Source organism: Stackebrandtia albiflava (assembly GCF_007994225.1).
Lineage (GTDB): Bacteria > Actinomycetota > Actinomycetes > Mycobacteriales > Micromonosporaceae > Stackebrandtia > Stackebrandtia albiflava.
The window spans coordinates 97695-213037 of record NZ_VLLL01000008.1; the positions used below are offsets into that span (position 1 = coordinate 97695).

The 115343-nt window shown below is 68.5% G+C and carries 91 protein-coding genes, 4 pseudogenes and 1 CRISPR repeat array (1 of these 96 only partly in view); of the genes and pseudogenes, 37 read left to right on the plus strand and 58 right to left on the minus strand.

Features of this window, described 5'->3' with window-relative positions:
- The first annotated feature begins 4 nt into the window (after positions 1-4).
- Positions 5-458: a CRISPR direct-repeat array (repeat unit 28 nt; unit sequence GTGCTCCCCGCGCACGCGGGGATGGTCC).
- A gap of 15 nt (positions 459-473) precedes the next feature.
- Complete coding sequence (locus LX16_RS21520) at positions 474-1352, minus strand: hypothetical protein (protein ID WP_147142339.1); 879 nt, start codon at positions 1350-1352, stop codon at positions 474-476.
- A gap of 202 nt (positions 1353-1554) precedes the next feature.
- On the opposite strand from LX16_RS21520, the gene LX16_RS21525 reads away from it, so the two are divergent.
- Together LX16_RS21525 and LX16_RS21530 are read left to right on the plus strand one after the other, a co-directional pair.
- A complete protein-coding gene (locus LX16_RS21525; protein ID WP_158645683.1) occupies positions 1555-2769 on the plus strand; it encodes an erythromycin esterase family protein in 1215 nt (404 codons plus the stop codon).
- A 19-nt stretch (positions 2770-2788) separates the two neighbouring features.
- Positions 2789-3379, plus strand: coding sequence for a TIGR03086 family metal-binding protein (locus LX16_RS21530; RefSeq protein ID WP_147142345.1), 591 nt, complete (start codon positions 2789-2791; stop codon positions 3377-3379).
- 69 nt (positions 3380-3448) lie between these two features.
- Here LX16_RS21530 and LX16_RS21535 read toward each other — a convergent pair whose 3' ends face one another.
- The 4 genes from LX16_RS21535 to LX16_RS21550 form a co-directional block, all read right to left on the minus strand.
- Positions 3449-5548 carry an iron ABC transporter permease gene (locus tag LX16_RS21535; RefSeq protein ID WP_147142348.1) on the minus strand — a complete coding sequence of 700 codons (2100 nt, stop codon included), beginning with the start codon at positions 5546-5548 and terminating at the stop codon, positions 3449-3451.
- A 79-nt stretch (positions 5549-5627) separates the two neighbouring features.
- Complete coding sequence (locus LX16_RS21540) at positions 5628-6620, minus strand: ABC transporter substrate-binding protein (protein ID WP_147142351.1); 993 nt, start codon at positions 6618-6620, stop codon at positions 5628-5630.
- 16 nt (positions 6621-6636) lie between these two features.
- Complete coding sequence (locus LX16_RS21545; protein ID WP_280176825.1) at positions 6637-7464, minus strand: ABC transporter ATP-binding protein; 828 nt, start codon at positions 7462-7464, stop codon at positions 6637-6639.
- A gap of 362 nt (positions 7465-7826) precedes the next feature.
- Positions 7827-8783: an L-histidine N(alpha)-methyltransferase gene (locus LX16_RS21550; RefSeq protein WP_147142357.1), complete on the minus strand. Its 957-nt coding sequence runs from the start codon at positions 8781-8783 to the stop codon at positions 7827-7829.
- Positions 8784-9143: 360 nt separating this feature from the next.
- On the opposite strand from LX16_RS21550, the gene LX16_RS21555 reads away from it, so the two are divergent.
- Positions 9144-10331 (plus strand): cytochrome P450, encoded by a 1188-nt coding sequence (locus tag LX16_RS21555; RefSeq protein WP_147142361.1) that lies wholly within the window; start codon positions 9144-9146, stop codon positions 10329-10331.
- Positions 10332-10376: 45 nt separating this feature from the next.
- On the opposite strand, the gene LX16_RS21560 is transcribed toward LX16_RS21555, so the two are convergent.
- Positions 10377-13391 carry an ATP-binding protein gene (locus LX16_RS21560; RefSeq protein ID WP_147142365.1) on the minus strand — a complete coding sequence of 1005 codons (3015 nt, stop codon included), beginning with the start codon at positions 13389-13391 and terminating at the stop codon, positions 10377-10379.
- A gap of 153 nt (positions 13392-13544) precedes the next feature.
- Between LX16_RS21560 and LX16_RS21565 the strand changes: the two genes are divergently transcribed.
- Entirely contained in the window at positions 13545-14735 is a 1191-nt protein-coding gene (locus LX16_RS21565; protein WP_147142368.1) for an AI-2E family transporter, read from the plus strand.
- Here the strand turns inward: LX16_RS21565 and LX16_RS21570 are convergent.
- The 4 genes and pseudogenes from LX16_RS21570 to LX16_RS21585 form a co-directional block, all read right to left on the minus strand.
- Positions 14695-15084 (minus strand): VOC family protein, encoded by a 390-nt coding sequence (locus tag LX16_RS21570; RefSeq protein ID WP_244615936.1) that lies wholly within the window; start codon positions 15082-15084, stop codon positions 14695-14697. The genes LX16_RS21565 and LX16_RS21570 overlap by 41 nt on opposite strands.
- Positions 15085-15196: 112 nt before the next feature.
- A pseudogene (locus tag LX16_RS28305) lies at positions 15197-15610 on the minus strand (VOC family protein); the annotation flags it as partial.
- A gap of 86 nt (positions 15611-15696) precedes the next feature.
- Positions 15697-17031: a TIGR01777 family oxidoreductase gene (locus LX16_RS21580; protein ID WP_147142371.1), complete on the minus strand. Its 1335-nt coding sequence runs from the start codon at positions 17029-17031 to the stop codon at positions 15697-15699.
- A 247-nt stretch (positions 17032-17278) separates the two neighbouring features.
- Positions 17279-17728, minus strand: coding sequence for a winged helix-turn-helix transcriptional regulator (locus tag LX16_RS21585; RefSeq protein ID WP_147142982.1), 450 nt, complete (start codon positions 17726-17728; stop codon positions 17279-17281).
- Positions 17729-17810: 82 nt separating this feature from the next.
- Between LX16_RS21585 and LX16_RS21590 the strand changes: the two genes are divergently transcribed.
- The gene (locus LX16_RS21590) at positions 17811-19043 is read left to right on the plus strand and encodes an MFS transporter (RefSeq protein ID WP_147142374.1); all 1233 of its coding nucleotides are present in this window, start codon (positions 17811-17813) and stop codon (positions 19041-19043) included.
- A 16-nt stretch (positions 19044-19059) separates the two neighbouring features.
- Here the strand turns inward: LX16_RS21590 and LX16_RS21595 are convergent, their stop codons facing one another.
- Positions 19060-19539, minus strand: coding sequence for a GNAT family N-acetyltransferase (locus LX16_RS21595; protein ID WP_147142377.1), 480 nt, complete (start codon positions 19537-19539; stop codon positions 19060-19062).
- Positions 19540-19568: 29 nt separating this feature from the next.
- Positions 19569-20324: an aminoglycoside phosphotransferase family protein gene (locus LX16_RS21600; protein ID WP_147142380.1), complete on the minus strand. Its 756-nt coding sequence runs from the start codon at positions 20322-20324 to the stop codon at positions 19569-19571.
- Between the two features lie 142 nt (positions 20325-20466).
- On the opposite strand from LX16_RS21600, the gene LX16_RS21605 reads away from it, so the two are divergent.
- From LX16_RS21605 to LX16_RS21615, 3 genes are all read left to right on the plus strand, one after another.
- Positions 20467-21750 (plus strand): alpha-hydroxy-acid oxidizing protein, encoded by a 1284-nt coding sequence (locus LX16_RS21605; protein WP_147142383.1) that lies wholly within the window; start codon positions 20467-20469, stop codon positions 21748-21750.
- A 72-nt stretch (positions 21751-21822) separates the two neighbouring features.
- Positions 21823-22812 carry a DUF2804 domain-containing protein gene (locus tag LX16_RS21610; protein ID WP_147142386.1) on the plus strand — a complete coding sequence of 330 codons (990 nt, stop codon included), beginning with the start codon at positions 21823-21825 and terminating at the stop codon, positions 22810-22812.
- Positions 22813-22994: 182 nt separating this feature from the next.
- Positions 22995-24215 (plus strand): alpha/beta hydrolase family protein, encoded by a 1221-nt coding sequence (locus LX16_RS21615; RefSeq protein WP_147142389.1) that lies wholly within the window; start codon positions 22995-22997, stop codon positions 24213-24215.
- Between the two features lie 6 nt (positions 24216-24221).
- On the opposite strand, the gene LX16_RS21620 is transcribed toward LX16_RS21615, so the two are convergent.
- The 6 genes from LX16_RS21620 to LX16_RS21645 all read right to left on the minus strand — a co-directional run bounded on the left by LX16_RS21620 (position 24222) and on the right by LX16_RS21645 (position 30262).
- Positions 24222-24641, minus strand: a complete 420-nt coding sequence (locus tag LX16_RS21620) for a carboxypeptidase-like regulatory domain-containing protein (protein WP_158645684.1) — start codon at positions 24639-24641, stop codon at positions 24222-24224.
- Between the two features lie 78 nt (positions 24642-24719).
- Positions 24720-25676, minus strand: a complete 957-nt coding sequence (locus tag LX16_RS21625) for a trypsin-like serine peptidase (RefSeq protein ID WP_147142394.1) — start codon at positions 25674-25676, stop codon at positions 24720-24722.
- A gap of 477 nt (positions 25677-26153) precedes the next feature.
- Positions 26154-27014: a GNAT family N-acetyltransferase gene (locus LX16_RS21630; RefSeq protein WP_147142398.1), complete on the minus strand. Its 861-nt coding sequence runs from the start codon at positions 27012-27014 to the stop codon at positions 26154-26156.
- 71 nt (positions 27015-27085) lie between these two features.
- A complete protein-coding gene (locus tag LX16_RS21635; RefSeq protein WP_147142401.1) occupies positions 27086-28822 on the minus strand; it encodes a glycoside hydrolase family 2 protein in 1737 nt (578 codons plus the stop codon).
- Between the two features lie 40 nt (positions 28823-28862).
- Positions 28863-29099, minus strand: a complete 237-nt coding sequence (locus LX16_RS21640) for a hypothetical protein (RefSeq protein WP_147142404.1) — start codon at positions 29097-29099, stop codon at positions 28863-28865.
- Entirely contained in the window at positions 29093-30262 is a 1170-nt protein-coding gene (locus LX16_RS21645; protein WP_147142985.1) for an acetyl-CoA C-acyltransferase, read from the minus strand. Before LX16_RS21645 ends, LX16_RS21640 begins: the two co-directional genes overlap by 7 nt.
- 75 nt (positions 30263-30337) lie before the next feature.
- Here LX16_RS21645 and LX16_RS21650 point away from each other — a divergent pair, with 75 nt between their 5' ends.
- Entirely contained in the window at positions 30338-30835 is a 498-nt protein-coding gene (locus LX16_RS21650) for a winged helix-turn-helix transcriptional regulator (protein ID WP_147142407.1), read from the plus strand.
- A gap of 9 nt (positions 30836-30844) precedes the next feature.
- On the opposite strand, the gene LX16_RS21655 is transcribed toward LX16_RS21650, so the two are convergent.
- A complete protein-coding gene (locus LX16_RS21655; RefSeq protein WP_147142410.1) occupies positions 30845-31426 on the minus strand; it encodes a DUF6010 family protein in 582 nt (193 codons plus the stop codon).
- 238 nt (positions 31427-31664) lie between these two features.
- On the opposite strand from LX16_RS21655, the gene LX16_RS21660 reads away from it, so the two are divergent.
- Entirely contained in the window at positions 31665-31859 is a 195-nt protein-coding gene (locus tag LX16_RS21660) for a hypothetical protein (RefSeq protein WP_147142413.1), read from the plus strand.
- 80 nt (positions 31860-31939) lie between these two features.
- On the opposite strand, the gene LX16_RS21665 is transcribed toward LX16_RS21660, so the two are convergent.
- From LX16_RS21665 to LX16_RS21685, 5 genes are all read right to left on the minus strand, one after another.
- Entirely contained in the window at positions 31940-32659 is a 720-nt protein-coding gene (locus LX16_RS21665; RefSeq protein ID WP_147142415.1) for a D-Ala-D-Ala carboxypeptidase family metallohydrolase, read from the minus strand.
- 193 nt (positions 32660-32852) lie between these two features.
- Complete coding sequence (locus tag LX16_RS28035) at positions 32853-33578, minus strand: D-Ala-D-Ala carboxypeptidase family metallohydrolase (protein ID WP_147142418.1); 726 nt, start codon at positions 33576-33578, stop codon at positions 32853-32855.
- Positions 33579-33843: 265 nt separating this feature from the next.
- A complete protein-coding gene (locus LX16_RS21675) occupies positions 33844-34569 on the minus strand; it encodes a D-Ala-D-Ala carboxypeptidase family metallohydrolase (RefSeq protein ID WP_147142421.1) in 726 nt (241 codons plus the stop codon).
- Positions 34570-34790: 221 nt separating this feature from the next.
- A complete protein-coding gene (locus tag LX16_RS21680) occupies positions 34791-35471 on the minus strand; it encodes an Imm1 family immunity protein (RefSeq protein ID WP_147142425.1) in 681 nt (226 codons plus the stop codon).
- 372 nt (positions 35472-35843) lie between these two features.
- Positions 35844-36422, minus strand: coding sequence for an Imm1 family immunity protein (locus LX16_RS21685; protein ID WP_158645685.1), 579 nt, complete (start codon positions 36420-36422; stop codon positions 35844-35846).
- A gap of 439 nt (positions 36423-36861) precedes the next feature.
- Here LX16_RS21685 and LX16_RS26730 point away from each other — a divergent pair, with 439 nt between their 5' ends.
- A complete protein-coding gene (locus LX16_RS26730) occupies positions 36862-37011 on the plus strand; it encodes a hypothetical protein (protein WP_158645686.1) in 150 nt (49 codons plus the stop codon).
- A 149-nt stretch (positions 37012-37160) separates the two neighbouring features.
- Here the strand turns inward: LX16_RS26730 and LX16_RS21690 are convergent, their stop codons facing one another.
- Positions 37161-39362, minus strand: coding sequence for a UvrD-helicase domain-containing protein (locus tag LX16_RS21690; RefSeq protein WP_147142430.1), 2202 nt, complete (start codon positions 39360-39362; stop codon positions 37161-37163).
- A 344-nt stretch (positions 39363-39706) separates the two neighbouring features.
- Between LX16_RS21690 and LX16_RS21695 the strand changes: the two genes are divergently transcribed.
- Together LX16_RS21695 and LX16_RS21700 are read left to right on the plus strand one after the other, a co-directional pair.
- Positions 39707-40351, plus strand: coding sequence for a hypothetical protein (locus LX16_RS21695; protein ID WP_147142433.1), 645 nt, complete (start codon positions 39707-39709; stop codon positions 40349-40351).
- Between the two features lie 108 nt (positions 40352-40459).
- On the plus strand, positions 40460-41371 hold the full coding sequence (locus tag LX16_RS21700) for a YDG/SRA domain-containing protein (RefSeq protein WP_147142435.1): 912 nt from the start codon (positions 40460-40462) through the stop codon (positions 41369-41371).
- A gap of 33 nt (positions 41372-41404) precedes the next feature.
- Here the strand turns inward: LX16_RS21700 and LX16_RS21705 are convergent, their stop codons facing one another.
- The 8 genes from LX16_RS21705 to LX16_RS21740 form a co-directional block, all read right to left on the minus strand.
- The gene (locus LX16_RS21705) at positions 41405-42040 is read right to left on the minus strand and encodes a hypothetical protein (protein ID WP_147142438.1); all 636 of its coding nucleotides are present in this window, start codon (positions 42038-42040) and stop codon (positions 41405-41407) included.
- Positions 42037-43239 carry an AAA family ATPase gene (locus tag LX16_RS21710; protein WP_147142440.1) on the minus strand — a complete coding sequence of 401 codons (1203 nt, stop codon included), beginning with the start codon at positions 43237-43239 and terminating at the stop codon, positions 42037-42039. The genes LX16_RS21705 and LX16_RS21710 overlap by 4 nt, the downstream gene beginning before the upstream one ends.
- Positions 43240-43241: 2 nt before the next feature.
- Entirely contained in the window at positions 43242-44027 is a 786-nt protein-coding gene (locus LX16_RS21715) for a hypothetical protein (RefSeq protein WP_147142443.1), read from the minus strand.
- Complete coding sequence (locus LX16_RS21720; protein ID WP_211354685.1) at positions 44014-44922, minus strand: DNA-processing protein DprA; 909 nt, start codon at positions 44920-44922, stop codon at positions 44014-44016. Before LX16_RS21720 ends, LX16_RS21715 begins: the two co-directional genes overlap by 14 nt.
- Positions 44923-45156: 234 nt before the next feature.
- Positions 45157-45711: a PIN domain-containing protein gene (locus LX16_RS21725; protein ID WP_147142446.1), complete on the minus strand. Its 555-nt coding sequence runs from the start codon at positions 45709-45711 to the stop codon at positions 45157-45159.
- Positions 45708-46172: a helix-turn-helix domain-containing protein gene (locus tag LX16_RS21730; RefSeq protein ID WP_147142449.1), complete on the minus strand. Its 465-nt coding sequence runs from the start codon at positions 46170-46172 to the stop codon at positions 45708-45710. The genes LX16_RS21725 and LX16_RS21730 overlap by 4 nt, the downstream gene beginning before the upstream one ends.
- A 936-nt stretch (positions 46173-47108) precedes the next feature.
- A complete protein-coding gene (locus LX16_RS21735) occupies positions 47109-47501 on the minus strand; it encodes a hypothetical protein (RefSeq protein WP_147142452.1) in 393 nt (130 codons plus the stop codon).
- Entirely contained in the window at positions 47498-48382 is an 885-nt protein-coding gene (locus tag LX16_RS21740) for a hypothetical protein (RefSeq protein ID WP_147142454.1), read from the minus strand. The genes LX16_RS21735 and LX16_RS21740 overlap by 4 nt, the downstream gene beginning before the upstream one ends.
- 663 nt (positions 48383-49045) lie before the next feature.
- Here LX16_RS21740 and LX16_RS21745 point away from each other — a divergent pair.
- Positions 49046-49906 (plus strand): helix-turn-helix domain-containing protein, encoded by an 861-nt coding sequence (locus LX16_RS21745; RefSeq protein ID WP_147142457.1) that lies wholly within the window; start codon positions 49046-49048, stop codon positions 49904-49906.
- Positions 49903-50196: a DUF397 domain-containing protein gene (locus tag LX16_RS21750; protein WP_211354686.1), complete on the plus strand. Its 294-nt coding sequence runs from the start codon at positions 49903-49905 to the stop codon at positions 50194-50196. Before LX16_RS21745 ends, LX16_RS21750 begins: the two co-directional genes overlap by 4 nt.
- Positions 50197-50268: 72 nt before the next feature.
- On the opposite strand, the gene LX16_RS21755 is transcribed toward LX16_RS21750, so the two are convergent.
- The 4 genes from LX16_RS21755 to LX16_RS21770 all read right to left on the minus strand — a co-directional run bounded on the left by LX16_RS21755 (position 50269) and on the right by LX16_RS21770 (position 55120).
- Positions 50269-50712, minus strand: coding sequence for a hypothetical protein (locus LX16_RS21755; protein WP_147142460.1), 444 nt, complete (start codon positions 50710-50712; stop codon positions 50269-50271).
- Complete coding sequence (locus LX16_RS21760; protein WP_147142463.1) at positions 50702-51388, minus strand: hypothetical protein; 687 nt, start codon at positions 51386-51388, stop codon at positions 50702-50704. The genes LX16_RS21755 and LX16_RS21760 overlap by 11 nt, the downstream gene beginning before the upstream one ends.
- A 29-nt stretch (positions 51389-51417) precedes the next feature.
- A complete protein-coding gene (locus LX16_RS21765) occupies positions 51418-51675 on the minus strand; it encodes a hypothetical protein (RefSeq protein WP_147142466.1) in 258 nt (85 codons plus the stop codon).
- Between the two features lie 232 nt (positions 51676-51907).
- The gene (locus LX16_RS21770; protein WP_147142470.1) at positions 51908-55120 is read right to left on the minus strand and encodes an AAA domain-containing protein; all 3213 of its coding nucleotides are present in this window, start codon (positions 55118-55120) and stop codon (positions 51908-51910) included.
- A 330-nt stretch (positions 55121-55450) separates the two neighbouring features.
- On the opposite strand from LX16_RS21770, the gene pglW reads away from it, so the two are divergent.
- From pglW to LX16_RS28040, 9 genes are all read left to right on the plus strand, one after another.
- Positions 55451-59665 carry a BREX system serine/threonine kinase PglW gene (gene pglW, locus LX16_RS21775; protein ID WP_158645687.1) on the plus strand — a complete coding sequence of 1405 codons (4215 nt, stop codon included), beginning with the start codon at positions 55451-55453 and terminating at the stop codon, positions 59663-59665.
- A 56-nt stretch (positions 59666-59721) separates the two neighbouring features.
- Entirely contained in the window at positions 59722-63342 is a 3621-nt protein-coding gene (gene pglX, locus LX16_RS21780) for a BREX-2 system adenine-specific DNA-methyltransferase PglX (protein ID WP_147142476.1), read from the plus strand.
- Positions 63343-65900: 2558 nt separating this feature from the next.
- On the plus strand, positions 65901-67079 hold the full coding sequence (locus LX16_RS28365) for a BREX-2 system ATPase PglY family protein (protein ID WP_483263575.1): 1179 nt from the start codon (positions 65901-65903) through the stop codon (positions 67077-67079).
- Between the two features lie 2 nt (positions 67080-67081).
- Positions 67082-69730, plus strand: coding sequence for a BREX-2 system phosphatase PglZ (gene pglZ / locus LX16_RS21790; RefSeq protein WP_158645688.1), 2649 nt, complete (start codon positions 67082-67084; stop codon positions 69728-69730).
- Positions 69727-71031 (plus strand): BREX system ATP-binding protein BrxD, encoded by a 1305-nt coding sequence (gene brxD, locus LX16_RS21795; RefSeq protein WP_147142486.1) that lies wholly within the window; start codon positions 69727-69729, stop codon positions 71029-71031. The genes pglZ and brxD overlap by 4 nt, the downstream gene beginning before the upstream one ends.
- Positions 71028-73115, plus strand: coding sequence for a DEAD/DEAH box helicase (locus tag LX16_RS21800; protein ID WP_211354688.1), 2088 nt, complete (start codon positions 71028-71030; stop codon positions 73113-73115). Before brxD ends, LX16_RS21800 begins: the two co-directional genes overlap by 4 nt.
- 779 nt (positions 73116-73894) lie before the next feature.
- On the plus strand, positions 73895-76249 hold the full coding sequence (locus LX16_RS21805; protein ID WP_147142493.1) for a GmrSD restriction endonuclease domain-containing protein: 2355 nt from the start codon (positions 73895-73897) through the stop codon (positions 76247-76249).
- A gap of 12 nt (positions 76250-76261) precedes the next feature.
- Positions 76262-78376, plus strand: coding sequence for a UvrD-helicase domain-containing protein (locus LX16_RS21810; RefSeq protein WP_147142496.1), 2115 nt, complete (start codon positions 76262-76264; stop codon positions 78374-78376).
- A 564-nt stretch (positions 78377-78940) separates the two neighbouring features.
- Positions 78941-81022: an alkaline phosphatase gene (locus tag LX16_RS28040; protein ID WP_147142499.1), complete on the plus strand. Its 2082-nt coding sequence runs from the start codon at positions 78941-78943 to the stop codon at positions 81020-81022.
- An 80-nt stretch (positions 81023-81102) separates the two neighbouring features.
- On the opposite strand, the gene LX16_RS21820 is transcribed toward LX16_RS28040, so the two are convergent.
- On the minus strand, positions 81103-81462 hold the full coding sequence (locus LX16_RS21820) for a hypothetical protein (RefSeq protein ID WP_147142502.1): 360 nt from the start codon (positions 81460-81462) through the stop codon (positions 81103-81105).
- Positions 81463-81537: 75 nt separating this feature from the next.
- Positions 81538-81987, minus strand: coding sequence for a YdeI/OmpD-associated family protein (locus LX16_RS21825; RefSeq protein ID WP_147142505.1), 450 nt, complete (start codon positions 81985-81987; stop codon positions 81538-81540).
- A gap of 216 nt (positions 81988-82203) precedes the next feature.
- Between LX16_RS21825 and LX16_RS21830 the strand changes: the two genes are divergently transcribed.
- Together LX16_RS21830 and LX16_RS21835 are read left to right on the plus strand one after the other, a co-directional pair.
- Positions 82204-82989, plus strand: a complete 786-nt coding sequence (locus tag LX16_RS21830) for a class I SAM-dependent methyltransferase (protein WP_147142507.1) — start codon at positions 82204-82206, stop codon at positions 82987-82989.
- A 22-nt stretch (positions 82990-83011) separates the two neighbouring features.
- On the plus strand, positions 83012-83530 hold the full coding sequence (locus LX16_RS21835) for a hypothetical protein (protein ID WP_147142510.1): 519 nt from the start codon (positions 83012-83014) through the stop codon (positions 83528-83530).
- 12 nt (positions 83531-83542) lie between these two features.
- Here the strand turns inward: LX16_RS21835 and LX16_RS21840 are convergent, their stop codons facing one another.
- The 6 genes and pseudogenes from LX16_RS21840 to LX16_RS27760 all read right to left on the minus strand — a co-directional run.
- Positions 83543-83992, minus strand: coding sequence for a Clp protease N-terminal domain-containing protein (locus LX16_RS21840; RefSeq protein ID WP_147142514.1), 450 nt, complete (start codon positions 83990-83992; stop codon positions 83543-83545).
- Positions 83993-84173: 181 nt separating this feature from the next.
- Entirely contained in the window at positions 84174-86645 is a 2472-nt protein-coding gene (locus LX16_RS21845; RefSeq protein WP_147142517.1) for a caspase, EACC1-associated type, read from the minus strand.
- Positions 86646-86766: 121 nt separating this feature from the next.
- Positions 86767-87144: an effector-associated constant component EACC1 gene (locus LX16_RS21850; RefSeq protein ID WP_147142520.1), complete on the minus strand. Its 378-nt coding sequence runs from the start codon at positions 87142-87144 to the stop codon at positions 86767-86769.
- Positions 87141-89579 (minus strand): caspase, EACC1-associated type, encoded by a 2439-nt coding sequence (locus LX16_RS21855; protein WP_158645689.1) that lies wholly within the window; start codon positions 89577-89579, stop codon positions 87141-87143. Before LX16_RS21855 ends, LX16_RS21850 begins: the two co-directional genes overlap by 4 nt.
- A 245-nt stretch (positions 89580-89824) precedes the next feature.
- Positions 89825-90169, minus strand: coding sequence for a VOC family protein (locus tag LX16_RS28120; RefSeq protein WP_147142528.1), 345 nt, complete (start codon positions 90167-90169; stop codon positions 89825-89827).
- Between the two features lie 179 nt (positions 90170-90348).
- Positions 90349-91347: pseudogene (locus tag LX16_RS27760) on the minus strand (FAD-dependent oxidoreductase); the annotation flags it as partial.
- Between the two features lie 254 nt (positions 91348-91601).
- Here LX16_RS27760 and LX16_RS21870 point away from each other — a divergent pair.
- Positions 91602-92453 carry a TetR/AcrR family transcriptional regulator C-terminal domain-containing protein gene (locus tag LX16_RS21870; protein ID WP_425304440.1) on the plus strand — a complete coding sequence of 284 codons (852 nt, stop codon included), beginning with the start codon at positions 91602-91604 and terminating at the stop codon, positions 92451-92453.
- Here the strand turns inward: LX16_RS21870 and LX16_RS28310 are convergent.
- Positions 92376-93023, minus strand: a pseudogene (locus LX16_RS28310) (FtsK/SpoIIIE domain-containing protein); the annotation flags it as partial. The gene LX16_RS21870 and the pseudogene LX16_RS28310 overlap by 78 nt on opposite strands.
- Entirely contained in the window at positions 92981-93328 is a 348-nt protein-coding gene (locus LX16_RS21880) for a hypothetical protein (RefSeq protein ID WP_147142535.1), read from the minus strand. The pseudogene LX16_RS28310 and the gene LX16_RS21880, both read right to left, overlap by 43 nt.
- A gap of 235 nt (positions 93329-93563) precedes the next feature.
- Here LX16_RS21880 and LX16_RS21885 point away from each other — a divergent pair, with 235 nt between their 5' ends.
- Positions 93564-93926 (plus strand): YciI family protein, encoded by a 363-nt coding sequence (locus LX16_RS21885; protein WP_147142537.1) that lies wholly within the window; start codon positions 93564-93566, stop codon positions 93924-93926.
- 78 nt (positions 93927-94004) lie between these two features.
- Here LX16_RS21885 and LX16_RS21890 read toward each other — a convergent pair whose 3' ends face one another.
- From LX16_RS21890 to LX16_RS21900, 3 genes are read right to left on the minus strand one after another with little or no spacing between them, the layout of a single operon-like run.
- Positions 94005-94604 carry a hypothetical protein gene (locus LX16_RS21890; RefSeq protein WP_147142540.1) on the minus strand — a complete coding sequence of 200 codons (600 nt, stop codon included), beginning with the start codon at positions 94602-94604 and terminating at the stop codon, positions 94005-94007.
- Between the two features lie 16 nt (positions 94605-94620).
- Positions 94621-95919: a hypothetical protein gene (locus LX16_RS21895; RefSeq protein ID WP_147142543.1), complete on the minus strand. Its 1299-nt coding sequence runs from the start codon at positions 95917-95919 to the stop codon at positions 94621-94623.
- Positions 95920-96453 carry a YbaB/EbfC family nucleoid-associated protein gene (locus LX16_RS21900; protein ID WP_147142547.1) on the minus strand — a complete coding sequence of 178 codons (534 nt, stop codon included), beginning with the start codon at positions 96451-96453 and terminating at the stop codon, positions 95920-95922. It lies immediately after the preceding gene.
- Between the two features lie 284 nt (positions 96454-96737).
- On the opposite strand from LX16_RS21900, the gene LX16_RS21905 reads away from it, so the two are divergent.
- On the plus strand, positions 96738-97391 hold the full coding sequence (locus tag LX16_RS21905) for a 4a-hydroxytetrahydrobiopterin dehydratase (RefSeq protein WP_147142549.1): 654 nt from the start codon (positions 96738-96740) through the stop codon (positions 97389-97391).
- 147 nt (positions 97392-97538) lie between these two features.
- On the opposite strand, the gene LX16_RS21910 is transcribed toward LX16_RS21905, so the two are convergent.
- Positions 97539-98390, minus strand: a complete 852-nt coding sequence (locus tag LX16_RS21910; protein WP_147142552.1) for an SDR family NAD(P)-dependent oxidoreductase — start codon at positions 98388-98390, stop codon at positions 97539-97541.
- Between the two features lie 61 nt (positions 98391-98451).
- Here LX16_RS21910 and LX16_RS21915 point away from each other — a divergent pair, with 61 nt between their 5' ends.
- Positions 98452-98904 carry a MarR family winged helix-turn-helix transcriptional regulator gene (locus tag LX16_RS21915; protein ID WP_147142555.1) on the plus strand — a complete coding sequence of 151 codons (453 nt, stop codon included), beginning with the start codon at positions 98452-98454 and terminating at the stop codon, positions 98902-98904.
- A 159-nt stretch (positions 98905-99063) separates the two neighbouring features.
- Positions 99064-99384, plus strand: coding sequence for a DUF6225 family protein (locus LX16_RS21920; RefSeq protein ID WP_147142558.1), 321 nt, complete (start codon positions 99064-99066; stop codon positions 99382-99384).
- Positions 99385-99452: 68 nt separating this feature from the next.
- Here the strand turns inward: LX16_RS21920 and LX16_RS21925 are convergent, their stop codons facing one another.
- From LX16_RS21925 to LX16_RS21950, 6 genes and pseudogenes are all read right to left on the minus strand, one after another.
- Entirely contained in the window at positions 99453-100394 is a 942-nt protein-coding gene (locus tag LX16_RS21925; RefSeq protein ID WP_147142561.1) for an SDR family oxidoreductase, read from the minus strand.
- A 170-nt stretch (positions 100395-100564) separates the two neighbouring features.
- Positions 100565-101986 (minus strand): annotated as a pseudogene (locus LX16_RS21930) (ATP-binding protein).
- Between the two features lie 313 nt (positions 101987-102299).
- Positions 102300-102389, minus strand: coding sequence for a tetratricopeptide repeat protein (locus tag LX16_RS21935; protein ID WP_147142564.1), 90 nt, complete (start codon positions 102387-102389; stop codon positions 102300-102302).
- Positions 102386-104845 carry a tetratricopeptide repeat protein gene (locus LX16_RS21940; protein ID WP_147142569.1) on the minus strand — a complete coding sequence of 820 codons (2460 nt, stop codon included), beginning with the start codon at positions 104843-104845 and terminating at the stop codon, positions 102386-102388. Before LX16_RS21940 ends, LX16_RS21935 begins: the two co-directional genes overlap by 4 nt.
- Before the next feature lie 52 nt (positions 104846-104897).
- Positions 104898-107027, minus strand: coding sequence for an Hsp70 family protein (locus LX16_RS21945; protein ID WP_147142571.1), 2130 nt, complete (start codon positions 107025-107027; stop codon positions 104898-104900).
- An 89-nt stretch (positions 107028-107116) separates the two neighbouring features.
- Positions 107117-107485: a DUF805 domain-containing protein gene (locus LX16_RS21950; protein WP_147142574.1), complete on the minus strand. Its 369-nt coding sequence runs from the start codon at positions 107483-107485 to the stop codon at positions 107117-107119.
- Positions 107486-107942: 457 nt separating this feature from the next.
- Here LX16_RS21950 and LX16_RS21955 point away from each other — a divergent pair, with 457 nt between their 5' ends.
- The 5 genes from LX16_RS21955 to LX16_RS21975 all read left to right on the plus strand — a co-directional run bounded on the left by LX16_RS21955 (position 107943) and on the right by LX16_RS21975 (position 113543).
- Positions 107943-108530, plus strand: coding sequence for a TMEM165/GDT1 family protein (locus LX16_RS21955; protein WP_147142577.1), 588 nt, complete (start codon positions 107943-107945; stop codon positions 108528-108530).
- A gap of 33 nt (positions 108531-108563) precedes the next feature.
- Positions 108564-109307 carry a CPBP family intramembrane glutamic endopeptidase gene (locus LX16_RS21960; RefSeq protein ID WP_147142580.1) on the plus strand — a complete coding sequence of 248 codons (744 nt, stop codon included), beginning with the start codon at positions 108564-108566 and terminating at the stop codon, positions 109305-109307.
- A 42-nt stretch (positions 109308-109349) separates the two neighbouring features.
- Positions 109350-110726, plus strand: a complete 1377-nt coding sequence (locus tag LX16_RS21965) for a phenylacetate--CoA ligase family protein (RefSeq protein ID WP_147142583.1) — start codon at positions 109350-109352, stop codon at positions 110724-110726.
- Positions 110727-110861: 135 nt separating this feature from the next.
- Positions 110862-112649, plus strand: a complete 1788-nt coding sequence (locus tag LX16_RS21970) for a thioredoxin domain-containing protein (RefSeq protein ID WP_147142586.1) — start codon at positions 110862-110864, stop codon at positions 112647-112649.
- Positions 112650-112940: 291 nt separating this feature from the next.
- Positions 112941-113543, plus strand: coding sequence for an LPXTG cell wall anchor domain-containing protein (locus LX16_RS21975; protein ID WP_147142589.1), 603 nt, complete (start codon positions 112941-112943; stop codon positions 113541-113543).
- Between the two features lie 115 nt (positions 113544-113658).
- On the opposite strand, the gene LX16_RS21980 is transcribed toward LX16_RS21975, so the two are convergent.
- On the minus strand, positions 113659-114261 hold the full coding sequence (locus LX16_RS21980) for a TetR/AcrR family transcriptional regulator (protein ID WP_147142592.1): 603 nt from the start codon (positions 114259-114261) through the stop codon (positions 113659-113661).
- A gap of 78 nt (positions 114262-114339) precedes the next feature.
- Between LX16_RS21980 and LX16_RS21985 the strand changes: the two genes are divergently transcribed.
- Positions 114340-115343, plus strand: partial view of an MFS transporter gene (locus LX16_RS21985; protein WP_147142596.1) — the 5' portion only. It continues 343 nt past the right edge of the window; 1004 of the gene's 1347 nt are visible here — the first part of the coding sequence; it begins with the start codon at positions 114340-114342; the stop codon falls past the right edge of the window.

Below are 115343 nucleotides of genomic sequence, written 5' to 3' on the forward strand. Positions count from 1 at the left end.
CCCGGTGCTCCCCGCGCACGCGGGGATGGTCCCACCTCCCGCTTGCGGGCCTGGTGGGCGGCGTAGTGCTCCCCGCGCACGCGGGGATGGTCCTCCTGACCTGTCTACCCCAACCCCAGACTTTCAGTGCTCCCCGCGCACGCGGGGATGGTCCCGGGAACGGCTGGGGCTGCACTGCCTATGCCGGTGCTCCCCGCGCACGCGGGGATGGTCCCTGCAACGTCGCCCCGTGCAGCGCGTTGAGCACGTGCTCCCCGCGCACGCGGGGATGGTCCGCCCCGAAACGCACTCCCGTTTCGGGAGTCGAAGTGCTCCCCGCGCACGCGGGGATGGTCCGGGCAACCACACCGAACAGGGCACCGCCAGGCAGTGCTCCCCGCGCACGCGGGGATGGTCCCTTGCGGCGGATCAGCCACAGGCCACCGGCGAAGTGTTCCCCGCGCACGCGGGGTTGCCCCGCGCTCGCCTCCTCGTCAGGTGGTGAGCCAGGTGGTGATGGGTTTGCGGGGGATGCCGCGGGTGACGCGGGTGCGGACCGCCGCCCGGTCGAAGTGGAGTCCCGGGTGGGCCGCCTCCAGTCGCCGCAGCAACTCGGGCAGGTCGGCGGGCCCGGTGGGGACGTCGACCAGGTCGCCGGTCAACGTGCCGCCCGACACCGGTACCCGGTAGCGTGCCGCACCCGCCGCCGCGAGGATCCGGACGGTCTGGCGTGGTCCCGGCCCGATCCTGACCTGCCACGGGAACACCGCGCTGCCGCCGGGTGCCCAGCGGACGTCGAGCAGTACGTGGACCGGTTGTGGTCGGCCGCCCGGGCCCGGCGGGGTGTGTGTGCCGGGCACGTCGACGGTTCCCTCCCAGCGCTGGAAGGGGACCGACAGGCCGATGTCGTGTGCCCAGGCGAGTACCTGGTCGACGGGTTCGGCGGCGAGCAGGTCGGCGAGTGCCCGGGTGGTCGTGGCGGCGGCGGGCAGTTCCGGGAAGTGGCGTAGCGCGTGGTGCAGTGTCTCCCGGTAGGCGGCGGGCATGTCCATGGTCGCCAGGTGTGAGAGGGCCGCGTCGGCGGTGCGGGCCGCCGCCGGGTCGGGGCCGGCGGCCGCGAGCGCGAGCAGGGCGGCGCCGTAGGACCACTGCACCCGGTTCCGGCTGCCGTCCAGCAGGTCACGGCCGGTCTGGGTGAATCGCCGTGCGATGGCGGCGGCGTCGGTGCGGAACGCCTGGGCGACGGCGGCGACCGACGCCGGGTCGATGTAGGAGGCCATCCGGTCGAACTGCGACCGGGTCTGGCCCTGGTATGCGAACCGGTCGAGCTGTTTGGCGACGGGTAGGTTGCCGACGAGGTGGTAGGTCAGCATGGGCGGTCCTGGCATGGGGGAGGTAGGGTGCCCGATCGCGATGGGCGGGGGACCAGGTGAGTGTATTCCGGTGTCGCAACGGCCGGTTGGCGGCCGGGGGTCCGACCGTACCGGGCGCCGCCTGGTGTCCACAGTGCACGTGTGGTGACGACCGGTCGTTTGACAGATGCGGTGCCCGCCGCCCGGTCCATACCGTCGGAGTATGACTGACACACGAGAGTACGAGACGGTGGAGGCGCAGGTCGTGGAGTGGATCGGGCGGACCGCCCGGCCGGTCCGGCTCACCGGCGGCGCCGACGATTTCGCGGACCTGTCGGCGCTGGGCGGGATCGTCGGCACGGCACGGCTGGTGGGCCTGGGGGAGACGACCCGCGCCGGTCACGAGGTGATGGCGGCGGGTGCCCGGGTGCTGCGGTACCTGGTGACGGTGAAGGGTTTCCGGGTCCTGGCGCTGCAGGACGACGTGTCGGTGATCGAGGAGATCGACCGGTACGTGCGTACCGGTGAGGGTGACCTGGCCCGGTCGATCGCGGACATGTGGAACCCGTGGCGGACCGTCGAGACCACGGAGATCTTCGAGTGGTTGCGCGCGTACAACGCCGCCCACCCCGACGACCCGGTGTCGGTGCACGGCCTGACCCCGCCCGCGGCCCGGGTCGCCCACTACGACCGGTTGGTCGCCCGGTTCGAGGCGGTCGCCCCGGACTCGGTCGCGCGGCTGCGCACCCACCTGGACCCGATCCGGACCGCCCACGACGTCAACGAGCACGTGCAGACCGCGCAGGGGATCCACCCGGGCCGGCCGTTCGCCGACCACGCGCGGGACGCCCTCGACCTGGCGGAGGCGACCGGGGACCGGGAGGCGGTGGAGCTGGCGGAACTGATCCTGGAGTTCCACGCCGGGAGCGTCGCCGGTGGCTACGACTTCGACGCGGCGGGGGTGCGGGCCGCCGAGGCGGTGGCCGCGTTGGTGGCGGAGTCGGCCGGTGGTGTCCTCTACTGGGAGGGCATGGCGCACACCGCGAACGCCGCGCACATCCGGTTGACGTCGATGGGGAGGTCGTTGCGGGGAGTCGGTTCCCGGTTGCGGGAACGGTTCGGTGACGAGTACGTGTCGATCCAACTGGGGTTCTCGCACGGGCGCATCCACCAGGACACGGTTCCGCCGCCGCCGGTGGACTTCGTGGACGCGGTGCTGAACGCCGGGCCGACTCCGTATCTGCTGGATCTGCGCGCGGCGGCGCCGGAGCCGGTCGCGGCGTGGCTGCGACGGGACCACAAGGTGCGGATCATCGCGGGGATCTACCACTCGGAGGAGGACGACGGGCACTTCGTCTCCGGGGGACCGTTCTCGGAGTGGTTCGACGCGGTGCTACGGGTCGGTGAGATCACACCGACGACCCCGGCGGGCCGGTAGCCGGTGGCATCATGGCGGGATGAACGAATCTGCCGGCGTCGTCCGGTTCGACGACCCGTTGCCCGCGTTCGACTCGGTGGTCTCCTATGTGACCGCGACGATCGGGCGGATCGGCGACGATCAGTGGGACGATCCGACACCCTGTGAGGAGTGGGACGTCCGGTACCTGGTCGGGCATCTGGCGTTCGTCAACGAGCGGTATCACGCCGTCGCGGCGGGCGACGAGAACCCGCCGGAGCGGCAGTTGGACTACTCGGATCCGGCGTCGGCGTTCACGACGTGGGCGAGTGCGGCGCGGGCGGAGTTCGTGAAGCCGGACTTCCTGACCGAGGTCATACCGACCCCGATCGGGGAGCAGCCCGGTGCGGTGGTGGTGCAGCACGTCGTCAACGAGTTGACGGTGCACGCGTGGGATCTGACGCGGGCGTTGGGAGCCGACACGGACTTCCTGCCGGAGCTGGCCGCCGAGGTGGAGGCCAGTTGGCGGGCGGTCTACGCGTTGCTGGGGAATCCGCCCCGGTCGGGCGACACGGTCGCGGAGGTCGCCGAGGTGCCCCGGGGCGCCTCGGCGGCGGACCGGATGGCGGCGTTCATGGGTAGGCGGGTCTGACGCGGGGGTGTGTGGGCCGGGCGACGTCCGTCGCCCGGCCCCTCCCGTTCCACAGGGGACCGGCTCCGGTCAGGTCCGTTTGCGGCTGCGGTACAGCAGCCAGAAGAAGTAGGGCGCGCCGATGATCGCGGTCATGAGCCCGGCGGGCAACTGGTCGGGCGCGATGACGGTGCGGCCCACCACGTCCGACACCACGACGAGGATGCCGCCCAGCAGCGCCGCGACCGGGATGACCCGGGCGTGTCGCCGCCCGACGAGCATCCGGGCCGCGTGTGGGGCGACGAGCCCGACGAACCCGATCACGCCGATGCCGGCGACCGCGACCGCCGTCAACAGCACCGCGCACGTCAGCAGCGCCAACCGTGCCGACGCCACCCGTACGCCCAGCAGCCGGGGCGTGTCCTCGTCGATGGACAGCAGGTCGAGCCGGCGATGCGCGAACATCACCAGCGGCACCAGCACCGCGCAGCCGATGGACAGCGGGATGAGGTGTTCGAAGGTGCGGCCGTAGGTGGACCCGGACAGCCAGGTGAGCGCCTTGGCGGCGTTGAACGGGTCGGTGGCGACGATCAGCAGCGTCACGAACGCGGCGGTCCCGTACGACACGCCGACACCGATGAGCACCAACCGGTCGGTGGCGAACCCGCTGCGCGCCGCGAGCCCGAACACCACCAGTGCCGCTGCCAGGGCGCCCGCGCCCGCGGCGGCGGCCAGCGCCCAGAAACCGGCGTGCGGGATCAGTGTCACGACGATGACCGCGGTGACCGAGGCGCCGCCGGAGATGCCGATGATGGCGGGTTCGGCGAGCGGGTTGCGGGTGACGCCCTGGATGGCGGTGCCGGCGACCGCGAGGGCGACACCGGCCAGCAGGGCGGCCAGGACACGTGGCGCGCGGGTGTCCATGACGGCGCTGACGATCTGGCCGGCCTGCCCGGTCAGCCAGTTCCAGAGGTCTCCGGTGAGCAGTCCCATGTCGCCGATGAGCAGTGAGCCGACGACGGTGGCGACGAGGACGACGGCGAGGACCGCCGTGACGATGCCGGGGTGGCGGACGCCGATGCCCCGCACGTCGAGTTCACCGTGGCTGGTTCCGGCCCGGTCGGCGCGCAGCCGGAACGCGAGCGCGATGAGGAACACCGCGCCCAGGATCGACGTCATGATGCCGGTCGGGACCTGGGTGGCGGTCTGGGCGCCCAGGATCGCGCGCAGCACGATGTCGGCGGCCAGGAGGAGAGCGATCGCGGCCAGGCCGGTGACCGGCAGCAGCGCCCGGTGCCGGTGGAGGCCGGGGATCCTGGGCGCGACGAGCCGGGTGAGGGCGGGCGCGGCGAGTCCGATGAACCCGATCGGTCCGGTGAGCGCGACGGCGGCGGTCGACAGCAGCACCGACATCAGCAGCACCCACAGTTGGGTCTGCCGGACCGGTACGCCCAGCGAACGCGCCTCGTCGTCGCCGAGCATCAGCAGGTCGAGGCGGCGGCTCATCAGCATCAGCAGCGCGAAACCGATCACCACGATCGGTGCCAGTGTCACGATCCCGTCGAAACCGTTGACGCCGAGGGTTCCGGCGGCCCACGCGTGGGCGCCGCGCGACTCGAACGGGAACAGGATCATCAGTCCCCGGGTGAGCGCGGTGACGGCGAGGGCGACCGCGGATCCGCCCAGGACCAGTCGCACGGTCCCGTACTCGGTGCCGGCCAGTGCCAGGACCAGGGCGGCGGCGGCGAGACCTCCGGTGAAGGCCAGCCCGAGGTCACCGAGGAACGGTCCCTGGACGCCCAGCGCGGCCCCGCACACCAGTGCCAGGTGGGCGCCGGCGTTGACGGCGAGCGTGTCGGGCGACGCCAGCGGGTTGCGCGAGATCGACTGCATGACGGTGCCGGCGACACCGAGCGCGATGCCGACGACCGCGGCGGCGGCCAGCCGGGGCAGGCGGGAGTCGATGACGACGGCGGCGGCCCGGTCGTCGGCGGTGCCGGTCAGCCACGCCCAGATGTCGGCGAAGCCGACGTCGGCGGTGCCCTGCGTGATGTGCAGGCACGCCAGGAGCGCGATCACGGCGAGGAGCACGACGACGACACCGGTGAGCGCGGCGATCCGCACCGGGGCGGGTGCGGCCGGTTCGGCGGTGGTGCCGGGGGCGTCGGGTGGGGTGCGGGTGAGGGTCACCGGTTGCTCTTTCTGGCGACGGTCCGGCCGGGGACCCGGGGCAGCCCGCGGGTTCCCGGCCGGTGTCGTCGGTGTCGGGTCAGGAGCCTTCGGCGATGGCGACGACGGCGTCGATGAACTGGGTCATGGCCGCGGGGCCGCCGAACATCCAGGTGCCGTCGGGGAGGCGTTCCACCTCGCCGTCCTTGACGAACTGGAGGCTCTGCCAGATGGCGTTGTCGGCGAGGGTGTCGGCGTACACGTCGGATTCGTCGGCGCCGCCGATGTACCAGAACACCGCGTCCTCGGGGAGTTTCGTGAGGCCTTCGACGTCGGTCTGGCCCAGGCCGTACACGGCGTCGCCCTCGACGCCCTCGACGTCCTCCCACGCGCTGGGCAGGCCCAGTTCGGCCAGGATGGCGCCCAGTTGGGAACCGGACGTGAACGGCCGGACGGTGACGGCCTCACCGGTGTCCCAGCCGTCGGCGAACGCGACGGGGGTGCCGGCCAGGTCGGTCGCGGCCACGGCCTCCTTCGCCTCGGCGAGCGTGGTGTCGAACTGGTCCTTGAGGTCGGCGGCGGCGTCCTGGGTGCCGGTGACCTCGGCGACCAGGTCCACGTTCTTCCACATGTGGCCGATCGGGTCGGTGGCGTCGCCGCCGTTCATCACGATGACGGGGACGCCGCTGTCCTCGATCTGTTCGACGGCGCCCTCGACGAGGGAGTCGGTCACGAACATGACGTCCAGGCCCAGCGGGGCGAGCGTGTCGAGGTTGGGTTCACCGCGGGTGCCGATGTCGGTGACCGAGTCGTCCAGTTGGACGGAGTTGTCCCAGGTCTGGAAGCCCTTGACGTCGCTGACGGCGGTGGGCTGGATTCCCAGCGAGACGAGGTATTCGACGACGTTCCACTCGGTGGCGCCGACCTTGACGGCGGGGCCGTCGAGGGTGACCTCGACACCTCGCTCGTCGGTGACGGTGATCGGGTCGCCTCCGGTGGCGGAGTTCTCGTCGGCGGGTTCCTCGGTGGTGCCGCACGCGGCCAGCGCGACGGTCGCGACCGCCGCGACGGCCAGTGCCGTCAAACGCTTCACAGTGGGGTTTCTCCTTTTATGCGGGGGTGACGGCACGGCGGGCGTGCCGAGAGCGGGCACCGGTGCGCAGCAGGCCGGTGTGCGGGTCCGGGTGGACGTCGATGGGGATGCCGTAGGCGTCGGTGAGGAGTTCGGAGGTCAGCACCTCCGCGGGTTCACCGGCGGCGGCGATCCGGCCGTCGACCAGCAACACGATCTCGTCGGCGACGGCGGCCGCCTGGTCGAGGTCGTGGAGGACGACGCCGACGGCGATGTCGTGGTGGTCGGCCAGGTCGCGGACGATGTCGAGGAGTTCGACCTGGTAACGCAGGTCGAGGTGGTTGGTGGGTTCGTCCAGCATGAGGATGGTGGTGTCCTGGGCGAGACAGCTGGCCAGCCAGACGCGCTGCATCTGGCCGCCGGAGAGGGTGTCGACGGCGCGGTCGGCGAGGGAGGCGACGTCGGTCATGCCCAGGGCGCGGTCGACGACGGCGGTGCCGTCGGGGTCACCGCCGCCCCAGCGGCCCCGGTGCGGGTGGCGGCCGTACTCCACGACCTCCCGGACGGTGACGCCGCCGGGGGCGACGCGGGACTGTGACAGCAGGGTGAGGCGGCGCGCGAGGTCGCGTGGGCTGATCGCCTTGATGGAGGCGCCGTCGGCGAGGGTGGTGTCGCCGGAGGCGGCCTTGTGGAGGTTCGCCATGGTGCGCAGCAGGGTGGACTTGCCGCTCCCGTTGGGGCCTATGAGCGCGGTGACCCGGCCACGGGTCAGGCGCACCGACACGTCGTGTACGGCGACGAAGGAGCGGTAGCCGGCGGTGATGCCGGCGGCGCTCAGCTCGGGGGCGAGATTGTCAGCTGGCACTCGACTAAGGTAAGGCAATCCTTATGGAAGCGCCAGGCGGGTGTCCGGGTTTGAGGTCCGTCACAGTTCGCGCGGCCAGGTTCCTACGTTTCGCGCCGCCTCGGCCTGCGGTCGGGTGGCCGCCTGGCCGGGCACTTCTCCTTCCGCTTGGTCCCCGCCGGGTGGCTCATCCCTTCCGCTTGGTCCCCGCCGTTGCGCGCTCGGTCCGCGTGAGAACGGCACGGAAAGCGCTATACCGGTACGAATCGGGCGAAGACTCCAGACCTGGCGGGGACCAAGCGGAACGGGAGATGGACCAAGTGCAACGGGGCGGGGACCAAGCGGAAGAAAGGGGAGGGCGCGACGGGGGTGAGGTGCGGGGGTCAGGCGGCTTCGGCCAGGGTCACGGTGACGCCGTGGCCGTCGTCGGTCCAGCGATCGCGGGGCCGGAAGCCGGCGGCGGTGAGTTCGCCGTCGATGCGGTCGTGCGGCAGGTCGGTCATGCCGAAGGTGGCGATCTCCTCTCCGGCGGCCAGTTCTATGCCGAACCCCAGTGCCGTCAGCGGCAACCGGAAGGCGGTGCGGGCGCGCAGCCGCAGTTCGGCGCGGCCGCCGCGGTCGCTGACGGTGTGGTCGAACGACGTCTCCAGGCACTCGGTGTCGAGTACGTGGTTGAGCACGTAGAGGACGTTGCGGTTGAACTCGGCGGCCGGTTCGGTCTCCGCCGACAGATCGGCCATGGCCTGCGCGGCCTCGGTGGTGGTGGTCACCAGGAGGCGGTCGCCGGGGGAGCATCGGGCGCGCAGCGCGGTGAGTTGCCCACGCCGTTCCGCCGCCGACAACGCCGTGAACCACTCGCCCAGGCACCACAGCAGCCGGGGCGGATCACCGGGCAGGGCCGGGAGCGCCGCGGGCAGTGCCGACACCAGGCCGTACCAGTCCGTGTGGGCGAACTCGCTGGACAGTGGACGCAACGTCTCGCCGAGCCGGGAGTGAGGGGTGTCGCAGAAGTTCACCGTCCGCATCGGAGTGTGCCGTCGTGCCGCCTGCCACAGTGGACGGGCGGCGCGGAGTCCGGTCGGCCCGACGTGCACCAGTGTGTGGGGGCGCATCGCCCGTATCACCGGATCGGCCAGGCGCCCCACCAGTTCGCGTTCTGCCGCGCCGAACCGGTAGTCGCCGCCGCCGGTGATCCGGTCCAACAGCCGGCGTCCGCGCCCGTCCAGGCTCCACCGCACCGACAGGCGCTTCCCCGGGGCCGTCAGACCCTCCCGGGCGTCCGCGCGCAACGCCGCCGCGTAGTCCTCGTATGCACAGTGGACTAAAACGTGAGGCTTCATCGGCGGCTCCCCGGCGGACTCCGGTGACGGCTGGGCCTCGCCGTCGAGGTGCTGTGACGATAACCGAACCGGCCGCGAATGGGAAGCCCGTGACGGCCGTTCCGTGGCCGGGTCACGGCGAGGCGTTACATTCGAATCGGGCCGTGACCAGGAGGGCGACCGTGACGGCGGCCACCCGGTGACGGCCCCGCGCGCCACGGTGGTCACCCGACCGGCGAGTAGGGTGGGGAACCGCACAACCGCGCCGCGCGGTTACTGACTAAAGACCAATGCGCCGCCCGGGCCGGTTCTGCCAATCTGGGTCGGCGGAGTAGACCCCCGGCCGGTGCCCGATGCCCGGCGACATGATGAGGAAAGTCGATGCTCGAAGAAGCGTTCACCGTGGTGCAGTTCCAGCGCGACGGACTGGACCCGGTGCCGGAGCTGGCGCGCCGTCGCGCCGAACAGCCGATCAGCCGGCTCCAGTACCCGATCGGGCCACCGGTGTGGCTGGTGGCCAGCTACGCCGGTTCCCGCGCCATCCTGGGCGACCACACCCGGTTCTCCAGCGACTTCGCCAAGCTGACGGCTTCGGAGGACCTCCAGGACCTCCGCGCGCTCAACCCCGGTGGTCTCGGATTCACCGACCCGCCCGACCACACCCGGCTGCGCAAGATGCTCACGCCGGAGTTCACGATGCGGCGACTGCGCCGACTGGTGCCGCAGATCGAGACGATCGTCACCGAACGCCTCGACGCGCTGGAGGCGGCCGGGCGCGGCGCCGACCTCAACGACCTGTTCGCGGTGCCGATCCCGTCGCTGGTGATCAGCGAACTGCTCGGCGTCCCCTACCCCGACCGGGCGGCGTTCCAGCGCATGTCGATGTCTCGTTTCGACATCCTCGGTGACATCGAGGGCTGCCTGGCCGCCGTGGACGAGACCCTCGACTACCTCAGCGGCCTGGTCGCCGGGCAGCGCAAGAACCCCGGCGACAACCTGCTGGGAATGCTGGTGCGCGAACACGGCGACAACATCACCGACGAGGAGTTGACCGGCCTCGCCGACGGCATCCTCATCGGCGGCCACGAGACCACCGCGAGCATGATCGCCCTCGGCGCGCTCCACCTGATGACCAGCCCCGAACACGCCGCCCTGATCCGTGACTCCGACGCGCACGTCGACGCCGTCGTGGAGGAGCTGCTGCGTTACCTGTCGGTGGTGCAGACCGCGTTCCCGCGCGTCGCCATCGAGGACGTCGAGGTCGACGGCCACCAGATCAAGGCGGGCGAGATCGTGCTGTGTTCGCTCAGCGGCGCCAACCGCGACCCCAGGCTCGGCCCCGAGATGGAACAGGTCAACCCGTTCCGGGACATGCCGCCGCACTTCGCGTTCGGGTACGGCCTGCACCGTTGCGTCGGCGCCGAACTGGGCCGCATGGAGCTGCGGATGGCGTTCCCCGCGCTGCTGCGCCGGTTCCCGAACCTGAAGCCGGCCGTGCCGTTCGAGGAACTGAAGTTCCGTGAACTGTCGATCGTGTACGGGATCGAGGAGCTTCCCGTCACCTGGTGACGCCGCCGACCCGGCTCGCCCCGCCCACCCGGGCGGGGCGCCGGGTCAGTCGCATGCCGGGTGGGATGCCGCCAGTCCGGGCACCGGCGTACCGCGCCGTCCGCCCGCCGTGGCGCCGGTCAACCGGTCGAGGTGTTCCTCCACGCCCATCCGGTGACCCGCCGCCACCTCCGCGTCGAACCGTTCGGGCCCCAACGCCCGCCGCAACGGTCCCCGCAGCCGGTCGAGTTCCGGGGTGTCGACGGGCATGCCGCCGCGTGACCGCAACCGTTCCACGGTGCCCAGCAGCCGGGCGGCCGCCTCGGCACGGCCCCCGGCGGCCTCACCACCCGCCAGGTCCTCCATCGCCCGCACCACGCCCCATCCGGCCGCGCGCGGCCCGGGCGGGTCCGTCGCCACGGTCGCCAAGCCGATCTCGGCGATCCGCTGCACCCCCGCGTCGCACTGCTCGACGGCGAGCCGCGCGGCCCGACGGTAGTGCCGGACCGCCGCCTCGGCCAGTCCGTCGCGTGCCAGCAGCGCCGCCAGGCGGCACAGCGTCCGCGTCAGTTCGGTCCGCAGCCCCAGCCGGGTCGCGACCGCCAGGTTCGCCTCGTACAGTCGCCGCGCCTCCGCCGGATCGCCCCGCCGTTCCGCCAGTTCCGCCAGGCAGCCGGTGGCGTACAGCCGCCCCCACTCGTCGCCCAGGTCGGTGAACCCGGCCAGCGACGCCTCCGCCGCCTCCCGCGCCGAAACCGTGTCGCCGTTCGCGGCGAGCCGGTACGCCCGGGTGGCCCGTGACGCGGCGGCCGTCCACGCGTCGGCGTCGCAGACCCCGGCCGCCTCACCGGGCAGCCCGAGCCGCACGTGGTCGAGGAACCAGCGGGCCCGCGCGGCCGTCACCGGGTCCTCGATCGCGTCGCAACCGGCGACGGCGGCGCGGTGGGCGGCCTCGTCGGCGGCGTTCATACGGGTCAGGACGCCGGTGTGCCAGGCGGTCGCGGTCGCGCGTGCCCCCTCCGGTGCGCCACCGGCGACGGCCAGGGCCGCGCCCAGTTCCTCCGCGGCCTCGGTGAGTCTGCCGCGCAGCACCCGGTACCAGGCGGTGTCGACCGCCAACCCCAGGGCGGCGACCGCGTCACCGGTGTCGCGGGCGTGCCGGGCGGCCTCGGCGAGGTTGCCCGCCTCGCCGTCGAGGGTCCGCGCCGCCGGGAACGCATCCGGTCCGCGCAGTTCCCCGTCCAGTGCCCCGGCGAGCGCCGCGTAGTACTCCAGGTGCGCCCGCCTGGCGGTCTTCTCCGCCCCCGAATCGGCCAACAGTTCCCGGTGGTACTCCGCGACGGTCGCCAGCATGTGGAACCGGGGGCCGCCCGCGCGGCCGGTCCTGATCTGCAGCATCGACCGGTCCGCCAACCGGGCCAGCATGTCGGGCACCTCAGCGACGGGTACCTCCCCGAAACCCGCGACCCGTTGCGCGCTCGCGGCCGTGAAACCGCCACGGTGCACCGAGACCCGTTCCAGCAGCAGCCGTTCCGGTCCGGTCAGCAGCTCCCGGCTCCAGTCCACGGTGGACCGGATGGTGCGGTGCCGCTCGGGGACACCCCGCCGCACCACCGCCGGCGGTTCCCAGTGCCGCTCCAGTCGTTCCCGCAGCCCCGACGGCCCCCACGCGGCCACCCGGCCGGCCGCCAGCTCCAAGGCCAACGGGATCCCGTCGAGACGCCGGCAGATCGCCGCCACCTCACCCGCGTCGCCGTCGGTGACCCGGTACCCGGCCGCCGCCGCGCGGGTCGCGAACAACCGTGCCGCGTCGGAATCCGGCAGCGGCCCCAGCGACAGGACCGACTCCGCGGGAACCGCCAGGGGTTCACGACCGGTCGCCAGCACCCTCGAATCCGGCGCCGCGCGTGACAGCCGCTCCGCCAACGCTGCCGCGGCCGCCACGACGTGCTCGCAGTTGTCCAGGACCAGCAGCGTGCGATGGGTCAACAGGTACGCGGCGAGCGCCTCGAAGGCGGAGGAACCCGGTGACGCGGCGGCGGTGTCGCCGGTCAGGCCGAGTTCCGCCGCGACGGTCTCGGCGATCAGGTCCACTCGGGACGTCCCCGCCGGAACCGGCGTCAGGTCGGCCAGCCAGACACCGCCTGAGTAGTCGTGCCGCAGCGACCGGGCCGTCGCGACCGCCAGGGAGGTCTTCCCGACCCCGCCCGGCCCCGTCACCGTGACCAGTCGGTGCCGTGACGTGCGGGCGGCGAGGTCCGCCAGTTCGGTCTCCCGGCCCACCAGCGGTGACGTCTCCGGGGGCAGGTTCCCGACCGGCCTGGGCCGGGGCGCCTCCAACGTCGGGTCGCGCCGCAGCATCGCCAGGTGCAGCCGGCTCAGCGCCGCGTCCGGTTCGACACCCAGTTCCTCCCGCGACCGGCGGCGGACCGCCGCGTAGAACCGCAGCGCCTCGGCGTGCCGTCCCGACTGGTAGAGCGACAACATCAGGACGCCGTTGAGCCGGTTGCGCCACGGGTACCGGGCGGCGAGTTCCCGCAACTGGGCCACGAGGCCGCGGTGCTCGCCCGATTCGAGCCTCGCCTCGGCCCGCGCCTCCACCGCCGAGAGGTACTGCTCGGTCAGGCGCGCAACGATCGGGACCGCGAACTCGCGGTCGGCGAGTTCCGGAAGCGGCTCGCCCCGCCACGACGACACCGCCTCGCTCAGCAGGCCGTCCCGCGCCACCGGGTCGGCTCCCTCGGCGCGCCGCACCAGGTCCTCGAAACGCGCGGTGTCGAGCCGGTCGGTACCGGCCTCCACCAGGTAACCCGTCGACCGCCACGTCACCAGGTCGTGGCCGCCCGGTTCGGCGTCCTCCAGCGCGCGCCGCAACAGTGAGACCTTGCTGCGCAGTACGGCCCTGCCCCGCGCCGGCGGCCGGTCACCCCACAGGTGGTGCATCAACCGGTCGGCGGGGACGACCTGACCGTTGTGGGCCAACAGGACGCACAGCAGCGCGCGTACCCGCGCCTCGGGGATCACCACGGCCTCCCCGGCGTCGGTGCGTACCTCCAACGGACCCAGGATCGCGAAACGCATGACCGCAACGGTAGCCGCCGCGCACACCCGCCCCGGCCGCGTCGACGGCGGCCCCGCTCGGCGCGGACACGCCCGGCAGCGCACCGGCCCGGCGTCCCACCACGGGTGCGGCCGAGGTGATCCCCTGTACCGCGAAAACCGAGGGGGTGCCGAATGAGGACCACGCCGCCGCTGTGGCGCTACGCGCTCATCACCGCCGTGGTGCTGGCGGTGATCGCCGTGGCCCAGTTGATCGTGCAGGCGAGGGCCGTCCTGGTGTTGCTGTTCCTCAGTTTCCTGCTCGCCGCCGGACTCGAACCGCTCGTGGCGTGGCTGGTGCGGCACGGAGTGCGCCGGGGCGTCGCGGTGGCCCTCGTGTGCGTGACCGGGACGGCGGTGGTGGCCGGCGCGATCGTCGTCGGGGTGCGCCCCGCCGTCGCCCAGTTCGGGCAACTGGTGTCGTCGGCACCGCGGGTGATGAACGAGATCGCCGCCGAACTCGGCGACACCGACAGCACGCTGGGCCGTTACCTGTCGGAGGCGGACGTCCAACAGGCGTGGCAGAGCGCGATGTCGAAACTCCCCGACGTGCTGCTGTCCTCGGCGGGCGCGATCGTCGGCATCCTCGGCAGCATCGCCGGGGCACTGTTCAGCGTCCTGACCGTCGCGGCCCTGACCGTCTACTTCATGCTCGCGTTGCCCCGCATCGTCGACAACGTCGCCATCGTCCTCGGTGAACCCGAACGCGCCGACGTGCTGCGGCGGGCCCTGCGGAAGGTCGGCGGATACGTCACCGGGCAGATCGTCATCTGCGGCTGCGCCGGGACCGCCGCGTACGTCTTCTTCCTCATCGCCGGGATCCCGTACTCGGCGGTCCTGGCCATCGGCGTCGCGGCCCTGGACCTCGTACCGCAGGTCGGGGCGACCCTGGGAGCGGTGCTCGGCGTCGGGATGGCCCTCACCGTGAGCGTTCCACTCGCGGTCATCACCCTGGCGTTCTTCCTCGCCTACCAGGGTTTCGAGAACTTCCTACTGGCGCCCAGGGTGTTCGCGCAGGCGACCGCGCTGTCGCCGTTGGCGGCGTTCTCCGCCGCGCTCGTCGGCGGTGCGGCGGCCGGACTGGTCGGCGCGGTCGCGGCCCTCCCGGTGACGGCGGCGCTGCAGGTCGTGGTGCGGCACTGGGCGGGCCGGCGGTTTCCGGAGCCGCCTCGGCGCAGCGGCCGCGACGACACCGCGCTCGACCCGCCGGGCGGCCGGTTACCGTGCACCGTCGGGCGGGACGGCCCGACGAAACGATGGTCGGAACGTGCAGAGTGGCCTCCGGTCAGGACTCGCGGTCCTGCGGGTACCAGCGCAGTTCGATGACGTTGCCGTCCGGGTCCTCGACGTAGACGGAGGTGGCGGTGCCACGGGCACCGAAGCGGCTGCCCGGTCCGTCGACGACGGTGAGTTCACCGGAGTCGATGACCTCCTGCCAGTCGAGCGGTTCCACCACCAGGCAGAAGTGGTCCACGTTGGACTCTCCGCGTTCCCGCGAAAACAGGTCGATGATGGTCGATCCGTTCACCCGCACGGACGGGAACGGGACCTCGCCCGCCCGCCACTGCTCGACCCGGACCGGCTCCAATCCGAGCGTGCCGGTGTAGAACTCCAGGGCACGCTCCACATCGGAGACGTTCAGGACCAGGTGATCGAAACCGGTGATCTTCACCATGTGCGCCTCCCTCGTCGATGTCGCACCGGCAGCCTAGAGCCCGGGCCTCCGCCGCCGATCGGGGAGGGGCCGAAGGTGGGGCGGGCGACACCACCGTCGCGCCCTCGGCCGTTCCGGGCGGGGATAACGCCGCCGACGGGTCCGCCATGTGCACGACCTCCCACACGTGGCCGTCCGGGTCCTGGAAACTCCGCGAGTACATGCCGTCGCCGTCCACCGGCTCCTTCGACGGACTGCCGCCACTGGACAGGGCCTTGTCCACCATGGTGTCCACCGCCGCGGCACTGTCCGCCGAGATCGCCACGATCACCTCGGTGTGAGTCGTGGCGTCGGCAGTCGGCTTCGTGGTGAAGGTCTCGAAGAACGACTTCACCAGCAGCATGACGTACGCGTCGTCCCCCACCACCATGCAGGTGGCGTTCTCGTCGGTGAAGTTCTCGTCGAACCCGAAACCGAGGCCGGTGAAGAACGTGACGGACCGGTCCAGGTCGGCGACCGGAAGATTGACGAAGATCGCTCGTGACATGGCGTCAACGTAACAGTGACCGACCGTCACCGTACCGGTTCGTCGACCCCGGTGACCGGAGTGCCGGATGGGACGCGGACCCGGCGTCAACCCGCCTTGCCGAACAGGTGCGTGAGGCAGTCCCGCAGCCGGGGATGCCGGTACCGGTGCCCGAGGTCCCGCAACCTGCCCGGCACCACGCGCTGCGACGCCGCCGCGATCTCCTCGGCGCCCTGTCCGCCCAGCAGCAGCTTCGGCCCCCACGACGGCACCGGGAGCAGGGTGGGACGACGGAGCACCCCTCCCAGCACCCGGGTGTACTCGTCGTTGCGCACCGGTTCCGGCGCGACCGCGTTCACCGGCCCCGACAGGCCGTCGTCGACGATGGCCCGGTGGTAGACGTCCACCAGGTCGTCGATCCCGATCCAGGAGGTCCACTGCCGGCCGTCACCGATCCGGCCGCCCAGACCCGCCGCGAACAGCGGGAACAGCAGCCGCAGCGAACCACCGGCGGGCGACTGCACGATGCCGGTCCGGATGTTGACGACCCGTAGCCCGGCGGCCGACGCGGGAGCCGTCGCGGCCTCCCAGTCGCCGACCACGTCGGCGAGGAAACCGCCACCGGGCGCGGCCGACTCCGTCAACTCGGTGTCGCCCCGGTCCGGGCCGTAGTAGCCGATCGCGGAGGCCGACACGAGGGCGCGCGGGCCGTTCGGGGTGGCCGCGGCCAGCCTCGCCAACCGCTCGGTCGGCCCGACCCGGCTGCCGCGCACCCGTTTCCGGTGGGTCTCGGTGAACCGTCCGGTGAGTGGTTCCCCCGCCAGGTGCACCACCACGTCCACGCCCGACAGCAGGTCCGGAGACGGGTTGTCCGGGTTCCAATGCCGGTGGCCCGGCCTGTCGGTCGGGTGCCGCACCAGCCTGACGACCTCGATTCCACCGGTGGTGAGGAACGCGGTCAACGCCGTACCGATCAGGCCCGACGAACCGGTCACCGCGACCACCGGCGGCGCCGACGACTCCGGCGTCCACGCGCGGGCGCGCCGATGCGCGGCGAGGTCGTCGGCGAGCTGGCCGTGCCGGTACCGGAACATCGCGGGCAGCAGCCGCCCCGGAAGATTGGTGTCCACCCTGTCGGTCAGCCGGGTCCGGCCGCCGTCCACCTCCGTGAACTCGTGGCTGTGCCGCCACTTCACCGGCAACGAGGTGTCCAGTGTGTCCACGAAGCGGTGCGGCGGACGGTAGGCGCCGTGCCGCGCCACCCACTTCAGGCCGCCGGGCAGCGCGATGACCGCGACGCCGTCCCGTAGCGAACCGGCCTCGCGGACCACCTTCAACTGCTGCCACGGCGGGGTGAGCCGCTGAAGCGCGCCGGGGCGTTCATGCCAACCGAACACCTCGGACAGCGGCGCGTCGATCACGGTGGAGAATCGTCGGTTCATCGGCCACAGCCTAAGCCGCCCGGCGCGCCGAACGGACGGTTTCGCACCCGCGCCACCCCGGGGACGGGGCCGGGGGGATCACCGACACCCCTCAACGGCTCGGGGGCCGCCACTCCTCCTCCCCATGGCGTCGAGCCTAGGGCGGCCGGGCGGGTGCCGTCGAGTCGGCGGACGCGGGGTTGTGGAAAACCGGCGGGTTGTGGATAACCCGGTGGACGACGCCGCCCGCCCGGGGGCCGGACGCGGCTCAGGTGGCCCGGCGAACGTGTGAGGTGTCGGCCGTGATCGGTGAACCGTCCTCGCCGCGTATGCGCAGTACCGGCACCGGGCGTCCCTGTGGGTCGACCAGGACGGAGTGTGTCTCGTGTGGGGCGAACGCGTGGCGTTCCCCCCACTGCCGCAACGCGACCACGGTGGTGAAGAGGTCCTTGCCGGCTTCGGTCAGCTGGTAGGTGTGTCGTCTGCCGCCGGTCGCGCTCCGATCGAGGATGCCGTGATCGACGAGTCTGCGCAGCCGGTCGGTGAGGATGTTCCGGGCGATCTGCAACCGTTCCAGGAACTCGGTGAAGGTCGCCGCCCCGTCCATCGCGTCACGGATGATCAGCAGGCTCCACCGGTCGCCGACCAGGTCGACGGTCCGCGCGACCGGGCAGGCGGGGTCGGTCCAGTTTCTTCCGGCGGTGAGTGTGACGTCCACTGGCTCCTCCGAAATGAGTTGCAATCCGAAACCATTATGCCCTAGCCTCATTGAGTTGCATTTTGAAACTCTTGGAGGCGTCATGGCGTCGGGATTGACCCGCGGACAGCTGACCGTGCTCGCGTCGGCATGTGCGGTGGCGGTGTCGGCCGTATACGGCGGCCAGCCGGTTCTGGAGGTCGCGGGCGCGGACCTGGGGTTCACGGACGGTGCCCTGGGCTGGCTGGTGGCCGCCGGACAGCTCGGCTACCTCATCGGCCTGGTCCTGCTGGTCCCGCTCGGTGACCTGCACGACCGCCGCCGACTCATCACGACGCACCTACTGCTCATCGCGGTCGGCACGGCGACGGCCGCCGTCGCCCCGAGTGGAGCCGTCGCGATCGCGGGGCTCGCCGTCGCCGGCCTGTTCGCCACCGTCGTGCAGACGACGGTCGCCTACGTCGCCGCCGTCTCACCGGTCGGCGAACGCGGCCGGAACATCGGGATCGTCACCTCCGGTGTGGTGATCGGCATCCTGGGCGTGCGGGTGATCGCGGGACTGCTGGGCGAACTGACCGACTGGCGGATGATCTATCTCGTCATCGCCGGGTCGTGTGTGGTGCTGGCGTTCGCCGCCCGGCGCGGTCTCGACCCCGACGTCCGCGCGACCCGGGCGCGGTACGGGCGGGCGGTATCGGAGATGGGACGGCTGTTCGTCACCGACCCACTCCTCCGCAGCCGAGGAGTCATCGCGTTCTTCCTGTTCGCCTCGTTCGGGACACTCTGGAGCGGACTCGCCCCCGTGCTCGCCGCCGCGCCGTGGCACTTCGGCACCACGGTGATCGGCCTGTTCGGACTCGCCGGACTCACCGGCGCGTTGGGCGCGGCCCGTGCCGGTCGATGGTCCGACAAGGGCCGGGCGCCGTCCATCACCACCTGGTCGCTCGCACTGCTGGCCGGTTCGTGGCTGCTCATCGGTCACGCCGAGTCGTCACTGTGGCCGCTCATCGTCGGGATCGTCGTCCTCGACTTCGCCGTACAGGCCGTGCACGTCAGCAGCCAACACCTGCTCACCGTCGCCCACCCCGGCAGAAGCAGCGGCGTCATCGGCGTATACATGGCCTGCTACTCGCTCGGCTCCGCGCTCGGAGCGGTGACCACCACTCTCGTGTACACCGCCGCGGGATGGCCCGCCACCGGTCTGCTCGGCGGGGCCTACGCCGTACTGGGGCTACTCGTCGCCGTCCTGACCCGCCGCTCCACACGTCCGGACGCCCATGCCGACCGCGCCGACATCCGTCCGCAACCGGTCGCGGACATCGGATGCCGGACCTGAACCGGGCGGTGGCCGGTCACGTCAGGCGTTTCGCCAGCCACCGGTCGACGTGCGGGTCGGTGTTGAACGGCGTGACCGGGGTGAACCCGCGGGCGGCGAACCGCCGTCCCGCCTCCACCAGGTCGCTGCGGGTGTCCAGCCGCAGCACCGAGAGGCCCCGCTCCCGTGCGGTCTGCTCCGCGAACGCCAACAGCGCCGAACCGGTCCCCGCCCCCCGGAAGGCGGGTGCGACGAAGAACCGTTGCAGCTCCCCGGTGTCGTCGGACACCCGCTTCACGCCCACGCACCCGGCCGGTTCGCCCGCCGAACGCGCCACCGCGAACCAGCCCGTCGGGGCGGACAGCCCGTCCGCCGGGTCGGCGGCCAACGCCGCGTCGAGTTCGGTTGCCGTCACCGGTCGCCCCAGGGCACGGCCGATGATGTCGGCGAAGCAGGCGCGGACGAGCGCGACCCCGTCGGCGGAGTCGACCGGTTCGAGCGCGATGGTCACGGTCATGCCGGAGAGACTGCCATCCCCGGCGCGGCTCACTCACACAGCCACCGGTGACGTCGGCTCCATCTCACCCGGTCCGACAACTGCCCGAGGAAGCCGCCGCGCAACCAGTCCGCCTGCGGCCGGTGACCGGCCCTGCCCAGCGACGCCACCAGGTCGATCGTGGCGGACTGCTCCTCGATCACGGCGTCGACCAGTCCCGCCGTCGACGGCAGCCCGTACGCCTCGGCGAACAACGCGATCCGGCGGCGCCGGTCGGGCGGCGAGGTGTACCGCATCCAGCGCAGGCAGTCGGTGTCGGAACGGAACGGCGCCACGTACTCCAACGCGTACGCCACGTCCGACAACCGGTTCCCCGGCCGGGCCAGTTCGAAGTCGATCACGCCGATGGGCGTCCCGTCCCGCCACACCAGGTTCCACGGCCCGAAGTCGCCGTGCCGGATCACCTCGCCGGGCCGGTGCGGGCCGCTGACCCACACCGCGTCCGGCGGCGGCGTGTAACCGGTGGCGGCGTCGTGCAGCCGCCGCAGCAGCCGGGCCATCCCGACGACGCCCGCGTCCCGGGTCAGGGCGCGCCAACCGGCGGCACCTGAGTCACCGGGCAGGTAGGACACCGTCTCGACGCCGTCGGCCATCCCCAGTGGAATCGGCGCCGCCCCGAAACCGACGGCGTCCAGGTGCCGGAGCAGCCCGTGGACGCTCGCCGTCCACGGACGCACCGGCCGCCGTACCGTGTCGTCACGCCGTACCACCAGCCGGTCCGGCTGGTCGGACAACACCTGCTCCATGGTCGAACGTTACCGGTTCACGCGTCCGGCATCGACTGTCCGAATCGGTGGCACCGGGCGACTCCGGTGCCGTCTCCGGTCCACCCCCGGGACGGCCCGTCCCGTCCTAGACTCGGCTCACACGCGAACGGAGGCGGCCCACATGGCAACCGACGACCTCATCGGATTCGGCCGTGCCGTCCAGGCCGGGATCTACCGGGCCGGTGCGCTGGGCCGCAGGCCGGTGGTACCGGTCGCGCCCGGTCTGCTCGCCGCCCGCGCGGCCCGGCGCATGACGGCCACGGCCCGCGCCTACGTGGTGGGCTCGGCGGGAATGGAACACACCGCCCGCGCCAACCGGACGGCCTTCGACCGGTGGCGCATCGTGCCGCGGATGCTGCGTGACGTCGCGGTTCGGGACCACTCGGTGGAGCTGTTCGGCCGGACCATGCCGTCGCCCCTGCTGTTGTCACCGGTGGGGGTCCTGGAGATGGTGCACCGCCGCGCCGACCTGGCGGTCGCGGCCGCCGCACGGGACCTCGGCGTCACGATGATCGTGTCCAATCAGGCCTCCACGCCGATGGAGCGCGTCGCGGCCACCGGTGTGCCGCATTGGTTCCAGTTGTACTGGAGCAGCAGCGACGAACTGGTGGCCAGTCTGGTCCGCAGGGCGGAGGCGGCCGGAGCCGAGGCGATAGTGGTCACATTGGACACCCATATGCTGGGGTGGCGCCCCCGCGACCTCGACGCCGCGTTCCTGCCGTTCGCGCGAGGGCAGGGCATCGCCCAGTACACCAGCGACCCGGTCTTCACCGAGCTGGTCCGCAGACGTGCGGCGGCACCGCCCACCGGTCCCCGGCCCCGCCCGACACCCGCCGCGTTGGCCACCCTCGCGGCGATGAGCCGCGGCTACCCGGGGCAGTTCCTGGCGAACCTGCGGTCACCGCTGCCGCGCGCGGCCGTGGACGTGTTCCTGGAGGTGTTCTCCCGGTCGACCCTGACCTGGGCCGACCTGGCGTTCCTGCGTGACCACACCCGGCTTCCCATCGTGCTCAAGGGGATTCAGCATCCCGACGACGCGCGGGCGGCCGTGGACCACGGGGTGGACGCCGTCATGGTCTCCAACCACGGTGGCCGTCAGATCGACGGCGCGACCGGTTCCCTCGACGCGCTCCCCGAGGTGGTGTCGGCGGTCGCGGACCGGGTGCCGGTGTTGTTCGACAGCGGGGTGCGGGGCGGAGCGGACGTGTTCAAGGCGATCGCGTTGGGCGCCACGGCCGTGGGTGTGGGCAGGCCGTACGTGTACGGGCTCACCCTGGCGGGGCGGGCCGGTGTCACGGCGGTGCTGCGGCACCTGCGCGCCGAGTTCGACCTCACGATGGGCCTGGCGGGCTGCACCTCGATCCGGGAGGTGACACGGGAGACCCTGGCGCCGTCGCCACGGTGACCGTGGGGTCTCGGGCCGGTCGCGTCACCCGGGACCGGCGCCGACGCCGGTGACCCCGGCTAGGCTGCCGGTATGCCGTCAGCGCCGGAGATCCGTCACGCCGTCGACCTGTGCCTGCCCGACGGGCGGCTCAACCCCGCCGCGGTGGGCTGGACCCGGCAGCCGAGGTACCGGGCGAACCTGCGCGGCTGGGGCCGCAACAAACGCTGGGAGTACTGGGGGATCGTGACACCGGACCACATCGTCGGCGTCGTCGCGTCCTCTCTGGACTACGCCGGTCTGCTCGGCGTCTACGTCCTGGACCGGTCGACCGGCACCGTCCCGGTCGACCGGGAGGCGGTGGTCCCGCTCGCGGCGGGTGTCACGATGCCCCCGTACAGCGGTGCCGGGATCGCGGCGGCCTCCGGAGGCGGTGTGGACGTCCGGATCGACCAGCAGCCGGACGGCTCCCGGTTGTTCGCCCGCACTGCGGACGCCCGGTTGGACGTGTGGATCCCGTCGCCGGAGGGGCACGAGTCGCTGGGGGTCGTGGTGCCGTGGAGCCCGCACCGGTTCCAGTTGACCGTCAAGGACCTCGGCCGCCCGGTGTCGGGTGAGCTCGTCGTCGGTGACCGCGCCTTCGCGATCGAGGAGTCCGGCTCCTTCGCGGTGCTCGACCACGGTCGCGGCAGGTGGCCGTACTCGGTGGTGTGGAACTGGGCCGCCGGGTCCGAACCGGGTGGCGGGCGTGCCGTCCAGCTCGGTGGCAAGTGGACCGACGGCACCGGGGTCACCGAGAACGGCCTGTTCCTGGACGGCCGCCTGCACTACATCGGCACCGACCTGGCCTGGGAGTACGACCGTGAGGACTGGCTGCGGCCGTGGCGGATCCGCGGCGACCGAGTGGACGTGACGTTCCACCCGTTCCACGAGCGGGCCGCCGCGACCTCGCTGGGGATCGTCGCGAACGAGACCCACCAGTGCTTCGGCCGGTTCACCGGGCGCGCCCGCGCCGACGACGGCGAATGGGTCGACCTCGACGGTCTCACCGGTTGGGCCGAGGAGGCCCGCAACCGGTGGTGACGGTCCGGGCCGTCACCACCGGTGAACACGGCCCGCCGCGTCGCCGTCCCGCACTCGGCGGACGCGCCGGACGCGCCGGGAACGCCGTGGCCGCACCGACACCGAATGGATGACGGTTCGTGCTGGAGCCCGCCGCCGCCCGGCGATACGGTGTCCCCACATCCCAGCCCCGCGGAGTCCCCATGACCTCTCACGACCTCACCGGCCCCTCGGAGTCCGAGCCCGCTCCCGAGCCGCCGTCCGCCACGGAACCCGCCTCCGAGGCGCCCGCCCCGGCCGTCGCGTCACGCCGCGGGTCGAGACTGCGTCGCCGGTTGCTGGTGGCGGCCGTCGCCGTCGTGGCGCTGGTGCTCGTCGCCACGACGGGGATCGGTTGGTACTTCTCGGGTGAGGTCATCAACGTCACGCACGGCGAACACTCCTTCCCGCTGAAGGTGATCGCCGCCGAAGCCGGCACCGTCACGCTTCCCGAGACGGAGGAGACCACCCGGCCGGGCGTGTGGGGCCTGCACTGGGAGACCGGCCGCGCCCTACTCGGCGATGTGCTCTCCACGGCGGACGGTGAAGTGGTGCGCGCGGTCGTCGAACCGGCCTCCGGTCCGCTCGCGGCGGGCACCATGGCCCGCATCGACGTGTGGGCATACGGCGAGGATCCGGCGCAGGCGTTCGACCTGGAGTTCCAGACCGTCGACATCGACACCGAACTGGGGCCCGCACCCGCGTGGTACGTACCGGCGTCCGGGAACACCTGGGTGATCGCGGTCCACGGCCGCAACGCCGCCCCACGCGAGGCGTTGCGGATCATCCCGACGTTGCACCGGCTCGGCATGCACGTCCTGGCCGTCACCCACCGCAACGACGAGGGTGCCCCCGCGTCGCCGGACGGCTTCCACCACCTCGGTGACTCCGAATGGTGGGACGTGGTCGCCGCGGTCGACTACGCGACCGCGCACGGCGCCGAGGACGTCGTGCTGTACGGCTGGTCGATGGGCGGTGCCGTGACCATGACCGCGCTGCGCAGGATGGCCGAGCCCGAGGTGGTCCGCGGTGTCGTCCTCGACTCGCCCGTCCTCGACTGGAACTCCACACTCGACAAACAGGGCGCGCAGCGTTCGGTGCCGCAACCCATCGTGACGGTCGCGAAGTGGCTGGTCGAGTGGCGCGCCGACCTCGACCTGGAGGGACTGGACCAGCGCGCCTGGGCCGCCGACATCACCACGCCGATCCTGTTGTTCGCCGACCAGGCCGACACCACGGTGGAGGTGTCGGCGACGATGGAGTTCGCGTCCCTGATGCCCGACGACCTCATCACCGTCGTCGAGACCCACGCCGGGCACACCGCCTCCTGGAACGAGGACCCCGACGCCTACGACGCCGCCGTCACCCGCTTCCTCACCACCTGACGCCGGTCAACCGGAGGCGGTGAGGGCCAGCGCCTCGGTGGCGTCGGCGGTGACGGTGACGTCCTCCGGCCCGGCGACCACCTCGCCGTCCACCACGACCGAGACCGTGTACTCGCCCGGCGGCACCGCCGCGAGCGTGTACACGCCGGCGGCGTCGGTGAACCGGCCCTCCTCGCTGAACGCGAAACCCGGCCGTGACGACTCCACCACCTCCGGCACCACCATCGCCCCCGCGACGGGTTCACCGGCCGCGTCGACGACCGTCACCGTCACCGTGCCGGTGCCCTCCGGCGCCACCGGCGACACCGCCGACGAGTCGTCTACCGGGGCGTCGGGGTCGGTGCGGCCGGCGGGTTCACCCGATCCGCAACCGGCGACGGCGGCGAGGAGCAACACCACCGCCGTCGACACGATCCGTCGTGACACCATGGTCTCCCTTCGAGAACGCGGAGGCCGCCGCGGAACCCGGGCGGGTCCGCGGCGGCGTGGTGAGCCGGGCTCGGTTTACAGGTCGCGCCAGTAGATCATGTTGTTGAACACGGCCTCGGTGATGCGGGTTCCGCTGTTGTAACTGCCGCCCCCGGTGCCGTAGGCGTGGATGCCCAGGGCGCAGGCCCCGCAACCGGAACGAGAGTACGAGTACACCGGGCTGCCGCTCTGGCAGTTGTAGGTGTCGTTCTGGTAGTAGACCTTGCGGGTGGTGGTCTGGTCCACGTTGTCGTAGTGCGCCCACTGTTCGCCGTACGCCTTGTCACACGGGTAGCCGCGCACGTAGGTGGAGGTGCCGTCCAGTGACGCCGACTGCCACCAGAAGCCGTAGGTGCCGGTCGAGGCGCCGACGGTGCAGTTCAGCTTGATGGCGCCGTAGTCGTACTCCCAGTCGCCGTTCTGGGTCCACCCGTTGACGGAGTGGAAACTCGCGGCGGTGCAGGAACCGTAGGGCGCGCTGCTGCCGTCACGGGCGGGCCAGGCGCGCACGCCCTGCCCGGTCATCCAGCCGCTGCCCTGGTCGTAGACACAGTGGCCGGCGGTCATGAGCGTGTCGTCGCCGATCATCCAGCCGGTGCAGAACTGGACGTGGCTGCTGCCGTTCCAGTAGGTGAGCTGGACGGTGGCGGTCGTCGGATGCCAGTCGGTGGGTGTGGTGCGGTACCGGCCGTCGGGCGCGATGACCGAGTCGACGCCGACGGTGCCCTCGACCTCCCCCTTCAGGTCCGCGGAGTAGTCGGCACCGGCGTAGTCGCGGTCGCCGGAGCCGGCGGTGCCGGGCACCATCGTCAGTCCATCCGGGACGTTCAGCGACGCCGGGTCGAGTACCGACCCGTCACTGGACGTCGGTGACTGCGGATCGACCGAGGGGCCCGGGTCGGCGGACGCCGCCCCGGCGCCGAAAGCCGTCAGAGCGGTGACGAGGGCGACGGTGGCGGGAACCGCCCGCCATCGTCTGTTGCGTGTGGTCATTGAGTGTCTCCCCGATAGGGCATGCCGAACACCGCCGATCCGGCGGTGGGCTGCGGTTTCCGTGGGTGTTTCCCGTGGTCCCGCCTCGGGCGGCGGGACGTGTACCCGTCACTGTAGGCCGCGAAGCGTTGTACGACAAGTAGTCTCACCCTCACGGAGCATGATCCGGACCGATCATGGCACTCATGGTGGATGATCGGTCACCGCAGTGCCCATTGGGGATTCACGATCGGGCAGTGGGACGTCACGGACGGCGTGTGACATGGCACGCCCTGGCGGGCGACCGACGCGGTGTAGGAGCGCCGCCGGCACCGGGCCGCGCCGGCGGATGGGGGTGTCCCTCACCTTCGGCCGGTGACGGCCACGTGCGGGCACCGGGCCGCCCGCCCGGGTCTGGTGTGGACTCCGAGACGCCACGACCGAGCCGCGCACGGGACGTTCCGCCGACGCGGGTTCACGACGCACCGACCTGGACGCTCAATCCCGGCGCAGGTCCCGGACCTCCGGCAGCGGACGGAAACCGGCGGCCCGGTAGGTCGCGACGGCGCCGGTGTTCCCGGTGCCGGTGCACACGATCGCAGTGGACGCGCCCATCTCCCGCAGTGCCGCCGCCGCGGCGACGGTGATCGCGGTGCCGTGGCCGCGGCCGCGGTGATCCCGGTGCACACCCATCGGCTCGATCAGCCCGGGCCTTCCCGGACCCGCCGACCACACCGTCACCGCCGCCACCGGCGTGTCCTCGTCGTCGTACCCGACCAGGCACCTGGCCTCGGTGTAGCGGGGCCCGGCGGCCATCGCGTGCCAACGTTCCTCGGTGAACGTCGAGCTCTCGAACGCCGCCCGCTGCACGGTGACCCGGTCGGACACCTGGCCGGGGCCGGCCACCGCGATCCGCAGCCCGGGATCGGCGACCGGCTCCGTCAGGTCGTGGCGCAGCGGTGTCCGGGACTCGTCGTCGGCCCAGCCGCCCTGCGACAGCAGTTCCCGGAGCCGCGCGTCCACCGGTACCTCGACGTACGCCTTCCCCGCCGGTAGCACGCGACCCGGCGCGGCCAGATCGGACGCGATCCGAGCCGCCAGCTCGTCGTCGCGCCGCGCCTCCGGTGCGGTCGTCAGCCGCAGCAGTGCCGGCTCGTCCAGCAGGCCCACCGCCAGGATCCGCCCGTCCCGGCTCCAGGTCCGCACCGCCGCGGCCGCCGTCTCGGGGCCGAACCGCCGGAACCAACCCAGGTCGCCCGGGTGCAGTTGCATCGGCGTGTCGTCGTGTTGCCAGGTGGCGAGCGCCTCGGCGATCTCGGTCAACGCGTCGACTCGCGGCTCAACGCACAGGATCGTCATACCGTGGATCACACACCGCCGCACCGGGGTGCGCAACCCGTTTCCCGTCGACGCCACGGTGTGCGGGTGGTTCACTCCAGGCGCAGCCGCCGGGTCGTCTCCCTGACCACCTCGGCGGGGATCTTCAACACCGCCCTGTCGTACGTCAACAGGCCGTTGAGTTCGTCCTCCACATCGGTCACCTGGGTGTACACCGTCGCCGACAGGCCGTGCGGGATCGCCGGGAGGATCTGGTCGGTGTGCAGTGCCGTGAACGCCTCCGCCAACGCGTCCCGGTCGGGGTATTCGCGGTACCCGAAGCCGTCGTCACCCCACACGTGGCCGGGCGCCGCGAGGCTGTAGCCGCCGTACTCGGTCAGGCACAACACCCGGTCGTCCCGGTCGGCGGGCACCTCGAACGCGGTGATGTAGGTGTGGACGCTGCGGATGTCCCCGGCGCCCTGGTCGTGCCAGCCGCTGGCGTGGTCGACGAGCCGGGTGGGATCGAGTTCCCGTACCCGGGCGGCGACCCGGGCCGCGTCGAACTGGCCCCAGCCCTCGTTGAACGGCACCCACACCGCCAACCCGACGACGCTGTCGAGCAGCCGCACGGTCCGCTCCAGTTCGGTCATGAACTCGTCGCGGCCATCGACGTCGGCGCGTCCGAACACCGGGTGGTCGTCGTCGGCGATGTGGTCGGGCGACGGCGGGTGCGCCGCCGGGGGAGTGTACGGGCCGCCGCCGTTGACCATGTCCTGCCACACCAGCATCCCCAGCCGGTCGCAGTGGTGGTACCAGCGCAGCGGTTCGATCTTGATGTGCTTGCGCAGCATCGTGAAGCCGAGCCGTTTCATCGTCGCGATGTCGTACACCATCGCGTCGTCGGACGGCGGCGTGTACAGGCCGTCGGGCCAGTAGCCCTGGTCGAGCAGCCCGGCGTGGAAGTACGGTTCCCCGTTCAGGAGCAGCCGCGGCGTGCCGAACGCGTCGGGGCCCACTCCGAACGACCGCATGCCCGTGTAGCTCTCGACCCGGTCGTCGGCCAGTTCCACGACCACGTCGTACAGGTGCGGGTCCTCGGGCGTCCACAACCGGGGGTCGGGGATGCGCAGCAGGGTCGGTGCCCCGGTCGGCACCGTCGAGGCGGCCACCGGCCGGCCGCCGTCGAGGACGGTGACCTCGGCGTCCCCGGCGATGTCGGCGTGCACGGTGACCAGGACACCGGAACGGTCGAGGTCGGGGGTCAGGGTGAGCGCCGCGACGTGCTGCACCGGGACGCTCTCCAGCCACACGGTCTGCCAGATCCCCGACTGCGCCGTGTACCAGATGCCGCCGCGTTCCAGGCGTTGCTTGCCGACCGCGTGGAACCCGGTGTCTGTGACGTCGCGGACGGCCACCACGAGTTCGTTGTCGCCGTCTCGCAGTTCCTCGGTGATGTCGCAGTGGAACGGCAGGTAACCGCCGATGTGCGCGCCGACCTGGTGGCCGTTGAGGAACACCCGGCAGCTCTGGTCCACGGCACCGAAGTGCAGCAGGACCCGGCCGCCGGGGGCCTGGAACCCGGCCGGGAGTGTGACGTTCCGCCGGTACCACAGCAGGTCGTCGGGTTCCAGCCGCCTGCCGACGCCCGACAACGGGGCCTCGGGCGAGAACGGCACCAGGATCTCGCCGTCCCACTCGGCGGGTACCGGTTCACCGACCGGCCGGATCGCGTAGTCCCAGCGGCCGTTGAGGTTCAGGTAGCTGTCCCGTCTCAGTTGCGGCCGGGGGTATTCCGGCAGCACCGATTCCGGATCCAGGTCTCGTCCCCACTCAGTCAGCAGCTCCATGCCGGGAATCTACCCGCTGAGCCGCCCGGGAACACGGCGGTCACTCCGGCGAACCGGATATGCCCTTGCCGTCGCCGGTCGCGGTGTCGTCCTCCGGTGTGGGGGACGTGTCGTCGTCTCCGGCCGGTTCGGTGTCGGGTGCGCCGGAGATGCCCTTGCCCCGGGTCTCCAGGTCGTCCGGCCGGTTCGCGTCCTCGGTCATGTGATCGCCCCCTTCGACGTGGTGTTCACGTCCACAGTAGCGCGACGCGTCGTCGGTGGACCGGTCGTTCACCACCGTTCCACGATCGTGGCGTTGGCCATGCCGCCCGCCTCGCACATCAGCTGCATCCCGTAACGTCCGCCGCGTGCCGCCAGCGCGTGTACCAGGGTCGTCATGAGGCGGGCACCGCTGGCGCCCAACGGATGCCCCAACGCGATCGCTCCACCGTGCACGTTGACCCTGACGGGGTCGGCGCCGGTCTCCCGTTGCCAGGCCAACACCACCGAGGCGAACGCCTCGTTGACCTCGAACAGGTCGATGTCGTCGATGCGCAGCCCGGCGCGGCGGAGCACCCGCGCGGTCGCGGGGATGATCGCGGTCAGCATGTACAGCGGGTCGTCCCCGGTGACCGCGAACGAGTGCAGCCGGGCGAGGGGTGTGAGCCCGAGACGGCGCGCGGTGTCGCCGTCGGTGATGAGGACGGCGGCGGCTCCGTCGCTGAGTTGGCTGGTGTTGGCGGCGGTGACGTCCCACCGGATCTGTGGGAATCGGCGGCCCATCGCCTCGTCGTGGTAGGCCGCGGGCAGCCGACTCAGTATGTCGAGGTCGCTTCCGGTGCGGACGCCCTCGTCGTGGGCGAGTCCCGGCAGCGGTGCCGTCTCGGCGTCGAATCCCCCGGTCGCCGCCGTGTGCGCGGCCCTTTCGTGGGAGGCGAGGGCGAACTCGTCGAGCGCGGTGCGGCCCAGGTTCCAGCGCGCGTTGATGAGCTCGGCGGCGATTCCCTGCGGTACGAGGCCTTCCGGGTAGCGCCGGGCGAATCCGGTCCCGAACGGGTCATCGGTGCCGGTCAGCGCCGACCACATCGGTACGCGGCTCATCGATTCCACGCCCGAGGCGATGACCATGTCGTACGCGCCGGAGGCGACGCCCTGGGCGGCGAAGTGGATCGCCTGCTGACCGCTGCCGCACTGCCGGTCGACGGTGGTGGCGGGAACGGTCTCGGGGAAGCCGGCGGCGAGTACGGCGCGCCGCGCGATGTTGGCGCCCTGTTCGCCGACCTGGGAGACGGCCCCGGTGATGACGTCGTCGATCTGGGAGGGGTCGACTCCGGCCCGATCGACGACTTCGCGCAGGACGTGGGCGAGCAGGTCCACCGGATGCACGTGGTGCAACGCCCCGGTGGGTCTTCCCCGGCCGATCGGCGTGCGGACGGCGGCGACGATGACGGCGTCCCGCAGCTGACTATGTGAAGGCATAGTCAGACCTTAGCTGCTGACTATCGAACTGTAAAGTCAGCTGGGTAGTATGTCGCCATGGTGAGACTGAGAGGACCCCTGGCCGATCGCTCACGCTGGCGTGCCGATGAATGCTCCATCGCCAAGGCCATGGACGCCATCGGGAACCGGTCCACCATGCTGATCCTCCGGGAGGCCTGGTACGGCACGACCCGCTTCGACGACTTCGCCGCCCGCGCCGGCGTCACCGACGCGGTCGCCGCAGCCCGGCTGCGGCGCCTGGTGGAGCTCGGCGTCCTCGCCAAACGCCCGTACCGGGAACCCGGCCGACGGACCCGCGACGAATACGTGCTGACCGGCGCCGGCCGCGAACTCGTGCCCGTCCTCATCGCGTTGATGCAGTGGGGTGACCGGCACCTTCAGCGCGACGGTGGGCCGCTCGACGTCGTCGACGACGACACCGGCGAACCGGTCACCCTGGTCCCGGCCACCGCCTCCGGTGTCGTCAAGGACGTCGACGGCCTGGCGATGACGGTCAACCGGGCGTGGCGGGGCGCGGCCGATCCACCGGGGTGATGCCGCCGGTCACCGCAGGACGAGGACGACGCCCACCCCGATGAGGAGGTCCACGACCGCGCACCATTCGGCGTAGGACCTCGCCACCGGCGCGCCGCGGCGGAGGTGGGCGAGGTCCCAGAAGGCGTGGAGGAACCAGCCCGCCGCGATCAGGTACACGGCCGTCTCAGGCGCGGTGAACAGCCAACCGACCGCGAAGGCGCCGAACAGGGCCATTCCGGTGGCCTGGATCCGGAAGCCACGGGACCGCCAGTCGCCGTCCGCGACGCTCCACGCCAGCACTGCCAGCGTCAGGACGCCGAACCCGATCGCGGGGGCCGACTCGTCCACGAACTGCAGCGCGACGACGACGGCGGTACTGGCGAACAGGACCGGCCAGGTCGCCGCCGGGCGCCCGATCTTGGCCGTCAGCAGGTAGATGAACGGGAGGATCACGAGGATCTGCCCCAGCCGGGTGACCAGCGGACCGGGTTCGGCGCCGGGGAACGGCAGGCCGAGCGCGAAAACGGCGAGCACCACCGCGGCCGGAATCGGCCACCAACGCAGGATGCGGCCGAGGCCGGTGGGCGGGGAGTGCGGATGGGTGGACACGGGTGCTCCTTCGGTCGTGCGGCCGGACCATTTCAAGATACCCCTACCCCCTAGGGGTACACAAGCGGCACGGGCGGGGAAACACTGCCGTACACCGGATCGGGAAACCGCGCCCACAGGCGAGAGACCGAAAGCGACACATCGACATCGACCACAGTCGATGTGCGTGCCCTACGATGGTCACCGTCGGTCCATGGGCCGCAACGGATCCGTCCCTCAATGTGTGAAAGGAACCGTCATGCGACTGTTCGAGAAGTTCGGTGACAAGATGCTGTCGAAGTTCGTGCCGGAGCGCAACGCCTCCGCCGGCTGCCCGCCGGACTGCATCCAGGAACGCCAGATGAGCGGCGGTTACTGCCGCTACCGGTCCTGCTGCTACCGCTCCAACTGCAGCTACGGATGCAGCGCGTGGAGTTCGTGGGGCTCCTGCTGATCGACGCCACCGGTCGCTCGGTGACGTCGAGACGTGCCCGCGCCGCCCGACGGCGCGGGCACGTTCGCGCCCGCGAACCGTCAGAAACAGCCCGGGGCGGACCAGACGGAGCCGCCCGAGGCGACGTGGACACCGTCACCGTGACCGGGTCGCCCCGCCCCGAATATCTCACCGAAACCGTGGTACCCGGCACGCCGCGCCACCTCGCACGGCGAACCGGCGACGATGTCCGCCGCGTCCCCGTACAGGTGCCGGCTGTCCGGTTCGCCGCCCAGCGCGTCATTGCACGCCCGGCTGCGGAAACCACCGACGACCGTGATCGGCCGGTCGCCGAGCGCGTGACGCAACGCCTCCAGCTTCCACATCAACCGCCGGGCGTTCTCCCTGGCGGTCGCGGTGGACACCGCGCCACCGGACCAGTCGTCGTCGCACTGATCGAACTCGGCGTAGTCGAAGTGAACGGGCGTGTTGTCACTGTCCTGTAGCTGGTAGATCTTGTCGAAGACCGCCTCCCCCGTACCGCCGTCGTCCGGCAGGGAGTAGGCGGCACTGAAACGGAGAAGCGCGGCCCTGGTCCTCGGGCCGAACACCCCGTCGACGGCCAACACCGCTCGGTAGCCCGGGTAGCCGGCCAGGCGTATCTGCAACTGGCGGATGTCGGCGGAAGTCATCTCGGCGAGGGTGGCCGGCCACCGGTACTCGGCGGCCTGGGCGGGGCCACCGGTCACGCCGACCACCGCGGCGGTGACCGGTAGCGTCACCGCCGCGGCCAGGAGGGTGCGTCGGGATCCTCGGAACATCGTTACCTCCACGGTCGTGATCGCGGAACGGATGGATAGTCGAGAGGTCGTCGAAGGACATGGCGTGGGGAAGGCCCGAGCCCCGGTCACGGCGATGTGAAGCGCGGCGCGGGCCGCGCGGTGGGCCCCGGCCGAGGCGGTCGGCCGGGGCGGGAAGGCCGCGTTCGCTATCGCGAGCGGTACGGTCGTCCGGTCAGAAGCAGCGGGAGGCGGACCAGGTGGTGCCGCCGGAGGCGACGTGGACGTGGTCGCTGTGTCCGGGGTAGCCGGGGCCGAGGATGTTGGCGAATCCGTGGTAGCGGGCGCGCTTCGCCATGGTGCAGAAGGAGTGGCTGCCGGTGAGGTCGGCGGCGTCACCGTACAGGTGCCGGCTGGAGGAGTGTCCTCCGACGGCGCTGTTGCAGGACTTGCTGCGGAAGCCACTGCTGATGGTGATGGGCTTGTCGCCGAGCGCGTGGCGCAGGGCTTCCAGCTTCCACATCAGACGGCGCGCGTTCTCCTTGGCGGTGGCCGCCGAGACGTTACCGCCGCCCCAGGTGCTGTTGCACTTGTTGAGCTCGCTGTACTTGAAGTGGATCGGCGTGTTGTCACTGTCCTGAAGGGCGTAGATCTTCTTGAACACCGCCGGGCCGGCGATGCCGTCGGCGTTCAGGCCGTACGCCTGCTTGAAACGTTTCACGGCCGCCGCGGTCTTGTCACCGAACTCGCCGTCGATGGCCAGTACGGCGTTGTAGCCGGGGTATCCGGCAACCCGGATCTGGAGCTGCTTGACGTCACTGCCCGACATGCCCTTCTCAAGGGTGCGGGTCCACTTGAACTCCGCCGCGTGGGCGGTGCCGCCGGTGAGACCGACGACTGCCGCCGTCGTCGGAATCGCCACGGCGGCCGCGAGGAACGTGCGACGTGAAGTGTTCGGCATCTGGATTTCCTCCAATGTGAAGTGAATCGCCTACGGGGCACGCGATTCGGCATCAGAATGCCGGGGCTCTACTGTGTCGTCAATCCGGTCCGGAGCCGGAATCGGCGTTCGTAAGATTGCCGTAAGAAATAGGGATATCCCCACATCGCCGCTTGTAGGCTCCATGATGGAGTCACGCCTGCGTCGCGCGCTTCTCCTCCTCGCAGAACGAACCGGAGCCGCCCCCGGGTGCCGAGATGACATCCTCGGCACCCGGGTTCTCGGGTCAGAAGCAGCGGGAGGCCGACCAGGTGGTGCCGCCGGAGGCGACGTGCACGTGGTCGCTGTGCCCCGGATAACCGGGACCGAGGATGTTGGCGAACCCGTGGTAACGCGCCCGCTTCGCCATGGTGCAGAACGAATGCGTGCCGGTGAGGTCGGCGGCGTCACCGTACAGGTGCCGGCTGGAGGAATGCCCTCCGACGGCGCTGTTGCAGGACTTGCTGCGGAAACCGCTGCTGATGGTGATCGGCTTGTCGCCCAGCGCGTGACGCAGCGCCTCCAGCTTCCACATCAGACGCCGCGCGTTCTCCTTGGCCGTGGCCGCCGAGACGTTACCGCCACCCCAGGTGCTGTTGCACTTGTTGAGCTCGCTGTACTTGAAGTGGATCGGCGTGTTGTCACTGTCCTGAAGCGCATAGATCTTCGAGTAGGTGTTAGGACCGGCCACCCCGTCCTTGGCGAGACCGTACGCGCCCTGGAAACGCTTGAGGGCCGCTTCCGTCTTGGCGCCGAACTTACCGTCGATGGCGAGGACCGCGTTGTAACCGGGGTAACCGGCGATGCGGATCTGGAGCTGTTTCACATCCGAACCGGATGTGCCGTTGCGCAGCTTGCGACTCCACTTGAACTCCGCGGCGTGGGCGGTGCCGCTGGTGAGCCCGACGACCGCCGCGGTCGTGGGAATCGCCACCGCCGCGGTCAGGAAGGTGCGCCTTGATGTGTTGGGCATCTTCATCCTCCAATGTGTTGTGAATCGCCAAGGCATGCGATTCACGTTTCACTCTCTCGCAGTGCCGTGGCGGGGTCAATGAAACAGTCGCCGAATCGGCCACGACGAAAGATTTCCGTAAGATGTGATGCCGCCGCGCGGCACCGTTCCGTTCCGGAGCCGGTACGGAGCGTGCCGCACTACCCGCCGTAGGGGCTTCGGCAGACCGTCCGGCGTCGTGGTCACCAGTAGTCCTCCGGTGCCTTCTGCCACCGCACGACGCCGGGAAGGGCGGCGCCGTCGAGGTCGTAGAACTCGTGCACGGCGAGCCGCGCGGCGTCGAACGGGATCGCCGCCGACGCCGGGAACTCGAACCCCGGTCCTTCACCGTGCCAGTACAGCCCGAAGTCCGTGTCGGCCTCGCCGCCGTCGGTCCACCAGGTCCCGGGCTTGTCGCCTCGGAGCATCGCACAGGCGATCGCCGCGACACCGGCCCCGACGTCCAGGTCGAAGACCATCTGGTTGTCATGGCCGCCGTCCGGTGACACCGAGGACATGACCGACAGCCGGGGATTGTGCCCGATCACCGGACCGTAGACGAACAACAGGTCCATCATGTGGTCGATGCCGTGATGGCCCCTCACCTCGAAGGTCCCCCGGAAGTACCGGGTCTGCAGGAAGAACTCGACGTATCGCCAACGCCGGGCGTCGGCGCGGTCCTCCCGGCACACGTACCCGCTCGGGACGGGCGGCGGCTTCGTCCCGTCGTCCGGTTCCGCGAGGTTCCCGAAGGCGCGTTCCACCACGGCCCGCCGTGCCCCGTCGAGATCCGAGCCCGACGGGGCGGGCTTTGAGACGGCCGGCCCACCGCCATGACCGGTCGGGTCGTCGCCGCCCGCGCCGGGCAAGGTCGCGTCGTTCACGTGCCTCCTGGGTTCGCCGTCGCCGCACCGCCGGTTCCGTGTGTTGTCTTGCGCGGACCGCCGTGGCCGGGAGGCGGAGCCGCCGGGTGCCGGTCTCGGTCCCGTGTTCCGGCGGGGAGCGGGCGCCGCGGCGAGCCGTGTGGTGTCCTCGATGCGTACCGCACCCACCGGCCTCCTCGCGGACCGGTGCGAGCCCTACCTCCGTGACTGATCCCGAAGGCCGGTGGGTGCGTACGTCAGCCAGTCTGCGGCGGGCTTGCACGATCCCGGCACGAGTCGGACACACCGCCACCGTGCGCCCCGTCACCCCACCGGCGACACCGCCACCTCGCAGACGGCGGCGACGTCGAGACATGGCCGGGAAGGGCGCGACTACCAGTGGTCTTCGGGTGCCTTCTGCCAGCGGACACCACCGGGCAGTCCGCCGCCGTCGAGGTCGAAGAACTCATGCACGGCCAGCCGCGCGGCGTCGAACGGGATCGCTGCCGACGCGGGAAACCGGCACTCGGGGCCGACACCGCTGTTCCAGGAGAGCAGGAAGTCCGTATCGGTCCGGTCGCCCTCGGTCCACCACGTCCCCGGATCATCCCCTCGCACCAGTGAGCACGCGATGGCCGCGACGCCCGCCGCCGAGTTCATGTCGAAGACCATCTGATTGTCGTAAGCGCCGTAGGGCAACGGTTTCACCGAGGGCAACACCGTCAGTCTCGGATTATGGTCGATGACGGGCGCGCAGCTGACCAACAGGTCCATGGCGTGGTCGATACCGGAATGGTCGGACAACTCCAGTGTCTCCCGGAAGTAGCCGGTCGACACCGTCAGTCCGACGTGGTGCCGGTGCCGTGGAGGCCCGGCCCGTGCCGACCGGCACACGTACCCGCTCGGGGAGGGCGAGTCCGGCGCCGTCGGCAGATTCGTGAGCGCTTCGAAGTCGTCGAAGGCGCGTTCCACGGCCGCCCTCCCCGGGGCGGTACTCCGTGACGCGCGGCCGGACGGCCCGGTCGGCGATGAGTGCATCACGGGCATCCCCGTGGCGGCTCGGGACATCGCCCACCGCCGGGTACGGCTGTTCGTGGGAGGGTCATGCCACGGAATCATTGCACGGGAAGGGATCGACCGGGGGCAGGTCCGGCACGTGCCCGCCTCCGCAAGCCGGGCGGCGGGCGGTCGGGAGGCGGCGGGCGCGCAGGTCGGTGGTGTGCCGGTCGCCCCGGCGAGCCCCCGCAGCGAGGCGCGTGCCCTCCCCACCGTGGTGCCGCCCGGGCCGGTGCCCGTATCGGTACGCCGGCCCGCTTCGACGCTGGTTACCGCACATGTCGGACACCGGACAGGAGTGGCGGAAACCGTCACCTACCCTCGATGTGAACCCGTACGGCTCCTGGAGTGAACAATGGCCAAACAGATCCCGAACGAGATCGTCGAAGCCGCGATCGCGTACGGCATATCGCATGTGAGCCACCACTTCCCGAAGTGGTGGGCGAACGCCTCCGCCGACGACAAGCGAGAACTCGAAGCCATCAAGCGCGCCGCCTACCGGTAGACCCCCGGCACCCACCCCGCTCCCCGGCCCGCCGGCCCGGCTCCGCCCCACGCGGCGACGAGCCCTACGGCCCGGCTCGGCCCCGGCCACGCCGCGCTGGCCGACTGTCCGCGTGATAGTTCTTGTCGTCTTACCTGCGTGGAACAGCGCTAGGGCTCACCGTGGCAGACGTCCCCCGGAGAATCCATGCGCGAGCCCGTCGCTGACGACGGATGACCTTTGCGTGATGCACGGTACCTCTGGCCTTCTCGCAGCCTGCTCCGTAGGAACTCGGTGGGTTCGCCATGCCAGACGAAAGTGAGGGCGTCGCGAGCGCGGGTGGCGGCGACGAACAGGAGCGCGCGCTCACGCTGCATCGCGGCTTGGTAGGCGGTGGGGTCGGCATCGGCCAGTTCGGTGGCGAAGCCGCGCGGGAATTGGTCTGCGTTGACTCCACAGATGACGATGCACCGGTACTCTAGGCCCTTCAGCCGCGCCATGGTCGCCACGTGTATGGCGTCGGGCTCGGTGGGGGGAGTCTTGCCGAGCCGCTCAGTGGGGATTCCGGCGGCACTCAACTGGGCGGCCAATCGCTTTGCCTGGTGCGTGTACGGGGCACACACAGCGATCGCGGTGCGGTCTACGTGATCCCATTCCTTGATCTGCGCAACGATCGCGTCCAGTTCCGTGTCGGTCGAATCGGTCGCGACGAACCGGGGATCGGTTCCCGACACGATCGCGCGATACCTGGTGAGGTCGTCGATGCCGCCGTCTAGATCATCCACCGTGGAGCCGGCCATGACCGACGTGGCGGTAGCGAGGATCTGCCGGGTACTGCGGTAGCTAATCTCCAGTCGGCGGGAGCGTCCCTTGACGTTGATTCCGAGGCTGCTCAGCGTCACCGGCTGGGCGAAGATCCGTTGGTGTGGGTCTCCGACGGCGAAAAGGTCGTTGGCGCCCGGTTCCACCAGGGCGCGTAGCAGTCGCCAATGTGCCGCGGTCAGGTCCTGTGCCTCGTCAACAATGACGTGCTGGTACCGCGCGGGCTCCATCATGCGGCGCATCTCCTCGGAGAGGGCGGCTCGCAGCTGCACCTGTTCGAACGTCCACTGGCCTTCGTCCTGCAGTCGCTTCTTGAATGCCGTAAGCAGCTGCCAGTACCGGGCGCGTTGCGCCCGGCTCATCCGACGGATGCGGCCGATGCGCGGCGCCGACTCGTACTCGTGCTGCGCGTTGATCATCTGAGCGCTCACGACGTGTTGCCATTCGTCGATGCAAAACGGCACGTCGAACTCGGTCTCACCGGCCGCGTCGAGGACCGTCTGCCAGTGGTCACGTTGTTGCTGTGTGTCGGCTATCTGAGGCGCCGGTCTCAGGCCGGCGAAGGCTATCCGTCGCGTAATCTTGTCCACATTGGCAACCTCAACTCGGCCAGCGAGCTCCCTGGGTAGAATCCCACGCAACTTGTCTTCGAGATCGGCGGCGAGGTTCGCCGAGTACGACGTCAACAGGATCCGGTCGTCGGGTTCCGCGGCTCGGGCCAGCCGGGCTGCCCGGTGAAGGGCCACCACGGTCTTACCGGTCCCAGGCCCACCGGAGACCTTGACCGGGCCGCGATGGTCGCTTTCGACGAGAGCCCGTTGTGAGGGATGCAGGAACAGCCGCCATGCCTCGAAGTCGCCTTCCAGCATCGCTTTTACGGCCGGATCGTCGGAGCGGACCGCAGTCCCGATGGTGCGTTCGACGGCGGAGTCGATGTCGGTCACGTCGACATCAGTGGTCACCCTCGGTGCAGTGATCTTCTCGTACACGTCATCGATGCTGGTACCGGTGGCGAGTTCAATCAGCACGTTCGCACTGTGCTGTGGGATGACGTCGACCAGGCGGAAGAGGCCGGTCTCGGTGCGGATCTCACGTACTGACGGCATCAGGACTGGTGCGACGCCGAGGTCGACGAGCTCCTTGTCAGTGAAACCGTCGAAGAGTGGCGGGGGGACCTGGGTTCCCGCGATGGCGGCGTCTGCTCTGGGCTCGGCGGCGGCCACCTTCTCGACGTCGTCTAGGGGTATCACCTCGAACTCGCCGGTGACCCGGTTGACGTCAGTCGCGACGTCCTCGGGGAGGTTGTCGTACACGCTCTGCCGAGCCGACACCGCGATCAGAAGAAAGGTCTCGCCTTTGGTTCGTTGCAGGATTCCCCGGTAGTCTTGGTCGATTCGTATCGAGTAGTGAGGCGAACTCTTCAGCTGTTTGAACTGCAGGCCAGGATGGCTGCGGTCTCGCTCGAAGTGCGCGATTGCCTTATCGCATTTGACGCGTAGGCCGTGAGGCATCCTGTTCATCTGCTTGAGCGCGGTCGGGTGGATGAACAAGCTCGCTGGATAAGGGGCGGTCAACCGTTTCTCCCGTGTGTGGACGTGAAGAGCGCATGCTGAAGCGGGCATGGGGATGGCGCTGCCGGGGCGTCTTCTGGTATAGCCAAGCCGTGACTCTGGGCTGTGACTGAACTATAACTGAAATCGAGAATCCTTGCAGGGGCGGTATTGTGTGGCGCAAGCCGGCTGTGGGACAGCCAGCAGGTCGCATCGCCGGTGCGGGATCTTTGGGGAAGCACCGTGATGTGGGGATGTGCTCGGTGGGCGGTTCTGTTGCAGGACCCAGCATCGAGACCCGCACGGTGGTGGGGGAAGCGACTTGGACGGAGCGTGGGAACCCGATGCGGATCGACTCGCGGAGCGCGGTTGTGGTCATCGCTATCGCTGGCATGTTGGTCGCAGGCTGCGCCGATGACGTCGCGCCTCGAGAGGTGCCGTCCGCTGCCTCCTCGGAGCTGTCGACTGGTGACGTCGTTGTCACAGAGGTGGATCACGCCGTGATCGACGAGGTGTGCGCGGCGATCCGGTCGGGCGTCGAGACATACGCCGGCGAGGTCACTGATGTCACCGATGAAGTCCTCGAAGACCGCGACGAGGCCTGTTACACCGCCCGCGGCAACGGACTGCTCGACTACGCGGTCGGGATGCTGCGGGTACACGAGTTCGGCTCCGGTGATGTGCGGAGCTACTCAGAAGCGCTCCAGGACGGGTCCGAAGAAGCGGGCCCGTGCCTCGTCTACTGGACGACCACGTCCGATGACGATGTGCCGTTCAATTCGGGGCCGACCGAGTTCAGCGAGGAGGCGGCCTCCGGCGAACCCTACTGCGGCGCCGAGAACGACAGTATGGCGCTCGTCTTCCTCACCGTTCCGGGAGCCGGATTGATGCTGGAGTTCGAGGCGACCGGCAGCCTCAACGGCCGTGACACCGACGTGCGGCAACTCCGAGACGCCATCCTGACCGAGGTCTTCACTGTAGTCCCCTGACCGTGCCTGAGGTTGTCTCCGGATCCTGGTGGCGCGATCCGATCCGTTGCTGCGTAACGAGTCCGGCCGGGATCTATACATGTCGGTATCTACGTATAGCGTTGGCCTATGCGCAGAACCTACGGGGAGATCGCTGGATACCCAGTCGGGTCTCGATTCGACAACCGGATGGAAGCGGCGAAGGCGGGCGTTCACCGCAACCCTCAGATGGGCATCGTTGGAGGCAAGGACGGGGCGGAGTCCGTGGTGCTCGCTGGTGAGTACGCGGACAAGGACCAAGGCGATCTCATCATCTACACCGGTGAGGGCGGACATGACTCGAAGGCCAAGAAGCGGATCGGTGACCAGCAGCTCACCAAAGGCAATCTAGGTTTGAGTCAGAATGTCACGACCGGCCAACCGGTACGGGTCATTCGCGGTGCGAAGGCTAAGACGCGGTACTCCCCGAAGGACGGATACCGGTACAGCGGCCTATACCGGGTGGCTGACTTCTGGCGGGACCAAGGAAAAGAAGAAGACAGCGGGTTCGTCACTTGGCGCTTCCGCTTGGAGGCGATTGGTGAGATCGCACTTGATGCGGCCCCTGAGGACCAGGCGGCCGCGGCAGAAATCAGCTCCCCAGTTGGGCGTATGGAACGCAAAGTGCGGGTGCAAATTCGGCGGGTTGCACTGGCGCAAAAAGTCAAAGAACTCTACGACTACCAGTGCCAAGTTTGTAATGTGCAGTTGAAAACACCCACGGGAAAGTACGCAGAGGCTGCCCATATCCGAGGGCTGGGCGAGCCGCATAATGGGCCGGATAGGCTTGAGAACCTTTTGTGTCTATGCCCGAACCATCATGTCTTGTTCGATCGTGGCGCGATTTCGGTAGATCCTAACGGCAAAGTGATCGATACTCGTACCGACGTGTGCATTGGTGAACTCTCCGTCGATGCATCGCACCACATCATTCCGGAGTACATCCAATATCACGCCACGCATGTCGCGGTTGCCCGTGAGGCTTGGAAGCACCAAGGCTGACGGCTGGCCAGCGGCCCGGCGCGGCCGCCACCGTCATGCGTGATGGAGGCAGTTGGTCAGCTCGGTGTGGAGGTGGTGCCAGGACGTGTTGCGGCCGGTGGGGTTGTGGAGTTGCCCGGTGCCGAGCACTCGGCGGAGGATTTCGATGGCGTCGGATTCTCGATACCGGCGCTTGGGGGAACTCACCTCGGACTTGAGAACCTGCTTGGGATCGTGAATCATCCCGGTATCGATTCGGCGTCGCTGTTTCGGTACCCGCCAGCCGGTCTGGTATCCGTCGAGCACATCCGGGTACAGCAGAAGCCAGGCTTCGAGCTCCGCAGTCGCGAGCAGGTAGTGGCTGCCGCCGATCTGACGGGTCAGTTCCGCCTGCACGCGCTGTTGAGCGTGTCGTGCCGCAGTGCATTCAACAGCGTCGTAGTCTTCGCAGACGATCAGGCACGCGAGGGGTGCGCGTTTGCGTGCCGCGACACCCTTGGCCAGCTTGTGCAGTGCCTTCACCCGACTGGCCAGTTGTTGGTTGGCTGCTCGCAGCCTTACGGCGTCTTTGATTTCTGCGACCCGGCCCACCGATTCCGGACAGATGTCGTTCAAAAGGAGTCGCAGGAACTCACGATCGTTGCGGTCCTCGCCGGCGAGCACGACGACGCCCTGTTCAGGTCGGCTCATATGTCGCCGCCCAAGGCGCCGGAGAACCACAGTCTTCCCAGCGGTTCGTCTTCACTGGCGGCGACGATCTCCCGGATCTGTTCGGTACTGATCGCGGGAATGGCCGAGGACCCGTCGTCTCGGCGTTCACACACGATGATCTCGTCGGGCCGGAGCCTGTCGACGAACGTGGGGGAGTGGGTCGCCACGATCAGTTGCGTCCGCTCGGACGCCTCACGCAGCCGCTCGACCAGCAGCTCCAGCGCTTGCGGGTGCAACCCGAATTCGATCTCCTCGATACACGTCAACGGTGGAGGCGTCGGGTCATGCAACGCCGCGAGAAGCGCGATGAGCCGGATGGTGCCCAGCGACGCGTCGGCGAGTTCGATGGGACGACGCAAGCCGGTTTCATGCAGGACGACGATGGCTTCGCGTGCCGGTCCGGACGGGAACTCGAAATCGATCGACTCGAGCTGGGGCAGCACCGACACCGCATCGGCCTGCAAGTCGGCGAAGCCGTCCGGGTGCATGTCATGCAGCATGAGCAGGTAAGCGGCGAGGTTGCCGGCATCGTCGGCGAGCCGTACCGCCGACTTGGGCCGGTACCGGCTGTGGCCGCCGGTCTGCCGCAGGTTCGTGATGTCGGAGTCGATGAATCGGATCCGCTGCAGGAATTGCGCCAACGCGGTGACTTCGCGACCACCGAATTCCATGGTGAGTCTCGGAATTAGCGCGAGCGCGCTTGTCTGTTCATCCACGCCAAGCTGTATTGAGTGGCGGGAGGAACGCGCCGGCTCCGTCAACGATCCGTCGGTTGGTCCGACGACGAGATTGTCGTGGCTTACCAACATCTTCATCGGCAGGTCACTGTCCGCGAAGTGGAAGAGTTCCGTTCGGTGCCAACCATCCTCGCCGATGCGGCCGATCCGCAAGCGATAGTCGTCGCCTTCATCACCGCCGGTCCAAGTCCCGGTGACCGATACGGCCAGCGCGTCGTCCGATCTTTCCGCGCTGCCGAACATCACCTTCGGCCAGATGTCGTCCAACGCCGCCGGAAGGTCGGACTCGGCGATTCTGCCGAGGAACGCCAGTACTTGAAGCACGTTGCTCTTGCCGGCGCCGTTCGGCCCCACGAGTACGTTCAGCCCACCGAGCTCCACGGTGACATCGCGGAGACTACGGAAGTTCTCCACGTGGAGCTGTTGGAGACGTGGCCGCATGGTCAGTCCTTCGGTCGATTGCTGCTGTGGCGCGATGATATGCGTTGTGTGACTGGTGGAAGGCGTTGTGCTTCCAAGACACAGTGCGCGATGCTGAACCGGCGCCGTTGGGCGGCCCTCCACAGCGCGGCGGTGGGTGGGTAGTCGAGGTTGAGCCGGCGCCCGAGGACCACTGCGACGGTACTGGCCGCGCCCGAGACCTTGAGGGCGTGCGACAGGGATTGCACTCGGGCGCCGGTCGTCCAGGTGTCATCGATGATGAGGACGCGGGCCCTGTCGATGTGATCGCGTACCTCGAACCGGTTGGTGTGGAATTCGCGGCCGCCGGCGTGCGCGGTGTTGACGGTGACGGCGACGGTCGGCAGCGAGAGCGTGACGAGTCTCGCCAGCGGATGGACACCGGTCCGACCCCGGGTGCTGGGGACGATCACAAGATGGCTGAATCGGCCGCCGGCGGCTGAGACCAGGCAGCGCTGATGACGGTTGAGGAACATCCACAGTAGGGCGTGGAGTTGAAACCGTTGTGCATCGGTGGCATCGTCTCGCTTGTAGAACGTGAGTACCTGCGCATGCTGTTCGCCCTTCAGCGCATATGAGATGGGCACCACGGCATCTGCCAGGCGATGTTCCGGATCGAGCGCGGCTTGGCAGGGCTTGCAATGGGTATAGCCGGGGCCTTTGGCGCCGTAGCAGGCGACGCACGAATCGCCGGGGATGGTGACCGGCGGCGTGAGATAGTGCGATTGCCGGGCGACTTCGGCGTGAAATCTCCGGTCATTCACCGGCATCAAATGGGTCCATGGACGACAGGTCGACGGAAGCAGGTTCCAACGCTTCGGCAACGGCCACGTCGAGTTCGTCGTACGTCTTCACGACGGTGACTCCCGGCTCGTCAGCGAGTCGCGCAGCCCAGTCGTTGCGGAGCACGTTCTCCAACAGGATGAGGAAGCGGCCATGGCCCAGTGCGCGACGCGCCTGGATCCGGCTGCCGCTGTGTTCGGACGCTTCGACGATCACGGTGGCGGCGGCGTAGCCGCTCATGGTGATGTTCCGCATCGGAAACGATTGACGCCGTGGCGGTGCGCCGGGCGCGAACTGGCTGAGGACCAGACCCCGTGCCGCGATCTCGTCCTGTAGTTCGGTGTTCTCCCGAGGGTAGTAACGGTCGACGCCGGTCCCCAGTACCGCGACCGTGCGACCGCCGGAAGTGAGTGCCGCCCGATGAGCGGCGGCGTCTATGCCGGCGGCGAGCCCGGATACCACTGTCACGTCCTGTCGGGCCAGAGCGGTGGCGATGTTGGTGGCCCGGCGTAGGCCGACGTCGGAGGCGTTACGGCTTCCCACGACCGCCACTGCGCGTGGGTCATCGCGCAGCGTGCCCTTGGAGTACACCAGGGGCGGCATTTCATGGATTTCCCGTAGCTGCGCGGGATAGTCGGGCTCGAAGTACGCACGGACGGTGATGCCGGCCGCTTCCCATTCGCTGATCTGCTCGTCGGCTTCGTGGAGCCGTTCCTTCACGTCGGCGATCGGAAACAGGTTGTCGGCACCGTTGACGTACGTGTCGAGCAGCGGGAGGATGCTGGGTGCGTCTATGACCTGGTCGGCGACCTTGCCCCACTGGACACCGTCGAGCGAAAGCAGCGCCAGGAGGGCGCTGCGTTCGAGTTCCAGATCCGGCACGCCGTCGATGATAGGGCCGCCCCGGCCACCGCCGTACATGTTCGGACGGAGATGTGGCCGAACGGTCATCCTTCGAACATACTTTCGAACGGGTGTGGTGGTCAAGGCCATCACTGGAGCGGAGCAGGTGGGCGTGAACCACCATCCGCGGACCAGCTTGCCCCTCAGAGCGGGAACAGCTCGCCCGATGACCGGGCGGCTTAGGCCGTGACGTGGCACGGGACTGTGCTTGGGTCAGGTCGACCTGATGAGCGTGGTAGTAACGATCAAGCCGGAGTGTTCGAGCTGGTTGAGGACGTCTTCAGTTGATTCTGGCGGGTGAAGGCGGGAGTCGGCGATCTGTTGAATACACGCCCACACCTCACGCTCGTGAAGATTGACGAGGTCGGCGAGGAAATCATCCGGTCCGATCGCGCATACCCCGAGACTTTCCAGGTTCTCTTCCGGAAAGTCTCGGAGGTTCGCGGTGACGATCAGTTCGGCGTGGCAGCGCACCGCTGCGGCGACCACGTGTCGATCATCGGGGTCGGGCAGCGATATGCCGTCTTCGAGACCTTCGTATCCCGTGACCAACACGTCACGTATCGATTGGTTCATGAGTTCTCTCAGCCTGTTCAGCTTTGCCGGAACGATGTCCGGCCGGTTCGCCTTCAGGGCGTTCATGACTTCGTCGAGAATCTTCTCCGTCCACCGAGCGCGGACCAGGCCGGCTTGCCCAACTCGTATGAGTAGGTCTCTGAGTGTGTTCGGGTACAACACGCAGGCGTCGTACACCACAGTCACCGTCACGGATACAACCCCAGTTCCTGAGTGAGTTCGCCCAGGTCGTCAGCTGCTTTTCTCCGCGTGGCGTCATCTTTGCGTTGGTACTCCTGTAGGTCGGCGAGCCTGACCCGTCGGTGTCTTCCGACTTTGCGATGCGGGATATCACCGGAGTCGAGCAGGCCGATGAGGTAGGGGCGTGACACGTTCAGCAGGTTGGCGGCTTGCTGCGTGGTCAGTTCGGCGTGGGAAGGGACGATGGATACACCTTCGCCCTCTGCTAGCTGGGCCAGGATCTTCGCGAACATCACCACGGCTTGCCTAGGTAGGACGAGCGACGGTTCGCCGTGTTCCATCTTCACTTCGATGGTGTCGGGCTTCTCGGGATGCCGGTCCAGGTAATCACGAATACGACGAGAAGCCCGTTCAGCGATTTCCGTCGGTACTGAGCCTGCCGGTACTGAACCGAGTGTCTTGTGTTTGGGCATAACACACCTCCTATAAGAGTATTCGCAGTAATCGCAATAAACGCATCATACGTTGGGATGATCTTTGGCGTGGTGAGTTGACGTCTGTGACGTGAGGTGTTTCTAGACTTGGCGAGCGTGGGTGCTGGAGTGGCGCCGCGTCGGACATCGTGGCCTGGTTGTTCGGCGCGGCGCGAGCGCTGCGACCGCTACCAGGCGGGGAGGGTGTGGCACCCCGGTTGGGGGCGGTATGGCGTAGCAGCCGGCCGGGAGACTTGCTGTACCGCTCGGGTGGCCCGGTGTAGTGCGCGGGTGTAGGCGGGGCGGTGTCTGCCTTTGGGTCGGTGTGGTGCTCTCGGGTAGACGACTTTGGAGAGCGCGGACAGGTAGTCGGTGGCCCAGAGGTAGGGGGCGCAGCCTCTTGTGCGGTGCCAGTGTTGGCGGCATTCGGTGCAGTGGCGTCGGAAGCCGTGTCGGGCTTGGCGTCTGCCGGGTGTGTGTAGTGCGCGGATGCGTTCGGCGCGGGCGATCTGTGTGGTCTGTTGGTTACTGGTTATGCTGCACCATGACATGGCGAGAACTCCTTGCTTCTCGTCCGTGTGGCGGCCCGGCTGTTGGCGCAGCCTGGTCGCCGTTTTCGTGTACGTGGGTGTCGTGCGGTGTGGCGGTGGCGTTCCGCGCTGTGGCTCTGGGGGAGTCCGCTTGGTCCTCGCCCGGTGCCGCTTGGTCCCCGCCCGGCTGCTCTTGGTCCTCGTCGGCTTGGTCCTCTTCCGGTTCCGCTTGGTCCTGCTCCGGTGGACGGACCGCGACCGTTATGCGTGGTTTACGCCTATTTGCGCCCACTTGGCGAGGACCAAGCACGACTTGACGTGGACCAAGCCCGATCTAACGGGGACCAAGTGCGACGTGGCGTGGACCAAGTGCGACTTGGCGGGGACCAAGTGGGTTGGGTCGGGTTCAGCTGTCGCAGGCGCGCCAGGTGACGGTGGTGGTCGGGTGGTCGTGTTGCCAGGTGGTGAGTGCTTCGGTGGCGGGTTGTCGTGGTTCTTCGACGGTCTCGGGCGGGTTTGGCTGTTGTTCGGGTGCGGCGGTTTCGGGCGGTGGTTGGTGTTGCCGCGTGTGTGCCGCGAGCGCGTCGGCGTTGCGTTGGTGTAGTTCTTCGGTGAGTGCGGCGGCGATGCGTTGGCGTGCGGTGGATGTCAAGGCGTTGTCGTGGGTGCGGCGGTCCCAGATCGCCTCGTGGCGCAGGATGTCGTCTCGTGTGAACCGGTGTCCGCAGACTTGGGCGTCGCCGTAGGAGTCGATCCAGTCCACATCTGCGGGCGTCACGACCGGTGGTCTGGCGGTCATCGCTCCACCCCGGGCTTGCGGTCGTGCGGCGGTCGGCCCGACGTCGCCGGTGGTGTTGCCGCCGGGCGGGACGCGCTGTCCGGTGCCGCCTCGGTCCCGGGTGTCGTCTGAGCGACGGGGGATGGTGTCGGGGCCGGTGGTGGGTCGGCGATCACTGGCGTGCCGGATTCCCCCTCCGGTTCGGTGGTCACGGCTGGGGGTGTGATCACTGATTCCGATGTGGACTCATGAACCGGCTGTGCGGTGGGTTCGTCGGCGGAGGCCGCCTCGCGTTCGGGTGTGATGTGGTGGTCGCCGTGGTGGTACGGCGAGAGCGTGCAACCCGGTTCGGGGCAGTACAGGGTGAGGAAGCTGGTGGACCTGGCCGCGTCGAAGATCCCCGCCGATTCGGCGAGCATTCCTGGCACGGTGTCTTGCAGGCAGGCCAGGATGTCGAGTGCGCGTTGCCGGGCGTCGGCTAGGCCGAGGGCGGCGAACGGTACCGCCATCAGGTAGATGTCGATGTCTTGGGCGGCGGCTTTGGCCTCGGCTTCGGTGAGTAGGTCGGGGTCGCGTTCCGGGTCGAGCCACACCAGGTACATGTCCGGTAGCGGCATCCGGGCGTGTGCGGAGTCCACGGTGGTGAACCACCCGAACGGGTGCCCGTCCTTGGCCAGGACCACGGCGGTGCCGTCGGGGTTCTCCACCCCGTGAATGATCAGGCCCGTGTCGACCCGCTCTTCGGTGACGCGGGTCTGCACGAACGCGAACCGCCTGGTCCGGGCCGCGCGTGCCACCGCGGTGAGTACCACGTTGACGTGCGGGTCGGGGTGAACGGGTGCCGGTGGTGCCGGGTCGGCACCGGGTATCAGGATCTCGTAGCTACACGAACGAATCGCCATGACGGTGTACCCCCAGAGGAATCGGATCGAAGTCTGCTGTGTGTGGACGGACGCGGCGCGCTTCACGAATAGCCGAACCGCGGCCCGGATGTGCGGAACGGCCGATGCCTCGCTCGGAGTCCGGGAACGTGGATGCGGGAGCATCGGGCCGGGTGTTGAGGCCGACGGTGGGCGGGTACCCGTCGATGCGCTGCGGCCGTGCGGAGGGCACGACCAAGGCACCGGGCGGAATGAGTGCCCGCCCACCGGGCGCGGCGGCGTTGTCGGCGCAAGACCACCGGCGCGCTACGGGAAAGCGTGAGAAATGGGGCTCGGTAGGGTGGCGGGTGTCGGGACCGTCGAGTCAGCCCGTGACGGGCGATCCGGTGACGACACCTGGCCGCGATACGACCCGGTGTGACAGACTGTTGACCGCGCGAGCTCCTTTCGCGAGTTCCGTTAGTTGAAGGACCGGGGCGGGACTTAGGTCGCCAAACTTCAGGACCCGCCCCGGTCTTCTCCCTCCCCGCCACCGCCCGAAGACGGCAACTGGGGAAGCCTCCACAACCACTCAGATCACTCCAAGTTGCTGTAGCAACACGATTACGCTAGCATGGCTTGTAATATTACGCAATAGCGGTCCTGCATGCCGATGACGGTCCGCTACCACCATGAGGGGCGCTCATGTCGAAGAATCGTTCTCTGTCGCTGCGGAACCAGTGGTTGGGTGAGCGTTTGAAGGCTGCTCGAGTTGCTGCGGGTCTCACATTGAAGGCCGCGGGAGAGCAGCTGAATCTCACCGATGCCACTTTGAGTCGCTTCGAGAAGGGCACCGTGAGAGTGCGGCACCCGTATGTCAAGGAGATGATCCACCTCTATGGAGTGTCTGATCCCCTGGAACGTGACGCGCTACTCCAGTTCAATAAGGACTCCTGGCGGAAGGACTGGTGGGACGGTGACACCACCGACATAGACCGCGGCTTTCTCGACTACACCTGGCTTGAGGCTCGATCGAAGCGCATCCGCATATTCTCGCCTCTCCTGATCCACGGTCTCCTGCAATCGCCGGGCTACATCCGAGCGGTGGTCGATCATGCCACTGAAGCGGAGATAACCGCCCAACACGTAGACCGACAGCTCGAGATTCGCCTCGCGCGACAGAAGACCGTTTTTCAAGATCGAACGACACCGTTGTCGGTGGTGCTCGAGGAAGCGGCCATTCTTCGGATGGTCGGAGGACGTACCGTCATGTGCGAGCAGCTTGAACACCTGGTGGCCGTCTCGGAACTGCCACACATCCAGATTCGCCTCCTCCCGATCACCGCAGAGTGGGACGCGGGCTATGCGGGGCCGTTTTCGTACTTCGAGATGCCCGACCCGTTTCCTGAGGTCGCCTACATCGAGAATCTCGCTGGCCGTACCTTCCTTGAAGAGAGCGGCAAGGTCTCAAGAATTCGGCAGGTGCACGCCGCTTTGGTACGGTCGGCATTGAGCCCCACCAAGACACGGAACTTCATCCGTGATGCATTGAAGGAACTTCAATGATCGCATCCCAGACCATGCCGCACATTGAGCAGGACCCTCCTAATTGGCTGATTTGGCGCAAATCCTCACGTAGCGACAGTGGCCCCGGGCAGTGCGTGGAGATCGCTGCATGGCGCAGCAGCGCCCGAAGCGCCAGCGGCGGAAACGCCAACTGTGTCGAGGTCGGTGCAGCAGCGGACACGGTTGCCGTACGCGACTCGAAACGTCCCACCGGTCCGGTCCTCACCGCCCCGGCCACCGACTGGAAGGCCATGCTCACAGCCATCAAACACGGCCACCTGGACGCATGATCGGTGGCTGATCTGAGCGGTGTGCGGATTCCGCATCGATCCGCACACCGCACCTAATCCGCAACGCAGGTGCTAGGCCTGGCTCCCCCACTGGTCAGCCAGCATCGCAGCATCGGCGAGGTACTTGTCGAGATTCGAGCGCATGTGCTCAGACCGATATGTGATGCTGCGGATGATCGGATACGCTGCGAGAATCTGGTCGTCGTTGCTGACATCATCGAGTAGGTGGTCCTCGCCGTAGAATGCGCGCACCACCGCTTCGATGACCAGTGGTTTCACCGGGGGAGTGGCGTTGCGGAACTCGTACCGTAGTTCTTCGGCGAACCTGGCGATGGCTTCGCGGCTGTGATCGTTCGCGAAGTGGTGCTCGATCGCACCGGCCATGACCGCCGAGAGATAGATGAAGTAATCCCCGCGATCCTCACTGCTGATTCGCTCATCAAGCTCCATGGCGCGGTCGGCATCACCCAGCGCCAACGCCTTAACGGTGTCCTTGAAGAGTTGTTTACTTGCCATCGTTCCTCTTCCTGATCATCCGGGACACGGCCTCCACGGCGAACGCCGACAGCAGGATTGCGTTACTGACGATATCCACGGCTTGAACATCGCCGCTGCCCGGTCCGGATATGGACGGCTGCCCCTTGTCGGTGGCTACAGTGGCCTGCCCGTACTTGTGTGGATCGTGACTTGCGACCTGGCTGGTACCGGACTTACTGAGATCCTTGCCTGTCTTCTGCAGGTCACCAGCCGCGCGAACGAATCGCCTGCCGAAACGCTGTAGGCGCGACTTGTCCTCTTCATCGCTGCCGGCCAGTTCCTGGCGAAACGGGTGAGTGGGCAGACCAGGCGCGTTGACGTCATCGCCGATATGCGCACTACCGCTGGAGACGGCGTCGGACTTGCCAGCTGATTCTCCGTTGCCCTGGTAGCCGCCGGTGCCGTTGCTGTACAGGCCGGTGATGGCGGACATGGCGATGAAGCGGCACTTCTCCAGATGCCCGTCAAGGTGTTCCGCCTCGCTCAACGCCTCACCCAGAAGTTCCACCGCCCGCATCGTCTCGGCACCGGCGGCGCTACCACCGATCCCCGCCGCGTCCAGACGGTCCAGCGCCTCCCCACCCGTGGCGACACTGCCGGCGACCCCGTCCCGCACCCGCCCCGCCGCATCACGCGCCGCAGCGATCAACGCCACCAGATCCCGGACACTCAGATTCCCACCGCTCATATCGTCCTGGCCAACTCCGCAGCCGCCCGCGCCTCCTCAAGCTTCGCCACCAGCGCCCTCTGCAACCCCAACGCCGCCTCCAACTCCCGCCGACACAGATCCACCTGCGCCGCCACCCCCTCCACCGCCAAGCCCATCAACACACCCGTCAACTGCTCCGCCATCGCCCGCGACGCCTCCACCTGCCCCGCCAACCCGTTCCCCGCAGCGACATCACCATCGATCGACGCCACCAGATCATCAATAGACGCCATACACCACAACACCTTCCACACAAGAGAAACCCGTCACCGACACCGTACAAACCACACGCCGCCCGTCGCAGCGGTAAGCCCCGAGAGCTGATGGGCAGCGGTATCGTCTCGGTAGCCGCTTCAACCACGGCCACCCCGGCCCTACGACGTGGCGGGTCGGGTCGAGCCGGCCGTAACGCGTCGAAGTGGTCGACGGATCGCTCCCGGTCGTCGGTTGTGTCCCGCCGGACTGTCAACGATTCCAGGCGGGTGACCGCCCGCGGAGGTGGGGGCGAGGCGCATCGGTGAAGGCCATCTCGCCGTTGCAAGCGCCGCTTCCGACCGCGCAACGCCACAGCCATACGCGCTTCTTGTCGCGACTCATGATGTTCACGCAGCGCATCGTTTTTCCACACTTCGGACAGTTGACGTCCTTCAGTAGGTCGGTGCTGCGTTCGTGCTTCAACAGCATCGCCGCCATGGGACCGCTGTCGATTTCGAGCATGACCTCCTTGCGCCGGTCCCGTTCGCCCTCGGCCACGGACAGCAGATTCTGGCTGCCTACGAAGCAATGTCGATCATCGACGACCACGATCTTCTGGTGCATGTGCTGCATGTGGATTATTCGGCCCTTGAATCGACCTTCGAAGTGGTGCAGGCTCGCCAGCGTCTTCTGGGTGAGCTCGCGCTCCGGCAATGTCACCACGTTGACCGCTACACCACGACCGTGCGCGGCGATCAGCGCGTCTTGAAGGCGCTGGTACTGTCCGATCCAGGGACTCCACATCCACACCGCGGTCTTGGCATGGTCGATACGGTGAAGTATGGGGTCGATACCGGTGACCTGATCGTAGATGTCGATCAGCTTCACATAGCTGCTGAGCGCGTCATAGACGTCACGCGCCGGCGTGCCGAGAGCGGGCGGTTCACCGCTGCTTCCCACACCCAGGAGCTCACGAGCGGCTACCCGAATCACCTTGTGCTCATGATGCAGGCGCAGGATCTCCGCCAACGGCCCGCTCTTCGCCGCCCGGAAGGCCGCCGTGTCGGCCAACAGGTACGTGCGGCGTCTCGCCCGTGTGACGGCGACGTTGAAGAGTCTCAGCGTACTGAGATGGAAGTCGCCGGCACCACTTTCGAAGGAGGCGAACTGGCCTCGTCCGTCTTCCACCATGTCGAAGAGCACGATGTCGAACTCACGCCCCTGGAACGTGTGTGAGGTGCCGACCTCGACCGCCGGCCCCACCGGCGACTGCTCCAGGAACTCCGTGGTCGCTCTCACCTGTTCCTTGTACGGCACCACTACGCCGACGGACTCCCGCTCGGCACCGAGATGATGATGCTCGGCGAGGGCCTGTGCGATCAAGGCGCCGATGGGCCAGGAGCCCTTGAACTTGCCGACTCGTTCGATGCCGGCCAGGTTGCTACCGAGATCTTCGGTATCGATGACGACTATCTCACCACCGGTGTCGGACATCGCCTCGAGAACACCCCGGTATGCGACTCGATTGACGAGCTCGGTCACCGTTCGGCCGAAGCGACGTTGCTCGGTCAGTACCGCGCAGCCTGATACACCACGGGCGGTGCGGGGGTCGGTGATGCCGAAGACCTTGAAGCAGTCGCCGGAGAAGTGTTCGGCGGTGAATGGATCCCGGCGCTCTGCGTCGTCGAGAATGGGTCCGTTCTGGAGGTAGTCACCGACCAATACGGCACCTTTTCCGGCGATGCCGACGGCCAGCGCGAGATCGGGAATGAGACAGGCGCCCGCCTCGTCCACGATCACGAAGTCGTAGGCCTTGGTACGAACCGCCGGGTTCATCGCCAACAAGGCCAGGGTGGTCGCAACGACCTGTGCCTCCGCGATTATCTTCGGACCGATCTCGCGGCGTTGCTTCGCTGCCAGTTTCGTCAGCTCTTCATACCGCCGAGTTGCCGCGTCGAGTTCCTGCCGCCATGTGCCTGCGGCACGTCGCAATTCGGGAAGCCGTTGCAACAGCTGCGGGATGCCTGCGGCATCCGCCTTCCGCAGCAGCTCCTCATCTCCCGTGACGGGCATCGGTTTCGCCTGGGCGTCGGAGGCTCGTCGCCGCACGGTCGCGATATGTCGCGCCAGTTCGGACAACGTCTGAGTAAGCGTGTTCCGGTCCTCGTCCAGTGTGTCGCGTCGACGACGCAGTTCCGCGGGATCATCGTCGGCGGTGACCGAAGGCGGCTCCGCCAGCCCTCGATACCGTTCGACCTCTTCGGTTTCGAAGTCCTCGCGACGTCGTGTCGCCTCGATACGCCTGGCTTCCTGTTCGATGTGGAGGCTGCGTACCCGTCGGGCGAGTCTCCGTTGTCTCCACCGGTGCACCAACGGCAGAGAACTCAGCTCCTGCAGGTGGTCGCCGAGTCGGGAGACTTCGGCCAGCTGCGCGAGTTCCGCAGCGCGCAGCACCGCCCACTCCGCCATGACCGCACTCGCGATGATCTGACCGAGTGCGGAGTCGAGGTCTCGTTCCCGGTGTTCAAGCGCGTCGAGTTCCGACTTCACGCTCTGAAGCCTTCGGCGATTCTCGGCCCGATCGGCCGCCGCTCGGTAACGCTGTTCGCCGAAGTCCTCGACCCTGCGTACCGCATCGGTCAGGGCCGATTGTCGGGGATCGTTCTGGAGACGTTTCAGGCCCTCTTCGCACTCGTCGATTCGGCGTTGCACATCCGCCTGACGTGCCTGGATCAACGCCGTCAACGACACATCGGGATTGCGAGCGATCTCGGGTATCGCCGGCGTTCCGATGCGAACGACTCGACCCGACGGTGGTCGGTTCAGTGTCACGAGCTTGGCGATGGCGTTGTCGACGGCGATGTTGGTGTTCGACACGAGCAGTACACTGTGTCCGCTCGCCATGAGATGGGCCAACGCCTCGGCGATGACATGGGTCTTGCCGGTGCCCGGCGGTCCCCATACGACTTGAAGCCCCGGCGCGCAGCAGGCGCGGAAGGCTGCCGACTGTTCCCGACTCACCCGGGTGTTATCGGTCGGCTGCAACGGAATCGGGTCGAGCCTGTGTTCGCCGAATCGTTCGGCGAGGCTGCCACCCGGCAGACCTGCCAACCCGTCTCGGCGTCCTTCGAGCTGCTTGCGCCGGTCGTAGCGTTCGACGAACAGGTACTGGGAGTCCGAAGGGGTCGTGATTCCGGTCTTCACGTACAGGACGCCGTTATCGACCTCCGAAGCGGTGACCGGATGGCTCTTGTCCTGTGGACCTGCACGGTATGCCAGTACGGCGTTCTCCAGTTGCTCCAGCCGTACCCGGGATGCGGGTTTCGAGTAGCGGTACCAACCCCGTCCGCGGTCGTCGGCCGGCTGCACCGCACCAACGGCCACGTAATCGCCGGCCCCGGCCTTGATGTTCTCGGCAAGCTCGACCGCCCGGCCCGCCGCCGTGGTCAGGTCGGTCAGCCACTTGGAACGGGGCATCGTCATGTGCGCACCACCGGGAAACCGAGAAGGGGACGTCCTTGAGGGCAGGCCAATTCGAGTACCAGCAATGAGGGGCTCCCGTGTCGCTCAAAGTGACAGCCTAGGGACTATATCGATACATCGCGACTACGGCAAGTGTTCGATCGTTGACCACTGTCGGCCGGTTCCCTTGCCGGCACTCGCGATGGCGCGTCTGGTCATGGCGGTGGTGAGCACGCTCGGCTCAGCCGTTCGGTGACCAGATCGATGCAATGGGTCCCGTGGCGTTCGTCTCAACGTGTGGCACAGTTGGTGGGCTGCCCGTGTACACGCCGTGAAGAAGGACCGCCGCAGGTGTCGAACAGATGGCAGGGGGATGAATCCGAGTTCTCGTGGGAGCGGGACGCCCTCGCCCATGTCAAGTCGATCATGCCCGATCGTGCCCCGTACGCCGCACGACAGTGCTTCCAGTTCACCGGCACCAACGGCCGGGTGTGGGAGTGCGACCTGCTGATCGCGGCACCGTCCGGGCTCTACCTCATCGAGATCAAGAGCCACCGCGGCCGGGCGTGGAATCGGGGCTCGACCTGGGTGTTCGACTCCGACGGCTCCATCAACAACCCGCTGCACATCACGAACCAGAAGAGCAAGGAACTCAGGTCCCGGCTTGAAACGGCCGCCCGCAAACGCAAGGTCGGGCCGGTCCCGTTCATCACCCCGATCGTGTTCCTGTCGGCGGCCGACCTGGTGTGCCAGTTCGACGAGATCCAACGGGTGGGCGTCTACGGGCGGGAGAAGCTCGGCGGAAAGACGAAACTGCCCGAGATCGGCACCGGCCTGTTGTTCACCCCGCCCAAGTCGGAGCAGCACCGGGTCACCCCGGCGTTCGCCAAGCACCTTCCGCAGTTGCTGACCGACATCGGGGTCGGCAAGTTGCGTAGCGGCGTGCACGTCGGGCCGTATGTTCTGGAGTCGAAGGCAACGGACGTCGGCCCCACCTGGTCCGACTATCTCGCCGAGCACCAGGACATCTCCGGAGACAAGCGCCGGGTACGGGTGTACTACGCCGAGCAGGACGATACGGCCGAACGTCGGCAGACCACTCGGGCGGTCGCGCAACGGGAGTATCGGGCGACGCTCGGCATCCACCACGACGGCATCGTGCAGGTGGACAGCTTTCACGACGAGCTCGACGCGGGCCCGGCCGTGGTGTTCCGACACGGCAAGGACTGGCAGCGGCTACCGGACTTCATGGCCGAGCACGGCGACGACCTGGTGATCGACCACCGAGTCGACATGATCCGCCAACTGGTCGACGCGCTCGACCACGCCCATCGGAATCGGCTCTACCACCGGGCGTTGGGTGCCCGCAGCATCCTGGTCGCACCGCCACGGGAGGGCGACCCGGTTCCGCACCTGCGGATCGCCGACTGGCAGACCGCCGGTGGACACGGCGGCACCGGTGAACTCCCCGGCCTGACCACGCGCAACATGACCACCTTGGCGCGGCACCTCAAGGATGAGGCCGACGTCTACCTGGCACCCGAGGTGGACAGCCACAACGCGGAACCGGCGCAACTCGACGTCTACGGGCTGGGAAGCATCGCCTACCTTCTGCTGACCGGGCAGGCGCCGGCCGCCGACCGAGGCGAACTCATCGCCCGGCTCCAACAAGACGGTGCGCTGGTGCCCTCGGCGGTACGAGACGACCTGTTGTCGAGCGTCGACGACCTGGTGCGGGAATCCACCGCGGTGCGGCCGGCCGACCGGTTGATGGACGTCGCCGCGTTCTCGGAATACCTCGACCTGGTCGAAGCCGAGCTGACCGACCCCGACGCGGCCGACATGCCGGACCCGTTGACCGCCAAACGCGGGGACGTGCTGGGCCCGTTCCTGGTGGAGCGGGTGCTGGGCAAGGGTGCTTCGGCTCGCGCCCTGTTGGCGACCGACACCGCGCACGACGACCGCCCGGTCGTCCTCAAGATCGGTCTGGAAGGCACCGACAGGGAACGGTTGGAGCAGGAGGCCGTACAGCTTCAGAATTGCCGGTCCAGCTACATCGTCGAGCGGTACGACGGGCCGATCAAACTCGGCAGCCGGTATGCCCTGGTGCTGGAACCGGCGGGAAACAAGACCCTGGCCGACTACCTCGGCCGAGAAGGCCTCACACCCGGTGAACTCGAGGCCTGGGCCGAGGACCTGTTCGCCATGCTGCAGTTCTTGGAACAGAAGGGCATCCGGCACCGCGACATCAAGCCCGCCAACCTGGGCATCCAGGAACGCGGCAACAAGAAGCGCCGACAGTTGGTGCTGTTCGACTTCTCGCTGGCCGACGTGTCGGAGGACAACACCGCGGCGGGAACCGACAAGTACCGCGACCCGTTCCTGGGACCGCCGAACCGGTTGCGGTTCGACGACGCCGCGGAACGCTACTCGGTGGCCGTGACCCTGCACGAGATGGCGTCCCGGCAGTTGCCGATCTGGGGCGACGGCGTGGTCTCACCGCAGTTCGGCACCGCGGAGTATCCCTCACTGGCGGAGGAGTCCTTCCACCCGGCGATTCGCGAGGGTCTGGTGGACTTCTTTCACACGGCACTGCACCGCGACCACACCAGACGCCACCCGGATCTGGCCGACATGGTCAAGGGATTCCGCAAAGCGTTCCTGGCCCTGGACACCGAGCCGCCGGTCACCACCGCCGAGACCGTGACCGAACAGTCACATTCCATGCAGGAACTCCGGCAGCGCGCGATCGACGCCGCGCAACCGGAGACGCCGTTGTCAGCGGCCGGCCTGTCCGACCGAGCGTTCGCACTCGCCCATGATCGACTCGGCGTGTCCACCGCCGGTGAACTGGCGCGGATCAATCCCGATGAGATCCGCAGGCTACGCGGTGAGGGCATGCGGGTCCGTAACGAACTGAGCCGGATCACCACGGCGTGGCGGCAACGGTTCAGTCTCGCCGAACGGTCGCCGGAATCGGCGAAGGCGCCGAGCAAGGAGTGGGACACCGCAACGGTCGACAAACTGGCCGATCAGTTCGTCGCCGGCCGTGGTGATGAGCAACAGTTGACCCTGCAACGCCTGATACTGGCACTTCCCGACGGGGAGAACAGTTCGCCGTTGAAACCCTGGTCGACGTTCGAGCAGATCGCCGAGCAAGCCGAAGTCTCGGTCGCCGAGGTCAGCAATGCACTCACCAGGGTCGTCAACGATCGGTGGAAGAAGTCGGTCGTCGGAGTCTCAGCACTGCGGCTGACGGTCGTGGAACTACTGGAGAACCACGGCCGGGTCATGTCCGCAGAAGCACTGGCCAGGGCATTGCTCGCCGTGCGGGGAAGCGACTTGACCGACCCCGAGGAGCGGCTCAACCGGGCGAGCGCATGCCTGCGGGTGGCGTACGAATCCGACCAACGGCTGAACGAGCCGCAGTTGACGTATAAGCGGTACCCCGACGGCACGGTGGTGTTCGCCTCGGTGTCCGCGGACCCTAACCAGCCGGTGGAGTCCGAACTCATCGAGTACGCCGAGAAGCTCGCTGCCCGGGCCCGGGAACTGATCGGCCTGGGCGAGAACGAGCCACTGCCCTCGGCCACCCGGGTACGGACCGAGCTGGGTGCCGTGGCCGGCCCCAAAGGCATGATCCCGTTGTCGGACGCCGACATGGTGCGGCTGGCCGCCGACCTCGACCCGGCCGTCGAGGTGACCCCGCGGTTGGAGCTGTACCCGGTCGACCTCGATCCGGTGCGGGTCGTCCGACTGACCAACCTCGCGTTGCTGCTCGACAACCCCGGCGGCGTGGACGTCGGCAAGCTGAGGGAACGAGTCACCGCACGCTTCCCCAGGTTGGCGAACTTCCCGGAGAAGCGCAGCGACCTGCTGGAGTTGTTGCACCGCTGCGGCCTCAAGGTCATCGCCGACCCGGATGATCCGCGGAAGATCCGGTTGAGACACCCCGTCGGCACCGACACCTCGCGGCGCTCCGGCACGCGCAGCGGCGGCAGCCTCACCATGACGCCGCGCGCCGAGTTGGACGCCCGGTTGCGGGGCGCCACCCGGCGGGGTGGCTTCCTGGCGATCCGGGTCAACACCAAGCACGCACTGCCCGTCACCGAACGGCTCACCGAGCTTCCCGGTGTGACACCGGTCGACGTGTCGGCCGCGTTCCTCGATGCACTGAAATCGGTGTGGCAGGACGGCGGCGGCAAGCCCCCGTGGCAGACCGTTCTCGCCGCGGATCGGCCCGACGCACCGTTGAAGGCGCTCCGCGGCCTCAACAAACTACTGGTGGACGTCTGGCCCCGGCTCGCCGACCAGGTCGCAGAGCTGCCCGGTACGGTGCTGCTGCATGACGCCACCCCGCTGGCCCGGTACTCCGGCGGGCGTGACCTGTTGTCGTCCTTTATGCAGGCGGCCCGGCAGCCGAACCGGCCCCCGCATGGGCTGTGGCTGGTGTGCCCGATGGAACGGCCACACCTCCCGGCGCAGTTGGACGACCATCTGGTCGGCGCGATCGACAGCCAGGGCGAACAGCTCACCCTGTCGAGCGTCTTCACCGCCGGCGACTGATACCGACACCTGCCCGGTGACCGTGAGGCGTCACCGGTTTCGACGATTGGGGAGAGATGGACCGGGCCGGTTTGCTCAAGGACCTGCAAGGCGAGGTCAAGGCGCTCGTTGACGACCTCCGGGAACGGGCCGCAGAGGCTGAGTTCGCGGAACCGTTGCGGCGGGAGTACGACGCCGCCAAGGCCGCCGAACGTCTGGCCATCGGTTATGAAGCCTGGTTGGAAGACCAGCTTGCGCAGGCCGCCGTGGGTTGGGTGCTCGGCACGGTGTTCGTCCGGTTCTGTGAGGACAACTCGCTCGTCGAGGAGCGATGGATCGCGGGCGCCGGTAACGGCACCGAACACGCCATCGACCAGCAGAGCGCCTACTTCTCCACCAACCCCACCCACACCGACCGTGACTGGTTGATCCACGCCTTCCGCGGTCTGGCGACGGCCTCCACCGCGACCGCCGAACTGTTCAACGCCCACAACCCGCTGTGGCGGATCACGCCGTCCCACCCGGCCGCCAAGCGGTTGCTGTCGTTCTGGCGGACTCCCGGCGAGGCGGCCGGCAGCCTGCGATACGACTTCGAAGACCCGAACTGGGACACCCGGTTCCTGGGCGACCTGTACCAGGACCTGTCGGAGCACGCCAAGAAGACCTATGCGCTGTTGCAGACCCCGGAGTTCGTCGAGGAGTTCATCCTCGACCTGACCTTGACACCGGCCATCGACGAGTTCGGGCTTGAGCCGGAATACCCCGGGCCGCGAGACGACATGCCACGCGGACTGCGACTGATCGACCCCACCTGCGGCAGCGGCCACTTCCTGCTCGGCGCCTTCCACCGGCTACTGGACGCCTGGGAACGCAAGGCGCCCGGCATGGAACGCTGGGAACTCATCAACCGAGTGCTGTACAGCGTCCACGGTGTCGACAAGAACCCCTTCGCGGTGGCGATCGCCCGATTCCGGCTGCTGTTGGCGGCCATGAAGGCGGCGGGGGACAAGGAGACCCTGGCGGAGGCACCGAACTTCACGGTCAATGTGGCGGTGGGTGACTCGCTGATTCACGGCCGGGGTGCGCCACAGGTGCAAGGTGAGATCGAAGGGCTGGAAGCCAAGCCACCACACACCTACCTGGCTGAGGACATCAATGAGCCGAGGTTCAGGAAGAAAGTGGACCTGCTCGGGTCCGGCAGTTACCACGTGGTGGTGGGAAATCCTCCATACATCACCGTGAAGGACAAGCAGGAGAACGCCAACTACCGCGGTCTGTACAAGGACGTGTGCCGCGGCAAGTACGCACTATCGGCGCCGTTCGCCATGCGATTCTTTCGGCTCGCCATGCGTGGTGACGATCATGGCCGACCGGCCGGCCATGTCGGACAGATCACCGCCAACTCCTTCATGAAGCGGGAGTTCGGTAAGGATCTGATTGAAAAGTACTTCGTCAACTCGGCTCACCTGACTCACGTCATCGACACCTCAGGCGCATACATTCCCGGACACGGCACCCCGACCGTGATTCTGGTGGGGCGTAATCGCTTCCCACGTCCCCGTCCGGTTCGGGCGGTTCTCGGTATCCAGGGTGAGCCATCACAACCCGCGAATCCGGCCGAAGGGTTGGTGTGGCGGGCGATCGTTGAGCAGATCAACCAGCCGGGTAGTGAGAGCCAATGGGTGAGTGTGGCAGACCTGGAGCGAGAACGCCTAGCCACCCACCCGTGGAGCTTGAGTGGCGGTGGAGCTGATGTTTTGCTTGAGCATGTGGAGACGCAAGCTACAGGCAGATTGAAAAGCCGAGCCGTTGAGCTCGGCATTGCTTCGGTGACCGGTGAAGATGATCTCTACCTTCTTCCCTCAGACGGGGTCGCCTCTCGGCTTCAGATGGAGATGACCATTCCGCTGATAACTGGCGAGGTGGTGAGGGATTACGTTTGCAGGCCAACTTTCGACGCAATCTGGATATATTCAGATAACTTCGAAGTTCGGCCGATTGAATCGCTTCCGAAAACCCGCGAGTTGCTCTCGAAATATCGAACCGCTATTTCTTTTCGTCGCCGGTTTGGGACGCCAATGCTAGAGCGGGGGATGAGCTGGTATGAGTGGCAGGAGATATATCCTAAGAAGCTCCGCACGCCGCTCTCCATCACTTTTGCCTTTGTCGCCACCCATAACCACTTCGTGTTGGATCGGGGTGGGAAGGTCTTCAAACAGTCGGCTCCGGTGATCAAGTTGCCGGCGGGGGCGACTGAGGACGACCACCTGGAGCTGTTGGGCCTGCTGAACAGCTCCACGGCCTGCTTCTGGCTCAAACAAGTGAGCCACGGTAAGGGCAACGGTGGCGTCAACGAAGGTTATCGAGGTGACGAGTGGGAGGAGTTCTACGAGTTCACCGGTACCAAGCTTCAGGAGTTCCCCCTCCCCGCCACACTCCCCCTCGACCTTGGCCGTCGGCTCGACACACTTGCCCAGGAGCTCGCCGCACAGGAACCCGCCGCTGTCTGTGCGACCGACACTCCCACCCGCGACCGGCTCGACCAGGCCGCCGCCGCGCATGCCCGGATCCGTGCCCGGATGATCGCCCTGCAGGAAGAACTCGACTGGCAGGTCTACGGCCGGTACGACCTGATCCCGGAAGCCGACCGGGCCGCCCTACAGGCCCCCGACCTCGACGAGGTTCCCGGTATCGCCCTGGGGGAGCGGCCGTTCGAGATCGTCATGGCCCGCAAAATGGCCGCCGGGGAGCTCGACACCCAGTGGTTCGCGCGACACGGCTCCACACCGATCACCGAGATCCCCACGCACTGGCCACAGTGGTACCGAGACCTGGTGCAGCGCCGGATCGACAAGATCGAGTCGCACGCGCACATCGCCCTGATCGAGCGGCCGGAATGCAAACGCCGCTGGTCCACCGACCCGTGGCAGAAGAAGGAGACCGCCGCGCTACGGGACTGGCTGCTGGATGCTTGCGAGGATCGCGACCTGTGGTTCGACAATGCCGGTAACCCGGCGCCGTTGACCGTCAACCAGCTCGCCGACCGGCTCCGCGCCAACTCGGATGTCGTCTCGGTGTTGCGGCTGTACGCCGGTCCGAACGCCGACATCGCCGCCGTCGTCGCGAAATTGATCGAGGACGAGCACGTGCCCTACCTGGCGGCGCTTCGCTATAAGGACTCCGGCCTACGGAAACGTGTCCAATGGGAGCGGACCTGGGCGCTGCAACGCGAAGAGGACCGCACCGGTGACCGGCGCGACATCCCCGTGCCACCCAAGTACGGCTCCGGCGACTTCCGCAAGACCAGCTACTGGCGGCACCGCGGCAAACTCGATGTCCCCAAGGAACGCTTCATTTCCTACCCGGAGGCGTCCCCCGATACCGACCCGTCGCTGCTTCTCGGGTGGGCCGGCTGGGACCACGCCCAAGCCGCCCACGCCCTCGTCACCATCCTGCAAGCCAGGGCGGCCCAGTGGGCCGACGACATCGAGCGACTGACGCCGTTGGTCGCAGGTCTCGCCGAGATCATGCCCTGGGTGCGGCAATGGCACGATGAGATCGACCGGACCTATGGTTCGAGTCCGGCCCAGGACTACGGCACCTACCTGGCCGAAGAACAACAGCGGCTCGGCCTGTCGGACACCGCACTCGCCGAATGGCGGCCGACCGCCACCCGTGGACGGAGGAAGCAGACATGACCCGCACGCTGGACGACATCTTCGACATCCCCGAGTCGGTCCAAGCCGGCGACTGGGTCATGGTGCTCGGCCGCGACACCATGGACGACGTCGACAAGCTGCTGGCCGAATACGTCGTCACCGACCAGCTCGCCGAATGCTTCGACGAAGCCCTCACACTGGTGCGGACCGCCGTCACCACCGGGGTGTCGCAGGCCGCCTACCTGGAAGGCTCCTTCGGTGCCGGTAAATCGCACTTCCTGGGTGTACTCAAGGCGATCCTGCAACACCACCCGAACGCCCGCGGCAAGCACGGTCTGACCAAGACCATCGCCACGCACGACGCATGGCTGCCGGGTAAGAGGTTCCTGCAGATCACGCAACACATGATCGACGCCCAGAGCCTGGAAGACGCCATCCTCGGCCGCTACGTCGACACGGTGCGCGAACACCACCCCGGCAAGCCACTACCCGTGGTGTACCAGTCCGACACCCTGATCGCCGACGCCAAGGCGCTACGTCGCCGGATCGGCGACGACGCCTTCATCGGCGGCCTGTTCGAAGCCGAATCCGACGGCACCTCGTCCGACTCCATCCATGACGCCTGGGACGAATCCGGCTGGGACACCGACCGGTTGGACGAGGCCTTCGCCGCCGCCCCCGAAAGCAGCGAACGACAGGAACTCGTCAGCGCACTCATCGGCCGCGGCGCCCACTTCGCCAGTTACCACGACTCCTTCCGCGGCAGCGGCCGCGGCTTCATCGACCTGGACACCGGGCTCGCCCGAATCAGCGCACACGCCAAAGACGTGCTCGGGTACGACGCCGTGGTCCTCCACCTGGACGAGACCGTTCTGTGGCTGTCGCAGTTCACCGGCGACATCGTCCGCATGAACGCCGAAACCCAGAAGCTCTCCAAGCTGGTGGAATCCGCCGAGACCCACCGGCCCGCGCCCATCATCAGCTTCCTGCCGCGGCAACGCGACCTGATCGACATCCTCAACAAGGGCGTCAGCGGACGAGAGGTCCAATCCGTCTCCGACCAGGCCGAATACGGTGCCGGACGGTTCCAGCCGATCAAACTGTCGGACGAGAACCTGCCCACCGTGGTGCAGGAACGCCTACTGCGTCCCAAGAGCCCCGACGCGGCCGACGCACTCGATGCCGCCTTCGACCAGACCGCCAACAGCCGCACCGACATCTGGGACACCCTGCTGGACGCCCAAGGTGAAACCGGCACCGCCGCACAGTTCCGCAAGAGCTACCCGTTCTCGCCGGCGTTCCTGCACGTCATGGTCAACGTGTCCAGTGCACTGCAACGCACCCGCTCGGCATTGAAACTCATGAGCGAGATGCTCGGCGCCCACCGTGAGCTCCCGTTGGGCAAGCTGATGCCGGTGGGCGCGATCTTCCAGGCCCTCTGCGACAGCGCCGAACGGCCGTTCCCCGGCCGGCTCAGAGACGAGTTCGACAAGACCAAGCAGTTCTACCACCAGCGGCTACGGCCCTTCCTGGCGCGGCGCCACAACCTCAGTGACGCCGACATCGTGGACGGGAAGACCACCGCCGGCTACGACGCCGACGACCTGATCGTCAAGACCCTGCTGCTGTCGGCCCTGGTGACGATTCCCGCGCTACAGGAACTCACCGCCTCCCGACTGCACGCGTTGAACCTCGGCGCGGTCACCGCCCGAGTACCCGGCACCGAAGTACGGACCGTGGCGCAGACCCTGCGTGACCTGGGCGCGGAGTTCGGTGACTTCCACGTCACCCAGGACCCGGACCCCAGAGTGGACGTCAACCTCATCGGAGTCGACACCCATCGCATCATTCAACTGGCCGGCCCCCAGTACGACTCACCCGAGGACCGGCAACGCAAACTACGACAACTGCTGTGGGCGGAGCTCGGCCTCACAGACGACGGCACACCCACCGCCGTCAAGACCATCGTCTGGCGGGGCACCGAACGCACCGTGGAAGTCGTATACGGCAACGTCCGGGAACAGGCCACCGCGACCTTCCACCCGGATCGGCCCGGAGCGATCAAGGTACTGATCGACTACCCGTTCGACACCGGCAACTTCGGTCCCAGCGACGACCGCGGCAAGGTGGCCAACGTCGCCGCCGAAGTCGACGAACCGCCGTTGACCTTCGCGTGGCTGCCGTCGTTCTTCCAACACGATCGACTACAGGAACTCGGCCAGCTGGTCATCATCGACGCGCTGCTGAGTCAGGACCGGCTCGCCGAACTCACCGGGAACCTCACCAGCGACGAACGGGTACACGCGCGCGGTCAGTTGGAAAGCCGCCGCAGCAACCTGACCAGCCGGATCGTCGGCGTGCTCAAGCAGGCCTACGGCGTCGCAGGAGTCGTGCCGATCGATGTGGAGGCCCACGACGTCGACCACTTCTGCGCCGTCGACCGACAGCTTGAACTGGCGAAGCCGTCGGCGGGTCAGCCGCTACGCGAGGCCTTCACCCGCGCCTGCCACCAACTGCTGGCCCACAACTACCCGACCCATCCGGATCTGGACGCCGACGGCACCGGTAAACCGGTGCGTATCGGAGACCTCAACAAGGTGCTGTCAGCGGTGGAGCGCGCCGCACAGCTACCCGACCGACGCCTCGAACTGGAGATCTCGGAGAAATCGGTACTGCGCAGGATCGCCAATCCCCTGGAGATCGCCACCGTCGGTGAGGTCTTCGTGCTGCGGCAGGACTGGCAGCTGCGACTCGATCGGCTCGCCGCGGCCGCCGGCGCCACCGGGGACCTCTCGGTGCGGCGACTTCGCGGCTGGGTCGATGAGGAAGTTCCGGGCCTGCCGCCGCTCGTCGTCGACCTGCTGGTGCACGTCTACGCCAACCTCGCCGACCGGAGCTGGCTGATGGCCGGGCAACCGATCGACCCGCAGGCACTCGGCAAGATGCACGCCGACGCGGTCCTCCGGAAGCCCGAACTGCCTCCGCGTGACGCATTCGAATCGGCCTCCACCCGAGCCACCGACATCTTCGGTGCCGAACGTCGCGTCGCCTACACCTCCCGGTCCACCCAGGCGCTCTTCCGGCATGTGCGGGAGTCCGCCCAACAGGCACTCAGTGGGATGGACGCCCTCCGGTCGGACCTGGAAGAACGGGCGCGCGTACTCGGGTTGTCACCGGAGAGCGCGCGTTTGTCCACAGTCAAGGAACTGTGGACGGTGCTCAGCGACCTCGTGTCGCACACCACTGCCACGCCGCTGCTGCAGGAGCTCGCCGACGCCACCCTGCCCAAGGACGCCGGCGTCTACAAGAACGCCCTGGAGACTGCACGAGGCGTCAGGGAGGCGCTGCTGCGCACCCACTGGAACATCCTCGACAGCCTGGTCGGCCTGGCGGAAGGCGGCAGCGAACAGTCGCGCTCGGCCGCCTCGATCCTCGAACAGCTCCGCAAGGTGGCACGCGAGGACGAACTCACACAGCGGCTCGCGCCGGCACTCGATGAGGCGGTCGGGCAGGCATCCGCCCTGTTCGCCGCCGCGGTCAACCGGCCGACCCCACCGCAACCCGACCTGCCGCCCGACCCGCCGGTCGGCGCGACACGGGCGGCTTCGACGACTGCGGAGGAAACAACGGTCACCATGCCGCCACCCCCGCACATCAACGCCGTCACCAAACAGGTGACCGGGCGCGATGCCGCCGGCATCGTGGCCGAGTTGACCGCGACACTGCGCGCCGATCCCGATGCCCGGTTCGAGATCACATGGCGGAAGATGGACTGACTATGTCCGTATCCGCAGGTACCGTGCTCCCCGAGGCACGCCAGACGATGGTGCACGCCAAGGTCGTGGAACTGCTCAAGCAGCGTGCCGCCAAACCCGGCGAGTCCGCCGTGCTGCTGCTGCAGGCGGCACCGGTCTGGAACGGCCCGGAGACGTTCCCGGTACCCGGAGGTGACAGCCACCCCGGCGCCGAGGTGCGGGTGGTCCCGGCAGACAGCCCGCTGGCCGTCATGGAGGCGCTCAGCGGCGCCTCCAAGGACGAGGTCACCGTCATCGTGTCGCCATACGGCGATGAACTGGGCGCCAACGTGCTCGCCCGGGTGTACAAACGTCGCGCCCAGAGCCTCGACCTGTGGGAGATCATCCGAGTCGAAACCGGGGCACTACGGCTCGGCACCGACATCGGCAAACAGCACGACCGGCTCGCCGAGGCCGTGTTGGCGACCCCCAACCTGTTGACGAGGATCCGAGGCCAGGTGCTCCGGCGCGCCGACCTGCTGGAACGGTTGGCGGCCCACCGGCTCGGCTACGCCCCGACCCATCGGGTCGACGCCGCCACCCTGCTGGAGTGGAGCCGCGACGACTCCCGCGTCCACGGATACCTGCAGTACCCGGCAACCGACATCGACGAACTCGACGCCTACCTCGTCGAGACCGTCGGGCCGGTCGCACAGATCGTGCTCGGGCTGGCCAGGCACCGGAAGAACTACGACGCCATCCCGCTCGGGCTACTGCTCGCCGAGATATACGGCGACAGCGACCTACCCCCCGATGCCGTGGCGGACGCCAAGGCCCGCCTCGAAGTGGGCTACTTCCCCGCCGACGCACCCACCGAAGACGCCCTGCGCACCTTCGGGGAGACCTGCCTCGCATTCACCACCCGATGGTCGGACAACGTCCACACCAGTCGTGCCGTCACCGACATGTACGACCGCGCCGCGGCCATCCTCACCGAACTGCGGGCCACCCGGTTCGCCACCCACAGCGGCCTACTCTCCGCAGGTTTCGACGCCCGCAGCATCGCCTTCGCCAACCAGATCGCACGGTCGCTGCCGGCACCCAACCGCAACGAGCTCGACGCCGCCGAGGAGTCGCTCGCGCGTTTGATTGCGCACCGAGTGGCCCGGCGGGAACCCGAACGGGGAGAACCCGCCCGCTGCGCCATGCGGTTGCTGCGGTGGCTGGCAACGCCGACACCGGACATCAACTCCATCAGCGCCGGGGTCGAATGGCAGATACGGGAAGGCGCCTGGGTAGACCGCGCACTGCGGATGATTCGTCGCCCGGACCTGGCGGGTGGTGGAAGCGCCTTCGCGGCCCTGTTCGAGGCGTGCCGCGCCCGGCGCGCGGCGCTCGACGCGGCTTTCGCCAAGCGTCTCGCCGCCTGGCACGGCCAGGACACCGAACGGCTCGTTCTCGCCGAGTCGCTGCTCACCCGCATCGCGCGGCCGGTCGCCGAACAGGCCGCGCCGCTCATCATCGTGATCGACGGTGCCACGGCCGCCGACGGCATCGTGCTGGCAGAACAGCTCACCGCCCAAGGCTGGCGGGAAACCGGCCGGGACGAGACCGGCAGGGAAGGCGCACTCTCCGTACTGCCGTCTGCGACCCGGTACTCCCGCACCAGCCTGCTCTCCGGACGGCTCGTCGTCGGCGGCCAGCACGAGGAGGACACCGGGTTCACCCGGTTCTGGGGGCGGCGAACCGCGAAACTCTTCCACAAGGACGATCTACGCCCCGGAATCGGTGAGCAGATATCCGCCGAGGTGACCGCCGCATTGGCCGAACCGAGCACCGTCGTCGGTGTCGTGCTCAACACCATCGACGAGGCACTGAACTCCGACGAACGGATGGAGGAGCCGCTGTGGAACATCGACCGACTCGACTACCTCAAAGTGTTGATGAAACAGAGTGCGCTAGCGGGGCGTCCGGTCGTCATCACTTCCGACCACGGTCACATCAGTGATTTCGGCGAGGGAACCAAGACTCTCGCCGGTGAATCCGCACGGTACCGGACCGCGGTACCACCACCCGGAGACGGCGAACTGGTCTTCTCCGGCCCTCGTGTGCTGCACCGCGACGGGACCGTCGTACTGCCCTATGACGAACGCATCCGTTACGGCAACCGGAAAGCCGGTTATCACGGCGGCGCGTCCCTCGCCGAAACCGTGATCCCGATCCTGGTGTTCCTGCCGGCCGGCGTGAAACGCCCCGTGAAGTGGCACGACTACGACAAACCGGAACGGCACGAACCGGTGTGGTGGAACAAGGGCGTCGCCGCTGAGCAGACCCCCCCGACTCGACGCGCACCACGACAGACCGAAACCCTGTTCGACACCGACACTCTCGGCCATCGGCTCTGCGCCACCCCGTTGTATGCGGCGCAACGTGATGCCGTCCGGCACAAACCGCGTGACGAACAGGTCATCACGCTCATCAACGCGCTGGCGGAGGCGGGCGGACGGCTCCCCATCGCGCGAGTCGCCGAACTCGTCGAGCTCGCCGTCTTCCGAATCGACGGCTACATCGCCACCCTGCAACGAATCCTGAACCTGGATGGCTATCGGGTACTCGCCAAGAACGACGACGACCGGACCATCGTGCTCGACCGCAAACTCCTCAGTGAACAGTTCCTCGGAGGACGCGAATGACCACGATAAGCCCCGCCCGCCGCCGCGACGTCATAGACGCCCTCCGACGCGGCACGGTGCCGTACGCCGGGCTCGACCTGTTCGCCGTCGGTCTGGAACGGTTCGAATCCGCCATCGACGACGAGCTCGCCACCGTCACCGGCAGCGGCGCCATGTTCAAGGCGGTCAGAGGCGAGTACGGCTCGGGTAAGACCTTCTTCGCGCGCTGGCTCGCCGAACGCGCGAAACGACACGAGATGGCCACCAGCGAGATCCAGATCTCCGAAACCGAAACACCACTACACCGGTTGGAGACGGTCTACCGTCGCCTGGTGGAACGGCTCGCCACCGCCGCGCACCCGCCGAGCGCACTGCGGGAGATCGTCGACAGCTGGTTCTACTCCCTCGAAGAAGACGTTCTCGCCGCCGGTGACATCGATGATGAGTCCGCGTTGGCCGCCGCCGTGGAAACCCTCATGGAGAAGCGCCTGGCCGCGGTCGCTCGAACGACACCGGCGTTCGCGGCGGCCCTGCGCGCATACCGGCGCGCCCGGATCGCCGACGACACCGTGCTCGCGGAAGGGCTGATCTCCTGGATCGGCGGCCAACCCAACGTGTCGGCGAGCGTGAAACGGGCCGCGAACATCAAAGGCGACCTCGACCACTTCGGTGCACTCGGCTTCCTGCAGGGGCTGCTCACGGTGCTGCGCGATTCCGGGCACCCGGGGCTCCTCGTGGTGCTCGACGAGATCGAGACGCTGCAACGAGTGCGCGGGGACGTCCGAGAGAAGGGGCTCAACGCGCTCCGGCAGCTCCTCGACGAGATCGACGCCGGCCGGTTTCCCGGCCTGTACCTGGTGATAACCGGTACGCCACCGTTCTTCGACGGGGCACAAGGCGTTCAACGGCTGCCACCACTGGCACAGCGGTTGGCGACCGACTTCGCCGATCCCCGCTTCGACAATCCACGTGCGGTACAGATCCGACTCACCGGCTTCGACATCGACAAGCTCGTCCTGTTGGGCAAGGCCGTGCGCGACCTGTACGCCGACGGGGCACGACAACGCGTGCGAACCGTCGTCGACGACGAGTACATCGCCACTCTGGCGACGGCGGTCACCGGCGGACTCGGCGGCAAGGTCGGTGTGGCACCCCGCATCTTCCTGCGGAAACTCATCGGTGACGTACTCGATCGGGTCGACCAGTTCGACGACTTCGACCCGCGGCGGCACTACCGGCTCACGCTCGCACCCCACGAGCTCACCGATGTGGAACGCAACGCCGCGGCCGCATCGGCCGACGACGTGGACCTGTCGTCGTGAGCCTGGACGCCCTACACCCCTCGGTCGTCCATCACATCGTCAACACCCTCGGCTGGCCGGACCTGCGTCCGTTGCAACGCGCAGCCGTCATGCCGTTGACCGATGGTGAAGACGCACTCCTGTTGGCACCCACCGCCGGCGGTAAGACCGAGGCCGCCGTGTTCCCGCTGCTGTCCCGGATGCTCACCGAGAACTGGTCGGGCCTGTCGATGCTGTACATCTGCCCGATCAAGGCACTGCTCAACAATCTGGCACCGCGACTGGAAGCCTACGGTGGCTGGCTCGGCCGCCGGGTGGGTACCTGGCACGGTGACGTCTCCGCATCGGTGAAGGAGCGGATCCGGTACGACCCACCCGACATCCTGCTGACCACACCGGAATCCCTCGAGGGACTGCTGGTGTCGACCAAGACCGATCACGGGAAGCTGTTCGAGGGGTTGCGGGCGGTGGTCATCGACGAGGTGCACGCCTTCGCCGGCGACGACCGCGGCTGGCACCTGCGGGCGGTGTTGGAACGGCTTGCGGGAGTGGCGGGCCGGCCCCTGCAGCGAGTCGGTTGCTCCGCGACCGTCGGGAACCCGGACGAGCTTCTGGAGTGGCTGCAGGGCTCGCAGGCCGGCCACCGCCCCGGACGGGTCATCGCGCCCGACGTCACGGTGGGGGCAGGCCCGGCAGGCGATGTCGAACTCGACCACGTCGGCTCGGTGGAGAACGCAGCAAAGGTCATCGCCGCACTGCATCACGGTGAGAAGCGGCTCGTATTCGCCGATTCGCGGCGACTGGTGGAGGAACTGGGCACCGCGCTCCGGGCCAGGAACGTCACCACGTTCCTTTCTCACGCCTCGCTCTCGGTGGATGAACGCCGGCAGGCGGAAGCGGCATTCGCGTCGTCCCGAGACTGCGTCATCGTCGCCACCTCCACTCTGGAGTTGGGCTTGGACGTGGGCGACCTCGACCGGGTGATCCAGTTGAACGCGCCCAGGACGGTGGCATCGTTCCTGCAACGCATCGGCCGCACCGGGCGACGTGCCGACACGGTCCGCAACTGCCTGTTCCTCGCCCTGGACGAGCAGGGGCTGCTGGACGCCGCCGGACTGTTGACGCTATGGGGACGCGGCTGGGTGGAACCGGTCGTCGCGCCGCCGGAGCCCGCCCATATCGTGGCGCAACAGGTTCTGGCGTTGTGCCTGCAGGACGGCCGTATCGGCGATGAGACCTGGCATCAGGCGTGGCATGGATTGCACCCGTTCGACAGGACCGCACAGCCGATCCTGGACCACCTGATCACCGAAGGCTTCCTCGACCACGACCAGGGCATGCTGCACATCGGGCCGGCGGCAGAGAAGCGATTCGGCATGCGGCACTTCCTGGACCTCACATCGGTCTTCACCGCTGCTCCCGAGTTCACCGCGCTCAACGGCCGGACCGAGATCGGCCGCATCGACCCGGCCGTCCTCGCCGAGCCCGGTGACGGCCCGCGTGCCATCCTGCTGGCCGGGCGCGCATGGCGGATCACCGGAATCGACTGGAAGCGGCGACGCGTTCACCTGGAACCCTCGACCGAAGGCGGCCGCATCCGGTGGAACAGCATCGACAGTTCCGGGGGTAGATCCTTCGCGCTCACCCGCGCCACCCGGGACGTCATGCTCGGCGAAGACCCGCCCGTCCGGTTGACCAGGCGGGCAGTAGCCGCCCTGGCCGATGCACGTGCCAAGCACGACGGCCACGTATCCCGGGACGGGCTGGTGGTGGAGCGCAGCCCTCAAGAGGCCCGCTGGTGGACGTGGGCCGGTTACCGCGCCAACTTGACCATTCGCGCCGGCCTGGCCCACTTCGTGGACGACACCGGCGTTACCGACAATTGGCTGCGACTACGGCCCGAGACCACGATCGCGGACCTGCGGGGAATCGCCGCGGATTCGTTGGTGCCACCGGAACCGGATGACCGTGCCGTGCGGGGCCTCAAGTTCAGCACCGCCCTACCCGTCGACATCGCCAAGACGACACTCGCCGCCCGCCTGGCCGACCTCCCGTCCGCCGCCCAGGTGATAACAGAACCCCTGGTCCTGCGCGCCGACCGGTGAGGGCTACACGTAAGCGGCCCTGAGTTCCTCTCTTGAACGCTGGATCACGGATGTGAGAGCCGGCAGGTCGGCACCTGGCGGCAACGAACCGGCGGCGATCAGGTCTCGGACGCCGGCTGTCCCCGTGTCGCTGACCGCCAGTGGCCGCCGCCTCGGTCCACCTCACCAAGTCCATGCACGAGGCCACGGTGGTGTTAGTCGCTGGATCGATGAAGGGCTCACGAATGTCGTCACACTCGGTTGAGCCGGTCGCCGGCATACGTCGTCGGCTGCGTCCGCCACGGCATCGAGGCGCGGAGATTACTATGGACAGACGCAGCCGAATTCATGGACTGTGCCGCGCTTCGCCGCAGGCGTAACGGCAGTCGGCGTATCCAATGTGCCCTCCGAGGGACCCGGAGTGTTCGTCGCCTAACATGTGTCAGTAGCCACCGAGAACGCAAGTGTGCGCGTCCTCGGGTGGCCGGCCTCCAAAGAATGCGTTCGTCTTTCCGTTGGGGTGCTTGGGGGTTAAGGCCATGAGGTTGACGGGCGGTAACATTGAAACCACGAACCTCGCGGCATCGCGCGCTCGACGGGAACGACTGTGGGGATCGGGGCGGAAGCTATGGCTCGCATGGTTGACACCGGGTGTCAAAGGAGAGTTGGCCGACGAGGACGACATCCGAGGGCTCGACAACTCGCCCATAAACAACTACGCTGAGCCAGCGTCGCCGCACGGATACGCGTTGGTACTACGGGTGGATCAACGCATGCACACTCACCCCGGGAGACCCATAATGAAGCTGTACAAGGACAGCACCTACTCCGTAGCGGCGTTGGTCGAAGACATCACCAAGGGCAAAGTCGCATTGCCCGATATACAACGGCCCTTCGTATGGTCGGCCGCGCAGGTGCGGAACCTCTTCGATTCCATGTACCGCGGGTACCCGGTAGGGTACCTGCTGTTCTGGGAGACGGGAGTCGCGGCAGGATCGCGACAGATCGGTGCCGGCGCAGACCTCGAAGCGCCTGCCAACCTGATCATCGACGGCCAACAGCGATCGACGGCACTCTACGCGGTCATGACGGCAAAACCGGTCATGCGAAAGGACTACACAACTGCCCGGATCACCATCGCATTCCGTCCGACGGACGGGACCTTTGAAGTCGGCAATGCGGCAGTCCAGCAGAATCCGGAGTTTTTGAAGGATATCAGCCGCCTCTTCTCCCCGGAGATCAGCGCCGGATCAGTGAAACGCGAATATCTGCGTCGGTTGCGGACTCATCGTCATGTTGACGAAGCAGAAGAGGACCGCATCGAGGAGGCCATCGAGCAACTCAGAGACCTAGCGAAGTATGAGTTCCGGGTCGTGGTGCTTTCCGCCAACGCTGACGTCGAAGAAATCTCGGAGATCTTCGTACGCATCAACAGTGCAGGTTCCGAACTCAACAAGTCGGACTTCCTGCTCACCTTGATGTCGGTATTCTGGGAGCAGGGCAGGCGCGAGCTCGAGACATTCTGCGCGGCCAGCCGTTCCCCCGCGGTAGACGGTAAGCCGTCCCCGTTCAATTGGCACCTACATCCGAAGCCGGTGCAGATGTTGCGTGCATCGATCGCATTGGCATTCAAGCGAGCCCGGTTGGAGAGCGTCTACGCGCTGCTGCGTGGTCGGGACGTCGACAACATGGAGAACCGAGCGGAACGAGTCGAAGCCCAATTCGCGACCCTTGCGATGGCCCAGAAGTCGGTACTGGATCTCGTTAACTGGCATGAGTTCCTGCAGTGTCTTGAACTGGCAGGTTTCCGCGGGAAGAAGATGATCAGCAGCGATAACGCCGTGATCTACTCCTACGCGATGTGGCTGATCGGCCGGACAGAATACAAGGTGCCGATCCAACGGCTAAGGCACCTCATCGCCCGATGGTTCTTCATGGGCCACACAACGAGTCGATACAGCGGGGCCTTCGAATCGACGGTGGAGCGTGACCTCGCTCAGATATCGGCGGTCGCGACCGACGCCGATTCCTTCTGTGCAGCCCTCGAAGAAAAGATCGAAGATCACCTTACTGGCGATTATTGGAACGTCACGCTTCCTAATGAGCTCGGCACCTCAGCCGGCAAATCGCCTGCATTGTCGGCATATATAGCTGCGTTGAATATCTTGGATGCGCAGGCTTTGCTGTCGCCGGTAAAAGTGCGAACTCGACTTGACCCGTCGATCATCTCACGGAAAGGAATCGAGCGGCACCACCTGTTCCCCAAGGCATACCTGGAGAAGTCGCTCGACATCACCGATCGTCGTCAGACCAACCATATCGCCAACATGGCGCTGGTGGACTGGTCTGACAACATATCGATCTCCGATCGTGCTCCGGCCGAGTACTGGCCTGAACAGTGTCGCGCCAACGGTTTGGACGGTGAGGAACTGGCGGCACAGGAGTACTGGCACGCCCTACCCGCAGACTGGACAACGCTCCCATACTCGGATTTCCTTCGCCAACGCCAACGTTTGATGGCACAAGTCGTGCGCGATGGTTACGCCAAGCTTGCGGCGGTGAGCTATCAAGCCCAATACCCCGCGCCCCAAGCTCCCACACCTCAACCCGCGGCCTTGGAACTCATCGGTCTACCCGATCTCGTTGAAGCGGGCATGCTGTCGCCTGGCGATGTGCTTGTCAACGGAGAAGACGACACTGAAGCCCTTGTGACTGAGACCGGGCAGATCGACTTCGAAGACGTTCTGTACGAGTCGCCGACGGCAGCGGCAACGGCGGCTTCCGGCGGCAAGACCAATGGCTTGTCCTACTGGTCAGTGGAAGTTCCGGAGGGCGGCATGCGGACACTTCAGCAGCTCACTAAAGAGTCGCTTCGCCGTTGGGATGATATCGACCCCGATCTTCTCGCCGACCCGGCGGCGGCGCCGCTGTTGCAAGGTATGAGCGTTGCAGGGGCGCCCGTGCCCCAGTTCGGTGTGGACCAAGTCGATGGTTGGGAGGCCGAGCTGGCTTGGCCAAGTCGGAAAGTCGCCGTTCTCAGTGGTGTCGACAACGATGCCGACAGAAGACTGGCGGCATTCACGGCGGCCGGCTGGCATGCGAAGACGGCCGGCAAGTGGACCATCGTGGACTTGATTCACGCCCTCACACAGTAATCGGGGAGTCAAATGGTGCGTAAGCGGCAACTGCTGCTACATGAGGGCGTCTACAAGGAGCTTCTACAACTCGACGCGGCAGTCAAGGCGAAGTTCGTAGCGTTTCAGGCGAAGTTTCACAGCGATCAAAATCTGAATGGCCTGAACTTCGAGCGCCTACGCAGCGTGCATGAACTATACTCTGCGCGGATCGACCGCCAGTTCAGAGCGATCATGATGCGGGTCGAGAACGAGACCTTCATGTTGCTGTCCGTGCTTCCTCACGATGATGCATACGATCGGATCGATGACCGTCTTTCCGTGAGGATTCGTGACAAAAGTGGTGGGATGGAAATACATGACATCCAGGCGACTGCGGAAGCGTTGCTGCGCCACGAGCCGTCCTATCCTGTCAAGAGACGACCTGAGCGTCGCCTATTCGATTGGGTCACGGATCGAGAGTTCTCGGATCTCGATTTGACTGGTCCGATTCTCGGTTCGATTCGGCTTGTGGAGAGCGAGTCCGACCTCGCAATCCTTTTGACCCATACGGATCCATACACATCTGAGGTGCTGACGGAACTGGCTCGCGGCACATCGGTCAATGCGGTGATGGAGCGCTTCACCGAGCCAGTAGCTGCTGAACCGGTGGATCGCACCGACTTCGCCGCTGCTCTTCGGCGTTCGACCACTAAGGTCGTAAGCTCCGACGACGCAGTCGCCGCGATGCTGGAATCTGAGCCGAATGCGTGGCGGCTGTTTCTACACCCGATGCAACGGAACATTGTTGACCGTAACTTCGATGGTCCAGCCCGGGTTACCGGTGGGCCGGGATCCGGGAAGACGGTCGTGACATTGCATCGCACTGCCCGGCTCGTAACCGAGGCGGCCGAACGACAGCGGGTCCTACTGACGACGTTCGGCGCGGCACTAGCTGCTGAACTCCGCGACAAGCTGGCACAGCTTCTCGACGAGGAGTCGATGCAGCGGGTGGACGTGGTCACGGTTGACAAGCTCGCCTTGGACCTCGCCACCCAGGCAAGACCTGGATACATGGTCAAGCGGAACTCCGACAAACGATTGTGGTTGCAGGTCGTCGGGGATGCATCGGAATCCGAGTTCGACGCGGACTTTCTCGCTTCAGAATGGCGGGATGTCATCTGCTCCCAGATGATCACCACTCGTTCTGAATACTTCACCGCACGGCGGTATGGGCGAGTGAACAAGCTCGGCCGTGCGCAACGAGCTCGCATTTGGAAACTCGTTGAACGCTTCCAGTCGCTTACCGACCAGCGCGGATTGTGGGGCTGGGACCAGATGAGGGTTCACGCCGCCCTCTTTGCGGAGCAGCTTTCTGAAAAGCTTTATGCCCACGTGGTCGTGGACGAGGCGCAGGATATGACGATGTCACATTGGCGCATGCTTCGGGCAGTGGTTCCCGAGCAGAGCAACGATCTGTTCATTGCGGGGGATGCCTTCCAGCGGCTTTACGGCCGTGCTCTGCCATTGAGTAACGCCGGCATCAAGGTACGTGGGCGCAGTACACGATTGACAATGAGTTATCGGGTTACGGAACAACATCTTCGCGCAGCGAAGTCGATCCTGGGCGGTGTGGGCACCGATGATCTCGACGATGGTATGGAGACGTTGACCGAGTTTCGTTCGGTACTCTCGGGTCCTGAGCCGCAGTTCATTCCGACGGCTGATCGAGACGCGGAACTCGCAGCAACGGTGGAGCAGGTCCGCGAATGGCTCACGACTGACATACCGGCTGGAGCTATAGCCGTTTCGGCCTACACCAACGAGCAGGTGAAGCAAACGGTCTCAGCCTTGCACAAGGCTGGAATTCCCGCCGAAGCTATGGGCGACGGACTACTGCCCGGTGATGTAGTGCATGTCAGTACAATGCATAAGTTGAAGGGCCTGGAGTACCTCCGTGTGGTCATCACGAGTGTGGGGCAGGGATTCCCTCATAAAAAAGTCCGCCAGCTTGAAGTCACGGATCCTCAGGCGTATCAGCAGGCGATCACCACTGCACGGAACCTACTGTTCGTGGCTGCTACGCGGGCACGGGACACCTCCACCATAATCTGGCATGGCGCACTCAGTGAGTTGCTGCAAGATGCCGTCAAGGGAAGTGCGGAATGACCGCGATTGAGCGGACCTCGTGGTGTTGGGCATCCCTCGGTGAGGCTGCTCAATGGGCGCCGCCTCCCATTCAACCGGTTGCGGTTCCCGGATGACCGACTCGTTGCGATGCCTGCGTCGTTGCAGGACCGACCGTACCAGTGTGCCGACACCAGTCCCGGCACATCACCGGACACCCGAACGGTCTGGGCGAATCGAGCGCCCGACCCGGCCGCCCGGCACACCCGTGCCGGGCGGTTCGGCGGGTGGATGCGTTTTCGAGTCCGGAACGGCGATGCACCTCAGACACCGTCGCCGTGCATCGTTGATGTGACGATCGCGTCCAGCGCGCCGAGGCGACACAGTGCCCGGCTCGGGCCGTCGGGGCGGGGGAAAAGCCCGGAACGGCCCTGCTGTTCATCCGATGGTCGCCGGGGGATCGGCGTGTTGTCGGGTGGGGGAGTGGTCGGGTTCCCAGGATGATGGCGGTGCCCCGACCGGTCGACGGTCCCAGACCGCGGCCGGCCGGACCGCTCACGGTCATGAGGCGGGCGCCACCGACCGCGCACACAGGAGCCGCTTCACATGAATTCCCACCAGCCCGTCGACCCGGCCGAACACGCCGACCGGCCCCGGCCCGGCCACACCGAGCCCGTCAACGCCGCCGAATCGTTCGCCCGAGCCGACCACGCCGAACCCGCCGCCCGTGCCGGCCAGGACCCCACCGCCCGTGCCGCCGACGGCAAGGCCGCGCACCCGACGCGCCGGTCGCTGTTCAAGATCGGTGGCGGCGCCGTCGCGGCCGCCGCGGTGGTGGGCGCGCTGCCCGGTACCGCCACCGCCGCCGAGACCGCCACAACTCCCACGGCGGCCACGACGGCCACCATCCCGGCGAACACCGTCCCGGCCGTCTACTCCACCCGCGACCCGCACGCCTACACCGCCCGCCGGAACAACCGGGAGCGGGACCGGAGCGAACCGCAGGTCACCATCCTCCCGATCGACGACGCGAAGTTCCGCGCCGGCGGCCGGTTCGACCTGCGAATCGAGGTCACCGGCGTGAACCCGGTCGAGGCCGAGGTGAGTGTGAAGATCAAGGGCCCCAAGGGCAACACCAAACTCGCCGAGCCGGAGTACTCCACGGCCGCCGCGAGCGACCAGATCGTGGTGTCGTACCCGCAGATGTCCTACCCGGCGCCGGGCGAGTACACCGTGAACGTCAAGGTGAAGGTCAAGGGCGGTAGGAACCACACCGAGAAGGTCACCCACACCGTGGTCGGCGCGGGCGAGGGCGGCGCCAAGAACGTCATCTTCTTCCTCGGCGACGGCATGGGCCAGGCCGCCATCACCGCCGCCCGCATCCTGTCGAAGGGCATGAAGCAGGGCCGTTACCGTGGCCTGCTCGCGATGGACACGATGGACGAACGCGGTCTCGTGGGCACCTCGGGCGCCGACTCCATCGCCACCGACTCGGCGAACTCGATGTCGGCCTACATGTGCGGGCACAAGTCGTCGGTGAACGCGATGGGCGTATACGAGTCCAGCGAGACCGACCCGAACCGGCACCCGCGCGTGGAGACCATGGCGGAGCTGGTGAAGCGGACCAGGGGCATGTCGGTCGGTGTCGTCTCGACGGCCGAGGTGCAGGACGCGACTCCGGCGGCGGTCTGGGCGCACACGCGCACTCGCAGTGAGTACGCGGCGATCATGGACCAGGCCCTCACCGAGGAGCAGATGCCGGACGTCCTGATGGGCGGCGGCCTGGCGTGGCTGCTTCCGAAGTCGCACAAGGGCTCCAAGCGGCCCGACGAACGTGACCTGGTGGACGAGTTCCAGTCGCTGGGTTTCTCGTACGCGTCGACCCGCGCGGAACTGGAGAAGGCGGTCGCGGAGAACCCCGAGAAGCTGCTGGGCATGTTCCACCTGGGCAACATGAACGTCTACCTGGACCGGCAGCACGCCAAGAACCCGGACGTGCTCGGGGACTTCGACGACCAGCCGACCCTGATGGAGATGACCTCGGCGGCGCTGAAGGTGTTGGAACGCAACGAGGGTGGCTTCTTCCTGATGGTGGAGGGCGCGTCGATCGACAAGATGGAGCACCCGCTGGACGGTCCGCGCGCCGTCTACGACGCGATCGAGCTCGACAAGGCGGTCCAGGTCGCCAAGGAGTGGGCCGAGGGCCGTGACGACACGCTCATCGTGGTGACCGCCGACCACAACCACGCGATGAGCATCGCGGGCACCCACCGCGCCGACGCGGCGGGCAGGGACGGCAACGGTGTCTACGGCGACGCCGGCTTCCCCACCTATGTGGACTCCGACGGTGACGGCTTCCCCGACGACCCGAACCCGGACGTGCAGTTGTTCTTCGGCTGGTCGAACCACCCCGACCACACCGACGACTTCCACCACAACCACACCCACCTGGCGCCCGCCGTCATCGACGACGCCACCGGGAAGGCCGTCCCCAACCCGGAACGTGATCCCGAGGCGGAACTCCAGCTCGGCAACCTGCCGCTGAACTCGACGAGCTGTGTCCACACCGTCGAGGACGTCTCGGTGTTCGCCTCCGGCCCCGGCTCCCGGAAGTTCAACGCCTTCAACGACAACACCGACCTGTTCCACCACATGATCGACGCGCTCGGCATCGACGCCACCGCCTGATCAGCACTCCCCCTCACGCCCCGGCCCGTTAGCATCCGGCGGGCCGGGGCACTCCGTGTACCGGGTCGGAATACAGCGCATCAGCCGGTCGCGGCCTCGCGGGCGGCGCGGATGGCGGTGATCATGGCGCTGAGCCGTGGGAGCCGGTAGTGCTCGACGTGGCCGCCGGTGAGGACGAGTGCCAGCCGGTCACCGGGACCGGCGACCAGGAGTTCGCCGCGCGGCATGGGAACTCGGCCGACCGCCTCGACGTCGCGCAACGCGATCTGGACCGCCTCGCCTCCGAGCCCGCGCGCGATCGGGTGCGGGACGAAGACGAGCCGGAGACTCGTCAGGTACAGCGTTCCGGCGACCGCGCGGCGGCCCTGGACGCGCCGGGCGGCACCTCGCCGCTGTGGCGTCTCACCGGGGATGACCGGTACGTTGCCGGGAAGGTTCATATCGGGATTGTCGGCCACCGCGTCCAGTCGTGCGCCGGTCGCGCCGCCGGGCCGCGTGAGACGCCCGCCGACGGTTCAGCCCGTATCGCCGTCGCGGAGCGCCGCCACGGTCTCCGCGATCCGGTCGCGGCGGACCGCATCGGTCTCGGCGCCGATCACGTGCTGGAGGTACCGGCTGCGGTCGGTCTCCGGTAGCGACTCGAACCGTTCCCGCGCGTCGGGTTCGGCGTCGAGGGCGAGCGTGAAGTCCTCGGGCATCTCCACGACCTCCGGTTCGGCGTCGAGGTCGATCAGCACGTCGAGTTCCTCGCCCGGCCCGACGCCCGCCTGGCCACGGACACCCTCGCTGACGGGGATCAGGTATCCGCCGTCGCCGGGCGTGACGCTGGTGTGCCAGGTGTAGTCCCGCAGCGTCACCCTCACCGGCGGCGAATCGCCGGAATTCAACACGTCCACGATGGCCTCCGGAACGTCGATCACGGTGCCGCCGTCCCCGGCCTCCCGCAACATGGCGGTGAACTGCATGTCGTCTCCTCACCTGGTCCTCGAATGCACCATAACCGCGCGGGCGGGGCGTGGGGGCCGCCTCGCCGAACCGGCCACGGGACACGCGCTCCCACGGTCGAATCGGCTGGCGATGGGGTGGTGGCCCGGGGATACTGGCCTGATGCCCATCGCCGTATCCGCCGGACAGTCCGGCTCCCCACCCGAGCGTGTGACCCCCGCCCGTAGGTGCCACCGATGATCGACGGCCTGTTCCACGGAACCGCGCAGTGGTACGCCCGGTATCGACCGGGCATCGCCGACGCCGTGACCGACGCGATCCGGGCGGCGGTGCCGGGCCACGGCGGGCGGCTGCTCGACCTGGGTTGCGGCACCGGCCAGGTGGCCGCCGCGTTGCCGGAGTTCACCGACGTCGTCGGGATCGACCCGGACGCCGACATGCTCACCGCCGCGCGGCACGCCCTGGCGGCTGCCCCCGACCGCCGGCGGGTCCGGCTGCTGCACGGTCCGGCGGAGACCGTTCCGCTGCCCGAGGGGTGGACGCCGGACCTGGTGACCGCGTGCCGGTCGTTCCACTGGATGAACGGACCCGCCGTGTTGCACCGCCTGACAAAGCTCCCCGGCCGGTTCACCATGGCGCTCATGGGCGACGGCACCGTGTGGACCGCTGCGGAACCCTGGGCGGTGGCGGTGCGCGGGCTGATCCAGCGCTTCCTCGGGGAACGCCGCCGCGCCGGAGGCGGTCACTTCGACGTGGCGGAGCGTCCCTTCACCGAGGAGCTGGCCGCCGCCGGTTTCACCGAGGTCGCGGCCTCCTACCTGCCGGTCTCCCGGTCGTGGACGCCCGAACGGGTGCGCGGGTACCTCTATTCCACGTCCTATTCGGCGCCCGCCCTGTACGGCGACCGGCTGCCGGAGTTCGAGCGGGAACTGGCCGCGACCCTGGCCGACCACTCGACCGACGGTGTCCTCACCGAGGCGGTCACCTGGGAACTCATTCTGGCCCGCCACGAGGCGCCGTGACCGGGCGGATCGGGGCGAGACGATGAGGGCGAACGACGGTTTCCACCGGTGGGTCGGTCTCGATCGGCTCGTCGCGGCCCGCGACCGCCACGTGTCGCCGTGGTACCGGCGGGTTCTGGAGTCCGGTTGGGTGTGTGTGGACGGTGCCTGGCTGTTGCGCACGTTCCACACCGGATATCACGGTGACCGGGACCGGTTCGCCGACCGCACGGCGTACGAGGCGGCCGTCAACGGCAGGGGTGTCCCGGACACGGACCTGTCCGCCGGTCATGCCGTCCGCTACCGGGAACTCTTCATCCGGGGCCACACCTTCGCACGGCGGGCGCTGCGCCTGTTGGCCGACAAGCCCGGTCGCCCGCCCGGGGAGGCGATCGTCTCGGTGTCACCGACGGCCGACGGCGACACCGTCACCGGGGCGGTGACCTTCGTGATCCGCCGCTCCGACGAACCGCCGTACATTGTGGATCTACGTCGTTCCGCGGGCACGGTGGTGGCCATCCTCGATATCGAGGACTGTGGACTGCCAGGGGAAGCGCGCTGAGGCGGGTGGCGGTCAGGCCGTGGCCGCCGGACCGGTGGGGAAGGACACCGCGGTGCGGCGGACGGCGTCGAGGTCCACACCGGCACCGGTGACGACGCGCACCGCCGTGGACTCCGGATCACCGAGCACGCTCAACAGCAGGTGTTCGGTCGCGACGTGGGGGTTTCCCAGCGACCGCGCCCTATCCGGCGCGCCGGTCAGCGCGCCCACCGCCCGGGGCGTGAACGACAGATCGGCGGTCGGCGGCGTCGTACCGCTTCCCACGACCGCGACGACCCCGGCGCGTAGCCGATCCGCTGTGAGGCCGTGGGAGCGGAGCGCGTAGGCACCGACTCCGTCGTTCTCCCGGCCGAGACCGAGTAGCAGGTGTCCGGTGCCGATGTGCGGATGGCGCAACGCGCGCGCCTCCTGCTGCGCCAGCACGATCACCCGTCTCGCACGGTCGCTGAACGTCTCGAACACCCCGACTCCCTCACCACGTCAACGGATCCGCCGTCCACAGGCTCCCACACCGGCCGGGCCGAACTGCCGGACCGGTTACGGCGACACCCGGGCGCCGGGAAGTCGTTCCGCGTCGACGGCGAACTCGGAGTACAGGACGTCCGGCGTGGCCGGCGGGGGCAACCCGGTGGGCACGTGTCTCCTAATCGGTGAGTGAGGTGTCGGGTGACGGCCGTTTCCAGCGCGGATTGCGGGACAGGGCGAGGTCGCCGACGGTGTCGGTGCCGCGCTGTTGCGGCGCGGGTTTGCCGCGCGCGGCCAGATACGCGCTCACGTGCGGGAACAGTTGCGCGACCCGCAGGAACTCCCCACCGTCGTCGAGTCCCTGCCGCAGCAGGTGCAGCAGCGCCGCGGTGAACGCGGAGTTGCGGTCGCCGTGCGGGGCGTGGGCGAGCCGGGTCGCCGAGGTCGCGGTCAGGACGTAGCTGCCGCTGACGTCGAGTTGCCCGGAGAGCCCCGAGTCACCGGAGAGGGTGTCGATGGCGCGTCCGGCGTAGCAGCAGTCGAGGACGACCAGTTTGTTGGCGGCGGGGCTGTCGCGCATGATGCCGCGCAACCGGTCGTACGGCCACGCCGTGTGCCGCGCCCGGCCGGCGACGGTGCCGGTGAGCCCCAGGTAGAGCTCACCGTCGGGTTCGACGAAGCCGTGACCGGCGAAGTACATCAGCAGGGTGTCGGTCGCGGCTTCGGCCACCTCGAGGATCTCGGGTACGGTCTCCCAACCGAATCCGGGAAAGGTGTGAACCCTGGCGGGATCGAAACCGCCGTTCTCCGGATCTGCCAGGCGCGCCGCCAGGTCGGTGATGTTGTTGACGACGCCGGGGATGTCGGGGATTCCGGGATCGGTGTAGCCGGCGGTACCGAGCAGGATCGCCGAGGACGCCGACCGCACCGGCAACCGGGCGCGGGAGCCGGTCGCGACGGTGGGCGCCGGCATGGGCGGCTCTTCGGTCACGTGGATCTCGGTGGGTGGTATCCCGGTCGTGGCGGCCAGTACCTCCACGACCAGTTCCTCGGTGACCACCGGGCGCGCGTACGTGGTCTGGCCCTGCGCGACGCGTTCGCGCGCCACTATCAGGGCCTTCTCGACGTCGCGGGCCACCGCGGCCGACTCGAAGTCCTGTGCCTCGATCGCGGTCTCCTTCGTCTCGCGGGCCTGCGCGATCCGCGAGTCCAGTTCGTCGAGTTCACGGCGCTGGGCCGTCACCATGGGGATCGACTGCCCGCCCTCCCAGATGCGCTCCCACTGGGCTCGCCGGGTGATGGCCTCCTTCTCCTTCTCGCGCAGCACCGCGGCACGGGCGAAGTCCTGCGCCTCGATGAGGGCCTCCTTGTCGGTGCGGAGCCTGATGATCTCGGCGTCGAGTTCCACGAGTTCCCGGGGGCGACGCAACCGGCCGAGCCCGACCTGAGCGCAGCAGTCGTCGATGAGGTCGACCGCTTTGGCGGGTAGGAACCGGTCGTCGACGTAACGGTCGGTCAGCCTGACGGCCGCCTGGATGGCGGCGTCGGTGATGGTGACACCGTGGTGGTCCTCGTGTCCGCGCCGCAGCGACGTCAGGATCTCCACCGATTCCATAACGGAGGGTTCGGGTACCGGTATCGGCACGAAGTGCCGGTCCATGTGGGAGTCGGGCGCGGCGAGCCGCCGGTGCACCGGCGGTGACATGGACAGGATCACCTGGATCCGCCGCCTGGCCACCAGTGACCAGAACAGCGCCGCGACGGTTCCCGGTGCGGGGTTCGGTCCGAGGTCGAGGTGTCGGTCGGCGTCCTCGATGTGTACGACGACCTCGCCGGCGTTGCCGAGGGCCTCCAGTATCTGCCGCAGTCTGGTGTCGAACCCGGAGCGGTCGGCGGTGTCGGCGGCGAGCCTGTCGAGGTCGACGTCGACGAGATAGCGGGTGCGTAGCGCCGGAGGCACCGATCCGGTCGCCATCGTGGCGGCCACACCGTCCACGACGGCGGACTTGCCGACGCCGCGTTCACCCACCAGGACCGCATTGCATCGACTGCGCCGCAGCAACACCCGTATCGTCCGGTCGATCTCGGCCTCCCGGCCGATCACGGGGGCGGCGGCGTCGAGGTGGGACGAGTGGTTCAGGTCGCGCAGGTACGGTTCGACGTCGCGCAGTGCCGCGGGCATGGCCGACTCGGTGTCGGCGGCGGTCGGGACCTCCGACACCCCCAGTCGCTTCGCGACGGTGCCGCGGATCGCGTCGGGTTCCACTCCCGCCCGCGTGATGATCGAAGCCGCCACGCCCCCGCCCTCGTTCAGCACACCCAACAGCAGGTGCTCGGTCCCGACATGGGTCTTCCCCAAGGCCAACGCCGCACGCAGGGACATCTCGATGGCGGTCTTGGCGCGTGGGGTGAACGGGATGTGCCCGGGCGGCTCCTCCTCGCCTCGTGGGTTCACCTCCGTCACGTCGGCGCGGGTCCGGTCGTAGTCGAAGCCGTGCGCCTGCAGACTCGTCGCCGCGACGCCCTCGCCCTCCCGGAGCATCGCCAGGAGCAGGTGTTCGGTTCCGATCTGTCGATGACGAAGGCTCCGCGCCTCCTCCTGCGACATCACGATCACCCGCTGCGCGCGGTCGGTGAATCTCTCGAACACGCGTCCCCCTGTGTCCCTTCGAATCTCGTCTGCACCAGATTGCCACGGCCGGTCACTCACCGTCGTCGTCCCAACGGCCGACCACCGAGCGCCACACGTACCGGTGGTTCTCAGTGGAGCGTCACCCGGCGGGCGGTTCGTCGGTGGTGGGGGCGTCCACGGCGAGTTCTCGAAGGATCCGGCCGGAGAACTCCTCGGCCCTGCGGCGGGAACCGGTCTCGATCTCGACTTCCCTGATGCCGTCGCTGATCCGGATGCGGGTGCGCCGGGCACGGGCCGCCGCCCACACCCCCAGCGACGATATCGCCGCCGTGACCACCGCCGGGTCGGTGAAGGTGGCCACCAGCGTGTCCACGACTCCGCCCATCGCCCCGTCGGCGGGTGGAGCGGGTAGTACGCGGACGGCCGTGCCCCGCAGCTCGGGGTCGCGACGCAGCCAGTCGAGGATCTCCCGCAACGCCGCCGCGTCGTCGGTCTCCACGCGCAGTTCGGAACTCATGGCTTCTCCCATAGTGGATTGCGGGCGAGCGCGAGATCACCCACGGTGTCGGTGCCGCGCTGCTGCGGCGCGGGCCTGCCCTGTGCGGCCAACGCCGTACTGATGCGGCGGAACAGTTGCGAGACCCGGATCAGTTCCTCGCCGTTGTCGATGCCGCCGTGCAACACGTTCAGCAGCGCCGCGGTGAAGACGGAGTTGCGGTCGCCGTGCGGGGCGTGGGCGAGCCGGGTCGCCGAGGTCGCGGTCAGCACGTAACCGCCGCCGATGTCGAGCTGACCGGACGGGCCGGAGTCGCCCGACAGCACGTCGATGGCGCGTCCGGCGTAACAGCAGTCGAGGATCACCAGCCGGTTCGCCGCCGGACTGTCCAGCATGATGCTCCGCAACCGGTCGTAGGGCCACGCGGTGTGCTGCTCCCGGCCCGGCACGGTGCCCGGTAGACCGAGATACAACCGCCCGTCAGGGGCGACGAAACCGTGTCCGCTGAAGTACACCAGCAGCGTGTCGGTGGCGTCGGCGGTCCAGTCGAGGATCCGGGGCACGTCGGACCAGTCGAGTCGCGGTGACTCGTGGACCCTCGCCGGGTCGAAACCGCCGTGAACCGGGTCGGTCAACCGGCGGGCCAGGTCGGTGATGTTGTTGCCGACGCCCGGGATGTCGGGGATCCCCGGATCGGTGTAGACGCCGTTGCCCAACAGCAGCACCGACGACGCCGACCGCAGTGGCAGCCGCGCGCCCCGTGCCCTCGACGCGACCGGTCCGGTCGTTCGCGGCCGGTCGGTCAGGTGGATCTCGGTGACCGGGATGCCGGTGACCGCGGCCAGTACCTGCGCCACCAGTTCGTCGTTCACCTCCGGAACCGCGAGGAACGTCGCGGCGTCCTCCATCTCCGCCTTGTCCCGCAACAGGGCCCTCTCCCGGTCGCGGGCCTCGGCCGCGCGCTCGAAGTCGAGCGCGTCGATGGCGGTCTCCTTCTCCCGTACGACCTCGGCGATCCGTGCGTCGAGCGCGTCCCACTCGGGTCGTCGCGCCGCGAGCTGTGTGATCGATTCGCCGCGTTCCCATCGCCGCCGCCATTCGTCGACGCGCCGGCTGAGGACGCGTTCGCGTTCCCGGGCTTCGGCGGCCGCCTCCCAGTCCTGGGCGTCGACCATCGCCTCCTTGTGCCGGACCAGGTCGGTGAGCTCGTCCTGCAGCTCGCGCAACTCGGGTGGCGGCCGCAGACTTCCGATCCCCGCCTGGGCGCAGCAGTCGTCGAGCAGGTCCACGGCCTTGGCGGGCAGGAAACGGTCTCCGATGTAGCGGTCCGACAGCCTGACCGCCGCCCACAGTGCGCCATCGGTGATGCTCACGACGTGGTGGCTCTCCAACCCGTCGCGGAGTGAGACCAGGATCCGCACGCAGGCGTCGATCGACGGTTCCGGCACCGGTATCGGCAGGCAGTGCCGGTCCACCGGTGAACCGGCGACCGCGATCCGGCGGAACTCTTCCGGAGAGTACGACAACAGCACCCGGACCCGCCCACGGGACACCAGTGACCACAGCAGCGCCGTGACACTGCCCGGCGACGCGCGGGGACCGAGGTCGAGGTGGCGCTGGTCGTCCTGTATGTACAGCGCGGTGTCGCCGGCCGTCGCCGCCGTCTCCAGCACCCGGCGGAGCCGGCCGTCGAAGTCGGCGCGATCGGTGGTGGTGGCGACCAGTTCCTCCAGGTCCACGCCGAGGACGCGAAGATTCCGCAGCGGTGCGGGGACCCTGCCGACGGCCACCGCCTCGGCCACTCCCGAGACCACGGCGCTCTTCCCGACACCGGGCTCACCGTTTAGCACGGGATTGTTGCGGTGCCGACGGGCGAGCACGCGAATCGTCGCGTCGATCTCGGTGTCCCGCCCGATGACTGGGCGCAGTTCGCCCTGCCGGGCAGCCTCGGTGAGGTCGCGCAGGTATGGCTCGGTGGGGGCGTTCTCGGCGGGTGTGGTGGCGGCGGTGGGCGGCGTCTCGCCCGCTTCGAGGGCCTCGACGGTGGTGTACAGAACATCCACCGGGACACCGGCGTGGCCGAGGATGTCGACCGCGACGCCGTCACCCTGGATCAGGAGCCCTCGCAGGAGGTGTTCGGCGCCGATCCGGCTCGCGGTCCCCGTACGCCGCCGGTCTTCTCGGGCGCGTTCGATGACCTGTTTCAGGCGAGGTGTGAACGGCATCGCGCCGTTCGATTCACGTAGCCCCCGCCCGATGATCTCGGTGATCCGAGCGCGCACGAACCCGACTCCGACGCCGTGATGCCGCAACGCGCGGGCGGCGATGTCGTCGCCGACGAGGAGTAGACCCAACAGCAGGTGTTCGGTGCCGACGTAGTCGTGGTACAGGGCGTGTGCCTCGTCCCGGGCGACCGCCAGCACCCGGCGGCCCTCGCCGGTGTAGTCGTTGAACACCCTGCCCCCTCGGTGACACAGCGGATTCCTCCCTGTCACCAGACTGCCACGTGGACCGGGCATCCCGGTCACCGTGACGGACACATCGGCATGGCCGGTCGGGTGCGAAGTGGACGAGGCGTGGGCACCATTGGATTCCCGCCGGCGAACCGGCTCGGGATTGCCGGCGGCGACTGTGGAGGACGGATACCGGGCGCCGGCCGTGGCTCAAGGCACACCGGCTCGGGAACGGCCGGGGCGTCTCGTCACTCGGCCGGGTCGCCACCGAATCCGATCTCGTTGCCGTCGGGGTCGCGGAAGATCGCCTTGCGAACGCCGTTCTCGTAGGTCTCACGGCTGTCGGGGGCCATTCCCCGTTCCGCCATGGCGGCCAGCCGTTCGTCGAAGTCGCTCACGAACAGGGTCAGCTGTGAGTGGCCCGCGTGTTCCGGCAGGTGTTCGATGTAGACGAAGCGGTGTTCCGCCAACTCCCACACCGCCTCCACGTCGTTGGGCAGGAAGGCCGGCGGGCCGCCGAACAGCCGCTCGTACCAGGCCAGCCCCGCCTTGAAGTCACTGACCGGCGCACACGCGAACAGATCCACTGACATGGGGGCATCGTATGCCGAACCCCGGACGTTTCCGGGCAACCCGGGGACGGTGGGGTTAAGTTCGAACCGGATTCCACTGGGACAGTGAAGAAGCGGGTGATGTCCTCGGCCGCGGTGGGGGACAACATCATCGCCTGGACCCGCGCCGACATCTCCGCGACGGGGCGGATCCTGGCGAACATCTCCGCCTCGTAGTCCCGGATCGCCGCGTCGGGGTCGGTGGGTGAGGCGACGAGCGCGCGGGCGAGTTCGGCGGCGTCGCGCATGGCCTGGTTGGCGCCCTCGCCGACCGGCGGCATGAGGTGCGCGGCGTCGCCGATCAGGGTCACTCCGGGCCGGTTCGTCCAGCGGGTGTCGGTCGGTACGGCCTCGATCCCGCGTGGGACGGGTGGTCCGTCCGCGGCGTCGATGAGCGCGGTGAGGCGCGGATCCCAGCCTTCGAACACCTCCCGCAGCGCGCCGGGGTCGCGGTAGGTGTCGGGGTCGGCGGCCGTGCGTAGTGACGCCCCGACGCGCAGGTTCCCGTCGCCCAGGCGTTGCGCGGCCAGGAGCCGGTTCACGCCGACGCACCAGAGGTTTCCAGCGCCGACCAGTTCCGCCAGCGCGGGGTGGTGGTGGTCGGCGTCCGAAATGTTCCACTCCACGAGCGTGAACACGTGGGACGACGTCACGTCGGTGAGCAGTGGACGCACGACCGATCGGGCACCGTCCGCGCCCACGAGGAGGTCGCACTCGGTCCGGTGGCCGTCGTGGAAGGTCAGCGTGAAGCCACCGCCGGGCCGTGGTGTCGCCGCGGTGAGCCGGTGTCCCCAGGCGACCGTCTCGTCCGGCAGTGAGTCGAGTAGGAGGTCCCGGAGAACACGCCGGTCGATCTCGGGGCGGCCCGAGAATGAGCCGGGCTCGGGGGTGTGGTGCACCAGTACCCGTCCCGTCGGGTCGAGGACGCGGTGTTCCGCGCCTTCGGGGCGCGCCTCGGAGCGGAACCGTTCGGTGAGTCCCGCCTCGGCGAGCGCCAGTTGACCGGTTTCCGGGTGCAGGTCGAGCATGCCGCCCTGCGAACGCGCGGCACGGTGGGCGTCGCGTTCGTACACCACCGCGTCGATGCCGTGAAGGTGCAGTATCCGGGCGAGGGTGAGGCCGCCGAGGCCGCCGCCGGTGATCGCGATGCGCATCGTCATGCCGCTACCGTACACTGTATTTCATGGATACACCGTACGCCGGGGACGCCCCTACGATCTGGGAACGGCCCGAGCCGCAGCCACGGGCGGCACCGGTACCGCTGAGCCGCACGAAGATCGCCGACGCCGCGATCCGGCTCGCCGACGCGCACGGACTCGACGGCCTGTCGATCCGCAAACTCGCCCGAGAACTCGGCATCGGCCCGATGCGGCTGTACGACTACGTCCTCAACCGGTCCGAACTCCTCGACCTGATGGTCGACGCCGTCTACGCCGGCATCGCCGCGACCGAAACACACGCCGACTGGCGCGCCACCGTCGTGGCGATCGCCCACCGGACACGCGACGCCGCCCTCACCCACGAGTGGTTCGCCGACCTGCTCGGCGGCAGACCCCACCTGGGACCCCACGCGCTCGCCGTGGGAGAGGCGACCGCGGCGGCCCTCGACCGTGCCCCCGGGATCTCCGGTCTCGACGACCTCCAGCGCGCCCTGGGAGCCCTGGACGCCTTCATGATCGGCGCCGTCCGCAGGGAGGTCACCGAGCGGCGCACCGCCCGCTCCACCGGCACCGACCTGACCGCCTGGCAGACCGGACTGGGACCGTATCTGACCCGGATGCTGGACACCGGCCGCTACCCCACCGTGGCGCGGCTCGTCGTGGACGGCGCCCACCTCGACGCCCGGGAGAGCTTCGACCACAACCTCGCCGTCGTCATCGACGGCGTCACCGGGCGGCGGTTACCCGTTCACCCGTCACCCCACCGGATCGTGTCAGGCCTCGAGCCGGAACGGGACCAGTGCTTCGGTTCCGTGTCGCAGGTACGCGTGGCCGGGCGCCTCGGGCAGCCGGTGCGCGTCGGGCACCCCGATGGCGATCCGCGACTCCGTCTCGTCCCGCGTCCGCATGGCGATCCGGTAGGACAGGAACCCGTCCAGGCCACGCACCCTGCCCGGCTCCATCCCGTCGGTGACGGCCAGCAGGTGGACCCCGAGCGCCCGGCCCGACCGTCCGAGCGCGACGAGCGTCGCCAGGAGGTCCGGGTTCGCGCCGACGAGGTCGGAGAACCCGTCGACCACCACGAGAAGGCTCGGCAGCGGCGGTAGCGGTTCACCCGCCAGCCGGGCGGTCTCGTAGTCGGTGTGGGTGGTGGAGTCCTTGTCGTCGAGCAGTCGCCGACGGGCGTCGAGTGCGGTGGACATCGCGTCCCGGGCGTGACGCACGGCGGCGGGTTCGCTCCGCAGGCCCGCCACGACCGTGGTGGCGTGGGGAAGCGCGGCGTAGCGCGCGAACCCCGCGTCGGAGTCGTTGCCCAGCAACAACAGCGCGAGTTCGTCGGGTGAGTGTGAGGCCGTCAGGCCCGACAGGACTGTGCGCACCACCGGGTTCCCGTCCGCCGCGTGCCCGCCGACATACAGGCCGTGTGGTCCCATGCCGCCCTGGGCGGGCTCCTTCAGATCGAGCGCCAACGGCGTCCCGTCCTCCCGGACACCCAGTGGAACGCGAAGGCGGCGGTGCCACGGCCGGGAGGGGCGGTCGCGCATGTCGTCCACTGCGCGTGAAGCCGTCGCCGGTCGCGGGAGGCGACGGTCGTCCCGCGCATCGTCATGACCCGCCCGCCGGATCGCCTCGGTCACGACGAGCCGGCCCGCCGTCCGCCCGACGGGCGCGACCATGTCACCGGGCTGAACCGCAGTCCGCGAAGCACCAGTCGTACGGGCGGTTCGCCCCCGAACCGGTCGACGAGTGCCGCCTTGACGCCCCGTCCGATGCTGTGGACGCACAGGTCGACGTCGTCGGGGAAGTCGGTGCTCCAGTCGGGCAACTCGGTCACCGCGTCGACCACCTCGACACCCTCGGTCGAGCCCCGTTCCAGGTCCGCCACGGCGATGATGACACCGCCACAGTTGCCGTAACTTCCGGCACGGACCCTGATCTCGCGGATCGGGAGGGCTGCCAGCAGGTCGTCGGCGGAGGTCACGCCGCCGATCCTACGGTGGACGGGAACGCGGGGACCGCCCCGGCGGGATCGCGCGAGTGGCGGTCGTGGAGGCGTCTCCCGCACCCCGGCGAGGCGATATCGTGGCCGTCACCTGCGGCGACACGGTTTCGGAAAAAACTTCGAGGAATTTCTTTCGTGGTGTCGATTTCGATGCCGGGTGTTCGTCGTGTGGGTGTCCGGTGAGAGACACCGGTGTAGTCGAAGGAGAAGTCGGATGCAGTACATCATGTGGCACCAGGCCAGCGCGGAGTCCGAGGCCGGCACGCCTCCCACCCCCGAACTGATGGAGGAGATGGGCCGGTACATGGCGGAGGTGGCCGCCGCGGGTGTGTTGGTGGCGGCGGGTGGTTGTCTGCCGAGTTCGCACGCGGTGCGGATCACGTCTGAGGGTGGGAAGGTGACGACGGTGGACGGTCCGTTCGCCGAGACGAAGGAGTTGATCGGTGGTTTCGGGATCATCGACGTGGAGACGAAGGAGGAGGCGGTGGAGTGGGCGCGTAAGTTCTGGAAGGTCGCCGGCGACGGCACCGGCTACATCGCCCCCATGTTCTCCGGAGACCCCGGACAGGACTCCTGAACCCGCACACCCCCGTGTCGGCCGCCCGGGTGAACCCCCGGCGGCCGACACGGCGGTGCGAAACCTGCGGCGCGATCCTCAGACCCGCAGCGCGGCCAGGATCTGCGTCGCATACGAGACCATGAGGTCCCGCGCCGCTTCGGCGTCGATCGCGTCGCGCGGCCGTACCGCCTGGATCACGCCGATGGTGAGGTCTCCGTCCCGCACGATCAGCAGGTACTGCTCCAGGTCCGCCATGTACGCGGTCGCTGCCTCGTCCCACGGGCCCTCGACGGGGGTCATGTCGGAGAGCGGTACGTCGGTAAGGCCGAGCGCGTCCCGGTAGTCCGTCTCCGCCGTCGCCTCGTCGTCGTACAACTGGGCGCGCATGTCGAGGCCGTGATCACGTGGTCCACCGTCGTCCTCGGACGGCCCCAGCCAGCAGTACATCCGGACCCGGTCGCCCAGGTCCTCGGTGGTCTCGTCACGTATCTGCGGTGCCACGCCCACGGTCGCCTCGTAGTCGGCGAAGTCCAGTACGCCGCACAGGTCGTCGACCGTCGTGTGGCCGGCCACCGGATCCGACTCCTCCGGCGGACTCTCCACCGGGCCGGACGTGCAACCCGCCGCGAGCAACACCGACGACGCGAGCAACCGCAGCCCTCTCCGGCGCGGCGGCCGATTCCCGGGTCCGGTCATGAGTGGTCTCCGTCCACTAGAAGCCCTCGGCGCCCATGATGGTGAAGGCCGGACGGGGCAGGTCGATCCGCAGTTCCGGCTTGTGGCGACCGTTGAGCACGGTGGTGTAATCCTCTCCGAGCGTGTCACGCAACTCGACGCCGAGTGCGTCCAACGCGTCGTGGGCGATCTGCATGGAGTCGAGGACGTTCGCCTTCACCTCGTCCACCGTGGAACCACCACCGAGGAACGCGGAGGAGGCGACACTGACACCACTGCCGCCGAGCGCGAAGCCGATGGCCGTGGAGCCACCACCGGTGTACACCGTGCCTGCGACCGCGATCGCGGCGGACAACACGTTGGTGGCCATGGCCTCCGCCTTGGCACTCTGGCCGCCGATTATCGAATCGCACGACAGTATCGCCGCGTCCATGATCTGGTCGAGCGTCCTGTGGGTGTCCTCGACAGCGGTACGGTACCCGTCCATGGCGCCGGAGAGCGTGCCGACCAGCATGACGTGCGTCTCGGCGATGTCCGGGTAGGCATTGAGGAAGTTCGACCGGAACGTGTCGGCCGCCGCGCTGTCCCAGTTGTCGGGGTGGAGGCCGTCCTTGGCGTTGTCGATCTCGGTGCCGAACGAGTTGAACAACCGGATACCGTTCCCGCCGATGGATTCGAGAGCGGCTACCGCGGGCTCGAAGTCGGCGGGGTCGTATTTCGTGCATTCCTCCACCTTGGACACGATGCCGCCGGAGGCCTCCCGCACGGCGTCCCCGTCGGCGGTGTCCATCAGGTCCTCCCGGTCGTACCAGCCCATCACCAACCCGTCGAACCAGGGCATCTCGGCGACCGCGGCCTGCCAGAGCCTGTCCTCGACGGTGGCCGCCTTCTCCTTCAACGCCTCGATGGTCGGCGCGTCCCCGTCGTAGTCGAAGTCCGGCGGTGTGGGGGAGGCGTAGTCACCGCCGTAGTAGCGTCCGCTCAACGGGATCGTCGTCTCACCGAGTTCGGGAATCGTGCCCGGTAGGTCCGCGGCGGCGGCGTTGACCGCCTCCCGGGTCTCGTCGTCACGTGTGGTGAGTTCGTCGAGTGACTCGAGGATGGCGACGGCGGTGTCGTGCAGGTTGTTCGCCGCGTCGGCGAATATGTACTCCACCTGGTCGCGCAGACCCTCCCAGTTGGTCATGAACGGGACGTCCATGCCGTTGACGGCACTCGTCCAGTGGACGGCGTGGTTGGCCGCCAGGTACGCCTCCGCCATGGTGGGGAAGGACTTGATGACCGTCTCCCACACCAGGGAGACGTCGGCGGTGATGTCGGTGCCAGTGTATTCCATTCAGGACTCCCGTGGTCGGTGCGCCGGTGGGGCGACTTCGTGGTAGACGCGCATTAGTTCCCGCCCCCACTTCGCGCGGGCACGGCGGATGGCCTGGTTCACTTCGGCCTCAAGGGTTTCCGTCGGCAGGTCGGTGCGGCGGACCGCGTTGCCGTGGAACCGGATCCGCAGCCGGCCCTCCCCGACGACGCAGGCCGCCACGTGCCCACGGTCGGACTCGCCGACGGCGCGGATGGCGCGGGTCTTGGCGAACAACGTGTCGGTCTGGGAACGGTCGAGCTTTGCGGCGGCCGTGCCGATGCCGATGTTCCGCCGGCGCAGCAGGTCCTCCATCTCCTTCCGGCCGTCGATCCAGGCCGCCTCGACGGCCTCGCTGATCCGGCTCGCCAGGTTCGGCTCGTCGTGGAGGTCGCGCGCCGAGGGTGAGAAGGCGACCCTGGTGTCGGTCCTACGGGTCACGGTCGCCCGCACCGTGCGATCGGAGGAGTAGGCGCGGACCCGGATCGCGTTGACGGCGTCGAGCAGTTCACCCATGATGGAAGCCTCGATCCACAGTGGTGTGCCGAGGCATGCCGGGTCGATGACACATGGCGACTCCAGTGAGACGTGGGTCGCGTCGCTACATCGGACGGTCGACGGTGATCGTCGCGGCGACGCGGGCGGAGTGGTCGGGTGTGAGCGTGTCTCCACCATGTCGGGAAGGCGCACGACGTCGGCACGAGTGGTCGGGGCCGAACCGTGCGCGCCGTGCCGTCGACCGGTGCGCCTCCGCCGCGGAGGTGACCGCCGACGTCGGCCGCTTCCGTTAACGTCACGGAATGACGAGACTCACCACACGCGACATCCTCGCCGCCGGGCTCGACGACTGGCACAAGCTGGCCCAGGCGCTCCACGCCCGGTACCGGATACCCGACTTTGCGGCGGGCGCCGCGTTCGTCGCCGCCGTGGCGGAGGCCGCCGAAGCCGCCGGTCACCACCCCGACCTGAGGCTGACGTACGGGGTGGTGGACGTGTCGTCGTGCACCCACGACGAGGGGTACGCGGTGACGGAGAAGGACGTGGCACTTGCCCACACCGTCAGCCGACTGGCCCGCGAACACGGCCTGGAACCGGAACCGGCGGCAGTGACCCAGATCGAACTGGCCCTGGACACGGCCGACCGGGACCGGCTCGGGCCGTTCTGGTCGGTACTGCTCACGGGCGAACCGGGCAACGTGACGCACGATTCGGTGTTCGACCCGACCGGCCGGGTTCCGGTGCTGTGGTTCCAGGACACCGACGCTCACCCGACGCCCCGGCAGCGCTGGCACATCGACCTGTGGTTGGCGCCCGAGGTGGCCGAGGAGCGGATCCGGGCGGCGGTCGAGGCGGGCGGAGTCGTCGTCGACGCCTCGGAGGCCCCGTCGTTCACGGTCCTCGCCGACCCGGACGGCAACAAGGCGTGCGTCTGTACCGCCCTCGACCGGTCGTGACGTCCACCCGGGTGGCGGACCGGCACAGCGTGGGTACGACACGCGGCTGACGAGGCTCCTGCGGGGAATCGTGAACAGGCCGCCGTCCCGCCCACTCACCGGACCGGGGCCGACACGCCGCAGCGGCGGAGCGTGGAGCCCGGACGCCTACCGGGAGGCGGTGAGTTCCGGCGTGAACATCTCGACGTCGCCCACTCGGTCGGCGGCCCATCGCGCGAGCCGGTGCCGGACGCCTGGGTCCTCGGCCTGCGGATGGGGCCGCGCGACGGTGAAGCGGTCGAGGAATCGGCCGGTGACGCCGCCGAGCTCGGTGTCCAGCACCGCCCGCAGTACGGGCAGGACTCCGTCGTCGATGGTCGCCTCGGGTGTGAAACCGCTGTCCCGCAACATGTTCGTCGGCATGAGGTGTGCCGGGTGCACCGCGTTGACGGTGGTTCCGGCGGGCGCGAGCGCGGCCGAGAGATCGACGGTGTCCATGATCAGCGCGAGTTTGCTCCGGCAGTACGCGGTCACACCGTCGTAATCCCGGTGGAAGTCGAGGTCGTCGACGTCGATCGGTGCTTGACCGATCGAGGCGACGTTCACGATCCGACCACCCCGGTCGGAACGGTGCAGTAGCCCGGAGAGGGCCCGGTTGAAGACGAAGGGGGCGAGCAGGTTGCCGGCCATGCGCGACTCGGTGCCTTGCGAGTTCACCTCGCGCCGGGTGGGATCGACTCCGCCTCCCACCGCCGCGTTGTTGACGACCACGTCCAGAACGGTCAGTTCCGCGCGCAGTCGCTCGGCGGCCCGCCGGACCTGCGCGGGCTCGGTGATGTCGGCCTTCGACGTGGTCACCGTCGCGCCGTCTCGTTCGAGTTCGGCCGCCACCCCGGCCAGCTTGGCGTCGTCACGGCCGTGCACGGCGACATGCCAGCCCCGGACGGCGAACTCGGTGGCCAGGGCACGTCCGAGTCCGGAGGTGGCTCCGGTGATGAACACCGTCGGTCTTCTGGTCATGGCAGCACGCTATCAAACCCTTGATTGTCATCAAGGCTTTGATGAAGGCTAAGGTGGCGATATGACGACAGTCCCCGTCGAACAGCGGCTCGGCCTCGACATCAAGCGTGCGGAGCAGGCGCTGATGGCCGAGAAGAACCGGGTGCTCGCCGCACACGGGCTGACCGTCGCCCAGTACGCCGTGCTGCTGACCCTCCGGGAATCGCCGGGGATTTCGGGAGCGGGCATCGCGCGCGCCTGCCTCGTCACCCCACAGGCCGCGTCGGCCGTGTTGAAGACCCTCGAACTGAAGGGCCTCGTCGCCCGGTCCCGCGACGAGTGGACCCGGAACTCCTCCCATATCGAGCTGACCGCTGAAGGGGGGCACCTTCTCGCGGAGGCCGACCGGGACGCGGCGGCCGTCGAACAGCGGATCCTCGACGTACTCACCGACGCCGAGCGCACCACACTGCGAGGACTCCTCGAACGCTGCGTGTCCGCCGTCCACCCGGGCGGCGACACACGGAAACCCTGAGCCCGGCGCCGCTCGGAAGACCGGACCGCGACGTGCGTGCGCCGAGCCCGTCGACTGTATACATGCGACAGAGTCGCTGCGGCGGGGGAAGAGGGCGTCCCTATTCCGGCGCGCGGTCCCGGGCGACAGGGACGGTGCGGGTGTGTAGCCTCAGCCGGCATGGCGGACGACATGGACATCGAGCGGTACTGGCACGGGACGGTGGAGATGACCGTGGCGGAACTCCGCGCCGCGTTGGAGGGGTTGCCCGGGGACGCCGCGGTGCGGATCGACGTACCGGCGCGCCCCAGACCCGCCGCGATGCGCGACCGGATCGACCTGGACGACGACCACCGTGTGGTCAGCGCGGTACTGGTGGACGACGCCGATCACCTCATGAAGGACGAGATGGTGTTGCAGGCCGACTTCTCATCGGAGTGGTACGTCCGACCGAGGAACGCCGGGAGCGACCCCGCATCCCACCCGGAGCAGGCGACCTGAGGTCGCCATCGGTCGGCCGGGACTCCGCAACGAGGGGACGGCGGACGGTGCCCTTCCCCGGTGCCCGTTCAACCCGGTAGGCGGGTTCCGGTGAGCTCCTCCGAGACCCGCCAGATCCGTTCGGCCTCCTCGGCGCCGCGCAGGCGACTGTAGAGCCGCTGCTCCTGGGGAGGCCCGCCGAGCCCGCCGGGCCCGCGCGGTCCGTAGAACCCGCCGGACCGCGCATGCGGGAAGGTGGCCGCGTACAACGCGGGAAGCTGCGCGGACTCCACGGTCCCGAAGAGGATCCCGCGCCGCGACAGGGCGCGGATGAGCCGCACGTCCAGAGTGTCCCGGTCGCGGCCCAGTTCCGGCCGGGCCGCGAGCAGACTGGTCGGGGCGACCCCGGGATGGGCCAGGTTGCTCGTCACGCCCCAGTCCGCCGCCTCACTGCGCCGGTGGAGTTCCAGCCCGAACAGCCCGAGCGCGATCTTCGACTGGCTGTACGCCCTCCGGCCGTCGTAGGACCGTTCCCAGTTCAGGTCGTCCCAGTTGACGGCACCCCGGTTGGCGGCGACGCTGAGCTGTGAGGTCACCCGGGCGCGCCCGGCCCGCAGCAGCGGCCACAGGTGAGCCACCAATGCGAAGTGGCCCAGATGGTTGGTGCCGAACTGCAACTCGAATCCGTCGGCGGTGGTCTGCCGGGCGGGCGGTGTCATGACCCCGGCGTTGTTGACGAGCAGGTGGATCGGACGGTCCTCGTCGCGCAGCGTCCGGCCCAACTCCGCGACGGAGGACAGCGACGACAGGTCTACGGCGCGCAGTGACACGTCCGCGTCCGGGACACGTCGCCGGATCTCACCGACCGCCGCCTCGCCCTTGCGGGGATTGCGGACCGGCATGACCACCTGCGCACCGGCGGCGGCCAGCCGGGCGGCGATCCCGAGACCCATGCCGTCGCTGGCTCCCGTGACGACGGCCCGCCTCCCGGTCAGGTCGGGGATCGTGATGTCGAAGTCTCGACGTGGCATGTGGCTTCACTTCCTCGTGTCGCTCGGACGGAACCGGGTACCACGGGTCCGTGCCGGTGGGCGCGGTGGCAGTTATACCAGCGCCGGCCCGCCGCAGGAGCCGGAACGACGCGGGTCCACGCGAGGCGTCGAACCTCCGCCGGCCCACGAAGCCCACTCCGCCGGTGATGTCACGTCCATGCCGTGAGCAGGCGTTCAGGGCCGAGGTGGTGAACTCCTGTCGCGGTACAGCCGCTTCGGGCCACGGCCAGCAGTGGGGTGCCGTCGTCTGCGCCCGGCAGCCGGTCGCGGTGGACGAGGAGCCGGGCGAGGTCACGTCGGTCGAAGGGTTTGTTCTCCAACCACTTGATGGATCCGACCACCGTGATCTGTTTGGCGATCGGAGCTCGGTCGGCGCCGACGACATCGATCTCAGGGTCGTTGGTGCGGGTCCAGTAGGCGCCGACGGTGTTCGACCCTTCGGGCAGCCAGTCGTCGCTCAGCCGCCAGAGCGCATCTCGAATCACGGGCTCGATCGCCCGCCCCCGCCAGGACGTCCAACTGGTGCGGATCGACTCCAGGACCCGGTCGCCGCGACCACGCTCCACGGCGGGGATCTCGGATCCGATGAAGGAGAGCCAGAACCGGAGGTACGGATCCTCGATACGATAGCGGGTCTCGCGGCTTGGCCGGGTCGACAACGGCAGTTCGGCGGTGACCACTCGCCGCGTGGTGAGTAGTTCGAGTGACCGCTTCACCGAGCCGGGATTCAGCTCGCCCGCGGCCCTACCGATCAGTGTGAAAGTGCGTTCGCCGTTGCCGATCGCGCCGAGTACGGCCCGGGCCTGGGCGTGTTCGGGGAATTCGGCCGCCAGCGTGCGTTCACCACTGACAAGGAGGGCAGAGGTCGGCCTGGCGAGTGCGTACGAGAGGTACTCCCACAGATTCGCGCCCCGCGGCCATTCCTCCAGGATCAGCGGTAGGCCCCCCGAGACCAGGTAGGCGTCGAACGCATCCGCCGGTTCCAGTTCCAGCATGGCGGCGATGTCGGCCGGGTTGAGCGGGGGCACGACCATCTCCGTGCCGCGCTGATAGAAGGGGCGGCCGTAGGTGTTCAACTGCTCCATCATCGCGATGTCAGAGCCGATCAGTATCAGCAGGACGGGGAGCCTGGACAGGGTCCGGTCGAACGCCTTCTGGAGCGTCCCTTCGAAACTGGGGTCTTCACGCACCAGTACGGCATCTCGTCGAGGACTACGATGCTGGGCGTATCGGTGGGCAACACCGTGGCGAGGAGACTCAGCGCGGCATCCCAGTTCTGCGGCGCTGCGAAGTCCTTGATGCGACTCGCATGCGGCAGACTGGAGGAAGCCACTTCCACGGCGAAACCCGCCAGATCCGCCGCGCGGTCGCCGCCGATCGCAGTGAAGAAGGCATGCGGCAGCGCGACGCGCTCCAGGAACTCCTCAACGAGGCGGGACTTCCCCACCCGTCGTCGCCCCCCGCACGAGGACGGCGCGACCGGGGCGACCGCTCCGACCGCCGGTGCGCACACTGGAAAGCAGCTCGTCGAGCTCGCCCAGTTCACGAGTACGTCCGATGAACCCGTCCATACCGGCGGCCCTCCCTTGCGTAAACTTGCCTCGGTGCAAGTTGCATGAATGAAACTTTCCTTGATGCAAGTAACTCCACCCGGTTCGCTCCGCGCGTGTGTGAATCGCCCAAACGGGCAGCGGGATCGTGAAACCGACACGGGCGAACTCGATGGCACCTCGGCCCGAATGGCGGCCTGGACTCGGGCCACCGCGCGACGACCACGACACGGTGACACGGACGCCGAGCCGCCTTTCACTCTGGCCGGGCGATTCCACAAAGGTGCCGAGTGGGTCGGAACCGCCTCCCCGCCGTGCAGGGGGGCCGAAGGCGTCAGCGGCCGGTTTCGGCGGCCTTTCGGTACCAGGTCTCGGCCTCGGTGGTGTTTCCCCGTTCCGTAAGCAGGATCGCGAGGTTGCTCATCGCGTCGGCGTGGCCGCCGTCGATGGCGGTCGGTACCAGCCCTCCGCCTCGACGGGATTACCGCGATTCGCAAGCAGGATCGCGAGGTTGTTCATCGCTTCGGCGTCGCCGGCGTCGGCGGCTCTTCGGTACCAGGTCTCGGCCTCGGTGGTGTTTCCCTGTTCCGTAAGGAGGATCGCGAGGTTGCTCATCGCGCCGATGTGGCCGCCGTCGACGGCCCATCGGTACCAGCCCTCCGCCTCGGCGGAGTCGCCCTGCTCCGTCAGCAGGATCGCGAGATTGTTCATCGCGTCGGTGTCACCGGTGTCGGCGGCCTTGCGGTACCAGGTCATCGCCTCGGCGGTGCTACCTCGCTGTGACAACACCACCGCGAGGTTGAACATCGAGGCGGTGTGACCGCCGTCGACGGCACGTCGGTACCAGCCCTCCGCCTCGGCGGAGTTGCCACGATCCGCGAGCAGGATCGCGAGGTTGTTCATCGCGTCGGCACCGGCGTGGCCGCCGTCGATGGCGCGCCGGTACCAGCCCTCGGCTTCAGCGGTGCTACCCCGCTGTGACAACACCACCGCGAGGTTGAACATCGAGGCGGTGTGACCGCCGTCGACGGCACGTCGGTACCAGCCCTCCGCCTCGGCGGAGTTGCCACGATCCGCGAGCAGGATCGCGAGGTTGTTCATCGCGTCGGCACCGGCGTGGCCGCCGTCGATGGCGCGCCGGTACCAGCCCTCGGCTTCAGCGGTGCTACCCCGCTGTGACAACACCACCGCGAGGTTGAACATCGAGGCGGTGTGACCGCCGTCGACGGCGCGTCGGTACCAGCCCTCCGCCTCGGCGGAGTTGCCCTGTTCGGCCGATTCGATTCCGAGGTTGTACATCGCGTCGGTGTGGCCGGTGTCGGCGGCTTTGCGGTACCAGGTCATCGCCTCGGCGGTGTCGCCCTGCTCGGCCAGCAGGATCGCGAGGTTGTACGCCGCGTCGGTGTCACCGGTGTCGGCGGCCTTGCGGTACCAGGTCATCGCCTCGGCGATGTCGCCCTGCTCGGCCAGCAGGATCGCGAGGTTGTACATCGCACCGGCGTGACCGGCGTCGGCCGCTTCGCGGTACCGGGCCGCCGCCTCGGCCGAGTCACCCTGCTCCTCCCGTGCGATCGCGAGATCGAACATCGCAGCGGGGTCGGTGATCGCCGGGTGGAATCCGTCCCCGGTGGGGCCGTATGCGGGCGCCGGTGGCGACGTAGGCGGGAATGCGGGCGGTGACACCGGTGAGGCCGATACGGGAGGCGGTGACACCGGATACGGGGATACGGGATGTGGCGATCCCGAGGGCGGAGTTCCCACCGGCGCGGCACCGATCCCCTCGGACGTCCACTGCTCTCGCGCGGGTGGGGTGGCCGCCACCGGGTCGGTGAGGGTCGCGCCGTGCGCGACCACGATCTCGGGTTGGTCGATGACCGTGGGGGCGATACCGGTGTTCTGGTGCAGCAGTGTCGCCACCAGCGGCATCCGGCTGGCCCCGCCGACGAGGAACACCCCGGCGGTGCGCTCGGCGGGCAACCTCGACGCGCGCATCACCGCCTTCGTCAACCGGACCGCCTGATCCAGCAGCGGTCGCGTCAGCGACTCCAGTTCGTCCCGGGTCACGTGGAGTTGCCGGTCCAGCAGCGGCACCACGATGTCCGCCTGGTTGTGCCGTGACAGGCGTTCCTTGGCCAGCCGGATGTCCTCGGTGAAGGACCGGAGGTGCCGGCGGTCTTCAGGTGATTCGGGCGTGACGAGCCGCCTCCACTCGGGATGGTCGCCCAACTGCCCACCGACGTGCTGGAACAGCGCGTGGTCGAGGTCCACACCACCGAGTTCCTGCAGACCGTCGACCGCGGCCACGTCGAGGCCGGAGTCGTCGCGGACCACCACCGACACGTCCAGGGTGCCGCCGCCGAAGTCGTAGACCACGACGCCGGAACCGACCGGGAACTCCCGATCCGCCACCCGCATGAAGTGCCCGGCGGCGGCGACCGGTTCGGGAAGCAGCCGGGGTGACGTGAAACCGGCCTCGGCGGCGGCGTCCTCCAGCACGAGACGGCGCGCCGGACCCCAGGCGGCCGGGTGGGTGAGGGTCGTGGGCGGCAGCGTCCCGGCGACCCTGACGCATTCGTCCCGCACGCGGGCCAGTACGGCGGCGAACAGTCGCGGCACCGGGATCTCCACGTCGCCCAGCAGCACACTGCCGTCGTCGACACGGCGTTTCGGGTGCGGCTCGAACCTGGTCGGGTCGATTCGCGCCGAGTGCACCGCGTCCCGGCCGGTGAACAGTTCGTTCTCGTTCGGCGCGTACACCGATGACGGCAACAGGGGCGAACCGTCGAACAGCAGCGGTGTGGTGCTTCCGTCGGCCCGGCTGAGCAACGCGACGGTGTGCGAGGTCCCGAAGTCGACACCCAGATGGACGGAGGAGGGCATCGTCTGAATCTACCGGGCATGTCCAGGCGGAGCCGGCCGTCGGTCACCCGCCTCACGCCGGGGTTTCACGGAGCGTCCGATGCGGGTCGGCGTGACCGAACCACTCGCGGGCCTGCCGCCGGTGCAGCAACGGGATGACGGACAGCGAGGTGGCGAACCAGGCCGCGGCTCCCCACATTCCCGGGTCTTCGAGACCGGTGCCGCTGGTCGAGACGAGCACGACCAGCGCCACGACCTGGCCGAGTAGTGCGTACTCGGCGCCCAGGGCGATCCGCCGGTTCACCGGTCCGCGACGGTGACTGCTCACCGCCCCGATGACCAGGGCTACGGCACCCGGCAGGTAGATCGGCCATCCGTACACCAGGCTCACCATCGACGGGGAGATGTAGGCATCAGCGTCGCGTTGCGCGAACTCGGCCAATCCAGCGACGGCGCCGATGATCGACGGTACGGCCTGCACCCACATCACGACCTGTACGAAGGTGAGCCAATCGGGCTTCGGAGACCCCATGCGGGGACACCGGTCACGGATCTCACGCCGATGCAACAAGGGCACGACCGCCATCGCCGGTAGCGAAGCCACCGCTACCAGAGTAGGTCCCAGCGGGTAGGCGGCGTCGTCCTCCATAATGGCGAATGAGGTCGAGACGTAACACAGCGCGGCGAGGCCGTACTCGACCACCAGCGCGGGCCACCGACGTGGCGCCGATCGTCCGAGCTGCCAGGTCGCCATTCCGGTGGCGACACCGACCATGATGAACACCGGGAGCGCGACGGTGAAGTAGTCGTTGCGGTTCAGGTCGCTGTCGAGGGCGACGGCGACGATACCGAACAGGCTGATCAACGCCCACGCCCCGGTCTGGAACAGCATGACGGCGAGCGCGGCCGTGAGTGCGCGGGGTCGTGTGGTGTGCCTCTGCGCTGAATCGCTCGGCGGTGTCGGCGTGTGAGGTGGAATCGTGGTCGACGCCGTGGGCGGATTCGGATGGGGCACCGGCGATGCAGTCCCGCCGGCGCCGCCGTGTGGCGAAACCGGCGCCGCCGCCGGAAGGGGTACGGAGACCGGTGAGGCGATCTGGGCCGGTATCGCCGCCGGTGGTGCCACCGAGGGGGTTGTCGATGGCCGGTGCGACAGCGTCGCGCCCTGAGCCACGACGAGTTCGGGTTGTTCCAGCACGGTCGGTGCGGTGCCCAGCGTCTGATGCAGCATGCTCGCCACCAGGGGCATCCGGCTGGCGCCTCCGACGAGCAGCAGGCCGGCCTGCCGCTCGGGTGGCACCCGGGCTGCTTTGACCACGCCGACGGTGAGCCGGACGGCGCGTTCCATCAGGGGACGGGCGACCGCCTCCAGTTCGTCGCGGGTGAGGTGGGTGTCGGCGCCCACCAACGGAATGGGGAACTCGACCCGGGTGCTTCGGGTCAGTCGCTCCTTGGCGGTGCGGACGTCCTCGTTCAGGGCGCGCCGGGCACGTCGGTCCTCAGTGGTCGAGGGCCGGGCGAGGCGCGACCAGTCCGGACTGTCGGCGAAGCGGTTGTCCAAGAGCGTGAACAGGGCGTGATCGACGTCTACGCCACCGAGATTCTCGATCCCGTCGACGGACAGCACGCGGAATCCGGTCGTCGTGTTGATCACCACGGAGGCGTCGAAGGTGCCGCCGCCGAGGTCGGCGACCATGACGGCCGAGTCCGTCGCGACCCGGTTCCGCAGTGCGTGCGTGAAGAATGTGGCCGCCGCGACCGGTTCGGGCACCATGTGGACGTCGTGGAATCCCGCCATCGCCGCCGACTCCTCCAGGGTCAGGCGTCGCGCCGAACCCCAGACCGCCGGATGGGTCAACGTCACCTCGACGACGGTGTCGCCCAGTATCCGCTCGCACTCCCGCCGCACCCGGCCCAGTACCGCGGCGATCAGCTCCACGACCGGGAACTCCCGGTCGCCCAGCAGGACCGTTCCGTCGTCCACCCGGCGCTTCGGGTTCGGTTCGAAGCGGGCGGGCTCCAACCGAGACGCGTTCACCGCGTCGAAGCCCACCAGGAGTTCTCCGTCGGGTTCGGCGTACACGGCGGACGGCAGGATCGGCGAGGAGTCGAAGAGCACCGGTACCGGGACGCCGCCGTGATCCAGGACCGCCACGGTGTGGGACGTGCCGAAGTCGACACCGAGCCGTATGGGGGAGGACATACCGTACGAGCATACCGGGACGGACCCGTCGCCGTGATGGTGAGAATGGACCGTGCGGCGCGACCGGTGGGGTGAGCCGGCGCCGGGGGTCAGGTGGTGCGGGTCGCCCGGGCTTCGGGTGGCGGTCCGTATGCGTTGGCGCGGGGAACACTGCGCTCACAGAGGAGCACGAGCAGTATGATCGGTCCGACGAGGGGTATCACGGCGAGGAAGTACCACCAGCCGCTGCGGCCGGTGTCATGGAGCCTGCGTACCAACGCCCCCAGCACCGGGACGAACAGGATGAACAGGATGGGCATGACGATGCGCGGCGACTCCGCGGCGATCGCCAGGGCCACGACGGCAACCGCGCACACCAGGTAGAACAGGTAGAACCACCAGAACTGTGCGCGGGTGGACCGGCCCTTCCAGTCGAAGGCCCGGCTGAAGCCTTCTTCGAGCGCGGACATCGGGTTCATGTCTTCGTCCTTTCCCCGGCGGGTGACGCGCGGCCGCGCGGTCCGTCCGGTGAGGACGGTGCCGGCGCCGGCCTCGATGGAGGCGTGATCAACGGTCGCAGGCGACGTACGGGACCGGTCCCGCCGGCGGGAAGGCGGGACGGGCGCGGCGCGATCCGGTCGATTTCGGGAGACGAGGGCGCCGTGCGTGCCGGAGGATTCACAGGCCGATCCCGAAGGAGTGGATCCGGTCACAGTGGGCGGTGGACCGGTCGTCGAGGGGCTAGGCTGTGGACCGCGAAGGGGAGTAGTCCTTCAATCGCATGATCGACATACTGACCGGCCTTCCGGGGCCGGTCCGGTCGTGCGGCCCCGGGTTCCCCGGGGTGGACGAGACCTTCGACTCAGGCTGTACACGCAGCCGGGTCGAGGTCGCCCCGTGCGCATCGCCGACCCGGCATGATCGGGAAGGTTCCCCATGACCGGCTTCTTCATCGCGTTCGCGGTGAGTTTCGGTGTCGTTTTCGTCGCCGAGCTCGGCGACAAGTCCCAGTTGATGGCGCTCACGTTCGCCACCCGCTTCAAGCCCTGGCCGGTGCTCATCGGCATCACCATCGCCACCGCGATCGTCCACGCCGTGTCGGTCGCGATCGGCTACGGCCTCGGCACGGCCCTGCCGACGGGCTGGATCGCCCTGGTGGCGGCGATCGCGTTCTTCGGCTTCGGCGCCTGGACGCTGCGCGGCGACTCCCTCACCGACGCCGAGCGGAGGAAGGCGGAGACCACCGACAAGAAGGCGGTCGTCGCCGTCGGTGTCGCGTTCTTCCTGGCGGAACTCGGTGACAAGACGATGCTCGCCACCGTCACCCTGGCGACCTCGTACGGCTGGTTCGGCACCTGGTTGGGTTCCACGGTCGGCATGGTCGCCGCCGACGCCCTCGCCATCCTCGTCGGCCGCGCCCTGGGCAGGCGCCTACCGGAGCGGACCGTCAAGTACGGCGCCGCGGCACTGTTCGTGGTCTTCGGGATCTGGCTGCTCATCGACGCCGTCGACCAACTCACCTGACACCGCCCGTCCCGGACCCTCGGAAGGCCCACCATGTTCGCCACCCTGCGCGATTACTCCCTGGCCGTCGCCCCGGGCCTGGTCGTGTTCGCCGCCTGCCTCGTCCTGGCTCGCCGGTTGCCGTCGGTCGGGGCGTCGATCGCGATCCTGATCGCCGCCTTCATCCTGATCCGCGACGCGATGACGCCCGCGGGCCTGTGGAGGTTCGGTGCCGCCGACGGCGTCGCACCTTGGATCCGGTTCACCGAGGACACCGGCGTCCTCGCGGTCCTCGCCGTTCTCACGCTCGCCCTCACCGCCGTGGTCCTGGCCGCCCATCCCGGGCTGCGCGCCCTGGTCGTCTGGGGCCGCCCCACTCCGGTGGTCCTCGCCCTCGGCGTCGGCGGGGCGGCCCTGGCCGCCGCGCCGGTCCTGGCGGTCTCACAGGCCTGGCCGATGGACGAACGCGGCGGCGCCGTCGCCGTCACGGCCCTGCCGGTGGTCCTCGCATTCTGCCTGGCGGGCAACCTGTTCGAGGAGGTCCTGTTCCGAGGGTTCCTGCAGGGACACCTGGAACGGGTGACGAGTCCCGTCCGCGCCGCGCTGCTGTCCGGACTGTTGTTCGCGGCCTGCCACGGCTATCTCGCCACCACCGTCACCGACACCGGCTGGCCGCTGATCGCCTTCACCGCCTGGGAAGGGCTGGTCTGCGCCTGGCTGCGCATGCGCCACGGTCTCATCCCCGCCGTCCTGGCTCACGGCCTGGCCATCGCCGCACTCACCAGCGGTCTCGCGTGACGTCCCGAATCGGCAACCCATGCACTTGGAAACGAGGTACCCATGTTCCGCTACCCGACCACGAACCCACTGCGGCTGTTGTGGGATGCCCGTCGCGCCCGGCTCGGTGGTGAGCCGGCGATCGCGCGACGGCGGACCGATCGACTCGCCGCGCTCGTGGCACACGCACGAGACCGTTCACCGTTCTACCGGCGACTCTACAGTGGTCTGCCGGAGACCGTCACCGACGTCGAGACGCTTCCGGTGACGGACAAGACGACCCTGATGGCGAACTTCGACGACTGGCTGTGCACTCCACACCTCACCTCCCGCGACGTGCGGGACTTCGTGGACGACGCATCCTCGGTGGGGCGCCTCCTCGACGACCGCTTCATCGTCACCACGACCTCGGGAACGACCGGAGTCGGCGGTGTGTTCATCCAGGACGACCACGCCAGGGCGGTCACCGCCGCCATGGCCGCCCGGATGGTCGGCAGCCTCGTGTCGCCGGGCGACGTCGTCAAGATCCTCCGCGACGGCCGCCGGACCGCTTTCGTGGTCCCGCACGGCGGGCACTTCGCGTCCACCACCGCGGCCACACGTATGTCCACCGGTCGCGACGCGACGGTGAAGGTCTTCTCGGTACACGAACCGCTCCCCACCCTGGTGGAGGGCCTGAACCGGTTCCGGCCCGCGGTCCTGCTGCCCTATGCCACGACCGGCGCGCTACTCGCCGCAGAGGCCGAAGCGGGCAGGCTCCGGATCGACCCCGCCCTGGTGATGCTGTCGGCGGAAGGACTGGCACCGTCCGAATACGACCGGATCGGTAGAGCCTTCGACGCTCCCGTCGGCCACAGCTGGGCCGCCAACGAGGTGCCGTTCCTCAGCTACAACTGTCACCACCGTTGGCTGCACGTCAACGCCGACTGGGTGATCGCCGAACCCGTCGACGCCGACCACCGTCCCGTCCCGAAAGGACGGACATCCCACACCGTGCTCGTCACCAACCTCGCCAACCGGGTCCAACCGATCCTGCGCTACGACCTGGGCGACTCCGTCCTCATGCGGCCCGACCCCTGTGAATGCGGTGATCCGCTACCGGCCGTGCGAGTGCAGGGGCGCGCGGCCGAAGTACTCACCTTCGACGCACCCACCGGCCGGCCGGTCACCATCACCCCGCTCGTTCTGACGACCCTGATCGAACGCGTTCCCGGGGTCGAGCTCTTCCAGGTACTACAGACCGCACCCACCGTCCTCCGGATCCGGCTGCGGCCGGCATCGGGCCGGGATCCCGAGGCCGTGTGGACCGCCGTTCGCACCGACCTCACGGGGCTGCTCGCGTCGCACGGCCTGCCCCACGTCGCGGTGGAGCCGGCACCGGAGCCGCCTCAACCGACCACCGGCGGCAAGTACCGCACCGTCATACCGCTACCGAGGTGAGTCCGGCCGGAACGAACCGCACGGGATCACCGTGAACACCGCTGCGGTATGACCACTCGGCGGGTGGAGCCTGCGAACTCGGGCGAACGGGTGCGTCTGCTGCACGTGACGCGCGGAGCGTGACACCCTGGGGCCATGAATCGGCTTGGTGACGCGCTCTCTCCCTACCTGCAACAGCACGCGGACAACCCGGTGGACTGGTGGCCGTGGGGTGAGGACGCCCTGACGGAGGCGAAACGGCGCGACGTGCCGTTGTTCGTCTCGGTCGGTTACGCCGCCTGTCACTGGTGCCACGTGATGGCTCACGAGTCCTTCGAGGACGACGAGGTCGCGGCGCGACTCAACGACGCCGTGGTGTCGGTCAAGGTGGACCGGGAGGAACGGCCCGACGTCGACGCGGTCTACATGCAGGCGACCCTGGCCCTCACCGGGCAGGGCGGCTGGCCGATGACGGTGTTCGCCACCCCGGACGGGACGCCGTTCTTCGCGGGGACCTACTTCCCGCGTGAGCACTTCCTGCGGCTGGTCGACGCGGTGGCGGAGGCGTGGCGCGACCGGCGGGACGAACTGCTCGCCCAGGGGGCCGCGATCGTGCAGGCGTGTGCCGCGGCCGGCCCGGAGCTGGCGGACGTGTCCCGGTCGTGCCCGATCGACGGCCCCTGTCCGCCGGTCTCCCCGGTCGGCACCGACGTCCTGGACAAGGCCGCGCAGGCGGTGCGGGCCGCTTACGACCGCGAGAACGGCGGATTCGGTGGCGCACCGAAGTTCCCGAGCCAGCCCGCCCTGGCGTTCCTGCTGGACCACTACGAGCGCACCGGCGACGGCACCAGCCTCTCCATCGTCCGGCACACCGCCGACCGGATGGCCCGCGGCGGCATGTACGACCAGCTCGGCGGCGGCTTCGCCCGGTACAGTGTGGACGCCTCGTGGACGGTACCGCACTTCGAGAAGATGCTGTACGACAACGCGTTGCTGCTCCAGACCTACACCGACCTGTCGGAGCTGACGCGGCGGCCGTTCTTCGCGCGCGTCGCGGAGGAGACCGCCCGGTTCATGGTGGACGCACTGGGCACGCCCGAGGGCGGTTTCGCCTCCGCGCTGGACGCCGACACCGGCGGAGTGGAGGGCGCCACCTACGCGTGGACACCCGGCCAACTGCGGGACGCCCTCGGTGACGCCGACGGCGACTTCGCCGCCCACGTGTTCGCGGTGTCCGACGCGGGGACCTTCGAGGCGGGGACGAGTGTCCTGCAGCTCCCGGTGGACCCGGAGGACCTGGACCGGTTCCACGACGTCAAGGCGCGGCTGCGCCGGGCCCGGGACCGGCGCCCGCAACCGGCCAGGGACGACAAGGTCGTGGCGGCCTGGAACGGCCTGGCCGTCACCGCGCTCACCGAGTACGCCGCCGAATCCCGGAGCGACTGGGCCGACGCCGCCGCCGACGCGGCGGCCCGGCTGCTCGCCGAACGCCACGTCGTGGACGGCCGGTTGCGGCGCGTGTCGCGCGACGGTGTGGTCGGGGACGCGGCGGGCATCCTGGAGGACTACGGCGCGGTGGCGCTGGCGTTCCTCGCCCGGTACGAGGTCACCGAGGACGACGTGTGGCTGGAGCGGGCCGGCGCGTTGTTGGACGTGGTGCTGTCGGACTTCGGTGACGGCAACGGCGGCTTCTTCGACACCGGTGCCGGTGCGGAGGAACTGGTCACCCGTCCGGCGGACCCGACGGACGGCCCGACCCCGTCCGGTTGGGCGTTGGCGGCGAGGGCGTTGTCGGAGTACGCCGACCACGCCGACTCCGAGGAGCACGACGACGCGGCGTGGCGCGCGTTGGCGGCGGTGGCTCCGGTCATCGAGAGTCATTCCCGGTTCGCCGCCGGGCTGGCGGGCGCCGCGGAGCTGATGGTGGTGGACGAGTCGGACTGACGCGCGGTCCGTCCGTCGTGGGTGTGGCCGTACCGGGCCGGGTGCCGAGGCCGGTCCGGCGGACGTGGCGTGCTCCTTTGGCTCTCGCGCGGTGTGGCCGGGTCGCGTGACCTCGGCGCGGGCCGGTTCGTTGTATCCGGTGGGGCGCCGTGTCATGGGCGGCTCGGTGTCCGCTGAGCACGACCGACACGTTCGTCACCGTCCGAAGTCGTATGACTACAATTCATCATTCGCGCCACTCCGCCGGCTACCGGAGGGCATTCGACGTCGCATCGCACGGGAGCTTTCCACATGAAACCGACATCCGCCATCACCGTCGCGGTCGCCGCCGCAGTGGCCGTTCTCGCCGCCGCCGGTCCGGCCGCCGCCGACGAACTCACCGGGATGACCGCCGTCGCGCAGCCGAGCACGGTGGACCCGGGTGACACGGTGACGATATCGATCACCGTCAGCAATCTCCACGACCGCAAGATCACCTACGACCCGATCGAGGCGTCCGACGGATACGAGGCCTGCGAGAAGCCGGTGGGGACGGTGGAGCCCGGCCAGTCGGCCACCGTCGCCTGCCAGGTGGTGATCACCGGCGACAGTGACCTGAATCCGCGGTTCTCGGTGCGGAACGCCGCCTCCGAGCACAACGAGACCTCGGCGCACGCGTCGGCGGTCATCATGTTGAACAGCCCCTCCGGTGAACCGTCCACGGCGACGCCGACGGTCTCGCCCAGTGACAGCCCGTCGCCGGGCGGGAAGACCTCCGGGACGAGGTCGCCCGACCAGTCCCTCCCGACCACGGGTTCCTCGATCACGCCGATCGCGGCGGTCGGTGCGGGACTGGTGCTGCTGGGCCTGGCGTTCGGCCTGTGGCGGTGGCGCGCCAACCGCTCCCGCCCGTGACGATCCACTGTCACCTCGTGAGGCCGCTGAGCCACAGGGGTTCTGAATCGAGTCCATAACGGTCGTCGTGTCGCCGCCCCGACGGGCGGCGACGCGGTCGGTTCCGTGGGCTTGATCAGGCCGTGACGAACGCGGAACGGTAGAGCAGCCGGAGCCGGTCGGACAGGACCGCGGTGTCCCAGCCGCATTCGGTGAGCAGTCCGTCCATCATGTCCGTGGACAGCAGTGACCACAGCATGTCGGCGCCGGTGTCGACGGTCCATCCGTCCGCGAGTCGTCCCGCGTCGGACAACCCCTGGATCAGCATCCGGCAGTTGGCGCGCTGCCGTGCGATGCCCTCGGCGCGGTAGGCGGCGGCGTCGGGGTCCACGAACCGGGCGGTGCGTACGGCGCGGTCGATCGCGAGGACCTTGGTGTGGTACCGGGCCAGGTGGGCCGCCCATTCGTCCAGTGCCAGGACCGGATCGGTCTGCGCCCACACCCGCCGCAGTGATTCGGTGCGGCCCTCCTGTTCGGCGGTGTGCTCGTAGATCTCGGCCACCAGTGCGGTGCGGGACTGGAAGTGCAGGTACACCGCGCGGCGGGACACTCCGGCGCGTTCGGCGACCGCGGCCATGGTGAGCGGCGCGAATCCCCTTTCCTCCAGGAGCTCCCGTCCCGCCGTCAGCAACGCGTCCCGGGTGCGCCGACTGCGGGCGTTGTGTGTGGTGCTCGCCATCGGTTCCTCCACTGGCCATAACTTCACAGCCCGTGTAGTTTACGAACTTCACATGCTGTGAAGTTATTTGAGGTGGACATGAATCGACAACGCAACCGCTGGGCCGTGGTCGTCACCGCGGGACTCGGAGTGTTCATGGCGCAACTCGACGCCACGATCGTCAACGTCGCACTCCCTGCCATCGGATCCCGGTACGGCGTCGGCACCGCCGTCGTGCAGTGGGTGATGCTCGGATACACGCTCCCGCTGCTGGCACTGGTCCTCCCCATCGGACGGTGGCTGGAGTCGGCACCGGTCAGACCCGTCCTGATCGCCTCCGTGGCGGGGTTCTCGGCCGGAGGGCTCCTGGCCTCCCTCGCCCCCGGAATCGGCTGGCTCATCGCCGCCCGGGTGCTGCAGGGCTGCTTCGGCGCGGCACTGTTCGTGCTGCTCCCGGTGCTCGCCACCACCGCGGTCACCCCCGCCGCCCGCGGCCGCGCCATGGGAGTCGTGATGACGCTGGGACCGCTGGGCGGCTTCAGTGGACCCGTGTTGGGCGGCCTGCTGCTGGAACGGGCCGGAACCGGCGGTGTCTTCCTGGTGAACCCGCTGATCGGCGTGCTGGTGGCGGTGTCGGCGTTCGTCCTGCTGCCACGCGGCGGCAGAGTGCCCGCGCCCGGCGGCGGCAGCCTCGCCGAGGCGGGCCTGCTGCTGGCCGCCGCCGGAGCCGTCCTGATGGCGATGACCCTGGCCGTGGGCGAACACCCCGCCTGGCTCGTCCTCGCCGCGGTGGCGGTGCCCCCGGCCGTGGTGTGGAGCCGCCGCCCCTACGGCCGCGCCGTCACCGGACTACTGCGCCATCCCGGTGTCGCCGGGCCGTTGGCCGCGCTCACGGCGCAGGCGACCGCACTGGTCGGCGTCCAGTTCCTCATGCCGTTCCTACTGACCCGCGAACTGGACGCCGGTCCCGGCACGGTCGGCGTCACCATGCTCGCCATACCCGCCGGAATGATCCTGTTCGGACCGGTCGGAGGCTGGCTCACCGACCGGTGGGGCGCGTTCCGCACCGCCGCCGCCGGAGTCGTCGTGTTCACGGCGGGATT

Coding starts and splice junctions, on each gene's coding strand:
- LX16_RS21520 (WP_147142339.1), bottom strand. CDS start 1,352: ATGCTGACCTACCACCTCGTCGGCAACCTACCCGTCGCCAAACAGCTC.
- LX16_RS21525 (WP_158645683.1), top strand. CDS start 1,555: ATGACTGACACACGAGAGTACGAGACGGTGGAGGCGCAGGTCGTGGAG.
- LX16_RS21530 (WP_147142345.1), top strand. CDS start 2,789: ATGAACGAATCTGCCGGCGTCGTCCGGTTCGACGACCCGTTGCCCGCG.
- LX16_RS21550 (WP_147142357.1), bottom strand. CDS start 8,783: ATGAAGCCTCACGTTTTAGTCCACTGTGCATACGAGGACTACGCGGCG.
- LX16_RS21555 (WP_147142361.1), top strand. CDS start 9,144: ATGCTCGAAGAAGCGTTCACCGTGGTGCAGTTCCAGCGCGACGGACTG.
- LX16_RS21560 (WP_147142365.1), bottom strand. CDS start 13,391: ATGCGTTTCGCGATCCTGGGTCCGTTGGAGGTACGCACCGACGCCGGG.
- LX16_RS21565 (WP_147142368.1), top strand. CDS start 13,545: ATGAGGACCACGCCGCCGCTGTGGCGCTACGCGCTCATCACCGCCGTG.
- LX16_RS21570 (WP_244615936.1), bottom strand. CDS start 15,084: ATGGTGAAGATCACCGGTTTCGATCACCTGGTCCTGAACGTCTCCGAT.
- LX16_RS21580 (WP_147142371.1), bottom strand. CDS start 17,031: ATGAACCGACGATTCTCCACCGTGATCGACGCGCCGCTGTCCGAGGTG.
- LX16_RS21590 (WP_147142374.1), top strand. CDS start 17,811: ATGGCGTCGGGATTGACCCGCGGACAGCTGACCGTGCTCGCGTCGGCA.
- LX16_RS21595 (WP_147142377.1), bottom strand. CDS start 19,539: ATGACCGTGACCATCGCGCTCGAACCGGTCGACTCCGCCGACGGGGTC.
- LX16_RS21600 (WP_147142380.1), bottom strand. CDS start 20,324: ATGGAGCAGGTGTTGTCCGACCAGCCGGACCGGCTGGTGGTACGGCGT.
- LX16_RS21605 (WP_147142383.1), top strand. CDS start 20,467: ATGGCAACCGACGACCTCATCGGATTCGGCCGTGCCGTCCAGGCCGGG.
- LX16_RS21610 (WP_147142386.1), top strand. CDS start 21,823: ATGCCGTCAGCGCCGGAGATCCGTCACGCCGTCGACCTGTGCCTGCCC.
- LX16_RS21615 (WP_147142389.1), top strand. CDS start 22,995: ATGACCTCTCACGACCTCACCGGCCCCTCGGAGTCCGAGCCCGCTCCC.
- LX16_RS21625 (WP_147142394.1), bottom strand. CDS start 25,676: ATGACCACACGCAACAGACGATGGCGGGCGGTTCCCGCCACCGTCGCC.
- LX16_RS21630 (WP_147142398.1), bottom strand. CDS start 27,014: ATGACGATCCTGTGCGTTGAGCCGCGAGTCGACGCGTTGACCGAGATC.
- LX16_RS21635 (WP_147142401.1), bottom strand. CDS start 28,822: ATGGAGCTGCTGACTGAGTGGGGACGAGACCTGGATCCGGAATCGGTG.
- LX16_RS21650 (WP_147142407.1), top strand. CDS start 30,338: ATGGTGAGACTGAGAGGACCCCTGGCCGATCGCTCACGCTGGCGTGCC.
- LX16_RS21660 (WP_147142413.1), top strand. CDS start 31,665: ATGCGACTGTTCGAGAAGTTCGGTGACAAGATGCTGTCGAAGTTCGTG.
- LX16_RS21665 (WP_147142415.1), bottom strand. CDS start 32,659: ATGTTCCGAGGATCCCGACGCACCCTCCTGGCCGCGGCGGTGACGCTA.
- LX16_RS28035 (WP_147142418.1), bottom strand. CDS start 33,578: ATGCCGAACACTTCACGTCGCACGTTCCTCGCGGCCGCCGTGGCGATT.
- LX16_RS21675 (WP_147142421.1), bottom strand. CDS start 34,569: ATGCCCAACACATCAAGGCGCACCTTCCTGACCGCGGCGGTGGCGATT.
- LX16_RS26730 (WP_158645686.1), top strand. CDS start 36,862: ATGGCCAAACAGATCCCGAACGAGATCGTCGAAGCCGCGATCGCGTAC.
- LX16_RS21695 (WP_147142433.1), top strand. CDS start 39,707: ATGCGGATCGACTCGCGGAGCGCGGTTGTGGTCATCGCTATCGCTGGC.
- LX16_RS21700 (WP_147142435.1), top strand. CDS start 40,460: ATGCGCAGAACCTACGGGGAGATCGCTGGATACCCAGTCGGGTCTCGA.
- LX16_RS21705 (WP_147142438.1), bottom strand. CDS start 42,040: ATGAGCCGACCTGAACAGGGCGTCGTCGTGCTCGCCGGCGAGGACCGC.
- LX16_RS21710 (WP_147142440.1), bottom strand. CDS start 43,239: ATGCGGCCACGTCTCCAACAGCTCCACGTGGAGAACTTCCGTAGTCTC.
- LX16_RS21715 (WP_147142443.1), bottom strand. CDS start 44,027: ATGCCGGTGAATGACCGGAGATTTCACGCCGAAGTCGCCCGGCAATCG.
- LX16_RS21730 (WP_147142449.1), bottom strand. CDS start 46,172: ATGCCCAAACACAAGACACTCGGTTCAGTACCGGCAGGCTCAGTACCG.
- LX16_RS21735 (WP_147142452.1), bottom strand. CDS start 47,501: ATGACCGCCAGACCACCGGTCGTGACGCCCGCAGATGTGGACTGGATC.
- LX16_RS21740 (WP_147142454.1), bottom strand. CDS start 48,382: ATGGCGATTCGTTCGTGTAGCTACGAGATCCTGATACCCGGTGCCGAC.
- LX16_RS21745 (WP_147142457.1), top strand. CDS start 49,046: ATGTCGAAGAATCGTTCTCTGTCGCTGCGGAACCAGTGGTTGGGTGAG.
- LX16_RS21750 (WP_211354686.1), top strand. CDS start 49,903: ATGATCGCATCCCAGACCATGCCGCACATTGAGCAGGACCCTCCTAAT.
- LX16_RS21755 (WP_147142460.1), bottom strand. CDS start 50,712: ATGGCAAGTAAACAACTCTTCAAGGACACCGTTAAGGCGTTGGCGCTG.
- LX16_RS21765 (WP_147142466.1), bottom strand. CDS start 51,675: ATGGCGTCTATTGATGATCTGGTGGCGTCGATCGATGGTGATGTCGCT.
- LX16_RS21770 (WP_147142470.1), bottom strand. CDS start 55,120: ATGACGATGCCCCGTTCCAAGTGGCTGACCGACCTGACCACGGCGGCG.
- pglX (WP_147142476.1), top strand. CDS start 59,722: ATGGACCGGGCCGGTTTGCTCAAGGACCTGCAAGGCGAGGTCAAGGCG.
- pglZ (WP_158645688.1), top strand. CDS start 67,082: ATGTCCGTATCCGCAGGTACCGTGCTCCCCGAGGCACGCCAGACGATG.
- brxD (WP_147142486.1), top strand. CDS start 69,727: ATGACCACGATAAGCCCCGCCCGCCGCCGCGACGTCATAGACGCCCTC.
- LX16_RS21805 (WP_147142493.1), top strand. CDS start 73,895: ATGAAGCTGTACAAGGACAGCACCTACTCCGTAGCGGCGTTGGTCGAA.
- LX16_RS21810 (WP_147142496.1), top strand. CDS start 76,262: ATGGTGCGTAAGCGGCAACTGCTGCTACATGAGGGCGTCTACAAGGAG.
- LX16_RS28040 (WP_147142499.1), top strand. CDS start 78,941: ATGAATTCCCACCAGCCCGTCGACCCGGCCGAACACGCCGACCGGCCC.
- LX16_RS21820 (WP_147142502.1), bottom strand. CDS start 81,462: ATGAACCTTCCCGGCAACGTACCGGTCATCCCCGGTGAGACGCCACAG.
- LX16_RS21825 (WP_147142505.1), bottom strand. CDS start 81,987: ATGCAGTTCACCGCCATGTTGCGGGAGGCCGGGGACGGCGGCACCGTG.
- LX16_RS21830 (WP_147142507.1), top strand. CDS start 82,204: ATGATCGACGGCCTGTTCCACGGAACCGCGCAGTGGTACGCCCGGTAT.
- LX16_RS21835 (WP_147142510.1), top strand. CDS start 83,012: ATGAGGGCGAACGACGGTTTCCACCGGTGGGTCGGTCTCGATCGGCTC.
- LX16_RS21850 (WP_147142520.1), bottom strand. CDS start 87,144: ATGAGTTCCGAACTGCGCGTGGAGACCGACGACGCGGCGGCGTTGCGG.
- LX16_RS28120 (WP_147142528.1), bottom strand. CDS start 90,169: ATGTCAGTGGATCTGTTCGCGTGTGCGCCGGTCAGTGACTTCAAGGCG.
- LX16_RS21870 (WP_425304440.1), top strand. CDS start 91,602: ATGGTCGACGCCGTCTACGCCGGCATCGCCGCGACCGAAACACACGCC.
- LX16_RS21885 (WP_147142537.1), top strand. CDS start 93,564: ATGCAGTACATCATGTGGCACCAGGCCAGCGCGGAGTCCGAGGCCGGC.
- LX16_RS21890 (WP_147142540.1), bottom strand. CDS start 94,604: ATGACCGGACCCGGGAATCGGCCGCCGCGCCGGAGAGGGCTGCGGTTG.
- LX16_RS21895 (WP_147142543.1), bottom strand. CDS start 95,919: ATGGAATACACTGGCACCGACATCACCGCCGACGTCTCCCTGGTGTGG.
- LX16_RS21900 (WP_147142547.1), bottom strand. CDS start 96,453: ATGGGTGAACTGCTCGACGCCGTCAACGCGATCCGGGTCCGCGCCTAC.
- LX16_RS21905 (WP_147142549.1), top strand. CDS start 96,738: ATGACGAGACTCACCACACGCGACATCCTCGCCGCCGGGCTCGACGAC.
- LX16_RS21910 (WP_147142552.1), bottom strand. CDS start 98,390: ATGACCAGAAGACCGACGGTGTTCATCACCGGAGCCACCTCCGGACTC.
- LX16_RS21915 (WP_147142555.1), top strand. CDS start 98,452: ATGACGACAGTCCCCGTCGAACAGCGGCTCGGCCTCGACATCAAGCGT.
- LX16_RS21920 (WP_147142558.1), top strand. CDS start 99,064: ATGGCGGACGACATGGACATCGAGCGGTACTGGCACGGGACGGTGGAG.
- LX16_RS21925 (WP_147142561.1), bottom strand. CDS start 100,394: ATGCCACGTCGAGACTTCGACATCACGATCCCCGACCTGACCGGGAGG.
- LX16_RS21935 (WP_147142564.1), bottom strand. CDS start 102,389: ATGAGCAACCTCGCGATCCTGCTTACGGAACGGGGAAACACCACCGAG.
- LX16_RS21940 (WP_147142569.1), bottom strand. CDS start 104,845: ATGCCCTCCTCCGTCCATCTGGGTGTCGACTTCGGGACCTCGCACACC.
- LX16_RS21945 (WP_147142571.1), bottom strand. CDS start 107,027: ATGTCCTCCCCCATACGGCTCGGTGTCGACTTCGGCACGTCCCACACC.
- LX16_RS21950 (WP_147142574.1), bottom strand. CDS start 107,485: ATGAACCCGATGTCCGCGCTCGAAGAAGGCTTCAGCCGGGCCTTCGAC.
- LX16_RS21955 (WP_147142577.1), top strand. CDS start 107,943: ATGACCGGCTTCTTCATCGCGTTCGCGGTGAGTTTCGGTGTCGTTTTC.
- LX16_RS21960 (WP_147142580.1), top strand. CDS start 108,564: ATGTTCGCCACCCTGCGCGATTACTCCCTGGCCGTCGCCCCGGGCCTG.
- LX16_RS21965 (WP_147142583.1), top strand. CDS start 109,350: ATGTTCCGCTACCCGACCACGAACCCACTGCGGCTGTTGTGGGATGCC.
- LX16_RS21970 (WP_147142586.1), top strand. CDS start 110,862: ATGAATCGGCTTGGTGACGCGCTCTCTCCCTACCTGCAACAGCACGCG.
- LX16_RS21975 (WP_147142589.1), top strand. CDS start 112,941: ATGAAACCGACATCCGCCATCACCGTCGCGGTCGCCGCCGCAGTGGCC.
- LX16_RS21980 (WP_147142592.1), bottom strand. CDS start 114,261: ATGGCGAGCACCACACACAACGCCCGCAGTCGGCGCACCCGGGACGCG.